This is a genomic window from Mycobacterium sp. 23 (genome assembly GCF_048287075.1).
Taxonomy (GTDB): domain Bacteria; phylum Actinomycetota; class Actinomycetes; order Mycobacteriales; family Mycobacteriaceae; genus Mycobacterium; species Mycobacterium gordonae_B.
Genome location: NZ_JBLVUX010000005.1, coordinates 2,448,492 through 2,562,239, shown reverse-complemented (window position 1 = coordinate 2,562,239; position 113,748 = coordinate 2,448,492). Strand labels below are relative to the sequence as shown.

The window sequence follows — 113,748 nt, the reverse complement described above, 5'->3', positions numbered from 1 at the left end:
TGCCGGCGTGCGGGGCGGTGGGCGCGCCGGCGCAGTAGTTACGGAATCCCGGTGGCGCCCAGAGTGAAGGCTGCGCACAGGATGACGAACTGGCCGAAGCAGCACAGCAGCGGCACGGCGAAGTGGAGTCGTTGGCGTTTCCACAAGTGGGCGTAGGTCCCGATGGCGATCTCGAGAATGATCAGGACGGCGGTTCCCACCACACTGATCAGCGCTGCCTCCCGGAGGTGGGCTCCTCGATCGCAGTGCACATGGTGAATGCGGCACTGGTCGTGTGGATCGGCGGTGACGAGTAGGGCCAGATTCAGCAGCACGGTGAAAAGCACCAGCACGGCATGCAGCGCGACGAGCCCGACCACCCCGCCGTTTCCCCGTCCCGTGCGGAAGGCTGGATTCTGGGCTGTCATCGACCGATTGTCGATTACTTTCCGGCTTCGCGCAGAGCTCGTTGGAACTTCGGCGCCGGCCACAGCTATCCAGCTGCAACCCTGCAGAGTGTGTCACCGATGCCCTGAGAGATGACACTGAGTCCTGTCAGAGGTAGTAGGTATACTCGAACACATGTTCGATAGATTGCCGTGCCTTCCGTGTGGGTTGGCGGATTACGACGGCTACCTCGCGGAGGTGGTGGCCCATCGGCGGGCGCTGCTGGAACAGACCGAGGAGTCGGTGGGCTGGGTGGCGCGTATTGGTGGGGCGGCGCGGGTGGTCAATCAGGGTGCGGCCGCGGAGTTGGTGGCGGTGGGGGCGTTGTTCGCCCACCGCTTGGTGGGCGGTGGGGAGCGGGGGCAGTGGGCGATCGACACGATGAAGGCCGTCGCCGGGGAGGTGGCGGCGGGGCTGCGGATCAGCCAGGGCCGCGCGGAGACCAAGGTGCGTTATGCCCGGGCGATGCGGGAGCGCCTACCGGAGGTCGCGGCGGTGTTCTGCGCCGGCGACATCGACTATGAGGCATTCACGACGATCGTGTACCGCACCGATCTGATCGAAGACCGTGACGTGCTGGCGGCCGTCGATGCCACGGTCGCGGCGCGGGTGACGCGCTGGCCCTCGCTGAGCCGGGGGAGGTTGTCGCAGAAGGTCGATGCGATCGTGGCCCGCGCTGATGCCGATGCGCTGCGCCGCCGCACCGAGGCCCGGGCCGAGCGGGAGGTGTGGATCAGCCCGCCCCAGGACGGGGTGGCGCAGATCGAGGGACGGCTGCGCGCCACCGATGCTAAGGCCATCGATGCGCGGCTCTCGGCGCTGGCGGCCACCGTGTGCCCCAACGATCCACGCACCCTGGCCCAGCGCCGCGCCGATGCCCTGGGGGCCTTGGCCGCCGGCGCCACCCGGCTGGGCTGTGAATGCGCGCGCCCGGACTGCACCGCCGCCGGGAAAAAGCCGGCCAGCCCGGTGGTGATCCATGTGATCGCCGAAGCCGCCACCCTGGCCGGGCGCAGCGACAGCCCCGCCTGCCTGCTCGGTGGGGAGGACCTGATCACCCCCGACCTGCTGGCCGAGTTGGCGTTGACGGCCAAACAGGTCCCGTTGATCCACCCCGGCTACGCCGCACCCGAACCCCACTACCACCCCTCGCCGGCGTTGGCCGATTTCGTGCGGGCCCGGGACCTGACGTGCCGCTGGCCCGGCTGCGACGTGCCGGCCACCCACTGCGACCTCGACCACACCACCCCCTACGCCTCCGGTGGGCCCACCCACGCCGGCAACATGAAGTGCTACTGCCGCACCCATCATCTGATGAAAACGTTCTGGGGCTGGACCGAGAAACAACTCGCCGACGGCACCCTGATCCTCACCAGCCCCGGCGGGGACACCCACGTCACCACCCCCGGGTCTGTGCTGCTGTTTCCCAGCCTGTGTCACGCGGTGGGCGGCATGCCCGCCCCCGAAGCCCAGACCCCACCCACCGACTACTGCGCCGAGCGCACCGCGATGATGCCCACCCGCCGCCGCACCCGCGCCCAGGCCCGCGCCGCGCGCGTGGCCGCCGAACGCCGCGCCAACCACCAAGCCCGCACCACCGCCACCGGCCCACCCGACGACGAACCCCCACCCTTCTAGCTGGGCGGCCGATCGGGGTTGAGGGTCGACGGTTGCGGCGGCTTGACGTCGGCTTCCTTGCCGCTGTCGACAGCCGGGACGCCTTCTTTGACGATCACCGGGTCGCCCACGTGGACCGTGTTGAAATACCACTCCGCGTCGGTGGGGCTCAGGCTGATGCAGCCGTGGCTGACGTTCTCGACGCCCATCGCGTTGACCGCCCACGGCGCCGAATGGACGTATAAGCCGTGGTTGGTGATGCGGACGGCGTAGTCGACCTGTAGCCGGTATCCGTCGGGGTTGTCGACGGGTATGCCGACGCTGCTCGAATCCATCATCACCGAGCGGTCTTTGGCCAGCACGCTGTACGTCCCCACCGGCGTCGCGTACTCCGGCCTGCCCATCGACGCCGGCAACACGCCCGCTTCACCGAAGTGCGACCGGTGATGCGGCGCCGGCAGGGCGGGCGGCGGCGTGTCGGCTTCCACCCCGTCGATGCTGACGGTGAAGGTGTGGTTGGTGATATCCGCGACGCCGACCACCGCCGGACCCGTCTTGAACTCCGTGCGCAGGCCGCCAACCGACAGCGCCACGGTGCTGTGCGCCGGCCAGAACCGGTCGGGCACCCACTGCACGACGTTGCTGTCCACCCACTCGAATCTGCCGCTCATCGCGGGCGCCGATGTCACTTCGATGGCGCGCTCCACGGCCTCACGATCCGCGACCGGACTGCCGAAAGTCACCACGATCGGGTGGGCGACACCCACGACGGAGCCGCGTACGGGCAGGATCGCGACAATCCCAGAGACGAGGCCGGAATAGCCGCTCGTTTTGCTCGCCGCCATCAGCGTTACACCGGCGTGCCCCGCCAACACTGTCGAAGTGATGCCGATGAACACCAGCAGAGACCGGATTGCCGCCCGCATGGCTTTCTCTCATTCGGGTAATTGGTCGGATGGGTAATAAGACGTCGCTGCTCGAATGGTAGGGCCGCCACCAGCGCGTAAACGTAAGCGCGCGTGCGCAAGTCGGTCAGTGTTTGGTTACAAGTCGGTCTCCATCCGGCCTTGTCACCCCCTACGGCGACACTGTGCTCATGCTCGACTTGCTCGATCTGGTTGCGCCGCTGCAGTGCGGCGGCTGCGGAGTTCCGGCAACCCGATGGTGTCCGGCGTGCGCCGCCGCACTCGCCGTCGAGCCTGGCGAGCCGCTGGTGATCAGCCCCCGCATCGACCCGGAAGTCCCCGTGTTCGCGCTAGGCCGCTATACCGGAGTCCGCCGCCAGGCTGTCCTGGCGCTCAAGGAGCGCGGCCGCTCAGATCTTGTGACACCCCTGGCACACGCCCTGGCCGTCGGCCTCCACCGACTCTGTTGCTGGGGCATGGTGGAAACCCCGCTGACGATCGTGCCCGCGCCCACCCGGCGCTCCGCGGCCCGCCGGCGCGGCGGTGATCCGGTCGCCCGGATCGCGCACGCCGCCGTGGCCGCCAACCCCGACGTCACAGTCACCGCCGCGTTGCGCATGCGGGCCCTGGCCCGCGACTCGGTGGGCCTGGACAGCTCGGCCCGCGAACGCAATATCGCCGGCCGGGTTCGGCTGCGCGGTCCGCGGCCCGGCACCGAGGTGTTGGTCGTCGACGACGTCGTCACCACCGGGGCCACGGCCCGGGAATCCGTTCGGGTGCTGCGGGCCGCCGGCGTGCGGGTAGCCGCGGTTCTCGCCATCGCCGCCGCGTGAAGAACTCGCAACAGGTCTGCGAATGGGGTGGCACGGTGAGGCGAACAAGGGCTAACGTCGACAACACCAGCAGCACCCGCGGTAGGAGGTGAGAATACGATCTCTTGCTCCGGCGGGCAGCCTGCGGCGGTGGCTCCTTCGTACCGCTCTAACCCCGTCGGCGCGTATCTGAATCAGTGCCGGGCACGCAGGTCGCGTGTGACGTGAAAAGAGAAACGAGTTGTCACGAATGCCAAGGCTTACCGCGGATTCCGAGCAGGTTCTCGATGCAGCCGGAACCGAAGACCAGGCCGAACCGACGGCCAACGCCGAGATCGTGTTCAAAGGGCGCAACGTCGAGATACCCGATCATTTCCGCGTCTACGTTTCACAGAAGCTCGCCCGCTGCGAGCGCTTCGACAAGACCATCTACCTTTTCGACGTCGAGCTTGACCATGAGCGCAACCGCCGCCAACGCAAGGCCTGTCAGCGCATAGAGATCACCGCCCGCGGTCGCGGCCCGGTCGTGCGCGGCGAGGCCTGCGCCGACAGTTTCTACGCGGCGCTGGAATCAGCCGTCGCCAAGCTGGAGAACCGGCTGCGCCGCGGCAAGGACCGCCGCAAGGTGCATTACGGCGACAAGACGCCGGTGTCGCTGGCCGAGGCCACCGCGGTGCTGCCGCCACCGGAGAAGGCGTTCAACGCCGAACCGGCCGATGCGCACGATCACCTGGGCGCCGAGCCGGACCGCAAGGACCACAAAGACCACGAGCCGGGCAAGGTGGTGCGCACCAAGGAGCACCCGGCCAAGCCGATGTCGGTCGACGACGCGCTCTACGAGATGGAGCTCGTCGGGCACGACTTCTTCTTGTTCTTCGACAAGGAGACCGAGCGGCCGTCGGTGGTTTATCGCAGGCACGCCTACGACTACGGCCTGATCAGATTGGCCTGATCACCCCGTCACCTAGGATGGGGGTCGCCTGAAAGACTCCTACCCAACAGGGGAACAAAGCTGTGCTGTCTAGATTGCTGCGCCTTGGTGAAGGTCGCATGGTCAAACGCCTCAAGAAGGTGGCCGACTATGTGAACACGTTGTCGGACGACGTAGAAAAGTTGACCGACGCGGAACTGAGGGCCAAGACCGACGAGTTCAGACGGCGTCTGGCAGACGAGAAAAACCCGGAGGACCTCGAAGACCTGCTCCCCGAGGCGTTCGCGGTGGCCCGCGAGGCCGCCTGGCGGGTGCTCGACCAGCGCCCGTTTGACGTGCAGGTGATGGGTGCGGCGGCCCTGCACCTGGGCAACGTCGCCGAGATGAAGACCGGTGAGGGCAAGACCCTGACCTGTGTGTTGCCGGCCTACCTCAACGCGCTGGCCGGCAAGGGCGTGCACGTCGTCACCGTCAACGACTACCTGGCCAAACGCGACAGCGAGTGGATGGGCCGGGTGCACCGGTTCCTCGGCTTGGACGTCGGCGTCATTCTGGCCCAGATGACGCCGGAGGAACGCCGCGTCGCCTACAACGCCGACATCACTTACGGCACCAACAACGAGTTCGGCTTCGACTACCTGCGCGACAACATGGCGCACTCGCTGGACGACCTGGTGCAGCGCGGGCACAACTTCGCCATCGTCGACGAGGTCGACTCCATCCTGATCGACGAGGCCCGTACCCCGCTGATCATCTCCGGGCCCGCCGACGGCGCGTCCAACTGGTACACCGAGTTCGCCCGGCTGGCGCCGCTGATGCAGAAGGACACCCACTACGAGGTGGACCTGCGCAAGCGCACGGTCGGTGTGCACGAGAAGGGCGTGGAGTTCGTCGAGGACCAGCTCGGCATCGACAACCTCTACGAGGCCGCCAACTCGCCGTTGGTGAGTTACCTGAACAACGCGCTGAAGGCCAAGGAGCTGTTCAACCGCGACAAGGACTACATCGTCCGCAACGGCGAGGTCCTCATCGTCGACGAGTTCACCGGCCGCGTGCTGATCGGCCGCCGCTACAACGAGGGCATGCACCAGGCCATCGAGGCCAAGGAACACGTCGAGATCAAGGCCGAGAACCAGACGCTGGCCACCATCACCCTGCAGAACTACTTCCGCCTCTACGACAAGCTGGCCGGCATGACCGGCACCGCCCAGACCGAGGCGGCCGAGCTGCACGAGATCTACAAGCTGGGTGTGGTGCCGATCCCGACCAACAAGCCGATGGTCCGCACCGACCAGTCCGACCTCATCTACAAGACCGAAGAGGCCAAGTACATCGCCGTGGTCGACGACGTCTCCGAGCGTTACGAGAAGGGCCAGCCGGTCCTGATCGGCACCACCAGCGTCGAGCGCTCGGAGTACCTGTCGCGCCAGTTCACCAAGCGGCGCATCCCGCACAACGTCCTCAACGCCAAGTACCACGAGCAGGAGGCCGGCATCATCGCCGAGGCCGGCCGGCGTGGCGGCATCACCGTGGCCACCAACATGGCCGGCCGCGGTACCGACATCGTGCTGGGCGGCAACGTCGACTTCCTCACCGACAAGCGGCTGCGCGAGCGCGGCCTGGACCCGGTGGAGACGCCCGAGGAATACGAAGAGGCCTGGCACCAGGAGTTGCCCAAGGTCAAGGAGGAAGCGAGCTCGGAGGCCAAGGAGGTCATCGAGGCCGGCGGCCTGTACGTGCTCGGCACCGAGCGCCACGAGTCCCGCCGTATCGACAACCAGCTGCGCGGCCGGTCCGGCCGCCAGGGTGACCCGGGGGAGTCGCGGTTCTACCTGTCGCTGGGCGACGAGCTCATGCGCCGCTTCAACGGCGCGGCGCTGGAAAGCCTGCTGACCCGGCTGAATCTGCCCGACGACGTCCCGATCGAGGCCAAGATGGTCACCCGCGCCATCAAGAGCGCGCAGACCCAGGTCGAGCAGCAGAACTTCGAGATGCGCAAGAACGTCCTGAAGTACGACGAGGTGATGAACCAGCAGCGCAAGGTCATCTACGCCGAGCGCCGCCGCATCCTGGAGGGGGAGAACCTCAAGGAGCAGGCGAAGGAGATGCTGACCGACGTCATCACCGCGTACGTCAACGGCGCCACCAGCGAGGGCTACGCCGAGGACTGGGACCTGGACGCATTGTGGACGGCGCTCAAGACGCTGTACCCGGTAGGCATCAGCCACGAGAGCCTCACTCACCACGACGCGGACTCCGAGCGCGACGACCTGACCCGCGAGGAACTCCTCGACGAGCTGCTCAAGGATGCCGACAAGGCTTATGCCGCAAGGGAAGCCGAGCTCGAGGAGATCGCCGGCGAGGGCGCGATGCGCCAACTGGAGCGCAATGTGCTGCTCAACGTGATCGACCGGAAGTGGCGTGAGCACCTCTACGAGATGGACTACCTCAAGGAGGGCATCGGGCTGCGGGCGATGGCCCAGCGCGACCCGCTGGTGGAGTACCAACGCGAGGGCTACGACATGTTCATGGCCATGCTGGACGGCATGAAGGAGGAGTCGGTCGGCTTCCTGTTCAACGTCAGCGTGGAGGCGGTCCCGGCACCTCAGGTCGACGTCGCGCCGGTCGAACAGCCGGAAGGCCTGGCCGAATTCGCCACCGCCGCCGCTTCCGACGGGGGCGACGACGAGCCGGTGCGGGCGAAGGAGCCGGTAAGTACGTTGCGCGCCAAGGGAATCGACGACAGCAGCGACAGCGGGGCACCCGCCCTCACCTACTCCGGCCCGTCGGAGGACGGTTCGGCGCAACTCCAGCGCAACGGCGGCGGAGCGGCAAAGACCTCCGCCGGCGCCGCCGCGGGCGGCAGCCGTCGCGAACGCCGGGCCGCGGCGCGGAGCCAGGGCCGCGGCGCCAAGCCGCCGAAATCGGTCAAGAAGCGCTAGCTAGATCATCGCCCGACGCCGAGGGTGCGGCTGGCCGCACGCTCGACGCCGAACGTGCGGCCAGCTTCACACTCGGGCCAAAGGATCACGCCCCTAGCGCGAACGCTTCGACCGGCACAGCGTGCCCCCGCAGATTCAGGGGGCGACGCGGGGCGGACCCCACGCACTCATCGGCCACTCCGGCGGCGACGAGCAACTCTCCGCCGGCGGCATGTTGCTGCATCCGCGCCGCGACGTTGACCGGATCGCCCAGGGCGGTGAAGTCGACGACCGCGTCGCCGACGTTGCCCACGTACGCGATGCCGGCGTTGACCGCCACACCCAACTCCAGCCACGGGCCCTCGGCGCTGCCGTAACCGACCGCCTGCAGCAGGTCCAATCCGGCCGCGACGGCATGGCCTCGGTACCGCGGACCGCTGATGCCGCGAACGAAGAACGCCATCACCTCGTCGCCGATCAGTTTGTCGATCACCGCGTCGTGCCGCAGCAGCGTCTGCGTCGCGGCCCCGTAGAACCGGTTCAACAGGGCCGCGAAGTCCTTGGCCGCGCCGCGCTGACCGAGCGCCGTGGACCCACGGATGTCGGCGAACAGCACCGCGACGTCCACCTCGGCACCGCCCGCCGGCAGCGCGTCGCAGCAACGGCTGCACAGGTTCGGGTTCTTGCGCGACGGGCTGAACCCGGCGACGGCGAGAACCCGGCCGGCGGGGCCGCCGAACGGGTTATTGCACAGCTTGCATCGCGGCGCCGACGGCAGGTAGCGGAACACCCGCCGCGCTTTGACCAGTGACGCATGACCGTCGGTGAGGACGCTGTCCCAGGGATTGTGCTCGATCACCGTGACCATGGGCCCAGGCTAGAGCCGTGCAACGGGGCGTTACATGGGGCAGTTGCCCCAGTAAGTGCAGAAGCCCCATAGAGTGCAGAATGAGGGCGTGCGCAAAGCCGAGTTGCTGGCGGCTATCTCGCTGGCTATCGACCTCGGTCTGGGTCAACCGATGGAACACATGCTTCGGTCCACCCTGATCGCGACCCGCGTCGCCGACCGGATGGGTCTGGACGCGGGCCAGCGCGCGACGGTGTACTACGCCAATCTGGTGGGCTGGATCGGATGTCACGCCGATTCCCATGAACTTTCGGCGCTGTTCGGTGACGACATCGCGTTCCGGGCCGACACCTACGGGGTGGATATGGCCGGCCTGCCGTTTCTGCGTCTGATGGTCAGCCACGTCGGGCGCGGACTGCCCGCGTGGGAACGCGGACTGCGCTCGGCGGCCTTCCTGCTCACCGCCCGCAACCAGGTGGCCAGCCTGATCAGTTCGCACTGCAGTTCGGCGGGCGTGCTCTCCGACCGGATCGGCCTGGACAGCGAGGTCGGAGCGGCACTGGCCTACATCTTCGAGCGATGGGACGGCCGGGGAATGCCGACGGGCGCTCGCGGAGAAGACATTCCACTAGAGATCCACATCGTCCACCTGGCCGATGTCATCGAGGTCCACCTGCGCACAGGCGGCCTGGATCACGCGGTCGAGACCGCCCGGTCCCGACGTGGCACGCAGTTCAGCCCGGCGGTGGCCGATGTGTTCACCCGCGATGCGGCCGCGATCGTCGACGGCCTACTCGAAATAGACGTGTGGACCGCGGCGCTGGCGCAGGCGCCCGATCGCGACCGCATCATCGGCGCCGACGAGATCAACGAATTACTCAGGGCGATGGCGGATTTCGTCGATCTGAAATGTCCATGTTCGCCAGGCTACTCGCGCGGTGTCGCCGATCTGGCGGCTGCGGCGGCCCGGCACTGCCGCATGCCGCCGGCCGATATCACCCGTCTGTACCGCGCGGGCCTGGTCCAGGGTCTGGGCAGATTGGGTGTGTCCAACCAGATCTGGGAGAAGAAGGGTCCGCTGAGTACGGCCGAATGGGAGCGGGTACGGATGTACCCCTACCTGACCGGCCGGATTTTGAGCCGGATCGACGGCCTGGAGTCGGTGGTGTCGGTGGCCACCAAGCATGAGGAGCGTATCGACGGATCCGGCTTTCCCCGTGGCCTTTCCGGCAACGAATTGACCGCTCAGGACCGGCTTCTCGCCGCCGTGGTGGCCTACCGGCAACTGCTGGAGCCACGCCCGCAACGGGCCGCCCTCGATCCGGACGCCGCTGCGGCCGAACTGCGCCGGGAGGCGCGCGGCGGACGCTTGGACGCCGACTCGGTGGAAGCCGTGCTCGCCGCGGCCGGGCATCGGGCCACCCGGCGCACCTCATGGTCTTCCGGGCTCACCGCCCGGGAGGTGGAAGTCCTGCGACTCGTCGCGCAGGGCCGGTCGAACCGTGAAATCGCCATCCAGTTGTTCATCGCCGAGAAGACCGCGCGCAATCACGTCGAGCGGATCTATGCGAAGTTGGGCGTCAACAACCGCACGCAGGCAAGCCTTGCGGCGATCGACCGCGGGATGATTTGAGGCAAGCGCCCCATGTAACCGGTCCCGCCGCCGGCCGATGATCCTCGGCATGACCGCACTAGTAGATGCCATCGATGTGAGCCGACGGGTCGGCACACGACAAATCCTGCAGAAACTGTCGCTCCGCATAGAACCGGGGGAGCTGGTCGCCATCGCCGGTGGCAGCGGAGCAGGCAAGACCACTCTGCTGAAAATCCTTGCGGGACTGCAGCCGCCGACCGGCGGGGCGGTCTCGCACACGGTCGCCGGAGAAGGCGCCGGGCGAAAAGCAGGGGTCGGCTACGTGCCCCAGGACGACATCATCCACCTCGAAATGCCGCTCCGCCGCACGCTGCGCTACGCGGCGCGGCTCCGACTGCCGGCGGGCACCACCGCCGGCGAGGCGGACCGTGCGGTCGAGCAGGTCATGAAGGATCTCGATCTGACCGACCGGGCCGAGGTGCCGGTGCGTTCGCTGTCCGGCGGCCAGCGCAAGCGCGCCAGCATCGCCGTCGAACTGCTGACCCGCCCGCGCCTGTTCTTCCTCGACGAACCGACCTCCGGGCTCGACCCCTCGACGGCGGCGGACGTGATGCGGCTGTTGCGCGGGCTGAGCCGGCGCGGGGTGACGGTCGTGCTCACCACGCATGAGCCGGCCGGCATCGATCAGTGTGACCGGGTGATCTTTCTGGCCCGCGACGGCCATCTCGCATTCAACGGCAGCCCGGCGAACGCACGCCGGCATTTCGGGGTGGACACCCTGGCCGACGTATATGACCGACTGGTCGGTGACTACATCCCGATGGTCGAGCCGATCGCAGACCGGACGGGAGCGACGCTGCCCGCCGGTCCGGAAATCAAGCGCCCGAACGCGTTTCGGCAGTGGTGGTTGCTGACGCGCCGCAACGCCGACGTGCTGGCCCGCAACCGGCTGACCCTGGCGGTGCTGCTCGGTTCACCGGTACTGGTCACGGCGATGATGGCGACGCTGTTCCGCCGCGGGGCGTTCGACACCGGTGGCGCCGGCGATGTCGGCCCGGCCCAGATCGTCTTCTGGATCGCGTTCGACGGCTTCTTCTTCGGCCTCACCTACGGTCTGTTGCAAATCGTCGGGGAGATCGCCGTGTTCCGGCGGGAACGCCTTGCCGGGCTCAGCGTGGCGGCCTACGTGGCGTCCAAGGTCACCGCCCTGCTGCCGGTGCTGGCCGCGGTGAGCGCAGTGCTGCTGCTCGTGCTGCGGAGTCTGGGCCGATTGCCGGCGGCCGGATGGCATGTCTACGCCCTGCTGTTCGCGACGATGGTGATCGAGGCGACCTCCGCGCTGGCCCTCGGCCTGCTCGCCTCCGCCGCGGTGCACAACGCCGCCCAGGCCGCGCTCGCGCTGCCGATGCTGTGCTTCCCGCAGGTGTTGTTCGGCGGCGCCATCGTCCCCGTCGACAAGATGGCCCTGCCGGGGCGGTTGTTGAGCCTCGGGCTGTCCAACCGCCATGCGTTCGAAGCGCTGGGGCGGGATCTGAACCTGGACCGGTTCACCACCACGATGCCGGCCATGTCCGGCTACCGGGAGACGTTCAGCGGCGGCACCGGTGTAAGTCTGCTGGCGCTGGGCTGCTTCGCGGTCGCGCTCACGCTGGCCACGGTGTGGGTACTGGACCGCAGGTCCGGCGTCAGGTCGGCCGACTGAGCCGCACCCGACCCACTTCGTCCAGCGCGTCGGCGCCGCGGGGCTGTTCGAACAGCACCTCGGCGCCGCGGCCGTCCACCAGTAGGGTGGCGATGGTGTTGCCGAACAGGGGACCGCAGGTGTTCACCCAGGACAGCGGTGGCGCCGGAACGTGGCGCAGGCGTGCCCACCAGCGCGCCAGCTTGGCAGCGGGACGCGTCCAAGCCAGGGTGAACACCGGCTTGACGAACAGCGGCACGTAGTTGTTCACCGGTGAGCACACCAGTTGATGCACCGCGGCCGGCTCACCCGACTCACCGGCCCACTGGGCGCGCGCGGCGTAGCTGTGGTGCACGTCGCCGGACAGCACGTTGACGGTGGCCGGTCCGGGGGAATGACCGGCCACCGATCGAATCAGCTCGGCCAGCCGTTCGAACGATTTGTGGAACGCCGGCCAGTGTTCGAAATCCACTGCCTGGCGTGTCTTTTCGGCAAGCCTGCCGGGCAGCCCGGGCCGGTCGGCGTTGCGTTCGTTGACCGCTTCCAAGTCTCCGAGGGCGGGCGGCATCAGCCACGGAACCGACGTGGCCAGCATCAGGTGGTCCAATTCGTCGAGGCCGTCGCAGACCTGTGACTGCACCCAGTCGAACTCGTGCTCCCCGATCATCATGCGTTGGCCCGAGTCCAGGATCCGGCCATTGCGTGAGTCGATCATGATGAGCCGGCTACGGCCGAAATCCCATCGGTAGCTGAACCTGACGCCCTTGTTGCCGTCCACCTCTGCGTCGGCGCAGTCGGCCAGCTCGACCAGGTGTGGCCAGCAGTCACCGTCGGTCGCCAGCAGGCGCCGGTAGTCCTCGTCCGCGGCCAGCTCAGCCGGGCTCAGGTTGCCCAGGTGCTGATACACCCAATAGGAGGCCAGCCCGGCTCTGATCCGGTCGCGCCACCACGGTTTCTCCTGCATATCGGCCCGCCAGGAAGCCGACGTGTTCCAGTCGTCCCTGATGTCGTGGTCGTCGAAGATCATCGCGGTGGGAACCGTGGACATCAGCCACCTGATCTCGGGGTCGCTCCACGAATGACGGTACAGCCGTTCATATTCGGTGAAACTCACCACCTCGTCCGGGGGACGCTTGGCCCGCTTGGCCCGGCCGCGGCGGCCGGCCAGCCGTCGCCGCGCCTCTGGTGTCAGCTCATCGGCGTACAACTGGTCGCCGAGCAGGATGAGCGCCTCGGGCCAGTCTTCGGTGGGCTGGGTGGCCATCCGGGCGGCGTACACGTCCAGCGCGTCGAACCCGAGTTTCGACTCGATGCTCGAGTCGTCGGTCTTGGGGTACCGGCACGATCCGAAGATCGCCCGCAGCCGATGGGTGGATTCCGGCCCCGGGTCCGGATGACGCTCGGCGGGAACGTTGAATCCGGCAGCGGCCACACCACTTCGCCGTCGCACCTGACGTCGTATTCGGTGACCGTGTCCGGAGTCAGCCCGGTCACCGTCACCAGCGCGTAGTGGTGATCCTGCACGGCGAACGTCCGGGCCGATCCGCCGAGCACCTGCACCGTTGCCGCACTGTCGGTTTGGACCCACACCAGCGCGGTCGTATCGGACACGTGCCGCAACGCCGGGCCGAGCAAGAGTGCCATTCAACCACCCTACGGGCGGGCGGCGGTCCAAGTTGAGGCATCCGCCCCATGCCCACACGCATGGTCTCGCCGAACAATCAGCCCATGAAACGCTATCTGACAATCTGTTACGGCACCCTGAGCTACCTGGTGTTCCTGGTCGCCTTCCTGTACGCCGTCGGCTTCGTCGGCGCAATCCTGGTGCCGCGCAACGTAAACACCGGAATCAGCGCACCCTTGTGGCAGGCGCTGCTGATCAATCCGGCGCTGCTCGTCCTGTTCGGCGTGCAGCACAGTGTGATGGCCCGTCCGGCATTCAAACGCTGGTGGACTCGATGGGTGCCGACGACGATCGAGCGCAGCACCTATGTGTTGCTGGCCAGTTCGGTGCTGCTGGTGCTGTACTGGCAGTGGCGCAGCATGCCGGTGCATGTCTGGGAGGTGCGGCAACCGGCCGGGCGCTGGGCGATTTGGGTGTTGTTCTGGGTCGGATGGGCGACGGTGTTGGCCTCGACCTTCATGATCAACCATTTCGACCTGTTCGGGTTGCGGCAGGTCTATCTCGCCTGGCGGGGGAATCGCTACAGCGACTTGGGTTTTCGCACTCATCTGCTCTACCGGTTGGTGCGTCACCCGATCATGCTCGGCTTTCTGGTGGCGTTCTGGGCGGCGCCGACGATGACCGCGGGGCACCTGCTGTTCTCGATCGGCATGACGGCCTACATCCTGATCGCCCTGCGGTTCGAAGAGCGCGACCTGACAGCGCAGATGGGCGAGCAGTACCGCGAATACCGTCGCCGGGTTCCGATGCTGATTCCGGTTCCGTCCGGCCGGGGATTCGTCAAGGATGGACACCATGGACGTCAAGGAAGTGCTGCTACCAGGCGTCGGTCTGCGGTATGAGTTCACCAGCCATCGGGGTGAGCGGATCGGCATCGTAGCCCGGCGCAACGGTGACTTCGACGTAGTGGTGTACGGCCCGGAGGACCCGGACCAGGCCCGCCCGGTTTTCCACCTGGCCGAGGACGAAGCTGAAGCCGTCGCCCAGATTCTGGGTGCGCCAAGGATCGCCGAGCGGTTCGCCGAACTGACCCGCGAAGTACCTGGGCTGGAAGCGGGCCAGGTGCACGTCACGGTGAACAGTCCCTTCGTCGACCGCCCCCTCGGCGACACCCGTGCCCGAACCCGCAGCGGCGCGTCTATCGTCGCCATCGTGCGCGACGACGAGGTGTTGGCGTCGCCGGGTCCGACGCAAATACTGCGGGCACGGGACGTGCTGATCGCGATCGGCACCCAGCAGGGCATCGCCGCGGTCGAGCAGATCATCGATAAGGGCTGACCCGGTGGAAGTTTCGAGCGCGCTGTTGTTTGAACTCGGCGCACTCCTGACCATGCTCGCGCTGCTGGGTACCGTCGCGCGGCGGTTCGCGCTGTCTCCGATACCGGTTTATCTGGTCGCGGGACTGTCCCTCGGCACGGGCGGAATACTGCCGGTGCCCGCTGCCGACGATTTCGTGATCACGGCGGCCCCCATCGGGGTCGTGTTGTTACTACTGACGTTGGGGCTGGAGTTTTCCGCGACGGAATTCGCGTCCAGCATGCGCCACCATCTGCCGTCGGCCGGTATCGACATCGTCCTGAACGCGACCCCGGGCGCGGTGGCCGGTTGGTTGTTGGGGATGAACGGGGTCGCGATGCTGGCCCTGGCGGGTGTCACCTACATCTCGTCGTCGGGCATTATCGCGCGGTTGCTGGAGGATCTGGGACGGCTGGGCAACCGGGAAACGCCGGCGGTTCTGGCCGTACTGGTGCTCGAGGACTTCGCGATGGCGGGCTACCTCCCGCTGGTTGCGGTGCTGGCAGCGCGGGGAAGTTGGGTCGACGCCGTCGGTGGCATGCTGGCGGCAATCGGGGCGTTGCTAGCGGCGTTCGCGGCTTCCTACCGCTGGGGCCATCACGTCGGCCGTCTGGTGACACATCCTGATTCCGAGCAGATGTTGCTGCGAGTCCTCGGGATCACCCTGATGGTCGCCGCTTTGGCCGAAGCGCTGCGCGCCTCGGCCGCGGTGGGTGCCTTCCTGGTCGGCCTCACGCTGACCGGTGAAACCGCCGATCGGGCCCGCAGAGTCCTTGGGCCACTCCGGGACCTGTTCGGGGCAATCTTTTTTCTCGCTATCGGGCTGACTGTCGACCCGAAAGAGCTCCTTCCCATGCTGCCGGTCGGCATCGCTCTGGCGGTGATCACCACGGTGACCAAGGTCCTCACCGGAATGTTCGCGGCGCGCCGTGACGGAGTGGCCCGACGGGGACAGCTGCGAGCCGGAGGCGCGCTGGTAGCCCGCGGGGAATTTTCCTTGATCATCATCGGCCTGGTCGGCACAACGATCCCGGCGGTGGCGGCGCTCGCCACGTCCTACGTTTTCATCATGGCGATTGTCGGGCCGGTGCTGTCCCGCTACACCGGTGTCCGGCTGCCGGCGAACGCACGCTAGCGATCAGCCGATGTGCAGGGCTACCACCTGCCATCGGCCGGGAGGTAGCTGCTCCACGCGGCAGGCGATCGCGTGGACCCGCTCGCCGCGACTGTACGAGCCGAATACCTCGGCCGCGTCGTCACCGAAAGCAGGCTGGACCCGCATCCGGCGCAACACCGCGGCGCCGGGTGTCCCGGCCGTGGCCCGGCCGACCGCCAGTACCGCCTCGACCAGTGACGGCGCCAGCACCGTGCCGAGTTGGGCGGCCGGGCGGCGCCGGTCGATGACCTCCAGCACGCGGCGCAGCGCGGCGTCGGCGAAGGCGGCCGCCTGGCGCATCCGCGGCGACAGCGGCGTCTTCGGTGCCGGGCGAGGACGCGGGCGCGGGACCGATGCCGGTGATGAGGCCCGGCAGCGCGGTGCGTCAGGGCCGGGCGGGTGCGCCGGCGGCTCGTAGTCGATCACCGGCGTTACGGCGGTGTCGGAAACGGGCACCCGTGGAGAGTGGCAGACGATCGCCGGTCTGCGGTATTCACCCGCCGGCATTGATCCACAAGCGCTGTGGGCGCCAGCCCCGACCTTCGCGGGCCCGCGAATGCGGTTACCGTGGGGCGACTGCATGATCCCGAAAACGAAAGGCGACGACTTGAGGAGGACCGAGCCGCGATGGTGACTCGCTTGTCCACTGCGGACGCGTCCTTCTACCGGCTGGAAAACACGGCGACCCCGATGTACGTCGGTTCGCTGTCGATCCTGCGGCGCCCGCGATCCGGATTGAGCTACGAGACGCTGCTGGCCACCGTCGAACAGCGGTTACCGCAGATCCCGCGGTACCGCCAGAAGGTGCGCGAGGTCAAGTTCGGCATGGCGCGGCCGGTGTGGATCGACGACCGCGACTTCGACATCACCTATCACGTGCGCCGGTCGGCGCTGCCGTCCCCGGGCAGCGACGAGCAACTGCACGAGCTGATCGCGCGGCTGGCTGCGCGGCCGTTGGACAAGTCGCGGCCGTTGTGGGAGATGTACCTCGTCGAAGGCCTGGCCAAGAACCGCATCGCGCTGTACACCAAATCGCATCAGGCACTGATCAACGGGATGGGCGCGCTCGAGATCAACCATGTGATCGCCGACCGGACGCGGCGCTCGCCGGCGTTTCCCGAGGACATCTGGGTGCCCGAGCGCGACCCCGGCAGCACCCGGTTGATGATCGGCGCGATCGGCGACTGGATCGCGGGCCCGGGCACGCAGATGCGCGCCGTGGGGTCCTCGCTGGCGGGGCTGGTGACCAGCTCGACCCAGCTCATGGAGGCCGGACGCCGGGTGTTCGACATCGCGCGCACGGTCGCGCGCGGTACCGCGCCCAGCAGCCCGCTCAACGCTCCCGTGTCGCGCAATCGGCGCTTCACGGTCGCGCGCGGCAAGCTCGACGATTACCGCGCGGTGCGGGCGCGCTACGACTGCGACATCAACGACGTGGTGCTCGCCGTGGTGACCGGGGCGCTGGGCAACTGGCTGATGTCGCGCGGGGAGGCGGTTTCGTCGACGGCGACGGTGCGCGCGCTCGCGCCGCTGTCGGTGTACGCCGACGAACAACTCGACTCGACCGGTCCGGGCCAGGCGATGAGCGAAGTGACGCCGTTCCTCGTCGACCTGCCGGTGGGGGAGGGCAACGCGGTGGTGCGGCTGTCCCAGATCGCCCATGCCACCGAGTCCAATCCAGCAGCATCCAGCCGGGTGGACGCCAGGACCATCGTCACGTTGTCCGGGTTCGCCCCGCCGACTTTGCACGCGATGGGAATCCGGGTGGCGACCAGCTTTGCGGCCCGCTCCTACAACCTGCTCATCACCAACGCGCCGGGCGCGCAGTCGCAGATGTACATCGCCGGCACCAAGTTGCTGGAAACCTATGCGGTGCCGCCGTTGCTGCACAATCAGGCGCTGGCGATCAGTGTCACCTCCTACAACGGGATGCTGTATTTCGGGATCAATGCCGACCGCGACGCCATGAGCGACGTCGACCTGCTGCCGGGTCTGCTGAACCAGGCACTGGACGAGCTGCTGGAAGCTTCCCGGTAGTTCGGCGCGGGTACCGATAACATCCATTGATGTGAGCACCCCGAAGAAGAAGAAATCCGCGGCCGCGCCGAAGATCTCCAATGATCTTTATGAGGCCGAATTGTTCAGGCTGCAAACGGAATTCGTGAAACTTCAGGAGTGGGTGCGGCACTCCCAGTCCCGCGTCGTGGTCATCTTCGAGGGACGCGACGGGGCCGGCAAGGGCGGCGCCATCAAGCGGATCACCGAATACCTCAACCCGCGGCTCGCCACCATTGCGGCGCTGCCCGCGCCGACCGACCGGGAACGCGGTCAGTGGTACTACCAGCGCTACATCGCCCATCTGCCGGCCAGGGGGGAAATCGTCCTGTTCGACCGCTCGTGGTACAACCGCGCCGGTGTGGAAAAGGTCATGGGATTCTGCACACCGCAGGAGTATGTGCTGTTTCTGCGGCAGACGCCGATTTTCGAGCAGATGCTGATCGACGACGGGATCCTGCTGCGCAAGTACTGGTTCTCGGTATCCGAGACCGAACAGCTGCGGCGTTTCAAAGCCCGCCGCAACGACCCCGTCCGGCAATGGAAACTGAGCCCGATGGACATGGAATCCATCTATCGCTGGGAGGATTACTCGCGCGCCAAAGACGAGATGATGGTGCACACCGATACCCCGGTCAGCCCCTGGTACGTCGTGGAATCGGACATCAAGAAGCACGCGCGACTCAACATGATGCACCATCTGCTGTCCACGATCGAATACGAAGAAGTGAAGAGGCCCAAGGTCACCATTCCCGAAAGGCCGGTCGTGAGTGGCGATTACAAGCGGCCGCCACGTGAGTTGTCGACCTACGTCGACGACTACGCAGCCACGTTGATCAAGCCGGCATGACCCAGGTCTACATCCCGGCCACCCTGGCGATGCTGCAACAACTCGTCGCCGACGGGTCGCTGCACCCGGTCAGCGGCACGGCCTTCGCGGTGACGCCGACGTTGCGGGAGTCCTATGCCGAGGGCGACGACGACGAACTCGCCGAGGTGGCACTGCGGGAGGCCGCGCTGGCGTCCTTGCGGTTGCTTGCGGTGGAGCACGGAGACGGGCTGCCGCCGCGGCGGGCGGTGCTGGCCGCCGACGTCGATGACATCGTTTTCCGCCCCGATCTCGATGACGCGGTGGTCCGGCTGTCCGGCCCGGTGCCGATTGACCGGGTGATCGCCGCTTATGTGGACAACGCCGGCGCCGAGCAGGCGGTGCTGGCGGCCATCGAGGTGATCGATGAGGCGGACCTGGGCGACGAGGATGCCGACCTGGTGGTCGGCGATGCTCAGGATCACGACCTGGCCTGGTACGCCACACAGGAACTTCCATTCCTGCTCGAGCTGCTCTGAACTAGCCCCCAAACTAGCTACGCAACCGTAAGTTACGGTACCGTAGCTTCCGATATGGGCATCAAGAACGCGGTACTGTCCGCCAACGTCGTGAACACCAGGCGCCCGGTCGTCGCCGGTGCTGACCGGCATCCCGCCTGGCACGCGCTGCGTAAGCTCGCCGCGCGAATCACCACCCCGCTGCTGCCCGACGATTACCTGCGCCTGGCCAATCCGCTGTGGTCGGCCCGCGAGTTGCGGGGCCGCATTGTCGGCGTCCGGCGCGAGACCGAGGACTCCGCGACGCTGGTCATCAAGCCCGGCTGGGGATTCAGCTTCGACTACCAGCCCGGTCAGTACATCGGTATCGGCCTGTTCATCGACGGGCGCTGGCGCTGGCGGTCGTATTCGCTCACGTCGACCCCGGTCAGCGCGGGCACGATCACTATCACGGTCAAGGCGATGCCCGAGGGTTTCCTGTCCACGCACCTGGTGGCCGGTGTCGAACCGGGGACCATCGTGCGGCTGGCCGCGCCCCAGGGGAATTTCGTGCTGCCGGACCCGGCGCCGTCCTCGATCCTGTTCCTCACTGCCGGCTCGGGGATCACCCCGGTGATGTCAATGCTGCGAACCCTGTTGCGCCGCAACCAGATCGGTGATATCACGCATCTGCATTCGGCGCCTACCGAATCGGACGTCATGTTCGCCGCCGAATTGGCCGCACTGGCCGGCGCGCACCCCGGCTATCGCCTCTCGGTACGCCAGACCCGGGTCGAGGGTCGCCTCGATCTGTCCCGGCTCGATGAGCAGGTGCCCGACTGGCGCGAACGACAGACCTGGGCGTGCGGGCCGGCGGGGATGCTCGACCAGGCCACCAAGGTGTGGAGCGCCGCGGGCCTGGGCGATCGGTTGCACCTTGAGCGGTTTGCGGTGGCCAAGGCGGCGCCGGCGGGAGCGGGCGGGACGGTGACGTTCGCCCGAAGCGGCAGGAGCGTGGCCGCCGACGCGGCGACGTCGGTGATGGATGCCGGCGAAGGAGTCGGTGTGCAGATGCCGTTCGGTTGCCGGATGGGTATTTGTCAGTCCTGCGTCGTCGACCTGGTGGAGGGTCATGTTCGTGACCTGCGGACCGGCGAGCAGCACGACCCCGGAACCCGCATCCAGACGTGTGTGTCGGCCGCATCGGGCGATTGTGCGGTCGACATCTAGAGTTACCGGCAGGTAACCTACGGGGACGTAGGTTATTCACGATCCACGAGGAGACCATGGCGATCACAGACGTCGATGTATTCGCGCACCTTACGGACGCCGACATCGAGAATCTGGCCATCGAACTGGACGCGATACGCCGCGACATCGAGGACTCCCGCGGTGAGCGGGACGCCCGCTACATCCACCGCACCATTGCCGCGCAGCGCGCTTTGGAGTTGTCCGGCCGGGTGATTCTGGCCGCCGGCTCGCGCCGCTCCGCCTGGTGGGCCGGCACCGCGACGCTGGGCGTGGCCAAGATCATCGAGAACATGGAGATCGGCCACAACGTCATGCACGGCCAGTGGGACTGGATGAACGACCCCGAGATCCACTCCTCCACCTGGGAGTGGGACATGAGCGGTTCGTCCAAGCACTGGCGGTACACCCACAACTTCGTGCATCACAAGTACACGAACATCCTCGGCATCGACGACGACGTGGGCTACGGCCTGCTGCGGGTCACGCGCGACCAGCCCTGGAAACGCTTCAACATCTTCAATCTGGTGTGGAACACCCTGCTCTTGCTGCTGTTCGAGTGGGGCGTCGGCATGCAGCACGTCGAGATCGGCAAGATCGTCAAGAAGCGGATGGACCACGCGGAGGCCCGCGAGCGGATCGACGAGTTCCTGCTGAAGGCCGGTCGCCAGGTGTTCAAGGACTATGTCGCGTTTCCGGCGCTCACCTCCCTGTCGCCCGGCGCCACCTACGGCTCGACACTGAAGGCCAACGCACTGGCCAATGTGATCCGCAACGTCTGGGCCAACGCCGTCATCTTCTGCGGCCACTTCCCGGACGGGGCAGAGAAATTCACCAAGACGGACATGATCGGTGAGACGCAGGGCCAGTGGTATCTGCGCCAGATGCTGGGAAGTGCCAACTTCGAGGGCGGCTGGCTGCTGCGGTTCATGAGTGGCAACCTGTGCCACCAGATCGAGCACCACCTCTACCCGGATCTGCCCAGCAACCGGTTGCACGAGATCTCGGTGCGCGTCCGGGAAGTCTGCGACAAGTACGACTTGCCCTACACCACAGGCTCTTTCCTGATGCAGTACGGAAAGACGTGGCGCACGCTGGCCAAGCTGTCGCTGCCGGACAAGTACCTGCGCGATGACGCCGACAATGCGCCCGAGACCCGCAGCGAACGGATGTTCGTCGAGCTGGGACCGGATTTCGCCGGGACCGACCCGACGACCGGACGCCGTCGCGGTCTCAAGACGGCGATCGCCACCGTGCGCGGCTGGCGGCGCAACCGGCGTGCGGCGGCCGCGCCCACCGACGACGACCTGGCGGCTTAGCTTCACCGGTTACTTTCGCCGAGCGTGTACTGAGGGCGGGATTTCGCGGCTCAGCCCGCCCTGACGTCACGCTCGGCGCCGAGCCGGTTCGCTCGGGCAGCCATACTGGGAGAGTGCAGGTGTTCGTCGGCTCCCAGGTGTCGCACTGGGATTTCCCGCGGACCACCGCCAGCGTCGCCCTGATGGCTGAATTTGGTTGTCAGAACGGACTTTCCGTGTCGGACGTGCTCACGGATTCCGGGCTGTCCGAGGCCGACCTGCACGACCATGAGCGGATGATTCTGGGCCGCCAGGAACTGGCGGTCGCAACGAATCTGGTCGGTCTGCTGGGCGACCCGGCCAACCTCGGTGTCCGGGTGGGCCGCAGTTATTACGTCGGATCGTTCGGCATCTTCGGGTTCGCCTGCCTGACCAGCTCGACACTGGGCGACGCCGTCCGGTTCGCGGCCCGGTACTACGACCTCAGCTACGGCTTCTGCCTGCCGACCGTCACCGTCGAGGGGCCGGTGGTGGCGTTGCGGCTCGACCTGCCCGACCTGACCGGTCCGGTGGCCGAATTCCTGATGCGGCGCGACCTCGCGGCGATCGCCCGGGTGATGTCGGAGTTGCTGGGCAGTCCGATCCCGTTCACCTCCATCGACTTCGCCGGCCCTGCCCCCGCATCGGGAGACGCCGCGGCGCGCGAGGCGTTCGGCGTCACGCCCGGTTATGACTCACCGGCCACCGTGGCGCGCTGGCCGGTGGGGCTGCTGGACAACCGGCTACCGCAGGCCAGCGAGCTGAGCATGGTCATGTGCGAGCAGCAGTGCCAGGCCCTGCTGGAGCGCCGCCGCCAGCGCACCGGGGTCGCCCGCCAAGTCCGGGACCGGCTGGCGTCCATCGACGGCGAACCCCACACGATCGGGGCCGTGGCCCGCCAGCTCGCGATGAGCGAGCGGACCCTGCGGCGGCGGCTGGCCGAGGAGAACACCACCTTCCGGGAACTGGTCGAGGAGGTGCACCGGGTGCTGGCCGAGGAGCTGCTGGCCACCGGCGCGCTTTCGGTGGAGGACGTCGCGTTGCGGCTGGGCTACGCCGAGTCAACCAGCTTCATCGCCGCCTTCAAGCGGTGGACAGGGACGACGCCGGCCCGCTATCAGCGGTCGGCGACCTCACGTTTGGCCGGAATCATGGATTCGCCGTCCGCAATCGGCTGACGCTGGGGGGTTCCCCGGCCCTAACGTCGAAGACATGACATCAAAACCTCGCGTTCTGGTGATCGGGGCCGGCTTCGGTGGTCTCGCCGCCGCCTACGAACTGTCCAAAGACGGGCTCGCCGACGTCACGGTTCTAGAGAAGGCCGATGACATCGGCGGCGTCTGGCGGGAGAACACCTACCCCGGGGCGGCCTGCGACGTCCCGTCGAACCTGTACTCGTACTCGTTCGCCCGCAAGAACGACTGGGGGCGGCGATACGCCGAGCAGCCGGACATCCTGGGCTACATTCACGACACCGCCGACCGGTTCGGTCTGCGCCGCCTGGTGCGGACGGGGGTCGAAGTCACCTCCGCCTCCTATGACGACAGCACCGCCAGTTGGCGGGTGGCGACCTCGTCCGGCGACGTGCTGGAGGCCGACGTGCTGATACCCGCGGTTGGGCAGCTGTCGCGGCCGGCGATGCCGAACATCCCCGGACTCGAGACGTTCGCGGGCCCGTCGTTCCATTCGGCTCAGTGGCGCCACGACGTCGACCTGACCGGCAAGCGGGTGGCCGTGCTGGGCACCGGCGCGTCGGCGATCCAGTTCGTCCCCCGTATCCGGCAGGACGCGGCCCAGGTCACCGTCTTTCAGCGCTCGGCGCCCTATGTGGTGCCCAAGCTCGACCGCGCTTACACCGACAAGCACCACGCGGCCTTCGCGAACGTCCCGGGATTCGCCGCGGCCATGCGCGGCACCATCTGGGAGACCACCGAACTGCTGGGCTTCGCCCTGACCAGGGCGGCGCCGCTGGCGCGCGTGCTGAAGACGCTCGCGTTGTCAAACCTCAAGCGCCACATCAAGGATCCGGTATTGCGGGCGAAGCTCACCCCCGACTATGCGATCGGCTGCAAACGCGTGCTGTTCAGCAGTGAGTGGTATCAGGCGCTGGCGTGCGACAACGTCGACGTCGAGACCGGCGCCATCACCGAGGTGACACCGACCGGCGTGCGCACGTCCGGCGGACAGGTGCACGAAGTTGACGTGATCATCTACGGCACCGGCTTCAAGGCCACCGAATTCCTGGCCCCGATGACGATCACCGGACGTCAGGGACGCGATCTGCAGACCGAATGGGCCGAGGGTGCCCGCGCGCACCTCGGCATGGCTGTCCCGGGGTTTCCGAATATGTTCCTGATCTATGGCCCCAACACCAATCTCGGTAGTAGCTCGATCATTCTGATGATGGAGCAGCAGTCCCGCTACATCCGGCAGATCGTGCAGGAACTGGCCCGCGGTCCACGGGCCCGCGCGTTCGAGGTCCGGCGTGATGTCGAGCAGTCCTACGACGCGGGTGTGCAGTCCCGACTCGAGCGCGGCGTCTGGACGACCTGCGACTCTTGGTACCGCACCGGCTCGGGCCGGGTCACAACGAACTGGCCGGGGCTGGTGCACGAATATCAGCGCCGCACCAAGATCGCGGATCTCGAGGACTACCACGAAGTTCTTCCCGTGCCGGCGGAGGTGAACGCGTGACCGAATACGACTATGACGTGCTGGTGATCGGGTCCGGCTTCGGCGGCAGCGTCACCGCACTGCGGCTCAGCGAGAAGGGTTACCGCGTAGGCGTTCTGGAGGCGGGACGGCGGTTTCGCGACGAGGACTTCGCGAAGAACAGTTGGCACGTGCGGGATTACCTCTTCAAGCCATCGGTCGGCTGCTACGGCATCCAACGGATCGACGTGCTGTCGGACGCCGTGGTGCTCAGCGGTGCCGGGGTAGGCGGCGGCTCGCTGGTTTATGCGAACACCCTCTACGAGCCCGGCGACCCTTTCTACGCTGACCCGCGCTGGAGCGGCATCACCGATTGGAAGGACGAACTCGCCCCCTGGTACGACCAGGCCACCCGGATGCTCGGCGTCGAAACTTATCCGCGCACAACACCTTCGGACAAGGTGATGCTGCAGATAGCCACCGACCTCGGCGTCGCCGACTCTTTCCATGCCACCCGCGTCGGGGTGTGTTTCAGCGGCGCCGACGGGCTGGCCGCCCCAGGCGCACCGGTGGGGGACCCCTATTTCGGTGGTGCCGGACCAGACCGCAACGCCTGCCTGCACTGTGGCGAATGCATGACGGGCTGCCGGCACAACGCCAAGAACACGCTGGTGAAGAACTACCTGTACCTGGCCGAAAAGCTAGGCGCGACAATACATCCGCTGACCACGGTGGTCGACGTGCGACCGCGTCGCGACGGCGGGTACGACGTGATCACCCGTCGCACCGGGAGCAAGATCCGCCGGCGGCGCCGGACGTTCACCGCCGAGCAGGTGGTGTTCTCCGCGGCGGCACTGGGCACCCAACGGCTGTTGCACCGGTTGCGCGACGGCGGCAGTCTGCCACACGTCTCGCCGCGCTTGGGCGAGTTGTCGCGGACCAACTCCGAGGCGATCCTGGCGGTGCGCGCGCGCCGCGATGACGTGGATTACTCCGAGGGCGTGGCCATCACCTCATCCATCCATCCCGACGAGCACACCCACGTCGAGCCGTGCCGCTACGGCCACGATTCAAACCTGATGGGGTTGATGGGCACGGTGCTGGTCGACGGCCTGGACGGCGGCAGGCGCTGGCGGACCGGCATGAAAGAGATTGTGCGGCAACGGCGGGACCTGCGACGGCTGCTCAACCCCAGGCGCTGGTCGCAGCAGACCATCCCGCTGCTGGTGATGCAGACGCACGACAACTCGCTCACCACGTTCACCCGGCAGGGGATTTTCGGGCGGCGCATGGTGACGCGGCAAGGAGTAGGCGAGCCGAACCCGACCTGGATCCCGGTCGGCCACGAGGTCGCCCGGCGGGCGGCCGAGCACACTGACGGGATCGCCGGCGGCGCCTGGGCAGATCTTGCGGACATCCCGATGACGGGACACTTCATCGGGGGCTGTGTGATCGGCGAGACCGCGGCGGACGGCGTGGTGGACCCGTATCACCGCATGCACGGCCACCCCGGGTTGCACGTGATCGACGGCTCCACGATCACCGCGAACCTGGGGGTGAATCCGTCGCTCACCATCACCGCGCTGGCCGAGCGCGCCACGTCGCTGTGGCCGAACAAGGGCGAGCCGGACCCACGCCCGCCCGTCGGCTCCGGTTATGTTCGTGTCTCGCCGGTGGTGCCGGTCAATCCCGCCGTTCCGGCGAGTGCGCCTGGCGCTTTGCGCTCGGACCGGGACTACGCTCGGTAGATGCTCGCAGCGTTCGGATTCGAAACCCTGGGCGTGGTCGTCGGAGACATGTACTTCGTCGACCCGTCCCCGATGACAGGTCAGGAAACCCCGGAACGGGGGGTCCGGCTGGAACTCCGGCTGGTCGACCGGGCCGATCCGCAGGGGTCGATTTACGCCGGCATACCGATCACCTTCACCCGGCCGGTATGGCGGGTCGACCTTTTCGGCTCGACCGAGAGCCCGCCGGGAACGCTGGACCGCGCCCACCACCACCCCCGCTTCGACGGGTGGGAACCGGGACGCCGGCACTTCGTCCCGGAGCTGTCCGCCGATCCGGTGTCCTGGCTGGCGGGTCAGCTGGCCGACCCGGCCGCGGTGCTGGAGCGGGCCGGCATCGACGTGTCAGAGGTGACTGAGGCGGATCTCACGGGCCTGGCGGCGTCGGCGCCGGAGATCGTCGCCACCGTCAAGCGGATGCTCGACGGAGTGCGCGACGGCCAGTTGGCGCCGTCACCCGCCGAGCCGGTTGCCGCGGCCCGCACCGGCTGGCTCTGAGTTCGTGGGACCCGTCATCATCGAGTGCGCCATCAACGGCGCCACCTCGAAGACGGCGAATCCCCATGTGCCGGTTGATCCCTCGGAGATCACCGCGGACGCCTTGGCCTGCATCGAGGCGGGTGCGGCGATCATCCACAACCACATCGACCGCTACGGCATCACCGTCGAACAGGCAGCCGAGCGCTACTTGCAGGCCTGGCGGCCGATCCTTGCGGCCCGGCCTGACGCCCTGCTCTACCCGACGATCCACTTCGGCGAGGGTTTCTCCATCTCCTACGAACACCTCGTTTCGCTCGCCGCGGCCGGTTTGCGCGTCGGGCTCGCCGACCCCGGGTCGGTCAACCTCGGTGGCACTGACGCCGCGGGCATACCTACCGGGAATCTGGTTTACAGCAACTCTTTTGACACGATCGCCAGGGCCTTCGAGATATGCCATCAAGCCGGGCTGGGCCCCAGTCTGGCCATCTATGAACCCGGCTTCCTGCGGACCACGCTGGCCTGGTGGCGCGCGGGCCGGTTGCCGCGGGGCGCGATGATCAAGCTCTACTTCTCCACCGAACTCGGTTATCTCGGAGCGCCCTTCGGGCTACCCCCGACCGAGCGGGCGCTGGAGGCCTACCTGGAATTGCTTGACGGATGCGACATTCCGTGGGCGGTCTCGGTCGTCGGCGGTGACCTCTGCGCCAGTCCGGTGGCCAAGCTCGCGCTGGAACGAGGCGGGCATCTGCACCTGGGACTCGAGTTCTACCGCGGCGAACGCACCCCGACCAACGTCGAGTTGGTGGAAGAGGCCGTGGACATGTGTGGGCGCTTCGGCAGGCCCGTTGCTTCGCCGGACGAGGCCGCGCAGATTCTCGGTCTCATGTAAGCCCGGTCACGATCCGAATTCTGGAATTCACCCAAAACTCCTGGTTAGCGGGTTGTCGCCGGCTTAGCCAGGTCCTCGCTCCGAATCTGAGCGGGTCACCTTGTCGGCCAACGCTGCCAGCTTGGCGTCGAGTTGCTCTGCGGCGCTCAGCAATTCAGGATTTGGTTCGACGACCATCAGCGACGAAGGCTTGACGTAGGTGAGGCTGCTGCCGTTCGGTTCGTCAAGGACGAGTAGCTCAACAGGGGCGAACAGGCCGGCGGTCACGTCGTGACGCAGCATGGTGATCGCGATCAGAGGATTGCCGAGGATGACGCGCAGCGCCTTGCGGCCGATGCCGGCATTGGGGAGCCAGGACCCATGGTCGATCAGCGCGAAAAGCATGAATCCACTTGGCCCGACGTGCTTTTCGACGGTGGAACGATAGGCGTTCCAGTTGTCGCAAGGCCGGGTGACCTCGGCGATGGGCACCGGTTGCCGGCCGATGTCGGCCAGCAACGCGGTCACCACCTCGTCGTAACTCTTGGCGCTGTCATAGCGCACCCGGACACCGGTGAACGAGATTTCCTGCGCCATCAGCCGAGCCGTTCGATGATGGTGGCATTGGCCATGCCGCCACCCTCGCACATCGTCTGCAGCGCGTAGCGTCCGCCGCGCTGCTCGAGGGCGTTGACCATGGTGGTCATGATGCGGGCACCGCTGGCGCCCAGCGGGTGACCGATCGCGATGGCGCCGCCGTTGACGTTGGTCTTGGCCAGGTCGGCTCCGGTGTCGTGGGCCCACGCCAGTACCACGGGCGCGAACGCCTCGTTGACCTCGAACAGGTCAATGTCGGCCAGCGTCAGGCCGGCACGCTGCAGCACCCGTTCGGTGGCAGGTATGACGCCGGTCAGCATGTAGAGCGGGTCGGATCCCACCGCGGTGGCCGTATGGATGCGGGCCAGCGGCTTCAGGCCCAGCTTCGCCGCCACCTCGCTGCTGGTGATCATCACCGCCGCGCTGCCGTCGGACAGCGGGGACGAGTTGCCCGGCGTGATCTGCCAGTTGATCTGCGGGAACCGCGCCGCCGTCGCCTCACTGTAGAACGCCGGCTTGAGCCCGGCCAGGGTGTCGACGGTGGTGCCGGGCCGGATGATCTCGTCGCTGGACAGCCCCGCGATCGGGATGAGCTCGTTGTCGAACAGCCCGTCCTTGGTGGCGCGGGCGGCCTTCTCGTGGCTGGCGGCGGAGAACTCGTCGAGCTGGGCGTGGGAGAATCCCCACTTCGCGGCGATCAATTCCGCGCTGATGCCCTGCGGCACCAGCCCGTCGGGGTAGCGCCGCGCCATGTCCTCGCCGAACGGGTTGCTGCCGGGTAATACCGACGTGCCCATCGGCACCCGGCTCATCGACTCCACGCCGCCGGCGATGACGATGTCGTAGGCGCCGGCGATCACGCCCTGGGCGGCGAAGCTGATCGCCTGCTGGCTGCTGCCGCACTGCCGGTCGACTGTGGTGCCGGGCACCGACTCCGGAAAACCGGCTCCCAGCAACGCATTACGGGCGATGTTGACGGCTTGGTCGCCGACCTGGGTGACGGCGCCGGCGATGACGTCGTCGACCTGCGCGGGATCCACGCCCGAACGGGCCACCACCTCACGCAGGCTGTGGGCCAGCAGATCGGCCGGCAGCACGCCGTGCAGCGCTCCGTTGGCTTTGCCCTTGCCGACAGGGGTTCGAACTGCGCCGACGATCACGGCATCACGGGTCATGGCTCCTCCTTGAGTCCTTAGACAGCTGAGTATTGCTGTCTATACCCAGCTATAACACCTGGGTATACTGAAAGCAACCCAGTCTGGAGGTGATGTGCGTGACAATGCTGCAGGGGCCGCTTGCTGATCGGGAGTCGTGGTCGGCGGTCGGGGAGTGCGCGATCGAGAAGACGATGGCCGTGGTCGGCACCAAGTCCGCCATGCTGATCATGCGCGAGGCCTATTACGGCACCACCCGGTTCGACGACTTCGCCCGCCGGGTCGGCATCACCAAGGCCGCGACGTCGGCCCGGTTGGGCGAGCTCGTCGACCTCGGACTGCTGCAACGCCGCCCCTATCGCGAGCCCGGGCAGCGCAGGCGCGACGAGTATGTGCTCACCGAGTCAGGCATCGAGTTTATGCCGGTGGTGTGGTCACTGTTCCAGTGGGGACAGCGGCATCTGCCGGGGCGGCATCGGCTCCGGCTGGAACACGTGGGTTGTGGCGCCCCCGCGGAAGTCCAAATCCGCTGTGCCGAAGGGCATCTGGTGCCCGCAGAGGAACTGGGTATGCGGGTGGTCAAGTCTCCCTGAGGGTGGCCAGCAGCCGGCGTGCCGCCGCGACGCGACGCGGCGCCGTCCCGCTGAGCGCGTCCAGCGCGCATTCGGGGTCGGCCGGCGGCCCCATGTGCCCGCAGCCGCGGGGACAGTCTTCGATGGCTTCGGAAAGATCGGAGAATGCCTTCATCACGTCGTCGGGCTGAATGTGGGCCAGCCCGAACGAGCGGATACCGGGGGTGTCGATCACCCAGCCGCCATTCGACAGCGGAAGCGCAACCGACTGCGTGGAGGTATGCCGGCCACGCCCGATATCCGTCACCTGACCGACCGCTCGATCCGCCTCGGGCACAAGGCGATTCACCAGCGTCGACTTGCCCACCCCGGAGTGCCCGAGCAGCACGGTGATCTTGTCGTCGAGCAGGTCGGCCACCGCCAGCAGCGGATCGTCGACGCCCGCGGCAACGACCGTCAGGTCCAGATCCACGAACTGCTCGGCGAACGGTTCGGGCGGCGCGAGGTCGGTCTTGGTCAGGCACAGGATCGGCCGCAGCCCGCCGGCGTACGCGGCGATCAGCGCGCGGTCCACCAGGCCACTACGGGGCGGCGGATCGGCCAGGGCCACCACCATCAACAGCTGGTCGGCGTTGGCCACCACCACCCGTTCGGTCGGGTCGGTGTCATCGGCGGTGCGCCGCAACACCGTTCGCCTCGGGCCGCGCCGCACGATGCGGGCCAGGGTGTCGGTCCGTCCGGACAGGTCACCGACGATGTCGACGTCGTCACCGACGACGATCGGGGTGCGGCCGAGCTCGCGGGCCCGCATGGCGACCACACGGCGCTCGGGATCCCCGCCCAGCACGCACCCCCAGCGGCCGCGGTCGACACTGACCACCATGGCGGACTCGGCGTCGGCGTGCTGCGGGCGAGTCTTCGTCCGGGGCCGCGATCCTTTGCCGGACCGGACCTTGACGTCGGACTCGTCGTAGTCGCCAGGCCTCAATCGCCCACCATTTCGCGCCACAGCTGCGGGAACTCGGGCAGCGTCTTAGTGGTGGCGGCGATGTCGTCGACTTCGACGCCGGGAACCCGCAACCCGACGATGGCACCCGCCATCGCCATCCGATGGTCGGCGTAGGCGTGCCAGAGGCCGGGCCGCAGCGGCGTCGCAGTGATCACCAGGCCGTCGTCGGTTTCCCGGCAGTCGCCGCCCAGGCGGTTGATCTCGGTACTCAGCGCGGCTAGCCGGTCGGTCTCGTGTCCACGCAGGTGTGCGATCCCGGTCAGCCGCGACACCGATCCCGGGCGGGCCAGCGCGGCCAGCGCGGCCACCGTCGGTGTCAGCTCGCCGACGTCGCGCAGGTCGATGTCAAACCCTTCGTAACCCGCCGTGCCCTGTACCTCCAGGGCCGAATCACTCTGTGTGACAACCGCACCCGTCTTCTTCAGCAGGTCCAGGATGTGCTCTGCGGGTTGCACGCTGGTCTGCGGCCAGCCGGTGATGCGGACGGTGCCGCCGGTCACCACCGCGGCCGCGAGGAACGCGACCGCGTTGGTCAGGTCCGGTTCGACCTCCCAGTGCCGCGCCTTGACCCGCCCCGGTAGCACCTGCCAGCGGTTGGCGACCGAATCGTCGAGTTCCACGCCGGCCTGCCGCAGCATCGCCACGGTCATCGCGATGTGCGGCGCCGACGGCAGCGACGTGCCGGTGTGCTGGACGGTCAGTCCCTCGGTGAACGACGCGCCGGACAGCAGCAGGCCCGAGACGAACTGTGAGGATGCGGAGGCGTCGATGGCCACGGTGCCGCCGGCTACCGCGCCGCTGCCCTGCACCCGGAACGGCAGCCCCGAACCGTCGACCGGGACACCCAGTCCGCGCAGCGCATCGAGCAGCGGGGCGATCGGCCGGGCGCGGGCCTGCTCGTCGCCGTCGAAGACCACCGGGGTCGCGGTCAAGGCGGCCAGCGGCGGCACGAAACGCAGGACGGTACCGGCCAGGCCGCAGTCGACGCGGGCGCCAGGCGCGGGGCCGATGCCGCCGCTGACCGTCAGGTCGGGCCCGGGGCCCTCGACGCGCAGGCCCAATGTCTGTAGCGCGCCGATCATCAGATCGGTGTCGCGGCTGCGCAGCGCGCCGGTGATGGTGGAGGTGCCTTGGCCCTGCGCGGCCGCCAGCGCGGCCAGTATCAGGGTGCGGTTGGTCTGGGATTTCGAGCCCGGAACGGTCACGGTCGCGTGCACCGGTGCCGGTGTGGACGGGGCCTGCCATGCGTTCACCGGTCCATCATCTCTTGTCGGGGTCATCTGCCACCATTGGAGATATGTGCGGACGGTTCGCAGTCACCACGGATCCGGCCCTGCTGGCCGAGAAGATCAAGGCAATCGACGAGGCCACGGGCTCCGATGAACGGGCCTCCGAGCCCAACTACAACGTGGCCCCCACCACGACGATCGCCACCGTGGTGACCCGCCACGACGAGCCCGAAGATCAAGCCACCCGCCGGGTGCGACTGATGCGGTGGGGTCTGTTGCCGCCGTGGGTCAAGGCCGACGCTGACGGTAATCCGGAAACCAAGGGCCCGTTACTGATCAACGCGCGTGCCGACAAGGTCGCCACCTCGCCGGCCTTCCGGGGCTCCGCCAAGGGCAAGCGCTGCCTGGTTCCGATGGACGGTTACTACGAATGGCGCGCCAATCCCGACGGTGGGACAGCGAAAAAAGTAGGAAAGACACCGTTTTTCATGCACCGGCGGGACGGTGAACCGCTGTTCGCGGCCGGTTTGTGGTCGGTCTGGAAATCCGGCAAAGAGGCGAAGCCGTTGCTCAGTTGCACCATCATCACCACCGACGCGGTGGGCGAGCTGGCCGAGGTCCACGACCGCATGCCGCTGATGTTGGGTGAGGGCGACTGGGATGCCTGGTTGAACCCGGACGCGCCGCTGGATCCCGAACTGCTGGCACGCCCCCCGGACGTGCGCGACATCGAGATGCGCGAGGTCTCGAAACTCGTCAACAACATCCGCAACAACGGGCCGGAGTTGCTGGAGCCGGCCGAGCCGGAGCCCGGGCAGATGACGTTGCTGTAGCCGTTCACCGGCGCAACCCCTGGCCGAGCCGCCGGCGCCGTGCTGGGCGGCGTCACCCAGCTAGTGTGCGAATCGGTCGGCGCACGTAGACGCCCCAGGTCAACAGTGCGGCGCCGGCGTAGTAGGACATGAAGACCCAAAATGCGCAAGTCTCCGAGCCGGTACTCAAATAGGATTCGCGCAGGGCGAGGTTGATTCCGACCCCCCCGAGTGAGCCGAGCCCGGCGACGAACCCGATGACTACTCCCGAGACGATCCGTGGCGGTGTCTGGCGGGCGTCGCCAGGGCGTGCCGAGGGGCTGCACTCTTCGAAAAGTGTGGGGATCATCTTGTATACCGACCCATTACCCAGCCCGGACAAGACGAACAAAACCATGAAGCCGGCGATGAGACCGATCATCGTCGAACCGGGGCCACCAGCTTGCCGGTCGTCGAGACTGCTCATGGTTATCACCAGCCCGGTGGCAGGCACCATGGCAGCGAAGACCGCGAACGTGACGCGGCTGCCGCCGCACCGGTCCGCGAGTCGGCCGCCATAGACTCTGGCCGCTGCCGCCAGCAGAGGTCCGATGAAGCTGAGCAGAGCGGCGTGCAATGAGGCTTGCCCCGTGTTTTCTCCGTCAGCTCGAAACTCCATGTGCAATATCTGGCCGAACGCGAACGCGAAGCCGATAAACGATCCGAACGTGCCGAGATACAGCAGCGCCAGCAACCAGGTGTCCCGGTTGAACACGATCGACGGCAGGATTCTGGCGAGATGGGGCGCCTCGATACGGTGCTGCTCGAGGTCGTTCATGAACAGCGTGGCTGCGATACCGGCCACCACGAGCAACACGAGGTACACCGCGCACACCCAGTACGGTTGCCGGTCACCGGCGGTCGCTATGACCAGCAGTCCGACCATTTGAATGCCAGCCACCCCTAGGTTGCCAAGCCCACCGGTCAGGCCGAGCGCCCGACCTTTGAGCCGATGCGGGTAGAACGCATTGGCATTGGACATGGAGGCCGCGAAATTCCCACCGCCGAGCCCGCTCAGCGCTGCACAGACTACGAACGGCCACAGCGGCAGTCCAGGATGCGCCAACAGCACCATTGTGCCTATCGTTGGGATCAGCAGCACCCATGCCGAGAAGGTCGTCCAGACTCTGGCGCCGAAGATCGGCGTGCCCAGCGCGTAGGGAATGCGTAAGCAGGCTCCGACGAGGGTGGCCGTAGAGCCGAGCAGGAGCTTGTCGGCCGCGGAAAAGCCGTAGACGTCCTCCGGCATGAACAGCACCATCACCGACCAGAGGGACCATATCGAATAGCCGAGATGCACGGTCATCACCGAGCAGATCAGGTTGCGCCGGGCGATCCGGTTATTGCCCGCTTCCCAGGCGCGCAAATCCTCAGGGTCCCAATGCGCGATGTGGCGCGAGCGACGCAGCGACTGACTGATCTTCGCCCGAAGCGTCAGCAGACCGATGGCCCTAGCCTGGTTCAACACCTGCTGTTCCATCGCACTCCCTCATCTCTACCGCTGGCGCAACGTCGCCGACACTTCAGGTTGCCAGCTGTGTCGTGTCGTGGCGCGAATTTCCAGGATTAAAAGTGCTGAGGAACGCCTGAGCGTTTCCTGAAGGCGCACAGGATGTGAACTGATTGTCTGACAGTCGTTTTGACGAGTAGCCGGGTGAGGTTGTCGGGAATAGCGCTGTCTCGCTGCGTAATCAACGGTTTCAGAGGTGTCCGCGGGCATCGCTTCGTACCCTGTATCCGAGTTCGTCTCCGTACCAGAACGATCCGACACAACGCCGCCGTGTGGCGCCACAACCCAGCATGGCTACTGCATTTCTCGTTGATGGTGCACGATGAAATGGCTTGAGCCAAGCGGATACACGGCTGCGGTCTAGCGGCGAGTTTGACGAAGGAGAACTCCGCATGAGCACTTTGCAGCCTGGCAAGACTCGTGACGAGGGCCAATGGGCGATGGGTAATCGCCTCCCACTCAACGACACCGAGCAGATGAAGCAAGACGATGCACCGCTCAACGTGCGAGCGCGAATTGAAAACATCTATGCCAAGCACGGATTCGACAGCATTGACAAGTCAGATCTGCGCGGACGCTTCCGCTGGATGGGCCTTTACACGCAACGTGAGCAGGGCTACGACGGCAGCTGGACCGGCGAAGAGCACACCGAAACTATTGAAGCTAAACACTTCATGATGCGCGTCCGCTCCGACGGCAAGGCGATGTCAGCTGCGGCGATGCGCACCTTGGGACAGATTTCGGCCGACTTTGCCCGCCAGACGGCCGATATCGGCGACCGAGGGAACCTTCAGTTCCATTGGATCGCAATAGAAAACGTTCCCGAAATTTGGAGGCGGCTGGCCGAGGTGGGGCTGCAGACCACTGAGGCCTGCGGTGATTGCCCCCGCGGTATCCACGGTTCCCCACTCGCCGGCGAATCGCTCGATGAGATCCTGGACGCGTCTCCGGCCATCGACGAAATCCTGCGACGCTTCATGAACAACCCCGAATACGCAAACCTGCCACGCAAATACAAGACCGCGATATCGGGGCTGCAGGACGTCTGCCATGAAACCCACGACGTTGCGTTTATCGGAGTCGATCACCCCGAGCACGGCCCGGGAATGGATCTCTGGGTAGGAGGGGGCTTGTCGACGAACCCGATGCTGGCTCGACGAGTCGGCGCATGGGTTCCCCTTGCCGAGGTGCCCGACGTCTGGGAGGCGGTCACCCGGATCTTCCGTGACTACGGCTACCGGCGCTTGCGCTCGAAGGCCCGCCTCAAATTCCTGATCAAGGAATGGGGGATCGACAAATTCAGGGAAGTACTCGAGATCGACTACCTCAAGCGACGTCTGGTGGACGGTCCAGCTCCCGAACCCCTTATGCACCCGATGGACCACGTCGGTGTGCAGAGGCTGAAGAACGGCCTCAACGCGGTCGGGGTTGCCCCGATAGCCGGGCGGGTGTCCGGCTTTGTCCTCTCCTCGGTAGCCGAACTCATGGAGCGCAGCGGCTCTGACCGGGCGCGGTTCACTCCCTACCAAAAGCTGGTCATTCTCGATGTACCCGACGACATGCGCGACAGCATGATCACCGGGCTGGACGCGCTGGGGTTACCGTCCCGGCCCTCAGCATGGCGCAAGAACCTGATGGCCTGCAGTGGAATCGAGTTCTGCAAGCTGTCGTTCGCCGAGACCCGGGTCAGAGCGCAAAGTTTGGTGCCCGAACTGGAACAGCGCCTGGCTGACATCAACACCGAGCTGGCGGTCCCGATCACCGTCAACCTCAATGGGTGCCCCAATTCCTGCGCCCGGATCCAGGTCGCTGACATCGGCTTCAAAGGGCAAATGGTCGACGACGGGAAAGGTGGCTCGGTCGAGGGTTTTCAGGTTCACCTGGGCGGCGGGGTGGGCCGAGACAGCGGGTTTGGCCGAAAATTGCGCCAGCACAAGGTCACTAGCGATGAGTTGGCTGACTACATCGACCGGGTTGTGCGCAACTTCCTCAGGCAACGCAGACACCAAGAACGATTTTCCACCTGGGCGCTGCGTGCCTCTGAGGCTGACCTGCGGTAGTTCCCGCGATTGCCGCAGCAAGTGCCGACATCGAGAGCTGGGGGAGCAGATGAGCGATATGGTGAACCGCCGCGACGAGATTGGGCTGCGTAGGCTCGCAGACCGGGGCGCGGCCGAGTTGGACGGCGCTGACGCCGCCGATCTTTTGCGTTGGACCGATTACAACTTCGGCACCGGCAACGGGTCCGGCGCGCAATCCTCGTGCGGGTATGTAGTCGCATCCAATATGCAAGATGCGGTGTTGATCGATAACGCAGTCAAGGTGCGCCCCGGAGTGCCGGTCGTATTTCTCGACACGGGTTACCACTTCGCTGAGACCATCGGCACTCGTGACGCGATCAAATCTCATTACGACATCAAGCTGCTGAATGTCACGCCCGAGCACACCGTTGCCGAACAGGACGAGTTGATGGGCGTCGACCTATTTTCGCGTGATCCCAACGAGTGCTGCCGGCGGCGCAAAGTCGTCCCCCTGGCCAAAGTGCTGCGCGGATACTCGGCATGGGTCACCGGGCTCCGCCGGGTCGAAGCGCTCTCCCGCGCCAACGCTCCGTTGATCAGCTTCGACGAGGCGTTTCACCTGGTGAAGGTCAATCCGCTGGCGGCGTGGACCGACCAGGACGTTCAGGACTACATCGATCGGAACAACGTGCCGGTCAATCCCCTGGTTGAGGAGGGTTATCCATCCATCGGCTGTGCGCCGTGCACCGCGAAGCCGGTTGCGGGCTCCGATCCCCGCAGCGGGCGCTGGCAGGGGCGCGCTAAAACCGAATGCGGGCTGCACTTTTCGTGAGCATCCTAATTCTCGCCGCGCACGGCAGCAAAGATCCACGGTCTGCAGCGAACGTACGAGTCGTGGCGGCGCGACTCGAACGAATTCGGCCCGGTCTCGATGTCCGACCCGCGTTCTTGTCGCTATCCGCGCCAACCTTGGCCGAAGTGCTAGGCCGACTGCCTAATGACCGTCAGTCGGTGGTCATTCCGTTCTTGCTTGCCCGTGCGTACCACGCGCTGCGTGACATTCCACGACAGATCGAGCGTGCGGGCGTGCCCGGCGTTCTACGGGCCGATGTGCTCGGTGAAGACGACCGCCTGCTGTCGGTACTCAACGAGCGCCTGGCCAATCTGGAAGTATCCCCGTTCGACCAGGATCTCGGCGTGCTTCTGGTGGCGACCGGATCGTCGAACGCCGCGGTGAACGCCCGCACTGCAGCGGTGGCAGCAAGGCTGTCGGCGGGCACCCGGTGGGTAGGGGCGACGATGGCCTTCGCCACCGGACCCGAGCCGTCGGTGGCCGAAGCGGCGACCCGGCTGCAACGCCGCGGCGCGCGCCGCCTCGTCATCGCGCCGTGGTTTTTGGGTCCCGGACGCCTGACCGACCGCATCTACGACTATGCGCACGCGAACAAGGTTCCAATGGCGCCGCCGCTGGGGGCGCACCGACTGGTGGCCGAGACGGTGCTCGATCGCTATGACCAAGCGGTCGCCGGCCACCCCGCGGCCTGAGTTCGTTCCACGTTCAGCTCGGCATTCGTTGCAGAGTGTCCAAGGGAAGCTCAGGCCGGCTGCTCACGTGGCGCAGGAGCGTTCGTATAGCACCGGTAGGCGGTGTTCGCCCGCCCACCCAGATAGCACGAAGTTGGCGCCGCAAATCCAGCTCGGGAACTGTGATGGCACACAGCCGCCCCACCGCCAGGTCATCGGCGACCGCCAGCCGGCTCATTGCTGCCGGCCCGGCCCCGGCGAGGACGGCGGCGCGCACCGCCGCCGCCGATGACAGTTCGAGTACCGGCGGCACCTGTGTCACGTTGCTGCCGAGCACCTGATGCAACGCCGCAGTAAGGGAATCGCGGATACCGGACCGGGGTTCGCGGCAGACCAGGGGTGTTTGAGCCAGCTCGAGGGCGCTGACCACCGACGACCTTCGAGCCCACTTATGACTCAGTGCCACAACGACGACCAATTCGTCGTGGCCAACCACACAACTCCCCAATCCCGGCAACGGGCCCGGTTTCTCAACGAACCCGAGATCAGCGGTGCCGTGGCGGACCGACGCGATGGCGTGCTCGCTGGTGGTAGCCGTCAGAACCACCTGGGGTGCACTGCCGCCATGTTTGTCGGCCGCCTGCAGGGACAACAGCCAGTGGGGCATGAGATGTTCGGCTATCGTCTGGCTGGCCACCACCTGGACTCGCTGGCGACCTCCTTCGCGCAATGAGCCCAGACCCGCGTCGATGTCGCGGGCAACTTCGAGCAGGCGAGCCGCCCACTCGGCAACGATCACGCCCGAGGGGGTGAGGTCTGATCCCCGTGTCGTCCGAACGGCGAGTGCCACCCCGGTCTGAGCTTCCATTGACGCAAGGCGCCGGGATACGCCCTGTTGGGTCATCCCGAGTTCGCGGGCGGCACCGCCCAGACTTCCAGACTCCGCGATCGCTAACAACAATTCGAACGAGGAGAGTTCGGGCATGTAAGAACTCAACGCCATATTCACAAGGAATCACATTTTGCTTGTAATTGGCTGGCAAGACGCTGCGTCTTAACCTATTACGTCCAACCCGGCATTAGGCAGGTGACGATTGCCGCGCGTCTTCAGGTAGCCGCACACAGTAGATCTGCAAATATCCTGTGCCGCAACGCGTAAGGCACCGACCTTGCGCAGCAGAGCGCTCATCACAGACTAAACCCACTAACGGGCGCCGGCCATGTCCGGCACTCGTCCGGCACAACCAAACCGTGTGACATCACAACAACAATCCCTCTACTGGCGTCCCGTTCACAGCGCGATTATTGGAGACATGATGCGTTGTGTGTTTTGGGCTCTTCGGGTTTCACCGCGTTGATGCTTCCACGAAGGACGGCAGATGGCCTAAGTCAGATCGGCGTCACGGTCGACGACTCCGAGATGCCGCTGGCCCCAGCGATATCCGCGAGGTATGGGGGCAGGACCTAATTCCATCGCAGTCCATGCTTCTGGCTTTCGGGGCACTTCTCGGTGCCTGGTAGCTGACGGGGAGGAATACTTGTGACATACGTAATCGCAGAGCCTTGCGTCGACATCAAAGACAAGGCCTGTATTGAAGAATGCCCCGTCGACTGCATATACGAGGGTGTTCGGATGCTCTACGTTCACCCCGACGAGTGTGTCGACTGCGGCGCGTGCGAGCCGGTATGTCCTGTCGAGTCGATTAGTTTCGAAGATGATCTACCCGCACAGTTCGGTAACTACAAGGAGATCAACGCGGCATTTTTCGACGACCTCGGATCCCCCGGCGGGGCGACGAAAGTCGGGGTGACGGAAAACGACCCGATCGCGATCAGGAGCCTGATCCGTCCCCCTACTCATGGGGGCTAGCGATGGACTTCGGAAAGTTGCCGCCAGAGATCACTTCGGGGCGCATGCATTGCGGTCCCGGACCCGAATCCATGTTGCTGGCCTCCGGGGCCTGGGGGACACTGGCCGCCAATCTTTCTGAGGCGGCTGCGAATTGCCGGAAAGCGGTGTTGAAGCTATCTGATGAATGGAGTGGCGCCGCGTCGACCGCCATGCAGCGGGCAACCGCGCCGTACCTCTCCTGGCTCGCGTCCACGGGCGCCCAGGCTGAACACGCTGCCAGCCAGGCTGCGGCAGCAGCGAGCGCCCATCGATCGGCCCTCGCGGCGATGGTGCCCCCGCAGGACATCAGCGCGAACCGGGCGCAGCGGCTATCGCTGGCGATAAGCAATTGTCTGGGCCAGACCGGCCCGGCGATCGCCGACGCCGACACTGAGTATGAGCGCATGTGGGCCAGGAACGCAGATACCATGCATGCATATGCGCGCGCCGCGGCTGCCGCATCCGTGCTGAGCCCGTTCACTCCGCCGCCGGCCGCCGACACAGTGCTCAGCGTGCACGCTGCGGTCCCTTGCCCGCCGGCCCGCGCGTGGCGGCTCAGTGTCGGACCGGAGATCATAACGGCTGCCTCACAGTTGATCTCGACGATCCCCGATGCATTGGAAGCGATATGCCGGTCGCCGCTGGCTTCGTTCGCCGTCACCCTTTCCTCGGTCACTCCGGCCTTATCCAGACTGGCGTCGCTGAGCGCTCCATCAGACTTCGCGCTTTTCTACCTGAGCGGACTCAACAAGGCGGCGGCGTTGGCGTGTCTGGCGCCGCGCGAGGGCCGTGGCAGCGCGCCGGCATTCGCTGCGACCCTCGGACGGGGAAAACTGATCGGGAGTTTGTCGGTGCCGCAGAGCTGGATAGCGGAAACCGCCGATCCCGTCTCCGTACCACTGCAGCGGGGCTGGGTGTGCGAACCGATCCACCTGGTCGACGTCGCAGACCCACCGATCGCTCACTCGGCCGCCACGTGGCACACGCCCGCGACGGAGAACGAGTGATTGAAGCCAACACTCGCTTGCACGCCAATGCAATCAAGGATCCTGTCGGCAGACGCCGCAGTTTAGGGGAGGGGTATGGTGTTCGACTTCGGTGCGTTACCGCCCGAGATCAATTCCGGCCGAATCTATTCCGGTCCCGGTGCAGAACCTATGATACTCGCCGCTACCGCCTGGGATGAACTCGCCGCGGAATTGGACACCGCGGCCACCGGCTACAGCTCCAAGCTATCGGAACTGAGCAGCGCCCCCTGGGTAGGGCCCGCGTCCGCCGCCATGATGTCTGCGGTCGCTCCGTATGTCAGTTGGCTCGGTGCCGCGGCCGCGCTCGCCGAGCAGACCGCCAGTCAGGCGCGACTGGCTGTGGGCGCCTACGAGTCCGCGTTTGCGATGACGGTGCCGCCGTCCGTGGTAACGGCCAACCGGATCTTGTTGATGACGCTGATCGCAACGAATTTCTTCGGGCAGAACACCCCGGCGATCGCAGCCACTGAAGCCCAGTACATGGAAATGTGGGCTCAGGACGCCGTGGCCATGTATGGCTACGCGGCCACGTCGGCGACCGCACGGGACTTGACTCCGTTCACGTCGCCCCCGAATACCACCGCCCCCAACGCAATCGCCGGCCAGAGTTCCGCCGTTACGCAGGCGACTGCTACGGCAGCCGGCAAGTCCGCGCAGATCGTTGCGGCTACCGCGCCGCAATCGCTGTCGGCGACCGATCTCTCCCAGTCGCTGCAACAGATCATCACCGAATTCGCTACGAACCCATCGGCGTTGCCGTGGCCGTGGAACGAGATACCTACGGCCTGGAATACGTCCGGCATCACACAAGCCACCTATTACACGTGGTTTCACAACCTCCTGCAGATATACAACGCCTACGGCACCGGTTACCACAGTTACAACATCGACCAGACATTGACGTTCGGGCCCGGAGGAACCACGGCCGGTGGCGGTGGCGCGTGGTATCCGACACCGCAGTTCGCCCATGCAGGGTTGGCCGGCGCGGGCGGCCCGACGGTTTCGGCGAATGCGGGTCAAGCGGGCAGGGTTGGGGCGCTGTCGGTTCCGCAGAATTGGGCCGATGCATCGCCGGCCGGCCATCGGATCACTACCACCGCAGGTATTCCCGCCCAGGCATCCGCGACACCTGAGAAGAGCAACGCCATCCTCGGCGGGATGCCCACGGGCGCAGCAGGCCGACGAACTGCAGGCTATGTCCACAAGTACGGGCTGCGCTACAAGGTGATCACGCGCCCGCCCTCCGCGGGGTGAGGGCGGTTGTAACGCACGGGATTTCATTCCGTCAAGAAGATGGCCAGTGTGGCCGGGACTAGCTAAGGGGTCAATATGCTGGATTTTGGAGCAATACCGCCGGAGATCAACTCCGCGCTGATGTATTCGGGTCCCGGCTCTGGACCGTTGATGGCCGCAGCGGCGGCGTGGAGCGGACTGGCGGCCGAATTGAGTTCGGCTGCTACCGGATACGACCAGGTGCTCACTACGCTCAGCGGCGAGGAGTGGCTGGGGCCGGTGTCGACCCTGATGGCGCAGGCGGCGTTCCCCTACGTGTCGTGGTTGAGTGCGACCGCCAACCAGGCTGAGCAAGCGGCCACGCAGGCGCGACTGGCCGCGGCGGCCTACGAAATCGCGATCGCCGCGACGGTGCCCTCGCCGCTTGTTGCGGCCAATCGCGTTGAGCTGACGCATCTACTCGCGACCAATGTGCTGGGGCAGAATTCGGCCGCGATTGCGGCCAATGAGGCCCAATACGGCCAGATGTGGGCTCAAGACGCCACTGCCATGTACGGCTATGCGGGTCAATCCGCGGTAGCGACGAAATTGGCGCCCTTTACCGCGGCGCCGCAGGTGGCCAGCCCGACGGCGCAGGCCCAGCAAGCCACCGCGGTTACATCCGGAGCGGGGTCGGCGGGCACCGCGCAGTCTACGCTGACCCAGCTGATCACCGGGTTGCCGAATCAGTTGCAGAGTCTCGCGTCGCCGCTTTCCTCGGTCCAGTCGAATCCGTTGCTCACCGAGATCTGGTTCTTGTTGAGCGGGCAGAACACGCTGCCAAACAATCTCGGCACCCTAGTCACCGGCTATAACAGCTACTCGGCCCTCTGGTACAACACCGAAGGCTTGCCGTACTTCAGCGTCGGTATGGCCAACTTCGGTGTGCAGATTGCCAAGACCACCGGGGCGATCGGCGGTGCTGCGCCGGATGCCGCGGCGGCCGTTCCCAAGGGTCTGGGAGGTCTGGGGGGAATGCTCGGTGGAGGCGGCGTCCCGACCTCCGCGGGACTGGGGAACGCGGCCTCCATCGGCAGACTTTCGGTCCCTCCGGCCTGGGCGGGGGCCGGCCCGGCAACAGGTCATGCGGGGCCCCTGGTAGTGGAGAATCTGGCTCCCGCCTCGCCCGACACCGGGGGATCCGGCAACCTACTCGGCGGCCTACCGCTGACCGGCCCGGGCATGGGCCAGGCCGGGGCCAGTCCCAAATATGGGCTTCGCCCGACGGTCATGACCCGCCCGCCCTTCGCGGGCTAGCGAGAGTGCCTCTCAACGCCAGCTCAGCGGCAGTGCCTTCAGTGCAAAAGAGTTCGAGGGGAACTCGATGTCGGGAGTGTAACCCTCCGGCAGTTCGAAGTCGGGAATTTGCTTTAGCCACTCGTCGATGATCACGGTCAATTCCAGCCGCGCCAGGTGGGAACCCAGGCAGCGGTGGGGTCCACCGCCGAATCCCCAGTGGCGGTGCACTTTTCCGTCCATTACCAGCTCGTCGGTGGAGATCGAATCGGTGCCGTCGCGGTTGATCGCCGCCGTGCACAGCCGGACGGGTGTACCCGGTGGAAGCGTCATTCCGCCTACGTTGACGAAATCGGTGGTCACCCGTGCCGCCAGCGGCGCAGCAGGCTCGAGTCGGACGATCTCCTCGACGAATGCCCGGATCTGCTCTGGTTCGTTGCGGAGCTCCGCGCGCAGCTGCGGCCTGCGGGCCAATTCGAAAAGCGAGAAGCCGATCGCCGCTGCCACCGTGTCCAGGCCGGACAGTATCAACAGATGGCTCATACCTAGCAGCTCGAGGTCATTGAGATTGCCTGGGCCGAACATTATCTGCGACAACATGTCACGCCCCGGAGTCGTCCGGCGCTGCCGAATGGCAGCGGCGAGGTATGCCAACAGCTCTTGTCCTTCCGGCTTTCCCGCCACCGCGGCATCTTTCCAGCCGATCACGCGATCGCGGTCCTGCGGCGGTAGCCCGTAGAGCTCGATGAAAACTTGAAACGGATAAAGGCGCCCGAATTCAGCCATTGCCTCGCACTCACCTCTGTGAGCCAGTGCAGCGATCGTCGCGACGGCGTGGCGTTTCATCACGCTGTGGTATTTCCCCAGGGCGTGAGGGCTGAAGTGTGGCTGCAATGTCTTGCGGTAGCGAGTGTGCTGAGGAGGGTCGAATGCCGACGGAAGCACCGGGATTGGGCAGCCGGGGGGCTGAAGCGCCAACTGCGCCGAGAAGAGCTTGGCATCACCCAGCGCCGCAAGCACGTCCTCTCGGCAGGTCAGGTAGTAGGCGCCATTCATGAACACCACAGGGCCGCTGTCTCGCAACGCCTTCCACCCGACACCTCGGTCCGTGGTCATCGGTAGTGCGGCATGGTCCAGCCGGGGTAAGTGGAAGGTGCTCGTGAAATCCACTGCCAGCTCAACGGGCCTGTGAAATGCTGTGATCCATCGCGCCACGAGGTTAACCGGCGATACTGGGACAGAGGTCCCAACAGCCTGTGAGTATGGTCCGGGACTGGCCTCTAACATGCATATGTGACCGGCAAGTACACCCACACGTTCGAAGAAATCCAGGACCGTCCCGTCGCGGTGATCGGCGCGGGCACCCTGGGCCGCCGCATCGCGCTGATGATGGCGAGCCGAGGAGGGACGGTCCGGATCTACGCCCGGCGCCCTGAGCAACGGGCCGAAGCGTGCCAGTATGTGACCGATAATCTGCCGAAGCTATTGCAAGACAGAGGTTTCGGTGAGATAGGCACCGTCCTCGGGGTTGCGACGCTGCCCGAGGCTCTGGACGGAGCGTGGCTCGCCGTCGAGTCTGTCCCCGAGCGGCTGGACATCAAGATCCCGCTGTGGGGCGAGATCGACCAGGCCGCACCGCCGGACACTATCTTCGGCACCAACTCGTCGTCCTACCCGTCGCGGCTGATGACCGAACACATCAGGGACAAGACACGGCTGTGCAACACGCACTTCAATATGCCGCCTGAGTTCAACGCTCTGGAACTGATGTCGGACGGCCAGACTGACCGTGGTCTGCTCGACACTCTGCTGGCCGTGCTACCCGAATTCGGGGTGCATCCGTTCGAAGCCCGCAAGGAGTGCACCGGGTTCATCTTCAACCGGGTCTGGGCGGCCATCAAGCGCGAATGCGTCGCCGTCGTCGCCGAGGGGGTCGCCCGCCCCGAAGATGTCGACGGCATTTGGAAGGTCAATTTTGGCTTCCCGGTGGGGCCTTTCCAGATGATGGACCTGGTCGGACTGGACGTGGTGCTCGACATCGAGAACAACTACGCGCAGGAGTTTCCGCACCTGCCGCAAAGCGTGCGCGACCTGCTCCAGTCCTACGTCGACGCGGGCAAGCTGGGCGTCAAGACGGGCGAAGGTTTCTACGACTGGCAAAAGACTCAATAGTGTTCGCGCACTTGAGCTTTGCCGAGGCCATCGTCGTCGGCGGATTCCAGGGGGTCACCGAATTATTTCCGGTGTCCAGCCTCGGACATGCGAAGACCTGAACGTGACGGCGCCGCAGTCGCCCTATCTGGCGTTCATCGTCGGAGTTCACGTCGGGGCCCGCCAGCCTGGTCTGGCTGGCCGTGCGCTGACACGTCACGGCAGCCGCTGATCTACTTCGAACGCGAGACAGAGTTCTGCGACGTCTTTGGGGCGGGTGAGCGTCCGGCCGGTCAACTCCTCGATGCGACGCAGCCGGTGCCGCACCGTGTTCGGGTGGCAATAGATCCGTGCCGCAGTCTCATTGGCAGAGCCGCCGGCGGCCAGCCAGGCACGGAAGGTGTCGACCAGGATGGCCCGTTCCTCGGTCGGCATGCCGTCCAGCCGACCCAGTACCGAGGATCTGATGCGCATCATGACCTCGGGTGCACTGACCGCCGCGAGGGCAAGTGGGGTGTCATCGAAGACGGTCACCAGTTCGGGGGAGTTACCGGCGACCGCCAGCCGGGCATAGCGCAACGCGTCTGCGGTCTCGGGCAGTTCGTGGAACGGCGGACTGATTCCGACCCGGGCCGCGGCGGCCTGCCCAAGCACCTCCACCAGGGTGTCGAGGGTGTGCGCCGGTTCCCGGAGATGGACGATGCCGACCTGAAGTTCGGGCAGCAGTCGCCAGGCGGACCGAATGTCGCGGGCGGACAGCCTGTTCTCGATGGCCGGCAGACCGAGCTTGCCGATCGCCGGCAGTTCCGCCGCCACCACGACGTACGGCCCCGAGGTGGGCAGCCGTAACAGGTCCGCAGCCTCCCACAGGCTCTGCCGGTCGGTCATCCGCCGCAACAGCAGCGCTTCCACCAGCGCCGAGCGTTCCTCCTCCCGCTCCAGGATCTGCACCGTCAGCTGTTCCCGGTAGGCGTCGCTCATCGCCTGGGTGAACCTCTCCTGGGCAAAGAAGACCCGAGAGGTCGCATTCAGAATGGAGTCGGTGGGTATAGCTGCCTCGCGTGCGACGGCGAGGGTCTGCTCCCACATGAAGCGAAAGCCGATGCGGTACGCGGTCATCACCGCCGGCAGCGGCACACCGCTGATCGCCCGCGCGGTGCCGGTGCGCTCGGCGGGCGCCACGTCCGCGCCGCCGTCGGAATCACTGGCGAGCGAGTCGAAGATGAATGTCAGGTTGGCGACGCAGCTTTCGCGTACCTCGTCCTTCGACACGACGGTCCCGTCGCTGTAAGCGTCGATCTCGCGGCACAACTGTTCGGCCATGGCTTCACCCAGACTCGGAGCGCGGGCCAGCATCAGCCTGCCGAGTTCGATGACGTGTGGGTCCACCGTCGTGCCGACGCCCATGGTCAAACCTTAAGCCTGTTGTGCGCGGGAACACCGAACCGGGTTTCACGTTGTTGGCGGGGACATTGTCGTTCGAGGCCGCCGGCACGACGCTGGAGTCAGGCCCAGAAAAGCACTTCCCGGAGGCAGACCCATGACCGCATTGAGCGCCAATCTCGTTGTGTCGAAAGACTTTTACCCCGACCGCGTGGCCCTGCGCTGCGACGACCTGCAGTTCACCTTCGCCGAGTTCGACGCCGCGGCATCGCGGGTTGCGACACTGCTCGAGCGGGCCGGCATCCAGCCCGGCGACCGGGTCGGCCTGATGCTGCCCAACACCCCCGCCTACGCCATCGCGTTCTTCGGGATCATGTACCGGGGCGCCGTCGCCGTGCCGATGAACCCGCTGCTCAAGTCCCGCGAGGTTTCCTACTACCTGTCCAACAGCGGTGCCACCGCGTTGTTCGCCACGCCCGCCTTCGCTGCGGAGGCCACCGCCGGGGCCGACGAGGTCGGAGCCCGGTGCTGGCTCGTCGACGACGCCGGACTGGCCGAGCTGATCGCCGACCTGCCCGCTCAAACCGGTCCGGTCCAGCGGGCCGCCGACGATGTAGCAGTCATCGTGCACACTTCCGGCACTACTGGAAAACCCAAGGGCGCCATGCTTACTCACGGCAACATCGGTCACAACGCCGACGTCACGGTGCGCACCCTGGCGAAGATCGGGCCCGACGATGTGGTGATGGGCTGCCTGCCGCTGTTTCACGTCTTCGGGTTGACGGGAGCGCTCAACAGCGCGGTGCGCGCGGGTGCGACGTTGACGCTGATACCCCGGTTCGACCCGCGCAAGGCTCTCGAGGTGATCGAGCGCGACGGCGTGACGGTCTTCGAAGGCGTGCCGACGATGTACTCCGCGCTGCTCGGTGCCGCCGACGCGGCGGCGGGGACGCGGACTCTGCGGACCTGCGTGTCCGGCGGCGCCGCGCTGCCCGTGCAGGTTCTCGTCGATTTCGAAACAACCTTCGGCTGCACCGTTCTCGAGGGCTACGGACTCTCCGAAAGCTCCTCGGCGGCCGCTTTCAATCATCCTGACCGACCGCGCAAGCCCGGTTCCATCGGCACGCCCATCGACGGGGTGGAAATGCGGGTCGTCGACCTGACCGGGGCCGAGGTTGCGCAAGGGGAGACCGGGGAGATCCAGATCCGGGGCCACAACGTGATGAAGGGCTACTGGAATCTGCCGGAAGCCACCCGGGCCACCATCACCGAGGACGGCTGGCTGCACACCGGCGACGTGGGACGTGTCGACGAACACGGCTTCTACTACATCGTCGACCGCATCAAGGACCTGATCATCCGCGGCGGATACAACGTCTATCCCCGGGAGATCGAGGAAGTGCTCTACGAGCACCCGGCGGTGGCCCAAGCCGCCGTCGTCGGCATCCCGCACGACTCGCTCGGCGAGGAAGTCGGCGCCGCGGTCGCCCTGAAGAAGGACAGCGCGGTGACCGCCGAGGAACTGCGCGACCACGTCAAGAGCCGGGTCGCCGCCTATAAGTACCCGCGCCTGGTCTGGCTCGTCGACGAGCTGCCCAAGGGCCCCACCGGCAAGGTCCAGAAGCGCGACATCACCGTCCCTACCACCGAAAGCACCCGATAACCATGGCCACTCAACACAAACCAGACGAACTGGCCGCCCCGCTGGACCTGTTGCTCACCAGCGCCACCCGGCCCTTCGCCAGTCGGATGATGCCCGACGCCACTTGGGCGCGGGTCGCCGGAAGCCTCGCGCAACATCCGGGCGCCATCGCGGACCGGGTCGGCACGCTGACCCGTGAACTCGGCAGAATCACCGCAGGCAAGTCGCAACGCGCCCCGGCGCGCGCGGACAAACGGTTCAGCGACCCTGCGTGGCAGGAGAATCCACTGCTGCACCGAATCATGCAGGCCTACCTGGCCGGGGCCGAGACGGCCGGCGAACTGCTGGACGACGCCGCACTCGACTGGCGCGACAAGGAAAGGATGCAGTTCGTCCTCGACAACGTGGTCGAGGGCCTGGCCCCGAGCAACAACCCGCTGATCAGTCCGCTCGGCTGGAAGGCACTGATCGACACCGGTGGGCTGAGCGCCGTGCGCGGCCTCAAAGCCTTTGCCCGGGACATGCTTTCGAAGCCGCGCGTGCCGGCGATGGTTGAGCCTGACGCCTATGTGGTGGGCGAGACGGTGGCCGTCACCAAGGGTGCTGTGGTGCTGCAAACCTCAATGTTCGAACTCATCCAGTACGCCCCGCAGACCACGAAGGTACGGGCGATCCCGCTGCTCATGGTGCCGCCGGTGATCAACAAGTACTACGTCATGGACATCGCGCCCGGCCGCAGCATGATCGAATACTTCGTCAGCCAAGGCCAACAGGTGTTCGTCATCTCATGGCGCAATCCCCAGGGCAGGCACCGGGATTGGGGATTCGACGCCTACGGCGCGGCGATCATCGAGGCGATGGACGCCGTGCAGCAAATCGCCGGGACCGACAGCACCCATCTGCTGGCCACCTGCTCGGGCGGCATCCTCGCCGCCATGACGGCTGCCCACCTGGCCGATATCGGTGAGGGTGACCGGGTCGCGGGCCTGACGCTGGCCGTCACCGTCCTCGACGAGACCCGGGCCGGCGTTGCCGCGGCGGCGATGAGCGAACGGGCGGCGCAGGCCGCGATTCGGGTGTCGGCGAAGAAGGGATTCCTCGACGGCCGCGACATGGCGGAGATGTTCGCCTGGCTACGCCCCACCGATCTGGTGTGGCGATACGTGGTGAACAACTACGTGCAAGGCCGTAAGCCCGCAGCGTTCGACGTGTTGTTCTGGAACGCCGACACCACCCGGATGGCCGCCGCGCTGCACCGCGACATGGTGTTGATGGGGCTGCGGAACGCGCTGCTGACCCCCGGGGCGGTGAGCATGTTGGGTAGTCCGGTCGACCTGGGCAAGGTCACCTCGGACGCCTACGTGATCGGCGGCGTCGCCGACCACATCTCACCGTGGCAGGCCACCTTTCGCAGTGCGCGCCTGCTGGGCAGCAAGGACAACAGTTACGTGTTGTCCACCAGCGGTCACATCGCGGCCCTGGTCAACCCGCCGGGCAATCCGAAGGCGTCCTACCGGGTCGGTCCGGTGGGCGAGGAGGATCCACAACACTGGCTCGACACCGCCGAGAAATTCGCCGACTCCTGGTGGCCGCATTACGTGGCCTGGCTGGCCGACCGCAGCGGGCCTGAGATCGACGCTCCGAAAGCCCTGGGTGGGGAGGGCCTTCCGCCGTTGGGGCCGGCGCCCGGCAGTTATGTGATGGAAAAGTGAGCCACTACGTCACGGCGGGCGGCCAGCGGATCCGGGTCGAGGTTCGGCCCGGAACCGGGGTGCCGCTGGTGCTGTGCAACGGTATCGGCGCCAGTCTCGAGGTACTGGATCCTCTGGTCGAGCAATTCGGTTGTCCGGTAATCAGATTCGACGTCCCGGGCACCGGGGGATCGCCGACTTCGCCGCTGCCCTACGGCTTTCCCTACCTCGCATGGGTAGTGGGTCGGGTGCTGACGAAGCTGGATTTCGGCGTGGTTGACATCCTCGGCCTGTCCTGGGGTGGCGCGTTGGCGCAGCAGTTCGCGTTTCAGAATCCGCGGCGGTGCCGGCGGCTGGTCCTGGTGGCGACCGGAACCGGAGCGCTGATGGTGCCTGCGCACCCGCGCGTGCTGGCGAAAATGGTTACTCCGCGCCGCTTCTCGGATCCCGATTACGCGGCCTACATCGCCGGTGAGCTCTACGGCGGCACCGTCCGCGCCCATGGTGAGGACGTGGCGCGGCTGTTCGTCAAGCAGTTGCATGCCGGTTCCAAGGTCGGCTACCTGCATCAGCTGCTCGCGGGCTCGGTGTGGACCAGCCTGTTCGCGTTGCGGGCGGTACGGCAGCAGACGTTGATCGTGGCGGGCACCGACGACCCGATCATCCCGGTGATCAACGCGCACATCATGCACCGGTTGCTTCCCCATGCCCGTCTGCACCTGCACTCGGGCGGGCATATCGACGTGGTGCACAACGCCGCCGAGCTGGCGCCCGTCATCGAGGGTTTCCTGACCGCTAAGCCTGGATCGGGGCGGTGACGGCGCCGGTCAACCGGATCAGATCCTGTGGCGCAACCGCCACGTCCCAACCGCGGCGGCCCGCGCTGCAGTACATGGTCTCCCAGGCCAGCGCCCCGGCATCCAGCACGGTCGGCAGCCGCTTGCGCTGCCCGAACGGCGACACCGCACCCAGCACGTAGCCGGTGGTTCGTTCGGCGACCGCGGGTTCGGCCATGGCGGCCTTCCCGACGCCCAGCGCCCCGGCGGCTGCCTTCAGCGACAACTTCGACGACGCCGGCAGGATGGCAACTGCCAGGCCGCCGGGCACCGCGATGATCAGCGTCTTGTAAATCTGTTCTGCCGCAATGTTTCCCGACTCAGTCAGCGCACTGACCGCTTCGGCGCCGAACGAGCGTTCGCGGGAATCGTGGTCGTTCTTCACCACCCGGTGCGGCACACCGGCTTTGGTCAGTGCCGCCAAAGCCGGTGTCGCGGCGCCCAATGTCGGGCCAGCCACGTCAGGGCTGGGTATACCCCGGCGGGTTGACGCCGTCCACCCAGAAGTCGACGCCGAGCTTCCCGCCCGGCACGCAGTCGTAGACCGACAGGTCGCTGACGCCGGACTCGAGCAGCACGTCCTCGCATAGCGCCATGTTGCCGGTGTACTCCCGGGACGGCTTGTTGAGGATGACGTAGGCGGCGTCGGAGTACACCTCGGGCTTGCGGGCACGCGCCATGGCCTCGTCCCCGCCGAGCAGGTTCTGCACCGCTGCGGTGGCCACCAGCGTGCGCGGCCACAAAGTGTTGGACGCGATGCCCTCTTCGCGCATCTCCTCCGCGATTCCCAAGGCGCACAACGTCATACCGAACTTGGCCATCATGTATGCCGTCGGCTTCAGCCACTCTTTACCCAGCAGGACCGGGGGCGACAGCGTCAGGATGTGCGGGTTCTCCCGGCCCTTCAGGTGCGGGAGACAGGCCTGCGACACGGCGTAGGTGCCACGCACCTGGATCCCGTTCATCAGGTCGAAGCGCTTCATCGGCACCTCGAGGATCGACCCCAGGTTGATGGCCGAGGCGTTGTTGACGCAGATGTCGATGCCGCCGAACTGCTCGACGGTCTTGGCGACGGCGGACTCCACGGAGTCCGGGTCGCGGACGTCCCCGACGATCGGCAGGGCCTGTCCGCCCGCTTCCTCGAGTTCCTTGGCGGCGGTGTACACCGTGCCGGGAAGCTTCGGGTGCGGCTCGGCCGTCTTTGCGATCAGGGCGATGTTGGCGCCGTCTTGGGCGGCGCGCTTGGCGATCGCCAGGCCGATACCGCGGCTGGCGCCGGAGATGAACATGGTTTTGCCGTTGAGAGACATGGCCGTCACATTAACGCCACCTGCTATTGAGCCCGTGCGCGGGATCACACGCCGGAAATAGCGCGCCGGAAATTGCCGTTATGAGAGGCGGTGACTGCACGGTTCGGTGGCGGCCTTTAGATTGAAGGAGGGAGTTCGGTGTCAACTGCGACGAGCCTCTTGGGTGCGGAGCGGTTGGATCGCTTCCTTGCGAGTCCGGTGGCGTGGTTTGCGCGCCCCGGCGACACCGCAACCGAAGGGACCGTATTAATCAAGATGGCCGACATCGATGGCGAGACCGGGCTAGACGGTGCCACGAACGGGCCGCCCAAGCCTGACGAGACCGACGCCGAGCTGACGGCGCGCTTCGAACGCGACGCGATTCCGCTGCTCGACCAGCTCTACGGCGGTGCGCTGCGCATGACGCGCAATGCGGCCGACGCCGAGGACCTGCTGCAGGAGACGATGGTGAAGGCGTACGCCGGATTCCGTTCGTTCCGCGAGGGCACCAATCTCAAGGCGTGGCTGTACCGGATTCTGACCAACACCTACATCAACAGCTACCGCAAAAAACAGCGGCAGCCGTCGGAGTATCCGACCGAGGAGATCACCGACTGGCAGCTGGCTGCCAACGCGGAGCACACCTCGACCGGATTGCGCTCGGCGGAGGTCGAGGCACTCGAGTCGCTGCCGGACACCGAGATCAAAGAGGCGCTGCAAGCGCTGCCGGAAGAGTTCCGGATGGCGGTTTACTACGCGGACGTCGAAGGGTTTCCGTATAAAGAGATCGCCGAGATCATGGGAACGCCGATCGGTACCGTGATGTCCCGGCTGCACAGGGGCCGCCGTCAGCTGCGCGAGTTGCTGGCTGACGTGGCCAAGGATCGTGGTTTCACCCGCGGTGAGCAGGCACACGAGGAGGTGTCGTCATGAGTGAGTCCTGCGGCCGACCCAGCGAGCACGATGACCACGGTGCCTTCGGCTGTGCCGAGGTGATCGCCGAGGTATGGACGCTGCTCGACGGCGAGTGCACCCCTGAGAAGAAGGAAAGCCTGCGCCGGCACCTCGAGGCATGCCCCGGATGCTTTCAGCATTACGGCATCGAGGAGCGGCTCAAAGCCCTGATCGCGACCAAATGCAGTGGTGAGAAGGCGCCCGACACGCTGCGCGAGCGCCTACGGCTGGAAATCCGCCGGACGACGATCGTCCGGGGAGAGTTTCAGGCCTGAGGTTTAGGCGTTGGGGCGCTTGCCGTGGTTGGCCTTGCTGTGCTTGCGGTCACGCTTCTTGCGGCCACGCTTGGCCATGATGGAACCTCGTTTCGTCTGAATGAGCTGGGCGGCACACCGGCCGCCGGGTTGCCCTCCAGTGTCTCATGAGACCGGCGACGCGCCCTCATTAGCCCGCGCGGCGCCACCCTGACCCGCCTTATGGTTCGATATACGCAGAATCGGCCGATACGAGTGGGGTGATGATGTCCGAGGAGGTCCGCGCCGAGATCGTGGCCAGCGTGCTCGAAGTCGTGGTCAACGAAGGCGACCAAATCGGCCAGGGTGACGTCGTGGTGCTGCTGGAATCCATGAAGATGGAGATCCCGGTGCTGGCCGAGGTCGCCGGAACCATCAGCAGGGTGAGCGTTGCCGTCGGTGACGTGATCCAGGCCGGCGACCTCATAGCCGTGATCAGCTAGCCGTCAGGCGTCACTTACTGCATGTCCACTCTCGGTAATCTGCTCGCCGAGCACACCGTCCTGCCCGGCAACGCCGTCGATCACCTGCACGCCGTGGTGGGGGAGTGGCAGCTGCTGGCCGACCTGTCCTTTGCCGATTACCTGATGTGGGTCCACCGGGACGACGGCATGCTGGTGTGCGTGGCGCAGTGCCGGCCCAACACCTCGCCTACAGTGCTGCAGACCGACGCGGTCGGCAGCGTCGTCTCGGCCGACCGGCTGCCGCTGGTCGCTGAAACGTTCAGCTCCGGGGTCACTATTCAGGAAAGCGAAGCGGCAGAAAACCATTCGTGGCAATTGCCAGGCCCCAACATCGCGGCTTCCCCGGTGCGTTACGGCGGCCAAGTGGTGGCGGTGCTCACCCAGCACCAGACCGAGTCGGCCGCGCAGCGCATGTCGGGCCACCTGGAAACCGCGTACCGGGAGTGCGCCGTCGACCTGCTGCACATGATCGCCGAGGGCACCTTCCCCGACGTCGGCGACGTCGCCATGTCCCGTTCCACCCCGAGGGCGGGCGACGGGTTCATCCGACTCGATGTGGAGGGCATCGTCGCCTACGCCAGTCCTAATGCGTTGTCGGCCTACCACCGGATGGGCCTGACGAGTGAACTGGAAGGCCACAACCTCATCAAGGTCACCCGTCCGCTGATCTCGGACCCGTTCGAGGCTCAGGAGGTTGCCGAACACGTGCTCAACCTGCTGGCCGGCGGGTCCAGCATGCGGATGGAGGTGGACGCCGGCGGCGCCACCGTGCTGCTGCGGACATTGCCGCTGGTGGTCCACGGTGAGAACGTTGGTGCGGCGATCCTGATCCGCGACGTCACCGAGGTGAAACGGCGCGACCGCGCGCTGATTTCCAAGGACGCCACCATCCGTGAGATTCACCACCGGGTGAAGAACAACCTGCAGACGGTGGCGGCCCTGTTGCGGCTGCAGGCCCGCCGCACCGTCAACGCCGAGGGGCGCGAGGCTTTGATCGAGTCGGTGCGCCGGGTGTCGTCGATCGCGCTGGTGCACGACGCTTTGTCGATGTCGGTGGACGAGCAGGTGAATCTGGACGAGGTCATCGACCGGATCCTGCCGATCATGAACGACGTGGCCTCGGTGGACCGGCCGATCCGGATCAACCGGGTGGGCGACCTGGGGGTGCTGGACTCCGACCGGGCGACGGCGCTGATCATGGTGATCACCGAACTGGTGCAGAACGCGATCGAGCACGCGTTCGATCCGTCGGCCACCGGGGGATCGGTGACCATTCGCGCCGAACGCTCGGCGCGGTGGCTGGACGTCGTGGTGCACGACGACGGGCGTGGCCTGCCGGACGGGTTCAGCCTGGAGAAGTCGGACAGCCTGGGGCTGCAGATCGTGCGGACGCTGGTGTCCGCGGAGCTGGACGGCTCCCTGGGGATGCGAGAAGGCCCCGATCGCGGCACCGACGTGGTGCTGCGGGTTCCGATCGGCCGGATGGGGCGGTTGCTGGTTTAGGCGCGCAGCAATACGGCCCCGATGAAATCGGGGCCGTAGAGCTACTTAGCTGAGTTGTCAGACTCCGCTGCGGGCCTTCGTCCGGGCGTTGCGACGCTTGAGTGCGCGCCGCTCGTCTTCGCTCATCCCACCCCAGACGCCCGAGTCCTGACCAGTATTCAGAGCCCATCCGAGACACTCTGTGGTCACCGGACACCGATTACAGACCAGTTTCGCGTCAGCGATCTGCGCGAGTGCCGGGCCGCTGTTCCCAACCGGGAAGAACAGCTCCGGATCCTCGTCACGGCAGACCGCCCTGTGGCGCCAATCCATTAGTTGCTACTCCCTCACTAAGTGCGCAGCACTGCGCACGGGCATTTTTCTTCTTGGCTGTTGAGCGTGCTCAAGAAAGGTTTCCGTACCTCTGCATATTTCTGCATGCAACCTTTTGATCGTTTCACAGGCTCAACAGATGTCAATAGTGTTACGCGGGCCCGTGGGGTATCTCACTTCATCGAACTCTTACACAAGCCCTTACTCCGTTGTACTACACTACTCGGGAAATTTCGCCCCACATTTTTGTCGCGGGCTTGTCACATCTTCGATTTCCGCAGCTCAGCGACGTTATTTTGACGGCGGCGCGACGACCGCCAAGGCGGCCGGGACGGCCCGGAAGGTCATGGTTTCGCGCAGCCCGAGGTATTCGCCGTCGTACTGGCAGGCGGCCGGCCCCGCCATCGTGCTCACGCGGACGTGGCTGATGTCATCGTCCCGGATGAGCTGTTGGGCTTCCAGCTTCGGTCGCTTGGCGAGCAGCTGGCGCAGCAGTCGCAGGGTAGGTATCAGCTTCATGCTGGTGAGCGCGAACAGCCCCAGGCCGGTCTCGAAGCTGCAGCCCGGGTTGGTGACCATCGGCCGATCGTCGCTGTAGGTCCACGGGCTGGTGTTGGACACCCAGACGAAGTGGACGCCGGAGACGGGCTCGTGGTCGGGCCGCTCCAGGATCAGGTTGGGCTCGCGGCGGCTGAACCTCACCGAGACCGGGGTGGCCACCCGCCAGTAGCGCAGCGGGGTGATCTTGTGACCCTTCTTCCGCTCTTCTTCGACCGCCTGGACCACTTCCGCGTCTACCCCCATGCCGGCGTTGACCAGCGCATATATCTCGCCGCAGTCGATCAGGCTGATGCGGCGCCACTCGTGGTGGCGCTCGTAGGCGTTCAGCAGGGCGATGAGCTGGTCGGTCGCGCCGGAGGCGTCTCGCGGGATGCCCAACGCCCTGGCCAGTACGTTCGCCGAGCCGCCGGGGATGATGCCCAGCGCCGGAACCGGTCCGGCCGGGGCGGAGCCGGGCCGGCCGAGCATGCCGTTGACCACCTGGTTGACCGTTCCGTCGCCGCCGTGCACGACGACCAGATCGAACTCGTCGGCAACGGCCTTGCGACCGAGCTCCTCGGCGTGACCGGAGTAATTGGTGAGCTCGATGGTGAGGTCGAGGCGATTGCCCAGGGCGTGCCCCACCAGTTGGCGGGCGCTCGGCGTGATGGTGGTGGCAATCGGATTGACGATCAACATGGCACGCATGATGGATGAGCTTAGGCGGGCCAGGTCCCGACGAGATTGCGGCCAGGGTCGCGGTTTGAGCTCAGGGCACCACCGCGACGGCGATCTCGAGAGCAATGGGCCCGCCTGACTACGCTGGCGCTGTGACCGTTCCCGCCCCGTCTGTCGTCCGTCGTGCCGGCTTAATCGTCGCGGCCCAGGGAGCCACGGCGTTGGTGGTGGCCGTGATTCTGGTGATCCGCGGCCTCGCCGGTGCCGATCAGCATGTCGTCAACGGATTGGGCACGGCGGCGTGGTTCGCGGTGATCGGGGGCGGGGTGCTGGCGGCCGGGCTGGCCCTGGTCAGGGGCAAGCGCTGGGGCCGGGGACTGGCCGTGTTCACGCAGTTACTGCTGTTGCCGGTGGCCTGGTACCTGGCGGTCGGTTCGCACCGGCCGGTGTTCGGCACTCCGGTCGCGCTGGTGGCGCTGGTGACCCTGGCGCTGCTGTTCAGTGGGCCGGCGGTGCGGTGGGCCGCCGGGCGGGATCAGCCCGGTCCGGCCAGCGCGGCCAGTTCGGGGCCCGACACCCGGTAGGTGGTCCACTCGGTCTGCGGCTGCCCGCCGACGCCGTCGTACAGCGCGATCGCGTCGGTGTTCCAATTGAGCACCGCCCACGACAGCCTGCTGTAGCCGTTGCGCACGCATTCGGAGGCCAGGGCAGCGAGCAGCCCGCGGGCCAAGCCGCGTCGACGAAAGCGCGGGCGTACGTAGAGGTCCTCGAGGTAAACGCCCGCCACCCCGTCCCAGGTGGAGAAGTTCAGAAACCACAGGGCCATCGCGGCGATCTGGCCGTCGCACTCGGCCACGTGCCCGTGCACCGTCGGCGCATCTCCGAAAAGTGCTGCGGTGATCTGCTTTTCGGTCACGGTGCACTCGTCGGCGGCGTGCTCGAACTCGGCGAGCTGGTGGATCATGGCCGTGATGTCGGCAACGTCGCCCGGTGTGGCCTGACGGATCTCCCCGGTCACTGCTGCACTCCCAGTGCTCTCAATATCGTCGCGAATTTCGTTGTGGTTTCCGCGACTTCGTCGTCGGGGTCGGATTCGGCGACGATGCCGCCGCCCGCCCGGGCCAGTGCGGTGCGGCGGTCGGCCGACAACTCGGCGCACCGGATCGACACGACCCAATAGCCGTCGCCGCGCGCATCACACCAGCCCACCGCTCCGGCGTAGAACCCGCGGTCGCCCTCCAAGGCGTCGATCAACTCGACCGCCTGTCGGGTCGGCACCCCGCCGACCGCCGGGGTGGGGTGTAGCGCCAGAGCCAGATCGATTGCGCTGGTTGAAGTATCGCGAAGGTGGCCGATAATCGGGGTGCACAGGTGCCAGACGGCCGCGGTGCGGCTGAGTTGTGGTTCGGCGGCGATGGTCAGGTCGTCACACAGCGGCTCGAGCGCTGCGCGCATGGTGTCGATGACCAACTGGTGTTCGTGGCGATTCTTGTCGGATCCGGCCAGCGCGGCGCCATTGGCCGCGTCGGTGTCGGGGTCGTCCGAGCGGGGCGCTGAACCGGCGAACGGCCGGCACACGACCTGTTCACCGGATCTGGCGACCAACAGTTCCGGGCTGGCGCCGACCAGGGCCGCCCCCGTGTAGGCCGGGCCGGCCGCACTCAGGTCGGTGAGAAAGCCGTACGCCGTCGGGTCGGCGTCGACGAGGCGCCGCAGGACGGCGCGGCCGTCGAGGGGAGCGTCGGCGGACAGCCGCAACGCGCGGGCCAGCACCACCTTGCGCAGCGGATTGTCCGGCGCCCCCAGCTGTTCGCGGGCGCGCCTGATGCGGTCGCGATGCTCGTCACTGGGCGGGACGGCGGCGCCGATGCGAACGGCCGGCAGCGGATCGGTCCGCCAGTCGGGCAGCGCATCGAGGCGGCGCAGGGTGTCCGGGGTCAGTAGCGCTGCCGGTCGCGTGACATCGAAAGGCAACGCGCCCAACACTATTGAGGCCCGACCCGTGTGCAGTGCCGCTTGCGCCGAGGCGATGTCGGGGAAGCTGTCACGGGCCCGATCGGCGACCAGCGTCCCCCGTGGCCCGGTCAGCGCAAACGCCGGTTCGGGGCTCACGCGATCGCAGACGGTTTCGGATGGCAGCTCAGGCCGAGCTGAGCGAGTTGCCGGATGCCGTGCTCGAACCCGCAGATCGCGATGGTGGCGGTGGGCATGCCGAAGCGGCTGCCCTCACCCAGATCGAACTGGCACCACCGGGTGATGACTGCGCGGGAGAAGTGGCCGTGGCTCACGAAGAGGACGTCGCGTGACTCCATGTTCTCCAGCGCCAGAGCGATGGCCCGGTCGGCGCGATCGCTGACCTGCTCGACGCTCTCCCCGCCGGGACAGCCGTGCGTCCACACCAGCCAGTCCGGGTCGGTTTCGTGGATCTGCGGAGTGGTCAGTCCCTCATAGTCGCCGTAGTCCCACTCGGCGACCAGCGGCGTGACCTGGTCGACGATGAGTCCGGCCAGGTCGGCGGTGACCAGGCTCCGGCGGCGCGGGCTGCAGATCACCATCGGGCGCTTGAGGTGAAGGTCGCCCAGCACCACCCCGGCGAACTCCGCCTGTTCCCGGCCGGCGCCGGTCAGCTCGATGTCGGTGCGGCCGGTGTGCTGCCCCGATTTCGACCATTCGGTCTCCCCGTGGCGCAACAGCACCAGCCGGTGATCTTGTACGCCCATGCTCGCGATTCTGCCCGAGACACGCCGAGAGCCGTGCCGGGCCCGCCACCCGAACGAGGCAACGGGTTCCGTGCCAGGATGGGCACTGTGAGTGACATGCGGGTACTGGCGGTAGCCAACCAGAAGGGCGGTGTGGCCAAGACGACGACGGTCGCTTCCCTCGGTGCGGCGATGGTGGACGAGGGAAAACGAGTGCTGCTCGTCGATCTGGACCCCCAGGGGTGTCTGACCTTCTCGTTGGGCCAGGATCCGGACAAGCTGCCCGTCTCCGTCCATGAGGTACTGCTCGGCGACGTCGAACCGAGCGCCGCGCTGGTGACGACGGACGAGGGAATGACGTTGCTGCCGGCCAACATTGACCTCGCGGGTGCTGAGGCGATGCTGCTGATGCGGGCCGGACGCGAGTACGCCCTCAAGCGGGCGCTGGCAAAGCTCGCCGACGATTTCGACGTGGTGATCATCGACTGCCCGCCTTCGCTTGGGGTGCTCACGCTCAACGGGCTGACCGCCGCGGACGAGGTCATCGTGCCGCTGCAGTGCGAGACGCTGGCGCACCGTGGGGTGGGTCAGTTCCTGCGCACCGTGGCCGACGTCCAGCAGATCACCAATCCGAATCTGCGGTTGCTGGGCGCCCTCCCGACGCTCTACGACTCGCGGACCACCCATACCCGCGACGTGCTGCTCGATGTCGCCGATCGCTACGAGCTGCCGGTGCTGGCGCCGCCGATCCCGCGAACAGTGCGCTTTGCCGAGGCCAGCGCGTCGGGTTCGTCGGTGCTGGCGGGCCGCAAGAACAAGGGGGCGCTGGCCTATCGGGACCTGGCCAAGGCGCTGCTCAAGCACTGGAAGACCGGCAAGGCGCTGCCGACCTTCGCGGTGGAGTACTGATTCCCCGCGAGCAGACACAAAATCGCCTCGGAGCGCACGCTCCCGGGCGATTTTGTGCCTGCTCGCGCAGGTGAGTCAGCCCAGAGCCACCAGGGTGTCGCCGCGCTGCTCGAGCACCCGCGAGCCTGACACCGCCGGGATCACTGCCATATTGATCGGCTGCCGCTCCACTGGGATATAGCGGCTGGCCTCGCCGTTCACCGGGTCGTACACCCCCAGCGCGCCGGTGACCGGCACCAGCAGCTGACCGGCCATCATCACCCCCGGGCCGAGCGGGGCAGCGGTCTCACCGGCCGCGATCGTGTAGCGGGCGGTCAGAGTCGTCGCGTCCAACACCAGCAGCGCGTCACCGGTCCACCAGGTGATCAGGTTCCCGGTATTGGAGACCACCGACGACGCCGAGGGCGGGCCGGTCAACAGCGTGCTCGACACCGTGGTGCCGGTTTCGTCGACCACGTCGAGGCGCGGTTGCGGTGTCGGCAGGTACACCGCGGCGCGGTTCTGGGAGACCACTACCACCCGTGCGCCGGTGCCGGGGCGCACCCCGGATTCCTGAACCACCTGCTGTTGCGGCTCGTCGTCCTCCTTGCCGGGTCGCAGCAGGATCAGCTTCAGGTCGGCTTGGTTCGCGCAGGCCTCGAGCACCGCCACCGAGGACGAACTGGCTGCCGCAGATTCCAGGGTGCAGCCCGAGTGCAGGCCCCGGTTCACCGGCTTCACGCGGGCGTCGGTCTCGCCGTAGGCCATCATCCGGACCATGTCCGAGCGCCACATCTCCAGCCGGGTGTCGCCCGCCGACAGCACGGTGGTGCCGTCCGAGGACAGACGCACCGCCGGATCGGCGTAGCTGCTGCGGGCCGGGCCGCGGCGCCCGGTTGATCCCTCGATGGTGCTGACCTGACCGCAGCCCCGGTCGTCCCTGTAGACGGCGACTGCGTAGTGGTAAACCCATGTCACCCCGCACAGGTCGGTATCGCGCGAGTAACTCCACTGGACCTGACCCGTGCCGGGGTCGCGGCCCTGGACCTCGCGACCGTTGCCGGTGGCGATGGTGCCGCCCACCACCACGGGCACCCGGGCGGCCGGGCTGGGGGCCGTCCAGAGCTGGTGCAGCGCCGCCGGAACGTCCCGGGCCTGGGTAGCGGTGGGCGCAGCCGTCGCGGCCGGCCGACTGATGGTGGCCCGGGCGTCACTCGTCCACCAGATGAGCGAGGCGGCTACCGCGACGACGACCGCGATGGCCGCGGCGGCCGCAATGTCGGTCTTGGTGCGGCGCTCGGGTCGGACCACGGAAGTGAGTATGCCGTCAGTTGGTCACCGCGGCGGCATCCGCCGGCTTGCGACGACGCCGACGTCGGCGGGTACTGCTGGTCGCGCCGGCAGCAGGTGCCGCATCCTCGGACGGGGCATCGGCGGCGGGCGCGGTGTTTGCCTCGGGGTGGCCGGTGACCGGCTTGCCGCCGCGGGTGCGCTTGCGGCGGTCCGGGCGGCGCGCGGGGCGTTCGGAACTGCCGCTGCTGCTGGCCTCGCGACGCTTGACCGGGGCCTTGCGTGGCGTTCCCACGGTGCCACCGGCCTCGGCCGGGATGCCCAGTTCGGCGTACATGTGCGGCGAGTTGGAGTAGGTCTCGGCCGGGTCGGGGGAGCCCAGGCCCAGCGCCTTGTCGATCGTCGCCCAGCGTTCCAGCTCGTCCCAGTCGACCAGCGTGACCGCGATGCCGGTGCGACCGGCGCGGCCGGTGCGCCCGATGCGGTGGACGTACATCTTGTCGTCCTCGGGGCACTGGTAGTTGATGACGTGCGTGATGTCGTCGATGTCGATGCCGCGGGCGGCCACGTCGGTGGCGACCAACACGTTGATGTCGCCTGAGCGGAACGCCTTGAGCGCCTTCTCGCGCGCGATCTGCCCGAGGTCGCCGTGCACGGCTCCGACCGCGAAACCGCGTTCCTGCAGCTCGTCGGCGACCTTCTGAGCGGTCCGCTTGGTGCGGGTGAAGATCATCGTCGCGCCGCGATCGCGGGCCTGCAGGATCCGGGTGACCAGTTCCACCTTGTCCAGTGCGTGGGCGCGGTAGACGAACTGCTCGGTGGTGTCGTGCACCGCCAGCGAGTGCGGCGCCTCGGCGCGGATGTGGGTGGGCTGAACCATGAAGGTGCGGGCCAAGGTGATGATCGGGTCCGGCATCGTCGCCGAGAACAGCATCGACTGCCGGTCGGCGGGGATCTGGCGCAGGATGCGCTCGATGTCGGGAAGGAAGCCCAGGTCGAGCATCTCGTCGGCCTCGTCAAGCACCAGCACCGACAACCCGCCCAACTGCAGGTGCCCCTGCTGGCACAGGTCGAGGAGCCGGCCGGGGGTCCCCACCACGACGTCGACGCCCTTGTGCAGCGCTTCGATCTGCGGCTCGTAGGCGCGACCGCCGTAAATGGCAAGGACCGACAGCGGGCGCTCGACGCCGTCTTCGTTGGTCGCCTTGAGGTATTTGGCCGCGGTGGCCAGGTCATCGTTGACCTGCAGGCACAGCTCACGGGTCGGTACCACGACCAGGGCCCGCGGTGCGCCGGTCAGCGGCCGCGTCGCGGTCTCGGACGTGATGCGCTGCAGCAGCGGTACGCCGAAGCCGAAGGTCTTGCCCATGCCGGTGCGGGCCTGGCCGATGACGTCCTCGCCGGCGAGTGCGAGCGGGAGGGTGAGCTCCTGGATAGCAAATGGGGTTTCGATGCCCTTTTCGGCCAGTGCGCTGACGATTTCGTCGCGGACTCCAAGGCTGGCAAAGGTCAGTGGGGTAGTGCTTTTAAGTGCGGTCATACGCGGGGTGAGAGCCTTTCGGTGACAGTAATCGAGTTTGAGTCGGTACTTCGTCTGTGTCGCGGTTCGCGCGCACGATTTCCGACTCCGATTACGTCGCCGAGGCCCGCTGGAAAGATCGGGGCGGGCCAGTTGCGTGCACGCACATTTCTTTGGGCAGCAGCAGCACAGATTCAGCCACCACCTACAAGCATGGTACCTGGTCGCCCAGCGGGCACCCATGTTCCGTTAGTCCTGCCGACTAAAGTGTCACCATGCCTTCGCCATCCTCCGCTGACTCCTACGACGAGGCGGCCGATTCGCCCAGGCCACAACTGCCGGCGGATCATCCCGGCGTCAACGAACTGTTCGCGCTGCTCGCATATGGCGAGGTGGCAGCGTTCTACCGGTTGACCGAAGAGGCGCGGATGGCCCCGAATCTGCGTGGCCGGATCTCGATGGCCAGCATCGCCGCCGCCGAGATGAACCACTACGAGTTGCTGCGGGACGCCCTGGAACAACGTGGTGTGGACGTGGTGCCGGCGATGTCCAAGTACGTTTCGGCGCTGGAGAATTACCACCGGCTGACCACTCCGAGTACCTGGTTGGAAGCCTTGGTGAAGACGTATGTCGGTGACGCGCTGGCCGCCGACCTGTACCTGGAGATCGCCGACGGGTTGCCCGACGAGGTCGCCGACGTGGTGCGCGCGGCGCTGTCCGAGACGGGGCACTCCCAGTTCGTCGTCGCCGAAGTTCGGGCGGCGGTGACGTCCAGCGGCAAACAGCGCAGCCGGCTGGCGCTGTGGTCACGTCGGCTGCTCGGCGAAGCCATCACCCAGGCGCAGTTCCTGCTCGCCGACCACGACGAACTGGTGGATCTGGTGGTTTCCGGGACGGGCGGGCTGGGGCAGCTCGGCGCGTTCTTCGAACGGCTGCAGCACACCCACGACAGCCGGATGCGCGAACTGGGCCTGGCCTAGCGAGTGCAGGTCGCCAGGGCGGAGTTGGTGGTCGACGCCTTCACCAGCTGGCCCTGTGCGTTGACGATCGAGCAGTTCAGCTGCCCGTAGATGCTGGTGGCGATCACCGATTCGGTCTGCACGCCCGGGTTGAGTACGACGACCTTCGTCCAGGGCAGCGCGACGTTGAACTCGGTCACCGGGAAGCCGCGCGCATCGGTGTAGGCGATGTTGACCAGATCGAAGAGCTGCTTGGTGCCCGTCACGCTGTAGACGATGGCGCGTGGGTTGAGCGTCGCGCCCGGAGGGGCGGCCGTCGGGGCCGGGGCCGCGTTCGGAAGCCGGGTGGGCGGCACCGCCGTCTTGGTGGGCGCGTCGCCGGGCGCGATGGTGGTAACCGTCTCCGGGGGGAGCGCGGCGCGGGAGGAGGTCGGCGGGGCACTTGTGGTCGCGCTGGGTGGCGCACTCGATCGCGGCGACGTGACAGCGGTCCTGGGGGGCGGCACTCCGACGGTGGCCTTGGTGGTGGCGCTGTCGCCGCTGTTGATGATGACCGCGGTGGCGATGGCGCCGATGGCCACGACGGCGCCCAGGAGCAGGGCGATCGGACGCCAGCGGCGGTCGGCGGGCCAGGCCCATTCGTCTTCGGTTTCGAAGTCGGGCTCGTCCCAGCTGTCCGTCTCGGCATCGTCGTCGAAGTCCCGCGGGTAACTTTCCGCGCGAACTTCATCACCCGGGAACTCCTCGAGGTCTCGGACGATGTCGTAGAGGGTGTCACGGATGTTACTGATGGTGCCGATGTTAATGACGTCGGCGGTCTGGAACGGGGGTGCAGGAGGTGCCTAAACCGAATCGTGACGGGTTTGTTCACTAACCGCGAACTCCCGGTTCGGGGGCGGGGCGCTATGCGCGTCCGGACCGTCTATTAGCCTGCTGCACAGACGCCTGCGATGAAAACGCCAACGGAAGGGGCCCCCGTGGAGGTCAAGATCGGTATCACGGACAGTCCGCGCGAGCTGGTGTTCTCCAGTACGCAGACGCCCGCTGAGGTCGAAGAACTCGTCGGAGCCGCACTGCGCGACGACGCTGGTCTGCTGAGCCTGAATGACGAGCGCGGCCGGCGCTTCCTGATCAACTCGGCCAAGATCGCCTATGTCGAGATCGGTGTCGCGGACGCACGCCGGGTGGGATTCGGGGTCGGAGCCGAAGCCGTCGCCGCCAAAGCTGCCAAGGGCTAGGAACGGGCGAGCGGCACGTGCGACAGGCCGCCCCAGGCGAACTGCACGGTGCCCTCGACCGCGTCGGACTTCGAGATCGGGCGATCCGAGTCCAGCCAGTACCGGGCGCAGTCGACGCTCATGCCGACCAACCCGACCGCGATCATCCTGGCGCGGTGCGGGTCCAGGCCCGAGTCTTCGGCGATGAGCGCAAAGACGGCGTCGATGCACGATTCGGTGGCCGCCCGCACCTGTGCGGCGACCTCCGGCTCGGTGACGTAGTCGTTCTCGAAGATCAGCCGGTAGCCCTGGCTGTCGTGCTCGATGAAGTCGAAGAAGGCCTGCACCGCAGAGTGCAGCCGGCGCCGGTTGTCGGTGGTGCGGCCCAGCGCTTGCTGGACGCCGCTGACCAGGTTCTCCACGTGCCGATTGAGCACCGCCAGATACAGCTCCAGCTTGCTCGAAAAGTGTTGGTAGAGAACCGGCTTGCTCACCCCGGCGCGGTCGGCGATCTCGTCCATCCCGGCGGCGTGGTAGCCGCTCTCCACGAAGACGTCGCTGGCGACGGTCAGCAGCTGGCCGCGACGCTCGTCGCGCGGCAACCGGTTACCCCGGCGGTTGGAGACCGGAGCGCCTTCAATCGGCCGAACACCGTCGGCCGATCTGACGGCACGTCGCTGCACCGTCTTGGCTAGCTCGCTCATCGTCCTCAATCTGATCGCTTCGGCCGGCGACCGTTTAGCCCATTCCCCCCGGCCGCCCTTGTCTTGCCATGACCTTACTACCTGCGGACTCGCTGGGGTGTGAGGTCGATGTGAAGCAGGTCCGCGCGTTTTTCGGGCGCGCCAGGGCTGGTTGCCCGGAGCGACTGTGCCATCCTGGGGAAATGACGTCCCAGTGGCCGCCCCACGGTCCCGGTCGCGCGCCCGTGCTGCGTGACGACTGGCGTGAGCCGCTGCGCGCCCAGCGTGACCCACTCGGCCAGAGTGCCGGGCGGGTTCGCGCGGACCGGGACCGGCCGCGCCAATGGCGCAAGCAGACCTGGCTGGGACGATTCGTGTCCACCTACGGTTGGCGGGCCTACGCGCTGCCCCTGCTGACGGTGCTCACCCTGGTCGTCGTCTACCAGACGGTGACCGGGACGAGCACACCCAAGCCGGCTGCTCACGCGACGCACCAGGAACCGCCCACCATCGGGGCGGTGGGCACGTCGATCCTCGACACCCCGCCGCGCGGCCTGGTCGCCTTCGATGCGAACCTGCCGGCCGGAACGCTGCCCGACGGCGGGCCCTACACCGAGGCCGGGGACAAGACGTACCGTGTCATCCCCGGCACCACCCCGCAGATTGGTCAGGGCACCAGCAAGGTCTTCCGCTACACCATCGAGATCGAGAACGGTGTGGACCCGAACATGTACGGCGGCGACAACGCGTTCGCGCAGATGGTCGACATGACGCTGGCCAATCCCAAGGGCTGGACCCACAACCCGCAGTTCGCCTTCATCCGGATCGATAACGGCAAACCGGATTTTCGCATTTCGCTGGTCTCACCGGTGTCGGTGCGAGAAGGCTGCGGTTACGAATTCCGGCTCGAAACATCCTGCTACAACCCGTCTTTCGGCTCCGATCGGCAGTCGCGCGTCTTCATCAACGAGGCGCGCTGGATCCGCGGAGCGGTGCCGTTCGAGGGCGACATCGGCTCGTACCGGCAGTACGTGATCAACCATGAAGTGGGCCACGCCATCGGGTATGTGAAACACGAGCCGTGCGACCAGCAGGGCGCCCTGGCGCCGGTGATGATGCAGCAGACGTTCTCCACGTCCAATGACGACGGGGCGAAGTTCGACCCCGATCAGGTGAAGGCCGACGGCAAGACGTGCCGGTTCAATCCCTGGCCATTCCCCATCGCCTAGTTTCTCAGCGCGAGCAGACGCGAAGTCGCACTGTTTCGTGCCGAAAAGTGCGACTTCGCGTCTGCTCGCCGGCGTGGTGATCGCCTAACCTCGAGGGTGTGACGCCACCGCTGCCGCCGCTTGTAGAACCCGCCGCCACCCTCAGCCGTGAGGAGGTGGCCCGGTACAGCCGCCACCTGATCATTCCGGACCTGGGTGTGGACGGTCAGAAGCGGTTGAAGAATGCGCGCGTACTGGTGATCGGCGCGGGGGGTCTGGGATCGCCGACGCTGCTGTATCTGGCGGCCGCCGGCGTCGGCACCATCGGAATCGTCGACTTCGACATCGTCGACGAGTCCAACCTGCAGCGTCAGATCATCCACGGCACGGCCGATGTCGGACGGTCCAAGGCGCAGTCGGCGCGCGACTCGATCGTGTCGATCAATCCATTGATCGAGGTGCGGCTGCATGAGTTCCGGCTCGAGGCCGACAACGCGGTCGAGTTGTTCGGCGAGTACGACCTGATCCTCGACGGGACCGACAACTTCGCCACCCGGTACCTGGTCAACGACGCCGCGGTACTGGCCGGCAAGCCGTACGTGTGGGGCTCGATCTACCGGTTCGAGGGCCAGGCCTCGGTGTTCTGGGAGGACGCGCCGAACGGGCTGGGGCTGAACTACCGGGATCTGTATCCGGAGCCGCCGCCGCCGGGCATGGTGCCGTCGTGCGCCGAAGGTGGTGTGCTGGGCATCATTTGCGCCTCGATCGCGTCGGTCATGGGCACCGAGGCGATCAAGCTGATCACCGGGATCGGCGAGACGCTGCTGGGCCGCCTGATGATTTACGACGCGCTGGAAATGAGCTACCGCACCATCAGGATCCGCAAGGATCCGTCGACGCCGAAGATCACCGAATTGATCGATTACGAACAGTTCTGTGGCGTGGTCTCCGAGGACGCCGCGGCCGCGGCCAGCGGATCGACCATCACTCCGCAGGAGTTGCGCGCGATGATGGACGCCGGCAAGAAGCTGGCCCTGATCGACGTTCGCGAGCAGGTCGAGTGGGACATCGTGCACATCGACGGGGCGCAGCTCGTGCCCAAGGGGCTGATCATCTCCGGTGAGGGTTTGGCGCAGCTGCCGCAGGACCGGGTGGCTGTGCTGTACTGCAAGAGCGGGGTGCGCTCGGCGGAGGCGCTGGCCGCGGTGAAGCAGGCCGGATTCGCTGACGCGGTGCACCTGCAGGGCGGGATCCTGGCCTGGGCCGCGCAGATGCAGCCCGACATGGTCGTGTACTGACTCCGACGCGGCTCTGCCCTCGATTAGGCTGACCGCTGTGACTGACGAGCCGCCGCCCGAGCATGTACTGGCGGCGTTCGGTTTGACCGGAGTCCAGCCCGCGGCCCTCGGGGCCGCCTGGGAAGGCGGCTGGAGATGCGGCGAAGTGGTGTTGTCGATGGTGGCCGACAACGCCCGCGCCACCTGGTCGGCCCGGGTGCGGGAAACCTTGTTCGTCGACGGTGTGCGGCTGGCCCGCCCGGTCCGTTCCACCGACGGCCGCTACGTGGTGTCCGGGTGGCGGGCGGACACGTTCGTCGCGGGTGCCCCCGAGGCCCGGCACGACGAAGTCGTCTCGGCCGCGGTTCGCCTGCATGAGGCCACCGGCAAACTCGAGCGCCCGCGATTTCTGACCCAGGGACCCACCGCGCCGTGGGCCGACGTCGATGTCTTCATCGCCGCCGACCGCGCCGCGTGGGAGGAACGGCCCCTGCAGTCGGTGCCTCCCGGCGCACGGACGGCGCCGCCGTCTGCTGATGCCGAGCGTTCGGTCGAATTGATCAATCAGCTTGCGACGCTGCGCAAGCCGACCCGCAGTCCCAACCAACTGGTGCACGGAGACCTCTACGGGACCGTGCTTTTCGCCGGCACCGCACCCCCCGGCATCACCGACATCACCCCGTACTGGCGGCCGGCGTCGTGGGCGGCCGGCGTGGTGGTCGTCGACGCCCTGTCGTGGGGCGAGGCCGACGACGGCCTCATCGAACGGTGGAGTGCGTTGCCGGAGTGGTCACAGATGTTGTTGCGCGCGTTGATGTTCCGGCTGGCAGTCCATGCGCTGCACCCGCGGTCCACCGCCGAGGCGTTTCCGGGCCTGGCCCGCACCGCGGCAATGGTCAGGATGATTCTCTAGGCATCGAATTCGTGGCGGACCTCGCTCAGCGCGATCCGTCCGTCGACCGCCAGCACCCCCTCCGCGCGCAACAACTCCAGCTGCCGGGTGGTCAGATGCGCGGCGGGTCGCCCCGACGCCGTGATCACCCGGTGCCAGGGCAGGTCAGCGGAGTCGGTGCGCATGATCCAGCCGACGATCCGCGGACTGGAAAGCCCTGCCGCAGAGGCGATGTCGCCATAGGTGGACACTCGGCCGGACGGGATGGCCGCGACCAGCGAACGCACCCGCTCGATCTGCTCGTCGGTCACCGTGGCCATGGCTACCGTGCGTTCAACCGCTTACGTACCAGTGCGGCAACGTCATCTGGCTTGGCGTGCGGCACCATGTGGTCACATTCGTAATCCAGCAGCTCGAAATCATCACCCAGCCGTTCCCGCAGTCCCGCCACCAACTCCGCGCTGACATACGGCGGAGACGTCCGGGTCGCCCGTACCAGCGTCGTGGGCACCCCGGCCGGCGGCAGCACGACGTCACGCGCCAGCTCACTCCAGTAGGACATCATCGCTGGCAGGCTGATCCGCCAGCCGTACCGCCCATTGGGCAGCTGGATCAGGTGCTCATCGACATCGGCATCGAGCACCGCCGGATCCACGTCCGCCCACACCCCGCCGCCCTTCTCCTGGCGGGCCTCGGAGCGCTCGGCATAGTCGGGGGAGGCGAACATCGCCGCTGCGATCTCGGCCATCCACTGCCCGTCCAAGCCGATCGCCGGATCGAGCAGCAACAGCGACGACACCAGTTCGGGCCGGGCCGCCGCCAGATGCGTTGCCACCGCAGAACCGAACGAATGCCCCATCACCAGCGCCGGAGCGTCGGTCTCGGCCTCGAGCAGGGACGCAAGCGCGGCGACGTTGGCCTCGATGGTCCACGGTGCGGCCCATGACGACCGGCCGTGCCCGATCAGATCGGGCGCGGCCACGGTGATTTCGGGAACGTAGTCCGCGAAGTGCTGCCAGCGTTGACCGTGACCTGTCAAGCCGTGCAACGCCAGCAACTGGATCGGGCCGGACGGGCCGAAGCGGTGCACATGAAGGGTCACGCTTCGATGATGCCAGTCGGTGTCCGGCCTGGTCGCGGCGACTTGTCGGTGCCTGGTGATTGCATACGGGCTATGGCATTGCAGTGGGGTCGCGAGGCGGGCGAGGTTCTGCGGCCCGGTTCGCGTGGGCAGGTGCGCATCCTCGGTGGACCCGGGACCGGCAAGAGCGCCTTGCTCGTCGAGGCCGCGATCGCCCACATCGCCGCGGGGGTGACGCCGGAATCTGTTCTGCTGCTGAGTGGTTCGGGCCGGGTCGGGATGCGTGAGCGCAGCGCGCTGACGAGGGCGCTATTGGGATCGAGCCGGGCGGCGGCCGTACGTGAACCGCTGGTTCGCACGCTGCACAGCTACGCCTACGCCGTGCTGCGGCGCGCCGCGGAACGGGCCGGCGACCCGCCGCCGCGGCTGCTCACCAGCGCCGAACAAGATGCCATCATCCGGGAACTGCTGGCCGGTGACGCCGAGGACGGCGACCGTTGGCCCGAGCATCTGCTGCCCGCGCTGAGCACGGCGGGATTTGCCAACGAGCTGCGAAACCTGTTGGCGCGCTGCGCGGAACGCGGCCTCGACCCCCAGCAGCTGGAGCGGCTGGGACGACGCTGTGGGCGCCCGGAGTGGGCCGCGGCCGGTCGGTTCGCCGGGCAGTACGAACAGGTCATGCTGCTGCGCGCGGCCGTCGGTACGGCGGCGCCGCAGGCGACGGCGCCGGCCCTGGCCGCGGCCGAACTGGTCGGCGCCGCGCTGGAAAGCCTCGCGGTCGACCCTGAGTTGCTGGCCGCTGAACGTGCCCGGATCCGGGTGCTCCTGGTCGACGACGCCCAGCAACTCGATCCGCAGGCGGCGCAACTGGTTCGGGTGCTGGCGGCCGGCGCCGAAACAGCTCTGATCGCGGGCGACCCGAACCAGGCGGTCTTCGGCTTCCGGGGAGGTGAGCCGGACGCGCTGCTCGATGTCGACGGCCCCTCGGTGACCCTGACGGAGTCTCACCGCTGCGGGCCTGCCGTCGCCCGCGCAGTCAGCGGTATCGCCGGCCGACTTCCCGGCACCAGCGCCGGCAGGCGTATCGAGGGCACCGGAACCGAGCAGGGCGCCGTCACGGCGCGCCTGGCCGCATCGGCACATGCGGAGGCCGCGCTGATCGCCGACACCCTGCGGCGCGCGCATCTCATCGACGGCGTGCCGTGGTCGCAGATGGCGGTGGTCGTCCGGTCGGTGCCGCGCGCCGGCGCCCGGTTGCCGCGCGCCCTTGCCGCCGCCGGCGTCCCGGTCGCGCTACCCGCAACTGGCGGGTCGTTGTGCCGGGAACCGGCGGCCCGCACGCTGCTCACCGTCCTTGCCGCCACTGCCGACGGGCTGGACGGCGAACAGGCGCTGGCGCTGCTGTCCGGGCCGATCGGCAGGGTGGACCCGGTCGCATTGCGCCAGCTGCGCAGGGCTCTGCGGCGTGGTCGGCCGGACAGCTTCACCGACCTGCTGGTGGAGACGCTCACCGGGGACGAGCCACTGTCCGGCCCTCAGTCCAGTGCGTTGCGACGGGTACGCGCGGTGCTGGCCGCCGCCGCCCGGTGTCACCGCGACGGGCAAGACCCGCGCTACACACTGTGGGCGGCGTGGCACCGTAGTGGCCTGCAGCGGCGATGGCTGGCCGCGATCGAGCGCGGTGGCCCGGCGGCGGCCCAGGCCACCCGGGACCTCGAGGTGGTGACGGAGTTGTTCGACGTCACCGACGCCTATGTCTCGCGCACGTCGGGGGCGTCGCTGCGCGGACTCGTCGAGCATGTCGAAGCGCTGCAACTACCGCCCGCCAGCCGCGACGCTGGTTGCCAGACCCAGCAGGTGAAGGTGCTCAGCGCGCATGCGGCGCTGGGCCAGGAATGGGATGTGGTGGTCATCGCCGGTTTGCAGGAGGGATTGTGGCCCAACACAATTCCGCGCGGCGGCGTGCTGGCCACCCAGCGGCTTCTCGACGAACTCGACGGTGTCAGCGGTGATGCGTCGGTCCGGGCGCCGCTGCTGGCCGAGGAACGCCGGTTGTTGGTTGCCGCGATGGGCCGGGCCCGACACAAGCTGTTGGTGACGGCGGTCGACAGCGACACCGGTGGCAGCGGGGGAGAAGCCGCGTTGCCGTCGCCGTTCTTTTCCGAGATCGCTCAATTCGATGACGACGGAACGCTGGTGGCGCAACCGGTCAGCGCCCCGCGCTTGCTGTCGACCGCGGCGGTGGTCGGCCGGTTGCGGTCGGTGGTGTGTGCGCCCGACGGCGCGGTTGAGGACGACGCTCGCGCCTGTGCCGCAAGGCAATTGGCTCGCCTGGCCGAGGCCGGGGTGCCCGGCGCCGATCCTTCCGCATGGCACGGTTTGGTCCCGGTCAGCAGCAGTGCTCCGTTGTGCGGCAGCGACGACGTCGTCACTCTGACGCCGTCGACCCTGCAGACGCTGACCGACTGCCCGCTGCGCTGGCTGGCCGAGCGGCACGGCGGAACCAACCCACGCGAGCTGCGTTCGACGATCGGTTCGGTGGTGCACGCGCTGATCGCCGAACCAGGCAGGACGGAAGCGCAGCTGTTGGCCGACCTGGAGCGGGCGTGGCGGCACCTCCCGTTCGACGCTGACTGGCATTCGGCGAACGAACTGAACCGGCACCGCGCCATGATTGCCGCGTTCGTCGAGTGGCGTGCGCAGACGCGTGCCGAGCTGACCGAGGTCGGCGTCGAGATCGGCGTCGACGGCGTCCTGGACACACCACGCAGCGACGGCGGGCAGGTCCGGTTGCGCGGCCGGGTCGACCGTCTGGAACGCGACGCCGAAGGGCGACTGGTGATCGTCGATGTCAAGACCGGGAAGACGCCGGTCAGCAAGGACGACGCCCAGCAGCACGCGCAGCTGGCGATGTATCAACTCGCCGTCGCCGAAGGCATGATCGCCGCCTTCCAAACCGGACCAGACGAGCCCGGCGGCGCGCGGCTGGTCTATCCCGGCAAGACCGGTGTGTCCGGTGCCGCCCAACGCGAGCAGGATCCACTCACCCCGCAGGCCCGTGAGCACTGGCGCAACCTGATCAGACAGGCCGCTGAGGCGACCGCCGGCCCGGAGTTCATCGCCCGGCGCAACGACGGCTGTTCACACTGCCCGCTGCGGCAGTCGTGCCCCGCCCACGACGGGTGCGCCTCATGACTCCGCGCTACAGCCCGGCGCAATTAGCCGATGCGCTGGGCGTCTTCCCGCCCACCGAGGAGCAGGCCGCGGTGATCGCCGCACCGCCGGGTCCGCTGGTCGTCATTGCGGGCGCGGGAGCCGGAAAGACCGAGACCATGGCCGCGCGTGTCGTCTGGCTGGTCGCCAACGGCTATGCCGAGCCCGGCCAGGTGCTCGGATTGACCTTCACCCGCAAGGCCGCCGGCCAGCTGTTGCGCCGGGTGCGGTCGCGGCTCGCGCGCCTGTCCGGCGCGGGGGTGGGGCCGGGCGAAGGTACGCCGGCGGTCAGCACGTACCACGCCTTCGCCGGTTCGTTGTTGCGGGAATCCGGGCTGCTGCTGCCCGTGGAACCCGACACCAGGTTGCTCACCGAGACCGAACTGTGGCAGTTGGCATTCGATGTGGTCAACGGCTACCAGGGCCCGCTGGAGACCGAGAAGACCCCGGCCGCGGTCACTGCCCTGGTGCTGCGGCTGTGGGGCCAGCTCACCGAACATCTCGTCAGCACAGACCAGCTGCGCGACACTCACGTGGAGCTGGAAAGGCTGGTGCACACCCTGCCCGCCGGGCCGGGTCAGCGCGACCGCGGCCCCAACCAGTCGCTGCTGCGCATGCTGACCACCCAGACGCAGCGCGCCGAGCTGGTGCCCTTGCTGGATGCGCTGGCCGAACGCATGCGCGCGGAAAAGGTGATGGACTTCGGCATGCAGATGGCCTCGGCGGCGCGGCTTGCGGCGACGTGCCCGCAGGTGGGTAAGGACCTACGGAGCCGCTACCGGGTGGTGTTGCTCGATGAGTACCAGGACACCGGACATTCCCAGCGCATCGCTCTGTCGTCGCTGTTCGGTGGCGGGGTCGACGATGAGCTGGCGCTGACGGCAGTCGGCGACCCGATCCAGTCGATCTACGGCTGGCGCGGCGCCTCGGCGACCAACCTGCCGCGGTTCACCACCGATTTTCCGCTGTCCGACGGATCCCCCGCACCGACGCTGGAGTTGCGCACCAGCTGGCGCAATCCCCCCACGACCTTGCACCTGGCAAACGCCATATCCGCCGAGGCCCGGCGGCGCTCGGTCGCCGTGCGTCCGCTGCGCCCGCGACCGGACGCCCCGCCGGGCACGGTCCGTTGCGCGCTGCTGCCCGACGTGGAGGCCGAGCGGGACTGGATCGCCGACCATCTGCAGGAGCATTACCGTCGGGCGGACGACGAGGGGGTCGCCCCGCCGACGGCTGCGGTCCTGGTGCGCCGCAACGCCGACGCCGCTCCGATCGCCGATGCGCTGCGCGCCCGCGGACTGCCGGTGGAGGTCGTCGGGCTGGCGGGCCTGTTGTCGGTTCCGGAGGTCGCCGACGTCGTCGCAATGCTGCGCCTGGTCGCCGACCCGACCGCCGGTGCGGCCGCGGTGCGGGTGCTCAGCGGTGCGCGCTGGCGCCTCGGCGGCCGCGATATCGCCGCACTGTGGCGGCGCGCCCAGGATCTGGGCAGTGTTCAGCGCGCGAGCGAAACCCTCTCGGCCGAGTCGATCGCGCAAGCGGCCGGTCCCGACGCCGACGTCACCTGCCTGGCCGACGCCGTCTCCGACCCTGGCCCGTCCGAGGACTACTCGCCGGCCGGCTATCAGCGGATCACAGCCCTGGCCGCCGAACTGACCGCGCTGCGGGGGCACCTGGGCTACTCCCTGCCCGACCTGGTCGCCGAGGTGCGCCGTGTCCTGGGGGTCGACTGCGAGGTCCGGGCCGCCGCCACCGGGCAATGGTCGGGCGCCGAACATCTCGACGCCTTCGCCGATGAGGTCATCGGCTACGCCGAGCGGGCCGCGACGGTGGCCAAGGCCTCGGTAGCCGGCTTGCTCGCCTACCTGGACGTCGCCGCGGAGCGGGAGAACGGTCTGACACCCGCACAGCCGATCGCCGCCCGCGACCGCGTGCAGGTGCTCACGGTGCACGCCGCCAAGGGCCTGGAATGGCAGGTGGTGGCGGTGGCGCACCTGTCGGGTGGGACATTTCCCTCCCACGCGTCGCGAAGCAGCTGGCTCACCGATGCCGGCGAGCTGCCGCCGCTGCTGCGCGGTGATCGTGCCGCGGCCGGCGCGCTCGGCATCCCGGTCCTGGACGCTTCGGCCGTCACCAACCGAAAGCAGTTGTCGGACAAGATCTCCGAGCACCGCTCCCAGCTCGACCAGCGACGTGTCGATGAGGAACGCCGCCTGCTCTACGTCGGTGTCACCCGGGCTGAGGACACCCTGTTGGTATCCGGTCACCATTGGGGCGCCACCGGCATCAAGCCGCGCGGTCCGTCGGAGTTCCTCTGCGAACTCAAGGACATCATCGAAGAATCCGCACGATCCGGCCGGCCCTGCGGGGTCGTCGAGCAGTGGGCCCCGCCGCCAGCCGACGGCGAACGAAACCCGTTGCAGGACAATGTCATCGAAGCCGTCTGGCCCGTCGACCCGCTGTCGCGGAGGCGTGCCGACGTGGAGCGCGGTGCCAGGTTGGTCACCAACGCCGAGACCAGCGAGAGCGGCAGCACCGCCGACGTCGAAGGCTGGGCCGCCGATGTCGACGCACTGCTGGCCGAACGGGCACGCGCGGCGCAGCCTCCTGAGCCCGCGCTGCCGAGCCAGCTGTCGGTCAGTGGCCTGGTGGAACTGGCCCGCGACCCGGACGCGGCGGCCCAACGGCTGATCTATCGACTCCCGACTCGCCCGGATCCACATGCGTTGCTGGGCAACGCCTTTCACTCCTGGGTGCAACAGTTCTACGGAGCCGAGCTGCTGTTCGACCTGGGCGACCTGCCGGGCGCGGCGGACTCCGACGTGGGCGACCCGCAGGAGCTGGCCGCCCTGCAGCAGGCCTTCGCCGCATCACCGTGGGCGGCACGCACCCCGATCGCGGTCGAGGTGCCGTTCGAGATGCCGATGGGCGACACGGTGGTGCGCGGGCGCATCGACGCGGTGTTCGCCGACGCCGACGGGGGCGTCACCGTCGTGGACTGGAAGACCGGTGAGCCGCCGCGCGGCCTGCAAGCCAGGCGGCACGCCGCCGTCCAACTGGCGGTGTACCGGTTGGCGTGGGCGGCGCTGCAGGGTTGCCCCGAATCGATGGTGCGCACCGCCTTCTACTACGTCCGCAGCGGAACCACCGTCGTGCCCGATGAGCTGCCCGATGCCGACGAGTTGACCACCTTGCTCGTCGACTCCGGTCGCCCCAGTCCCGCCTGATCGTGGTTACATGACTCCCGTGGCGAAGGGGAGTTGGCGGCGGCTGCGGCGTCTCGATGAGAGGCTGACCGTCCAGCCCAGTTACGCGCTTGTCGGCGTGCTGCGCATCCCTCAGGGTCACGCCAGTCCCGCCCGCATCATCTCCCGCCGGATAACCATCGCCCTGGTGGCGCTGTTTGTCGGCGCCGTCACCGTTTACCTCGACCGCGACGGTTACCACGACGCGCGCGGTGAGAGCATCACCTTCTTGGACTGCCTGTATTACTCGGCGGTGACGTTGTCGACTACCGGCTACGGCGACATCACGCCGGTGTCGGAGTTCGCGCGGGCGACGAACGTTCTGATCATCACCCCGCTGCGCATCGCCTTCCTGATCTTGCTGGTCGGCACGACACTCGAGGTCGTCACCGAAACATCGCGGCAGGCTTTCAAGATCCAGCGTTGGAGGAGCAGAGTGCGCAACCACACCGTCGTCATCGGCTACGGCACCAAGGGCAAGACGGCCATCGGCGCCATGCTCAGTGACGAGGTGCCCCCCGCCGAGATCGTCGTCGTCGACACCGATCGGGCGGCTTTGGAGCGCGCCGCATCCGCCGGCCTGGTCACCGTCCACGGCGACGCCACCAAATCCGACGTGCTGCGACTGGCCGGCGCTCAGCACGCCGCGTCGATCATCGTGGCCGCCAACCGCGACGACACGGCGGTGCTGGTCACGCTGACCGCGCGGGAGATTTCTCCCAAGGCCAAGATCGTCGCCTCCATCCGGGAGGCCGAGAACCAGCATCTGCTGCAGCAATCCGGGGCCAACTCGGTGGTGGTGTCCTCGGAGACCGCCGGCCGGCTGCTCGGCCTGGCTACCACCACCCCCAGCGTCGTGCAGATGATCGAGGACCTGCTGACTCCGGACCAGGGTTTGGCCATCGCCGAACGCGAGGTGGAGCAGTCCGAGGTGGGTGGCTCGCCGCGGCATCTGCGCGACATCGTGCTCGGGGTGGTCCGCGGCGGGCAGTTGCTCCGCATCGGTGCCCCCGAAGTAGACGCCATCGAGGCCGGCGACCGGCTGCTCTACGTCCGCCACATCGCAGACGAACGGTAGGGGCGCACGTGGACTTCCGGCTGCGGGACGTTCCGCTGCTCTCGCGCGTCGGCGCCGATCGCGCCGACCAATTGCGCACCGACATCGACGCCGCCGCAGCCGGGTGGCCCGACGCGGCCCTGCTGCGCGTCGACGCCCGCAACCAGGTGCTGGCCGCCGACGGCAAAGTGGTGCTCGGGGCGGCGGCCGCGTTGGGCGACAAGCCGCCCCCAGAAGCGGTGTTCCTGGGGCGCGTGGAAGGCGGTCGCCACGTCTGGGCGATCCGGGGCCCGCTGCAGCCGCCCGATGACGGCGACGTCGAGGTGCTGGATCTGCGCAGGCTCGGAAAAATCATCGACGACACCAGCAGCCAACTGGTGTCCTCGGCGTTGGCGCTGCTCAACTGGCACGACAGCGCCCGATTCAGCCCGGTCGACGGCACGCCCACCAAATCGGCCCGCGCCGGCTGGGCGCGGGTCAACCCGCTCACCGGCCACGAAGAATTTCCCCGCATCGACCCGGCGGTGATCTGCCTGGTCCACGACGGCGGCGACCGTGCGGTGCTGGCCCGCCAGGCGGTCTGGCCGCAGCGGATGTTCTCGCTACTGGCCGGATTCGTCGAGGCCGGCGAATCGTTCGAAGTCTGCGTCGCCCGCGAGATCCGCGAGGAGATCGGCCTGACCGTGCGCGACGTGCGCTACCTCGGTAGCCAGCCCTGGCCGTTCCCGCGCTCGCTGATGGTCGGGTTCCACGCCCTGGGCGATCCGGACGAACCGTTTGCGTTCAACGACGGCGAGATCACCGAGGCGGCCTGGTTCACCCGCGACGAGATCCGCGCGGCCTTGGACGCCGGCGACTGGTCCAGCACGTCGGACTCGAAACTGCTACTGCCCGGGTCGATTTCGATCGCCAGGGTGATCATCGAATCCTGGGCCGCGAACGACTGAACGGCTATTTGATCCGGTCGCAGATGTTGTCCAGGATCGTGCTGGCGATTCGCTCCGCGGGCTCGATGCCCAACACCCCGACCGACATCAACACCGACTTACGGGCCCGGTACTGATGGCTCCACCCGCTGTCGGTGATCCGCAGACTCAGTGGGTCCGGCTTGTCCAGCTTGAAGTCGTACCTCGGGTCATGCAGCGCCACGCACGCATTCAGCGAGGCTTCCAGCTGATCCAGCGCGGAGCGGGCCGCCTGCGCGTCGGGGTAGATCGCGACGGCCTGACTGACCGAGTCCTTCATGGTGCGGCCACCCGGGTCGAGGTCGTCGGTCACGCCGCTGTAGCCCGCGCTGCGAAACTCGGTCCAGCCGCTGGCGAAGGTGAGATCGCTGGTGCCGGCAGCCCGGCAGGGCCCGGGTGCGTTGACGTCACCGGCCGGCGGGTGATTGAGGTTCGCGTGCGCGTGCGTGGTGAGCTCTTCGTAGTTGGCGATGCGGCGCACGTCTTCGACGCTGACGATCAACGCGTCGACCCCGGTGGCCGCCGAGGTGCTCGGAGCCGCTGCCGGAGTGTTGCGGTGCGAGCAGGCGGTCAGCGCGGCGAGCGCGCAGACCACGACAATGAACCGCCGGACCAGCGCCCCTGCCATGGTCCTCATCGTAAGGGCGAGCGCACCCGGGAGTCGGCACAAATTGCCGCTCCCGTGTCGGAGGCAGCGTCGTCTCAGGTCAGCCGGCCAGCTTCGCCTTGACCTCGCCCGCGCTCGGATTGGTCATCGTCGACCCGTCGGCGAACTTCACGGTCGGCACCGTCCGGTTGCCGCCGTTGACGGAGCTGACGAATTCCGCGGCCGCAGAATCCTGTTCGATGTCGACCTCGTCGTAGGCGATGCCCTGAGCCTTGAGCGCCGTCTTGAGCCGGAAGCAGTAGCCACACCAGCTGGTGGTGTACATGGTCAGCGCAGCATTGGTCATGACTCGATAACGTAGCCCGCCGATGAACCATTCCAGCCTCGGCCCGCCGACGACCCGCGACACGCCCGGTTTGTCGGCGGGCACTGCCAAGATGGACGGCATGCCGGTGATGGCCGATCCCTTGATTGCAGGGCTGGACGACGAGCAGCGCGAAGCCGTGCTGGCCCCGCGCGGCCCCGTCTGCGTGCTGGCCGGCGCCGGCACCGGCAAGACACGCACCATCACCCACCGAATCGCCCAGCTCGTCGCCAGTGGTCACGTCGCCGCCGGTCAGGTGCTGGCCGTCACTTTCACGCAGCGCGCGGCGGGTGAGATGCGCTCGCGGCTGCGGGCGCTGGACGCGGCAGCGCAGAACGGCTCGCGCGTCGGCACCGTGCAGGCGCTCACCTTCCACGCCGCCGCCCACCGCCAGCTGCGCTACTTCTGGCCCCGGGTGGTCGGCAGCACCCGCTGGGAACTGCTCGATACCAAGTTCGCGGTCGTCGCCCGCGCGGCCAGCCGGTGCCGGTTCAACGTCAGCACCGACGACGTGCGCGATCTGGCCGGCGAGATCGAATGGGCCAAGGCATCGCTGATCACCCCCGAGCAGTACGCGGGGGCGGTGGCCGGCGTGGGCCGGGACACCCCCCTGGATGCCGAGAAGGTGGTGGCCGTCTATACGGCCTACGAGGCGCTCAAGGTCCGTGACGAGGAAGTCACGCTGCTCGACTTCGACGACCTGCTGCTGCACACGGCCGCGGCGATCGAGAACGACGCCGCGGTGGCCGCCGAATTCCGCGACCGGTACCGCTGCTTCGTGGTGGACGAGTACCAGGACGTCACCCCGCTGCAGCAGCGGGTGCTGTCGGCCTGGCTCGGCGATCGTGACGACCTGACCGTCGTCGGCGACGCCAATCAGACCATCTACTCGTTCACCGGCGCCTCGCCCCGCTTTCTGCTGGACTTCTCGCGGCGCTTCCCGGACGCGACGGTGGTCCGGCTGGAACGCGACTACCGCTCCACCCCGCAGGTCGTCTCGCTGGCCAACCAGGTGATCGCCGCCGCCCGGGGCCGCGTCGCGGGCAGCAAGCTGCAGCTGATCGGTCAGCGCGAGCCCGGCCCGGCGCCGTCGTTCCGGGAGCATCCTGACGAGCACACCGAGGCCGCCGCGGTCGCGGCCTCGATTGCTCAGCTCATCGAAAACGGCACTGCGGCATCGGAAATCGCGATCCTGTATCGGGTCAACGCACAGTCCGAGGTCTATGAGGAGGCGTTGACCGAGGCCGGCATCGCCTACCAGGTGCGCGGCGGAGAGGGTTTCTTCAATCGCCAGGAGATCAAGCAGGCCCTGCTCGCACTGCAGCGTGCGGCAGACCGTGGCGCCGAAGGCGCCCTGCCGGAGGTGGTTCGCGAGGTGCTCGAGCCACTCGGGCTCACGACCGAACCGCCTGCCGGAACCAAGGCCCGCGACCGCTGGGAAGCGCTGACCGCGCTGGCCGAACTGGTCGACGACGAGATATCCCAGCGCCCCGGGCTGGAGTTGCCGGGCCTGGTGGCCGAGTTGCGGTTGCGCGCCGACTCCCGGCACCCACCCGTGGTGCAGGGGGTAACACTGGCGTCACTGCACGCGGCGAAGGGTCTCGAGTGGGACGCCGTGTTCCTGGTCGGCCTGGCCGATGGCACGCTGCCCATTTCGCATGCGTTGGCGCACGGCCCCGACAGCGAGCCGGTCGAGGAGGAGCGTCGACTGCTCTACGTCGGAATAACAAGGGCCAGAGTGCATTTGGCGCTCAGTTGGGCGTTGGCGAGGTCTCAGAGCGGCCGTCAGAGCCGCAAGCCGTCCCGGTTCCTCAACGGCATCGCCCCGCAGACCCGGGTGGAGGCGGCGCCCGGCAAGTCGCGCCGCAACAAGGGCCCGGCGCGCTGCCGGGTCTGCAACAAGGACCTCTCCACGCCGGCGGCCATCATGCTGCGGCGATGCGAAAGCTGCGCAGGCGACGTCGACGAGGATCTGTTGCTGCAGCTCAAAGACTGGCGGTTGAACGCCGCCAAAGAGCAGAACGTGCCTGCCTACATCGTCTTCAGCGACAACACCCTGATTGCGATCGCCGAGCTACGGCCGACCGACGAAGCGTCCCTGATCGCCATCCCGGGCATCGGGGCGCGCAAGCTCGAACAGTACGGGCCCGAGGTGCTCGAACTGATCCGCTCACGGCGCTGAAACCGCATTTGCGCAGGTCAGAAAATCGGTTGTGGCCTCCGGGTGTTAGCATTTATTCTCGTAACCGCACTTTGCTGGCCGTCAGTAGCGAATAGGAAGGAGGGTGGCTCCCGATGATCAAAGTCAATTTGTCCGGCGTACGCGCCGCCGCCCGCCATGCCGCCGCTACACCGGCGGCCGCGGGCAAGCACCGTGTCGCCGCCGCGACTGAAGCGTCCGTGAGGCTCTACGTGAAGACGTAACCAGCCGAGTTTCGCCTAATGGCCACGGACCCGAAGTCACCAGGATCCGTGGCCATAGTTGTCTCAGCAGACGACTTCCCGGTCCGGATCACAAGGACAGCCAACCGACCAGGAAGCAGGTGACAAGGACATGTCGGCATCGACAGTCCCTATACGGAAGCAGCCGGCGCTGCCGTGTCACGCCGGTGATCCCGACCTATGGTTCGCCGAAACCCCCGCCGACCTCGAACGTGCCAAGAGGTTGTGCGTGCAGTGCCCGGTGCGGCGCCAGTGCCTAGCCGCGGCGCTCGAACGGGCCGAGCCGTGGGGTGTGTGGGGCGGCGAGATCTTCGAGCGCGGTTCCGTTGTCGGTCGTAAGCGTCCGCGTGGGCGGCCCCGCAAAGAGGCTGCCTGACAAGCGCTTACACGACAACGGCATCCGGCTCGGCGAAGCCGGGGATCAGCTCCTCCGACAGTGCCTTGATCGGGACGTGCGCATCCAGCTGGCACAGGATCGCGGCCACCGATGCGATCACCCGCATCGGGATCGCCAGCTTGGGCGGCAGGTCCATCTGCCGCGCCGTCTTGATCTGGGCCACGGAGCGGTCGAACTGGCTCACCGTCATCCGCTGCAGCCACTTGCGGGTGTAGTGGAACACGTCGACCTCGATCGGTTCGACGTACTGGCGCAGCATCTCGTCGATCTCGCGGACCGACACCTGCTGACCCTTCTGGATGAACCCGACCTTCTCCATGGTCGGCAGCAGCAGGTCGTAGTTCTTGTCCCGGGCCAACCGGATGGTCATGCCGAGCTCGATGGGGTAGCCGCCGGGCAACGGCGCGACGGCGCCGAAGTCGATGACGCCCATCCGCCCGTCGGGCAGCAGCATGAAGTTGCCCGGGTGGGCGTCGCCGTGCAGCATCTCCAGCCGGCGTGGTGCGTCAAAGGTGAGTTCCAGCAGCCGATTGCCGATCAGGTCGCGCTCTTCGGGGGTGCCGTGCCGGATGATCTCGGCCATGTGCTTGCCGTCGATCCACTCCTGGATCACCACCTTCGGCGCACTGGCCACCACGTGCGGCACCGCGAAGTGCGGATGACCCTCGTACGCCTTGGCGAACTTGCGCTGGTTGTCGGCTTCCAGCCGGTAGTCCAGCTCCATCTCGGTGCGCTCGATCAGCTCGTCGACCACACCCTGTATGTCGGCGCCGGGGGAGAGCTGCTTGAACACCCCGACCATGCGTTGCATCGTCTTGAGGTCGGCCCGCAGCGCCTCGTCGGCGCCGGGGTACTGGATCTTCACGGCCACCTCGCGGCCGTCGGACCAGACCGCCTTGTGCACCTGGCCGATGCTGGCCGAGGCGACCGGGGTGTCGTTGAACGACGTGAAGCGTTCCCGCCACTTGGTGCCCAGCTGGGCGTCGAGAACCCGGTGCACCTTGGCGGCGGGCAGCGGCGGAGCATCCTTCTGCAGCTTGGTCAGCGCTTCGCGGTACGGCTCACCGAACTGCTCAGGGATGGCCGCTTCCATTACCGACAGTGCCTGGCCGACCTTCATCGCGCCGCCCTTGAGCTCGCCCAGAACGGTGAACAGCTGGTTGGCGGCCTTCTCCATCAGCTCGGCGTTGACTTCGTCCTTCGACTTACCGGTCAGCCGCTTGCCGAAGCCGAGAGCCGCCCGTCCGGCCATGCCGACCGGCAGGCTGGCGAGCTTTGCATTGCGGGCTGCACGGCCGCGCTTGATCTCTGACACATACCCATCATCCACGACGCCCTGCGCATCGTCTGCACCGAATTGGGTCGTCGTTCTTTTCGTATATGTACTCTCGTCGGGTCGCGCATCCGTGTGACGCATCGTTTTCCACGTTCGGAGGGGTGGACCGCAACAGCCATGGCAGCCAGACAAGCGCAGCACGACGCCGCCGAAGCCTTGTATCGAGCAATCATCGAGACGTTGGACAAGCACCGCAACGAGCGCACCCTGAACGAGAACGTGCTGGACGCCCTGGGCCGTGCGTACGCGTCGATCTCGACGTGCGTTCCGGAGCAGGGTCGGCTCGGCTAGCACCTGCACAGCGGGTGCCGGCTCCACGGCCGGGCCCTGATCGTGCTCGCCCGTAGATCGAATTCCAGAGTGGCGTTGAGCGCCGCCGGCGGGTGGGGCTGCTGCCCCCGCACCGCGGCGACCACCTGATTGATCTGGCTCAGCGCCAGTGCGGCGGTCGCCAGCATGGTGGCCCGGTCGGCGACCCCGATGGTGTCGCGCAGCTGGGCCGCGATGGCCGGCCACGCCGCGTCGCGGTCACGTCGATGCAGATCAGCGCATCCCAGGCAGCTGGTCATTCCCGGCAAGACCAGCGGTCCCACCAGCCCAGTGCCGTCGCGAACCCGAACCGGAAGGTGCGGGACCCCCGCGCTGTGCAGGTCGCGCACCATGCGCGGGTCGGCCACCAGGACGTCCGTCAGGACCACTAGATCAGCGGTCGCCGTCGTGACCATGGCATGCGGCTGGCTGCTCTGCCCGGTCCGGACGCCCGAGGAGCGCAGGGCGCCGACCAGCAGGTCCGACAAGGGACCCCGGCCATGCACCCGGATCGACGCCGTCCGGCCGGACGACTTGCCGGCTCCGCGGGTGGCCACCCCGGCGTCGACCAGCCCGGTGACCAAATCCGTCAGGTCGGCGCCGGCCTGACGCTGCAGCTCCGTCAGCGACACCGGCGACCGCATCGTCCGCAGCAGCGCAGCGAGGGCGGGTGCGGTCAGGTCACCGGGGGGCCGGACCAGCACCGCGCGCCGGGGATCCCAGCCGACCTGCACCACGCCGTCGGGGCGCAGCAGCACCGGCATCGCCGGATCGAGCGCGTACAAGGGGGCCGGGGCCATGGGATGCCACGCTGCCAGGCCGGGGACGCGGCTGTGGTCCGTTATCCACAGGATCGCGGATCACCGCCGATCACCGGGAAATTAAGTAGCCGACTACTCACGCTTCCCCCGCCCACGCGCCTTAACTTCCAAGCAGACGAGCGGATTGCCGGGAGGGCACGACATGTCTTTTGTGATCGCGGCGCCGGAGATGATGGCAACAGCGGCAGCGGATCTGGCCGGTATCGAGTCGACACTCAACGCGGCCCGGGCGGCGGCGGCGGCTTCGACGACGCAGGTGCTGGCCGCGGGGGCTGACGACGTGTCGGCGGCGATAGCTGGGTTGTTCTCCGGGCACGCGCTGGACTTTCAGGCGCTCAGCGCGCGGGCGATGGCGTTTCATTCCCAATTTATGCAGGCGCTGACCGGCGCGGGGAGCGCCTATGCGACCGCTGAGGCGGCCAATGCCGCGGCCGTCGGAGACCAACTACTCGCTCTGATCAATCTCCCGACCAATGTGCTTTTGGGAACCCCGCTGATCGGCAACGGCACCGATGGCGCGCCGGGGACCGGGCAACCCGGTGGCCCGGGCGGTCTGCTGTTCGGCAACGGCGGCAACGGCGGCTCCGGCGCTCCCGGGCAGCCCGGCGGTCGGGGCGGCAATGCGTGGTTCTTCGGCAATGGCGGAGTCGGCGGCGCGGGCGGGGCCGGGGCCGGCGGCGTGACGGGGTCCGGTGGCGGCAGCGGCGGCGTCGGTGGGATCGGCGGCACTGGCGGGTTGTTCTTCGGCAACGGCGGGTCCGGCGGCATCGGCGGCGCGGGCGGAGCCGGCGGGGCCGTCACCGCAGGCGGCGTAGGCGGCCACGGCGGCACCGGTGGGAACGGCGGCGCCGGCGGCCAGGCCCGGGGATTGGCGGCATTGCTCGGCGGCCATACCGGCGACGGCGGCGACGGTGGCAGGGGCGGCGCCGGCGGCGCCGCCAACTTCAACGGCAGTGGCGCCGTCAGCGGCACCGGTGGCATCGGCGGCAACGGCGGCCACGGGGGCGCCGGCACCAATGGCGGCAACGGCGGCGGCGGGGGCGACGGTGGCAACGCCAGCGTCTACGCCACCACGTCAGCCGCGGGCGCCGGTGGCGGCGGGGGCGGCGGCGGCGAAGGCGGCAGCAGCACCGGTGGTGGCCACGGGGGCACCGGCGGAACCGGCGGTACCGGAGGCACGGCAGGCGCCTTCGCCAACGGCAACGGGAGCGGCACCGGAGGCTTCGACAATCTCCGCGGCGGCCTCGGCGGCACTGGCGGCGGCCCGGCGGGCACCACCGGAGGCCCCGGCGGCGGTGGAGGCGCCGGCACCGCCGCAATTGTCGGCAATGCCACGGCCACCGGCGTCAACGGTGTCGCCGGTCTCGGCACCGGCGGGGGACTGGGCGGCTTCGGGGGCTCCGCGACGGGCACCAGCACCGGCGTCTTCGCCTCCGGTGGCGGTGGCGGCGGTGGCGGCGGCGGTATCGCCGGAGGCACCGCAGGCAGCGGGGGGAGTGGCGGCGTGGTCGGCGGCGGGGGTGGCGGCGGCACCGCCGGCCACGCCGGCACCAGCGGGCTCGCCTTCGTTCAGAACGGCGGAGCGGCCACCGGCGCCCTGGGCGGCGCCGCCGGCGCGGGCGGCGGCGGTGGGGGTGGCGGCGGCAGCGGCAACGGCATCGGCATCGGTGCCACCGGCAAGGGCGGCAAGGGCGGCAACGGCGGCCCCTAGTAAGCCGGCTCTAGTCAGTTGTCGGCAGAACCGGGGTCGTCGCGGTCGAGCTCCGCTTCGAGACCGGAAAGGGCCTCATCGATCCCGCTGGTGTCGCCGCCGATCACCCGGTCGATGAAGGCCGCGGGGTCGTCGAGGTCGTCGGCCCCGGGCAGCAGGTCGGGGTGCTGCCAGACGGCGTCGCGCGCGTCCATTCCGGCGGCCTCGGTCAGTCGCTGCCACAACGCACCCGCCTCGCGCAGTTTGCGCGGGCGCAGCTCCAGCCCGACCAGGGTCGCGAACGTCTGCTCGGCAGGTCCGCCGCTGGCCCGGCGCCGGCGCAGCGTCTCGCTGAGCGCCGCCTCGCCGGGCAGCCGCTCGCCCAGTGCGGCGGTCACCACCGTCTGCACCCAGCCTTCGATCAGCGCGAGCAGCGTCTCGAGCCGCTCGAGTGCCTGGGTCTGCGCGGGAGTGGCCTTGGGTTCGAACACGCCCTGGCTCAGTAGCTGCTCCATGGCGGCCGGATCGGCCAGCGTAGCGGGATTGAAGTCCCGGGCCAGCTCCTCGATGCCGGTCATGTCGATCTTCATCCCCGCGGCATAGGCCTCGACGGCTCCCAGCAACTGGCTGGACAGCCAGGGGACGTGGCTGAACAGGCGGTGGTGCGCGGCCTCCCGGGCCGCCAGGAACGTCATGATCTCGCTGCGGGGCTGCTCGAGGCCCTCGGCGAAGGATTCCACCGCGTCCGGCAAGATCGCGGCGATCCCCTTCGGCCCGAGCGGCAGGCCGATGTCGGTGGACGTCAGCACCTCTTTGGACAGCCGGCCCAGTGCCTGGCCGAGCTGGGAACCGAAGGCGATGCCACCCATCTGCGACATCATCTGCAGCAGCGGCCCGGCCATGCCTTTGGCCTCTTCCGGCAGCGATTGCGCCCACACCGACGAGATCTGCTCGGCCATCGGATCGCACAGCCGCTTCCAGGTGCCCAAGGTGTTCTCGACCCAGTCCGACGGACTCCAGGCGACCGCTCGGGTGGTGCCTTCGGGCAGCGCCGTCGCGCCGTTGAGCCAGGTCTCAGCCAGGTGCACCGCGTCGGCGATCGCCGAGCTGGTGGTGGCGGGGATCGGTGCGACGAATCCGATCGAGCTGGTTGCGACCTGTCGGGCGAGGTCGTAGTTCACCGGTCCGGCGTCTTTGCCCGAACTCATGGCGCTGCCGACACCACCGAACATCTCACCCAGGCGGGTGAACAGCTGGCCGAGGTTGGCCATGTCGAAGTCACCGCCGAACCCGAACGGGTTGTTGCCCGCGCCTGAGCCGGGATCGTTCTTCTCGCGCTTCTCACGGTCGGGGTCGTCTCCACTGGAGAAGCCGAAAGGCAGGTCAGCCATGAGGTCAACCGTACTCACCGCACCAACGGAAAGCGCGGGGCACGGTCACGCTCTCAGCTGAACGCCGCCGCCGGCGCTGCCGGATAGGGTAAGCGGCGTGAACAGGCGGATTTTGACCTTGATGGTCGCGCTCGTCCCCATCGTGGTCTTCGGGGTGCTGCTCGCCGTGGTGACCGTGCCGTTTGTGTCATTGGGCCCGGGTCCGACGTTCGACACCCTCGGGGAGGTCGACGGCAAACAGGTCGTGCAGATCGAGGGCACCCAGACCCATCCGACGACCGGTCACCTGAACATGACGACGGTCTCCCAGCGTGACGACCTGACCCTGGGTGAGGCGATGAGTCTGTGGATCTCGGGGCAGGAGCAGCTGGTGCCCCGTGACCTGATCTACCCGCCCGGCAAATCGCGCGACGAAGTGGACCAGGCCAACAACGCCGACTTCAAGACCTCTGAAGACAGCGCCCAGTACGCCGCTCTGGGCTATCTGAAGTACCCCGAGGCGGTCACCATCGCCACGGTCACCGACCCCGGCCCGTCAGCCGGCAAGCTCAAGGCTGGCGATGCCATCGACGCGGTGAACCGCACGCCGGTGAGCAACGTCGAGCAGTTCACCTCGCTGCTGAAGAACACCAAGCCCGGCCAGGTCGTGACCATCGACTACCGCCGCAAGAACGAGCCGGCCGGCGTCGCGGAGATCACGCTGGGCACCAACAAGGACCGCGACTACGGGTTCATGGGCGTCGCCGTGCTCGACGCGCCATGGGCGCCCTTCACCGTCGATTTCAACCTGGCCAACATCGGTGGCCCCTCGGCCGGGCTGATGTTCAGCCTCGCCGTCGTCGACAAGCTCACCACCGGTGACCTGGCCGGTTCGACGTTTGTCGCCGGTACCGGCACCATCACCGTCGACGGCAAGGTGGGCCCCATCGGGGGCATCACCCACAAGATGGCGGCGGCGCGCGCGGCCGGCGCCTCGGTGTTCCTGGTGCCGGCCAAGAACTGTTATGAGGCGATGTCCGATATTCCGTCGGGGCTCAAGCTGGTGAAGGTCGAGACGCTCGGTTCGGCGGTGGACGCGCTGCATGCGATGACGTCGGGTGGTGCGACGCCGAGCTGCTGATCCGGCAGCTTGCGTACAGTTGTGGCCATCGGGAAAACGAAGCAGGGAGCGTAGCTAGTGGGAATGCGGCCCGCCGCAAGGATGCCGAAGTTGACTCGGCGCAGCCGGATTCTGATCCTGATCGCACTGGGTGTGATCGTGCTGTTGCTGGCTGGACCCAGGCTGATCGACGCCTATGTCGACTGGCTGTGGTTCGGCGAGCTCGGCTACCGCTCGGTGTTCACCACCGTGCTGGTCACCCGCATCGTGGTGTTTCTGGTGGCCGGCCTGCTGGTCGGCGGCATCGTGTTCGCCGGGCTCGCGGTGGCTTACCGCACCCGCCCGGTGTTCGTCCCGAGCAACGACAACGACCCGGTGGCGCGCTACCGCGCGGTGGTGCTGAGCCGGCTGCGGTTGGTGGGGATCGGCATCCCGGCGGCGATCGGTGTGCTGGCCGGCATGGTGGCGCAGAGCTACTGGGTGCGCATCCAGTTGTTCCTGCACGGCGGTGACTTCGGCATCGCCGAACCGCAGTTCGGCAAGGACCTCGGCTTCTACGCGTTCGAGTTGCCGTTCTACCGGCTGGTGCTGAGCTACCTCTTCGTCGCGGTGTTCCTGGCCCTGGTCGCGAACGTGGTGTCGCATTACCTGTTCGGCGGGATCAGGCTGTCGGGGCGCGCCGGCGCGTTGAGCCGCTCGGCCCGCATCCAGCTGGTCAGCCTGGTCGGTGTTCTGGTGGTGCTCAAGGCGGTTGCGTACTGGCTGGACCGCTACGAGTTGCTGTCGCACACCCGCGGAGGCAAGCCGTTCACCGGGGCCGGCTACACCGACATCAACGCGGTGCTGCCGGCCAAGCTGATCCTGATGGCCATCGCGCTGATCTGCGCGGCCGCGGTGTTCTCCGCGATCACGTTGCGCGACTTACGGATTCCGGCGATCGGGCTGGTTCTTCTATTGCTGTCGTCGCTGATCGTGGGCGCCGGCTGGCCGCTGATCGTCGAGCAGATCAGCGTCAAACCCAATGCGGCGCAGAAGGAAAGCGAATACATCAGCCGAAGTATCGCCGCCACCCGGCAGGCCTACGGGCTGACGCCGGACGTGGTGACCTACCGCAACTACACCGGCGACGGACAGGCGACCGCGCAGCAGGTGGCCGCCGACCGCGCGACCACCTCCAACATCCGGCTGCTCGACCCGACCATCGTGAGCCCGGCGTTCACCCAGTTCCAGCAGGGCAAGAACTTCTACTACTTCCCCGACCAGCTGTCCATCGACCGCTATCAGGACCGCGGCGGTAACCTGCGCGACTACGTGGTCGCGGCCCGGGAACTCAACCCGGACCGGCTGATCGACAACCAGCGCGACTGGATCAACCGGCACACGGTCTACACGCACGGCAACGGCTTCATCGCGTCACCGGCCAACACCGTGCGCGGCATCGCCAACGACCCGAACCAGAATGGCGGGTACCCGGAGTTCCTGGCCAACGTCGTCGGCGCCAATGGCAGTATCGTGTCCGACGGCCCGGCGCCGCTGGACCAGCCGCGGGTCTACTACGGCCCGGTGATCGCCAATGCGGCTGCCGATTACGCGATCGTCGGCAAGACCGGGGCCGACCGCGAATACGACTACGAGACCAGCACCGAAACCAAGAACTACACCTACACCGGCGCCGGCGGTGTGCCGATCGGTAGCTGGATCTCCCGCAGCGTGTTCGCCGCGAAGTTCGCCGAGCGAAACTTCTTGTTCTCCAACGTGATCGGCTCCAATAGCAGGATCCTGTTCAATCGTGACCCGGCGCAGCGGGTGGAGGCGGTGGCGCCGTGGCTGACCACCGACAGCGCGGTGTACCCGGCGATCGTGAACAAGCGGATGGTGTGGATCATCGACGGCTACACCACGCTGGACAACTATCCGTACTCAGAGCTCACGTCGCTGTCCTCGGCGACGGCGGATTCGAACGAGGTGGCGTTCAACCGGCTGGCGCCCGACAAGCGGGTCTCCTACATCCGTAATTCGGTGAAGGCCACCGTGGATGCCTACGACGGCACCGTGACCCTGTATCAGCAGGATGAGAACGATCCGGTGCTCAAGGCCTGGATGCAGGTGTTCCCGGGAACGGTGAAACCTAAGAGCGACATCAGCGCCGAGCTGGCCGAGCACCTGCGCTACCCCGAAGACCTGTTCAAGGTGCAACGCATGCTGCTGGCGAAGTACCACGTCAACGACCCGGTGACGTTCTTCTCCACCTCGGATTTCTGGGACGTGCCGCTGGACCCGAATCCGACCGCGAGCAGTTATCAGCCGCCCTATTACATCGTCGCGAAAAACATTGCCAAGAACGATAATTCGGCGTCGTACCAGTTGATCAGCGCGATGAACAGGTTCAAGCGCGACTACCTGGCCGCCTACATCAGCGCGAGTTCGGATCCCGCGACCTACGGCAGGCTCACGGTGCTGACCATCCCGGGCCAGGTCAACGGTCCCAAGCTGGCCAACAACGCGATCACCACCGACCCGGCGGTGTCTCAGGACCTCGGGGTGATCGGTCGCGACAACCAGAACCGGATCCGCTGGGGCAACCTGCTCACGCTTCCGGTGGGCCAGGGTGGGCTGTTGTACGTAGAGCCCGTTTACGCCTCCCCGGGTGCCAGCGACGCAGCATCCTCGTACCCGCGTCTGATCCGGGTGGCGATGATGTACAACGACAAGATCGGATACGGCCCGACCGTGCGCGACGCGCTCACCGGGTTGTTCGGCCCGGGTGCGGGCGATGCCGCGACCGGCATTCAGCCCACCGACGCCGGGGTGCCGGCCGCCCCGCCGGCCAATCCGCCGCCGCCGGCCAATGGGCCGGGCACGCCGCCTCCGACGGCGGCGGTACCGCCGCCGCCCGATGGTTCCGTTGGCCTGTCACCCGCCAAAGCCGCTGTGCTGCAAGAGATTCAAGCGGCGATCGGGGCGGCGCGGGATGCGCAGAAGAAGGGCGACTTCGCCGGCTACGGGGCGGCGTTGCAGCGGCTGGACGAGGCGATCACGAAGTTCAACAACACCAAGTAGCGGCTGCCCGCCCACTCTTGGTCGCGAGCGTCCGCGTTTTGCCGTCGACACGCCGTATGTGGCGGCATTTTGCGGACTTTCGCGGCGCCGGGTCAGCCCCGTGCCGCGGCCTGCCCACTCTCGGTCGCGAGCGTCCGCGTTTTGCCGTCGACACGCCGCGAAAGCTGGCATTTTGCGGACTCTCGCGGCGTCGGGTCAGCCCCGCGCCGCAGTGCGGAACCTCTCGCGGTAAGCCTTCGGCGTGACGCCGAGATGATCGACGAACACCCGCCGCAGGCTCTCGGCGCTGCCGAACCCCGCCACCCGCGCGGTCTCGGCGACGCTGCGCCCCGCGTCGAGGGCGGCACGCGCGGCGTCGATGCGCACCATCTCGACGTAGCGGGCCGGCGTCGTCCCGAGCTCGGACTGAAACAGCCGGGTGAGCTGCCGGGTGCTCAACGACGCTCGCGCGGCGAGGGTGTTCACGCTGTGGTTGTCCGCCGGGTTGGCCGAGATCGCGGCGGTGACCTTGCGCAGCGGGGACTCCGGCGGGGGGTCGGCCTCGACCAGCACCGAGAACTGCGACTGGCCGCCCGCGCGCTTGAGGTAGACGACCAACCACCGGGCCACGGCGCGGACCAGCTCTGTGCCGTAATCCATTTCGACCAGAGCCAGCGCCAGGTCGATGCCCGACGAGATCCCTGCCGAGGTGAAGACCTCGCCGTCGCGGACGAAGATGGCGTCGGGCTCGACGGTGATGTCGGGGAAGGCGCGGGCGAACAACCGGACTTCGTGCCAGTGCGTGGTGGCGCGGCGGCCCTGCAGTAATCCGGCCTGCGCGAGGACGAAGGATCCCGTGCAGATGGAGGCCAATCGCCGGGTCCGGCCGGCGATCGACCTGATCGCCTTGACCAGTGCGGGGTCCAGAGGCCGTCGCGGCAGGTCGTCGCTACCGGCGACCAGCACGGTATCCGCGGACTCGATGGACGCGATGGCGTCGGTGACGCCCAGCCGGGTCCCGATCGAGGTGGTGACATCGTTGCCGTCCACCGACGCGATTTTGAGTTGATAGTCGGCGCCGGCGCGATTGGCTTCCGCGAACACTTCGCCGGCCCCCGCAACGTCCAACATGGTCACGTCGTCGAAGACGACGATCACGATCACGCGAGCCCCCATCCGTCCATTGTGGCCGTGTCGCTTTCTGTGGGAAAGACGGCTCAATCGGCTACCTACAGACAGGGGCCGATCGCCGCAGACTGACCGCATGAACACTCAATCGATAGAAACCATTGCCGGCATCGCCATCCCGGACACGCCACTGGTCCGCGAGGTCACCGACTACATCCGCGCCGCCGAAGATGATCTGCTCTTCGACCACTCCCGGCGGGTCTTTTTGTTCGGCGCCCTGCAGGGGCGCCGGCTGGGTCTGCAACCCGACCTCGAATTGCTGTACGTGGGGGCGATGTTTCACGACATCGGCCTGACCGAGCGTTACCGCACGTCGATGTTGCGCTTCGAAGTCGACGGCGCCAACGCCGCACGCGACTTCCTGCTGGAGCGCGGCTACGACCCGGCCGATGCGCGAAAGGTGTGGCTGGGCATCGCGTTACACACCACGCCGGGAGTGCCGGAGTTCCTGGATCCCGAAATAGCCTTGGTCACAGCCGGTGTCGAGACCGACGTGCTTGGCATGGGCCGCGATGACCTGGCGCCCGAGGCGCTGGACGCGGTCACCGTGGCACACCCTCGGCCGGACTTCAAGAACCGCATCATCACCGCCTTCAACGACGGCATGAAACACCGCCCGGACAGCACCTTCGGCACCATGAACGACGACGTGCTGGCGCACTTCGACCCGACGTTCCAGCGGGAGAACTTCGTCGACATCATCCTGGGCAACGGGTGGGCCGAGTGATGGACATCTACGAAGCGCTCTACACCACCAGAATGATGCGGCGGCTGCGGCCCGATCCCATTCCGCTGGACACCCAGGCCCGCATCCTGGATGCTGCTGTCCGCGCCCCCAACGGTGGCAACACCCAACGCTGGCACTTCGTGGCGGTGGACGATCCGGGGCTCAAAGCCGAGTTCGCGCAACTGTTCCGGGCGGCCCGCGCCATCGAATACGAGAAGTTCAGCACTGGGACGGGGCCGATGGTGGCGCCGGCGCCGGGCGCGGACCCGGCCGCCCATGCCGAAACCATGCGCCGGATCAAGGGTTCGGGGAATTACCTCGCCGACCATTTCGAGGAAATTCCCCTGCTCCTTTTCGTGTTCGCCATCGACGATCTCTGCGGCGCCAACATCTTCCCCGCCATCTGGAGCGCGCTGCTGGCTGCCCGCGCCGAGGGTGTCGGCGGAGTCATGACCATGGTGCTGCGGAACTTCGCCGACAAGGTGAACGAGTTGCTCGGCGTGCCCGTCGGGGAAGGCTGGACCATGTCGGCGATGCTGGCCCTCGGCTACCCACTGGGCAGGTGGGGTGTGGCAGCCAATCGGCGCCCGGTGCAAGAGGTTTCGTCGCGCAACCACTGGGATGCGCCATTCGGTATCGAAGTGCCGCAGCCATTGTGGCCCGCGGCGTGATCAAACGAAAGGACCAATCATGACCACATCAGTGACCACCAACCGCCGTAATACCAACGAAGTCAGGTCATTTCAGGCCCCGTCCGGCTTGTTCGGCAACCTGCAGAAAGTGCTCGTCGACCTGATCGAGCTGCACCTGCAGGGCAAGCAGGCGCACTGGAACGTCGTAGGAACGAACTTCCGGGATCTGCACCTGCAACTCGACAGCCTCGTCGACGTCGCGCGGGAAGCCAGCGACACGATCGCCGAACGGATGCGCGCCCTCAACGCGGTTCCCGACGGGCGATCCGACACCGTCGTCGCCGGCACCACCGTGCCCCCGGCACCGCCGGGGCTGGTCAACGTCGCCGACACCGTCGACATCATCACCACCCGGATTCACGCCGTCGTCGGCACCCTGCGCGCCGTGCACGACGACGTCGACGACGCGGACCCCACAACCGCGGATCTGCTGCACGCCATCATCGACGGATTGGAGAAGGAAGCATGGCTACTCAAGGCCGAGATCGAGACGGCGTAACCGACCGTGCACTGATTCGGCACGGCATCTTCCTGTTCCTGATCGGACTGGTGACCGGCACGCAGGAGCAGCGCTTCACCAACATGCGCATGGCGCTGTCCGCGCACCTGGAAGGCGTGATGAACGGCACCTTCCTGGTCGCTCTAGGTGCCGGCTGGGGTCACATCGGCCTACCGGGTCCGGTGGCGGCGGTCGCGCGGTGGACGTTGCTCTACGGCACCTATGGCAACTGGCTTTTCACCACGCTCGGGGCAGCGATGGGCACCGCCGCCGCCAACCCGATTCTGTCGCAGGGTCATTCCGGGAGCCGCCGCCAGGAACGGTTCGTACTGTCCGGCTTTCGTGGCATGCGGTACGCCTTCCTGACTTCCGTGGTGCTCATCCTCGTCGGGCTGAGCCGCCGGGAGGGGGTGCGATCATGCGCCTCGTAATCGCCATGACCGGCGCGACCGGCGCTCCGATCGGGGTTCGCCTCCTGGAAGTGCTGGGGGAGTTGGGGGTCGAGACGCACCTGATCCTGAGTGACTGGGCGCGCGCAACCATCAAGCTCGAGACCGATCGCAGCGTCAACGACGTCCGCGGGCTCGCCTCACACAGTTACAGTGCCCGCGACCTCGCCGCTGGGATCTCCAGTGGGTCGTTCCGCACCGACGGCATGGTGGTCTGCCCGTGCAGCATGAAAACGCTGAGCGCCATTCGAATCGGCTACAGCGACAACCTGATCACCCGCGCCGCCGACGTCACGCTGAAGGAGCGACGCAGGCTGGTGCTGGTCGCACGCGAGGCGCCGCTGAGCGAGATCCATTTGGAGAACCTGCATTACCTGGCACGTGCCGGCGCGGTGATCTTTCCGCCGACGGTGTCGTACTACGCGCGGCCCGCGTCGATCGAGGAGATGACCGACTATGTCGTCGGCCGCGTCATCGACCAACTCGGGATCGAACACGACCTGATCAAGCGCTGGAAGGATCACGCGAATCATGAGCGACGCGAGCCCCGATCTGCGTAGCTGGCTGGCCACGCTGGAAGCCGCCGGCCAGTTGCGCCGGATCGTCGCGCGGGTGGACTGGAACGAGGAGATCGGCGCGATCACCCGGGCCAATCTTTCGCTCGGCGGGCCGGCATTGCTGTTCGAGAACATCGCCGGGCACGAAGAGACCCGATGCACCAAACTGCTGACATCAGGGATCGGGAGTCGGCGTCAGATCCAATTGATGTTGGGGCTGCCGGAGGGCACCAGCGACGCCGCCATCGTGCGTCACCTGAAAGAGGCTTTCCGACAACCGATTCCGCCGCGCATTGTCGACACCGGTCCGGTCAAGGAGAACATCGTCGCGGGTGACGACATCGACCTTTGGCAGTTCCCCGCACCGAAATGGCATGCGGCGGACGGGGGTAGGTACATCGACACGTTCTGCGGCGTGGTCACCGAAGACAGGGTGACCGGGCGCGACAACATCGGCGTGTATCGCGGCATGATCGTCGGACGGGACAAGATCGCCAAGCTGATGGTGCCCAGTCAGGGCTGGGGCGGCCACGCGCAGCAGTACAAGCCGGAACCGATGCCGGTGGCCGTCGTCTACGGCTGGCACGACGTATTGCCGTTCTGCGCCGGCAGTCCCTTCCCAAAGGAGGTGTGCGAGTGGGACATGATGGGCGGCCTACTGGGCCGACCGGTCGACCTGGTGGCGTGCGAGACCGTGCCGCTGCATGTGCCGGCCAGCGCCGAAATCGTCGTCGAGGGATTCATTGATCCCGACCCCGCCACCTTCATGGACGAGGGCCCCTTCGCGGAGTACCCGGGCTACCTGGACGGGTATCCCGCGCCCGCACCCGTGCTGCGGGTCACCCGGATCACCCATCGCAACGACCCGGTACTGCGCGGCACGCCCGAGGGAATCCGTCCCGGCTTCCTCAACGAGGATGCCATGGTCAACTACGCACGCTCGGCGATCGTGTGGAACATGTTGGAAGACAACGGGATCAGCGGCGTCACCGATGTGTGGATGTCGCCGGTGTCCAACGGCACCCACATCGCGGTGCAGATCCGCAAGGCCTACCGCGGTCACGCGCAGCAGGTCGCCGCGGCGCTGTGGGGCAGCGGCGGATCGGTCTGGTTCTACAAGCACGTCATTGTCGTCGAGGAGGACGTCGACATTCGCGACCCCGCCGCGCTGGACTGGGCCATGGCGTACCGGGTGAATGCCGGGCTCGGCGACATCGCCTGCTACGGACCAACTCTCGGCTCACCGCTGGATCCCTCGACCCCGCCGCAGAAGTCGAACTCCGGCGGAGGGGAGTGGACCCGGGTGCTCATCGACGCCACCCGCAGTTGGGATTTCGAGCCGAGGCCGGAGTGGGGTGGTCGGCATTATCCGGCGCTCAACACGATCGACCCGGAGCTGGAGTCGATCGTCGCCGCCCGGTGGGAGGAATACGGGATCGGCATTCCCTACCTGGACGATCGGCACCGGGAACTGCTGACGATGCAGCGGCTCACGTCCCCTTGACGTTCATGATCTGCCGCAGCGACGTCACCACCTCGACCAGGGATGCGGCATCGACCATGACCTGGTCGATGTCTTTGTAGGCCTGGGGGATCTCGTCGATCCACTGCTTACCGTGCCGGTACTCGATCCCGCGCATCGCGGTCGCCAGATCCTGCTCGGTGAACAGCTCCTTGGCCTTTGTCCTGCTGAACCGGCGGCCGGCCCCGTGCGGAGCCGACCAGAGCCCGTCGGCGTTTCCCTTGCCCCGCACGATGTAGGAGCGGGTGCCCATCGAGCCGGGGATGATGCCCAGCTTGCCTTCAGTGGCGTCGATCGCACCCTTGCGGGTCAGCCAGACCGTTTCACCGTCGATGGTGGTCGGGACGGTGTAGTTGTGGTGAGTGTTGATGCGGTCGGTTTCCACCCGCTGTGGCTGTGCGCCGATCCAGGACGCGAACACGTGGATGAACCGGTCCATCATCTCGGCACGGTTCAGGTAGGCGAAGCGCTGCGCCCACTTCAGATCCTTGATGTACCGGTCGAATTCGGGTGTGCCTTCCCGTAGGTAAGCGAGGTCGCGGTTCGGCAGCTTGACCTGTGGGTCGGCCGAGCACTGGTCGAGGGCGATCTTGATGTGCCGCTGCGCGATCTTGTTGCCGACGCCGCGGGAACCGCTGTGCAGGAACAGCCAGACGGTGTCGTCGGTATCCAGGCACAGCTCGATGAAGTGATTGCCGCCACCCAGAGATCCCAACTGCTGCATCCACTTCGGGCTGTGCGAGAGGTCGACGTCGAGTTCCTGCTGCAGCTTGAGCAGCTCGTCGTGCTTGCGGCCGGTGAACGAGAACCGTTGCAGGGTCTTGTTGTAGTTGCCGGGGGACAGCGGGATCGCGTCCTCGACGAGCTGCCTGAGTGCCGGCAGCTGCGGGCGGTAGTCACCGAAGTGGTCCGACAGGTCCTGCTCGGTGAACCGGGTCTTGGCCGCGACCATGCCGCAGCCGATGTCGACGCCGACCGCCGCCGGGATGACGGCGCCCCGGGTGGGGATGACGGTCCCGACGGCCGAGCCCTTGCCCAGGTGGGCGTCGGGCATCAGCGAGACGTGCGGGTGCACGAAGGGCATCGACGCGGTGACCTTGGCCTGCTCGACGGTGTTGCCGGCGATGTCGGTGGCGAAGTTGAGCAGCTTGGGCCCGAGTTGTTCGGGCATGACGATCTCCTAGATCATTGGTGTGGCGGTTGGGACGGTATTCCCACTACGGTCGCGTTGCAACGGATTTTGGCCGGGGCGGCGCTATCGACGCTGGTCAGGGCGCGATTTGGAGAGGTCCCCACGCGTTGGGTAACCTTGCGTTTACCGACGCGGGGTGGAGCAGCTCGGTAGCTCGCTGGGCTCATAACCCAGAGGTCGCAGGTTCGAATCCTGTCCCCGCTACAAAGTGGGATGGCCCTCAGGCGCAAGCCTGGGGGCTATTTTCTTGCCGTTGGGAGTCGTTCTAGGGACCTTTGCAAAAGCTAACGAATTTGTGAACTTTCCATTGCGCTGGCGTCAGGATGGTAGTGAGGGGGACCCGGTTAGTGGTCCAGCCGTTGTGCGGCTTGGGTTGGTGGGTCGTGTCCACATTAGGACAGCTCGGCCGGGCGTGTCCGCCGTGGGTAGTTCAAGGCCGATTGAGATTCGAGTACAAACTCATTGGTCTATGCCGGATCACGCTCGGCGAATGGGAGTTACTGGACCCCTTGGGCGATGATGTCCAGGGCTGAGTCGATGAGGCGTTCAAGGGTTTCGAAGTCGCCGTCGCCTGTTGCCAGCCAGATGTCGAGAGCGGTGAACATGGCAGAGCTGATGATTTGAGCTTGCAAGCGATCGTGGAGAAGGGCGTTGACATCGTTCCCGTCTGAGTCCTGTCGAAGCCGGCGTAGATGTTGGACGATTTCGTCGGCGAATTCTGCTTGAACGCGTCGCAGGTGCGCGTTGAGAATGTCGACTTCTAGTTCGCGCGTGCGTAATTGAGCTATTTCCAGCAGCGCGTCGTCGTAGGGGAACGACTCGACGGCGGCTCGCACCGACGTAACGAGCGGTTCTTTGGGAGGACGCATTTTCAATGCGGCGCGAAACCAGTCCAGTCGCGCGTCGTAATCGCTGAAGAGGATGTGTTCCTTCGAGGGAAAGTACCGGTAGAAGGTTCTTTTGGTGACACCGGCGTCGGCGGCGATATCGGCCACCGATGTGGTGGCAACACCCTGATCGAGAAAACGCCGGAGCGCGGCGGCGAGCAGAGATTGGCGGGTGCGCTCGCGAGTGGTGAAGCTGCTCGTCATCGTCGGAGAGTACCCCAATGACATCTGTGCGACACTATTGACATAAAATTGTCACCAGTGACATGGTGGTCTCGCGAGCGACCACGACAAGAACGGAAACCGCTATGGCTGACTACGACGCGATCATCATCGGCGCCGGGCACAACGGCTTGACGGCCGCCAACGTATTGAGCAAGGCCGGGGCGCGCGTCCTGGTTCTCGAGCGGGCACGGTTCGTCGGCGGGATGGCGGCGACGCGACAACTCTTCGACGGCTTCAAGCACAGCGTCGGCGCCTGGGCGGTACTGGTGTGGTCGGAACTAATGACCGAACGCCTCGAGCTGAGTAAGTGGGATTTTGAATTGGTCGAGCAGTGGTCGTCGGCATGCACGTTCGGCGAGCCTGAAGACACCCCCTTTGTGATGTACAACGACCCCGAGCGAATGGCACAGCACATGCTCGAGGACCACAGCCCCGACGTCGCCATGCGCATGGGCGACTTCTTCGCCCACCTGATGAAATTCGAGCCCTACTTCGATAAGGCCCGCTTCGATCCCAATGTGAACGTCTTCGAGGTCATCGCTGAACAGACCGATCCCCAGACCCGCCGGGACTTCGCGCAGATGTGGTTTGGCAGCGCCATGGACACCGTGCGTCGCTTCCTACCCAAAGGGGTCGGCGATCCGATCCAGGGATCGATGGCGGCGATGTCCATCGACGGCTTCGACGGTGGTCCCTGGACTCCGGGTTCGGGCACCTCGATGCTGTATCACTACCTGGTCCGCAGCCCGGGTGAGGCCAGCGACCGGATCCTCATGCCGCGCGGCGGTATTGGTTCACTGAGTTCTGCGCTGCAGCACCGCGCTGAATCGATGGGCGCCGAAGTACGCCTGAACACCGCGGTGAAGTCAATCGACTTGGTCGACGGCACGGCCACGGGTGTCACGCTGCGCGACGGTACCCGGATTTCGGCCGACATCGTGTTGTCGAGCCTTGACCCGCACACCACCTTCCGCGAGCTCGTCGGCGACGAACACCTTCCCGACGAGTATGTCCGCAAACTCAAAGAGATCAACTACGACCTGGGCTACCTGCAGGCGCACCTCACCATCGAGGGGGAGCCAGAATTCGTCGAGTGGCTACAGCCTTATGTTCATGACCAGGGACACACCGTACCGACCCTCGCGTATTTGCCGTCGGCGGAATACGTCTCCGACGGGTGGGATGAATATCGCTTCAACGCGTGTCCATCCAAACCCATCTGCTACCTGTACCTGCCCAGCATGGTGGATCATTCGCTGGCGCCGGAGGGATTCCACAGCGCGACGATCTACGCGCCCTACTTCCCCTACGGGCTGGACCCCGAGACGCACCGCACGATGAAAGACGCCTACACCGACGCGTGCATCGCCTCGATTGACAAGTACTCGCCGAAGTTCTCCGAACGGATCATCGACCGGGTGACCATGTCCGACAGGTACTTTCAGAGTGCCTTCAGCGCCCACAACGGAGACTTCACACACGGCACCCTGGCGCCGCTGCAGATGTGGGACAACCGGATGGCTCCAGGCGAACCCAAGTACGCCACCCCGGTGAACAACCTGTTCATGTGCGGACAAGGCACGCACGCTGGACCGGGGGTGACTGGCATCCCGGGCTGGAACGGCGGCACTGAGGCAGTCGAGGCGCTCAACGCCCGCCACGCCTCCGCGGTGCTCTGACGAAACGCACATCCTTCCGGAGGACCACCATGACCTATGTCGTCGTCGACGCCTGTGTCGACGTCAAGGACAAAGCGTGCATCGACGAGTGCCCTGTCGACTGCATCTATGAGGGCGCCCGCATGCTCTACATCAACCCCGACGAATGCGTGGATTGCGCCGCCTGCGAGCCGGTCTGCCCCGTCGACGCGATCTACTTCGACGAGAACGTCCCCGACGAGCTGAGCCACTACACCCAGTACAATCGCGATTTCTTCGACACACTCGGCTCACCCGGCGGCGCAACGAAACTCGGTGTGCTCGACCACGATCCCGAGCCCATCAAGTCACTGTCTGCACGCCAACTCTGATTACCACTTGGGAGGTTCAATGCGACGTGAAGACATGCTGGAGGCGATGCGCGCGTTGCTCGAACTCGACGCCGCGAAATCCACCACACTCGGCGACGACGTGGTCACCCTCGATGCTGCGCGGTTCTGCGACGTCGACGTGCTGAACCGGGAACGTGAGACCCTGTTCCTGAAGTACCCGCAAGTGGTTGCGATGAGCGTGGATCTAGCGCCCGGGCACTACTCGACCCAATCCGTTGCCGGGATTCCGGTGATCCTGACCCGCGATGGTGACGGAGGCTTCCATGCCTTCCTCAATGCCTGCCGCCACCGAGGCACCACCGTCGCGCAGGGATGCGGCAAAGCGCGCCGACTGACCTGTCCCTGGCACGCATGGTCCTACGACCTGCGCGGCACCCTGGTCGGGGTCGCGCACGCGCCGACGTTCGGCGACATCGATAAAACTATCAACGGACTGATCGAGCTACCCTCAGCTGAGCGGCACGGCCTGCTCTTCGTGGTACCCACCCCAGGTGAGGACATCGACGTCGACACCGCCCTGGCCGAGCTGGGACCCGAGCTTGCAGATCTGGGCTTCGACTCTCTGCACCCCGTGCGGCAACGCACCGCCGAAGTCGACATCAACTGGAAGTTAGCCAACGACACCGGCTTTGAGCTCTACCATGTCGCCTACCTGCATAAGGATTCCGTGGGAGCAGCGAACATCGGCAACACCGGTCTATACCGACAGTACGGGTTCAACCACCGCATGACCGCGCTCTCGCCGGCCGCGCGCGACATGGTCAACGCCCCCGACGACCAGTGGGACCCGATGGACTACCTGCAGTTCATCTACAACATTTTCCCCAGCACGGGGCTCGTCGTAGCCGGCCCCATGGTCGCGCTGACACGGCTCGACCCCGGCCCCGCCCCCAACACGTCGTCGTTTCGATTCACCAGCTACAGCTGGACACCGATCGACAACGACGACACCCGAGCCGGCGCCGAGATGCTCAACGAGTTCCTCTTCAACGTCGTACTCAACGAAGACTTCCCGACCGCTGCACGCACCCAAGTCAACCTCGAGACCGGCCTACTCGAACAGCTCCTCGTCGGACGCAACGAACCCGCGATCGCCAACGCACACGCCTCCTACGACGCCGTGCTCAACGCCAACAATCCGCTCGTTACCCGCTAGACCATGCCATGGGCGGGCAAACCGACGCACTGCACGGCGTTTCGGCCACCAGCCTATGGATGCTGCAATGCCGGGCCGCCGAAGCCCAACGCGCTGACCGCATCATCGACGACCCCTGGGCCCGAGCCGGGATCGATGAAAAGTGAACCGGTGCTGTTGAATCGGCACCAATCACTGACGGCGTGCGCCACGAACTCAGGTCCGTTGTCGAAGCGCACATAGTGGGGCGCGCCGTGTGTCAGGGATAGGCGGCCCAAGACATCGACGACGCCGTCGGCATCGATACAGCGATCGACCTCAATCGCGAGGGCTTCGCGGGTGAACTCGTCGATGACGTTCAACATCTTCAGTGTGCGGCCATCGGCGGTCGTGTCGAACTGACAGTCCATCGCCCAGATAACGCTCGGACGAATCGGTGACATCGCACCCACGGCGACACCGATACCGGTCAAACGCTTCTTGCGGCGGCGCTGCGGCACCCGCAGCCTCTCCTCGCGCCACAGTCGGCGGATGCGCTTGTTGTTTACCCGCCAGCCCGCCCGGCGGGCCATCTTCGCTGCCCGCCGCCACCCCCAACGTGGCCGATCCGTGGAGAACCGCCGCAACCAGGCACGCAGCTCGGCCTCCTCGGTGGTCATCGGCGGCGGCGTCAACCGCATCGTGGAACGGTGGATGCCTACCACGGTGCACGCCCGGCGTTGCGATACCCCGAACCGCTTGCGCAGCAACTCTACTGCGCGGAGTTGGCGGTTCGGGGCTAGAAGTTTCCCGCTGAGAGGTCCTTGAGCATCTCTATGTCGAGGGCATGGTTGGCGACCAGTCTTTTGAGGCCGGCGTTCTCGGCTTCGAGTTCTTTGAGCCGTTTGGCGTCACTAGCCTTCATGCCGCCGTGCTGAGCCAGCCAGCGGTGCCACGTCGATTCCGCGATCTCCGGATGCCGGCACACCTCGGCCAGCTCCTGGCCCGACGCGAGGAGTTTGTTGCCCTCGGCGAGTTTGCGGATGATCTGATCCGGCGTATGCCGCCGGCGTTTGTTCGATGCCATATCGAAGTTGATTCTTCCTGCCCGAACACTCGGGCAACAGAGTCTCACAGCGACTGGACCACTACGAGGGGCTCAGCTCAGTAGGGAGGAACTAAATCGCAGCTACGCCGCGACTGATCTTTGGACGTCCGCTAGAAAAAAAGCCCGCGCACTTTCCGCGGGCCGAGCAGCCCCCGCACTCTTCGACGTAGGCGTTCTTCCAATCCGATATCGACTGCACCGAGAAAGGCCGGACATCAGGGTCGAGAACACAGAGCGGCAGGTTGTAGATCGAGACGTTCACCCCAGCCGTCGAGAGCACGTCGACGCCAGCCTTCAATGGCTCCTGGTAGTCGACTGGGTCGATCCACAATTTGTCGTCGTTGGCGATCGCAAAGCCGGTGTGCTCCATACCCATCAGGGCGACGTGATCCACGAACGGCAGATTCCGTGCGATCCACGAGCATGTCTCGCGTAGCCGTGGCGCAGTGACGGCGTGAAGCACGATACGGATTTCGACTCGTTGACCGTGGTCCTTGAGTCGAAGCACGCCGAGGACTGTCTCGTCGAACGCCCCTTTCGACTGAACGACGTAGTCATGGATGCTATCGACGGCCGCATAGATTGGTATGCCTGCAGAAAGCTTCGGATGGTCAACTGCCGCCCAAGCGTCTGTGACTTCCGGAGTAGCAAAGGCACGACCGTTGGTGAGAACGTGAATCGCGGTGTCCGGAAGCAAATCACGTGTCAGCTCGAGTAGCCCTAGGAAGCGACGCCATTCCGTAAGAGGCTCGCCACCGGTGAACGTGAGCGCGCGCGTCGCTGGATCGACTAACGGAAGAGCTTGCGCAATTAGGTCGACTAACCAACCGTCGTCGACCTTCCTCGGCGGTTGCGAACACATCAAGCAGAAGTTGTTGCAGCGTTCCGTAACTAGGAAAAAATTGTGCCTCGATGAGCGACGGTAGAGCACCCGCAAGCGACCGGAGCGTGGATGGATCGCAAGGACGTCGCCCTCGCAGAGCTCGGCGAAGCCTGCAGGCACACGTACATAGCTCAACGACATGCCGTCGGGACGGGCACCGCGACCGACTGCGAGCCTGAAATTACGGGCGTGCGCCCGCTCCCAGTCGCGATGGTCTGCGATCAACGCGGCATCGCGAACACCCACTGGATAGCTGACCGGCGAGCGAAGCCGCCAACACTGTTGCTTTGCGCTCAAGTCGGCGAGGTCGGCGGTCGACGAAACTCCCGCGAGCACAAGAGGTTTCACGATGCCCATCTCCGGAGAATGGCGGCATCCTCGGGAGAATGTTCCAGAAGCTCAAACAGGTGCGTGATGACACCTTTTTGTCGCTCGCAGAACTCGGATAGAGGCTTAATGCCCAATACGTCATTCTGGGTTGCATGGTGATACACGGGGTCTGCGCCGCAGTGGGGCTCGAATACACACGTCGAGCACTGCGGCGCCGTTTGGGTCAACGAATTTGCGACCGCCGAGACCAATGTGTCAGAGAGCACGAGATCTCGGTAGGTGTGCTCGCGCACGTTACCGAGTTCGAAGCTGCGGTCGCCCATTTCCGCTAGCATCCGGGCCTCGTCAGACGCGAACACGGTGCCCTCGTAGTTGTAGACAAGCGCCCCTAGTCCAATTCCCGCCGGGCTTCTCAGGTCGACGTAACCGATGGGCTCGTCACTGAGCATTCGTCGAAGGATCAGCGCCGAATAGAATTCGGGGAAGCGCCGCCCAGACTTGTTGATCTCCAAGATATAGCGAAGACCATTCTTCCAGAATTGCAACCAGTCCTGCGCGCCATACTTATGGAATTGCTTGGTTTTGATAGCAAATCCATAGGGAGAGAGTGGGCGAAGAAAGATGCCGTCAAGCCCCAGCCTAATGTACTCGTCGACAATTCGGTTGACTTGATCAAGGCTCGCCTTAGTGGTCGTCATCAATGCGCAGACCTTATCTGGGCCGAGGCGTTCTTTAATGCGTGCAATGCCCGCGACCGCGAGTTCGTGACTGTTTTGGCCGCGGCGCGGTCTATTCTTGTTGTGTAGATCTCGAGGACCGTCTAGCGAAGTACTGAACAGAACGCCATGTTCAGCGCAGAAATCGAGCACTTCGTCACTTAGCAGGGCGAGGTTCGTAGCGATCACGAACTGGAGCTGCTTTCCACGGGTGGCCGCCCGCTGCTTTGCAGTCACCACAATCCATCGGATCAGTTCGAAGTTGAGCAGCGGGTCACCTCCTTGAAATTCAATCTTAATAAGCGGAGCAGGTGCAGATAGAGCAATATCCAGCGCCCGCGACGCCGTCTCCCGGTCCATGTCGTAGCTGACACGGTCCCTGCTTTGTCGGGAGACCTGGCAATACGGACACGAGTGTTCGCATCGGAGAGTGACCACGAACAAGTGGAGCGGAGTGGCCGCTCGCAGGAAGCTCAGCCGGCTACGCAAACGAAGCGCCAAGATCTGCTGCTGTGCGCGCTGATCAACCGACCCAACAAAAAGCTTTTCGAAGGCGCGCTCATAGAGTCCGTCACCGGGCGTGAGATCGAGCGCGCAAAGGCGGTCTAGCTCGGAAGCGGTCATCTCAGCCATGTCGCCAACCATGTTCCCGACAAGGAATCGCTCCGCGTCAAGCCGTTCGAAGCGGATAGGCAAGAGTTGAAGCGCATTCGTATCGGGGCGGAAGGAGTCAGGTGAGGTGAAATGGCCCATCGTCATTCCTCGTCGACTAGAGACCCGAACGCCAAAGCCACGATGACGTCGCGCAACCGGTTAGTCTCCCGGCCAATTTTCTCGCGAAGATTTTCGTCAGTAACCAAATTTAAAAAATAGCTACGCAACTCGTCGCCTTGAAGCCACTGCTGCGACGGTGAAAGTCGGCAAACGAAGCGCCCATTCACTTCGTCAATTTGGCAAGCGGCCTGGCCGATCAAACGGTACGCGGCTTCCTGCAGTGCGCCAAGATTTTGCAGCGAGACGTTGAACTCGACGACAATATCGGACTTTGACAGCTTACTCATCGGTTTTACCTCGCCGCTCAGCGCGCAGATAGAGGGGCCGCTGACATCTAATCCTTGTAGAGCATGAGAGCAATATCATTGGTAGTCAATGAGGGTAGCCGTCACAGTAATGTCCACCTCCATGCACAGCGGCTAAAGCTTGATTCGCGATGCTTACGGCCTCTTGCTCCGAGAGCCCGTAGAGTCGCTCGAGTTCGGTTGCGATTTGATTCACTCCGAACCCGCTGCTCGCCCGCGCACACGCGAGGCGGGCTACATCAGACGGATTCATTGGCGCCGGCGAGCTTTTGGTCGTCGACGGCGGCGTGGTGGTAGGCCCGTAGGGCGGATACGGTACGTATGGCACACCAGGAGCACCAGGGACATATGGCGTGCCTGGCACGTATGGGACATCCGGCACGTACGGCGCGCCTGGGGCGCCGCCGGACACATGCGACGAGTGCGACGAATGGGATACGTGAGATCCGTGCTGAGGGAACAATATGCCGTCGCTGGTTTGGTGCACGGTGAAGCTCATTAGCTCCGAGGCCGCTTGCAGGACGACTTTCTTATCTCTTCGCTCCTTCCGATCCGTTTTATTAGCGATCTGGGCATCATCCGAGCTTGCCGTATCCGCGGCTGGTGGAGTGACTACCGGCGCGGCGAGGGCAGCGAGCGCCGAAGCAAGGCTCAAGATCTTTGGTCGTTCACGCATTCCCACCTCTGGGAACTAGTCCTCGAACCACTTTTGTCCGCATCATGCACGCGCCTCTTCTTTATTCTCAGCACATGTCGGGCATCGCTTTGGTGGGCGTCCGCGGGTACGGGCACGCTCCCAGGTGCCCATGCATATGGTGCAGACCAGCGTTTCGACCGCTGGCGGCCCGCTGTTGTTTGTGGGCACGTTCGATTGCTGTGAAGACCTTCTCGCATTGCCCGCAGTGGTCCGCGCAGCGCCGCGGCATCTGGGGCAGACTGGCTTGGTAGCACGACGTGCGGCCATCCAGGAATCACCGCATCTGCCGCAAACCTGCGCAATACCAACGGTGACCAGCCGAGTAACGGGCAGAGCTTGGCCCGAAGCTAGCGCCCAGCGGTAGTCCGCGAGGGCAGCGACGGGCGTACCATATCGGCGCGCTGCCTTGACCTTTGACGATTGCGATGCAATGTCGGCGGCGATAACAAGCCCGCAGGCTTTGGTGAAAGTGTCTTTGGGGATCAGTCCGCGGCAACGGGCTTCGGGCTCAAGGACGGCCTCTCGATCGATAGGGTTACCGAGTTCGTCTAGGGCCGCGCCACTGAAGCAGACCTGCAACCCGGGTTCTAGGGTGATGGTGTCGTCGGTGAGGCGGTAGGGGTTGGTCCGCCGCGTGACCGTCTCGGCATCTAAGTCGAGTAGCGCTGCCACTCGGCATAGTTGGTCGAGTTCGTCGTCGGTGACGATGGAGTCTTCGAGCGCGGCATCTATGAGCCCATTGAGGAACTCGCGATGTGCGTGTTCTCGATACCGGTTGTTCAGACCGAGTTCGGCTGCCAAAGTAGCCAATTCAGTTCGTTCTGTTGCCGTGAGCTGTAGGTCTGCGACAGCTCGATCTAGCAAGTTGACGTAGGCGGCTACGTCGGGGTCGGCATGAACCCCGCGAGCCAGGCTCGCGAGATATGGGACGTCAATAGAAACGTGCGCGAATCCGTCCCTCGTCAATATGCGCTTAGCGGGTGCGTGATGCAGGGGAGTGACCGCGACCGGAAGGCAGGTGCGAGTGAACGATTCCCAGATCGCAAATAGCAGTTGGCCGGTGGCCCTGGCATCAAACAGTGCGCGGTGCGAGCCCTGTTGGCGGATGCCATATTCAGCGCACGCTACGCCCAACTTGCATCCGGTGACTTGCAGGGTGTCCAAGCCGGCGCCCCAATCGATTTGCACATCGGTCCGACTAAATTCTTGGTCGATCATTCGAGCATCGAAGCGAAGATTGTGAGCGACGACAACGGTGCCATGTATGCGGGCGGCGATATGATCGGCGATGTCCTCAAAGGTCGGCGCTTCAGCGAGCATCGATGCGGTGACACCGTGTATCCACGTCGGTCCCGGATCACGCAGTGGGTTGACCAGGGTGTCGAATTCGTCGATAACATTGCCGGTGGAATCCATTGTCACGATCGCTATCTCGACGATCCGATCGCTCCGATACAGCCCAGTGGTCTCTACATCGACCACCGTGACGCATTCTGCTCCGACAAGTAGGGCTGCGAGCCCGTCGCCTGTCTGGCGCGGCCTGTTCGCTACTGATCGAACAGCTTCGACGCCGTTCACCTCGGGAGGGACCGGCCTAGACGCGGGCCTTGGCGCTGGCCAAAGCGGCGCCGGTGGATACGTCCAGTGCGTCCATCGAGCACCATCCCACCAACGCACCTCGGCATGGCCCCACGGGTCGACATACCAACCCGGCTGTGCACTCACAATCCCCCCGGATCTGACATCGTTGTTGCGTGTCTGCGAGGTGACACTACAAAGCCGAGGCGACAAATGTGTGGCTTCTGGTGGGTCCTACAGGATTTTTCTCACCGGGCCGCCTCGGCTCTCGTCGCGGATGCAGTAGAGGCCCTTTCTGGGAACGAATTCGGGAATCAAATTGCGAAACCACCTCCATCCGGCGCATCACGACGCAACCGTCCGAACGCCTAACCCAACCTGACCTGCAAACGAGATCACAGGAACAGCCGAGAACCCCTGGTTGCTAGCTCATAACCCAGAGGTCGCAGGTTCGAATCCTGTCCCCGCTACAAAGTGGGATGGCCCTCAGGCGCAAGCCCGGGGGCCATTTTCTATGGGTTTGGGAACACTCTACGATCGCGATTGATGACTGAAGGATCTCCTGGACCGGCGTCGCCACAAGCACAGGCCGGCGCAATTGCCCCGCTCGATGTCAACGGCTCCGGAGTCCTTCCCCCGGTCGCTCCCAAAGTGCGCCGACTCTTTTGGTTCCTCGAGCGCTTCGCACCCTATTTGGGATCGCGGTGGGCAGTCGAGTTATGGTGCACCCCACCGGTTCTCGAGTCGGCTCTGCGCATGCCGCCAGGGGTGTCCCCGGGCAGGCCAGTAGAAGCGTATTGGGATGGGCATCGGGTCGCCGGTGAGGAATGGGGCGAGGGACCGCCGGTATATCTGGTACACGGTTGGGGCGGCCAGCGCGCGCATCTGGCCATCTTCGTCAAACCGCTGGTCGAGGCGGGGTATCGAGTCGTCGCGTTCGACCTGCCCAGCCACAACGAATCTGATCCAGGTGAGCTTGCGCCCGGGCGTACTACCGCCACTGAGTGCGCCGACGCGATCGCGGCCATGATCGAGACCCACGGGCCGGCCCACGCGGTGGTGGCTCACTCACTCGGAGCGAATGCGACCGCATTGGCGGCGGCGCAGGGCGCACCCGTAGGGCGCTTGGTCTTCTTCGCGCCCATGGGCGATTTTCCTCTCTATCTCGACTGGTTCGCCGCACGCCATGGATTCGGTCGCCGGATCCGCGCGGGCCTGCACCGTCGTCTGGAAAAACGAATCGATATGCCGCTGGAAGAGACGAACATGACGCGGATCGGTCGGCGAGCCAACTACCCACCTTTGCTTCTCATCCACGACCCCGACGACCCGGACAGCCCCTATGCCGCCACCGAGCGCCTGGCCACCGCGTGGCAAGGCGCACAATTCATGACCACCCAAGGGCTGGGCCGCTTGGCGCATTACCGAATCCTGCGCCACCGCCCGGCTATTCGCGCCGGGGTGGAATTCATCGGTCCAAGCAGCTGACAGTCACCCGGTGTCCAGCCGGATGGGTAGTCGAGTCGGGCCGCGTAGCGAGCTGTGAGTAGACCAGGTCGTGGGGCCCATGGGTTCGATCCGGCTGACGTGTTCGACGAGTTGTCGTAGCACCGCATGCGCTTCCATGCGCGCCAGTGGTGCGCCCAGACACATGTGGGCGCCGTAGCCGAAGGCAACGTGAGAGCGCGGGTTGCGGTCGGCACGGTACTGGTCGGGCTCCTCGAAGGCCGTGGGATCGCGGTTGGCCGCTCCAAAGGACAAGAGAACGCGTGAACCGTTGGGAATGGTGACGTCACCGATTTGATAGTCCGCCCGGGTGTAGCGGTAGAGGTTCTGGATCGGAGTGCTGATGCGTAACTGTTCTTCGATGGCCAGCGGGATGAGATCGGGCCGCGCACGGATCATTTCGTATTGATCGGGATGATGGGCGAGGGTGTCGAACATGCCACCGAGGAGGTTGGTGGTCGTTTCGTTTCCGGCGATGAGTAGATGGATCGCGATGAGCAGTAGTTGGCGGTCGGTCAGGCTGCCATCGGTGTTGTGTGCCAAGAGCCGGCCCAGCACGGTGTCCGAGCCTTTGAGGCTCCCTGCGGCGAATTGCTTGACGAAGTAGCGTTGCAACGCGGCCATTGCTGTCATTGACCTTGCGGCACCAATCAATCCCGACAGCGTGGAATTCAGATCCATGACTCCGACGGCGCGTTCCGACCATCGACGGAAGTCGCCGACGTCGTCGTCGGGCACCCCGAGGATCCGTGCGATCAGGCGTATCGGCATTGGTATTGCCAACTGCTGCACCACGTCGCATCCGGGGTTGTTCACCACACCCGCGACGAGTTCTTCGGCCAGCTTCTCGATAATCGCCTGCCAGGAGTTCATGGCCCCCTTGCTGAATCCAGGCTGAACCTGCTTGCGCAGGCGGGTGTGCTCCTCACCGTCGGTGAGCACGGCGAGGGGCGCGGACATTCTCAGTCGGGTGACCCCTTGGGTGCTGGTGACTTGGTCGGTGTCGCGCAGCGCCGCGCGCACGTCGTCAAGCCGGCTGACGACGAAAGTTGCGCGCCTTGGGTTGTAATGCACGCGACCACTGCGGTGCAGTGCCCGGTAGGCGTCAAAAGGCTGAGCGGCGGTGACCGGGTCTTGCGGGTCGTAGTCGGTGTTGACCGCGCCCGTCCAACCGTCGTAGCCACGTCGGCGCGTCCGGATGGCGGCGGCCAGGTTCATTTGGGCGGCGCGGCCAAGCAGTCTGGCGCTTTCTGCTGCTCCTTGCATGGTCTGCTTCTTTGCCATGCTCGGCTACCCGATCGGTCGGCGATCGCGGCTCAGTCCCCGTCGCAATCGGACCTGAGTTGCGAGGATGCAGGTCGCCAGATACCCGATGTAGCACAGCCCGAGAGCTTTTGCGTGTCGCCTGGTCCGGGGAACGGCCGTCAGGATCCCGAGCGTCGTTTCGATGCCACCGTTGATGTAGGTGAAGGCGCGCGCGTGCTGGGGGAAACCGAGGCGGTTGAACGGCTCGAACGCTTGCGGCGCCGCGAAGTGCGCCAGGCCGATGCTGATGGCGGCGGCACCGTGTGCCGGGCGGATCTGCACGCCTCGCTTATCGCTGCCGGTCATATTCTTCTCGATGAGGGAGACGACTTGACGCACTCGCACCTTCTCCCGGTTGTCGACCACAAATTACGAGATTAATTTTCTCGTAAATCATGTCACACGGCGCCCACGGCGTACAGGGCGACGGGATTACGGTCGTGTGGTGAGCCAACCCCGCCGAGGGCGACCGCGAAGTGCCGCTGCGCACGAGGCGATTCTGGCGGCGACACGCTCACTGCTTGTTG

At 66.5% G+C, this 113,748-nt stretch carries 106 protein-coding genes, 1 tRNA gene and 4 pseudogenes (2 of these 111 running past the window's edge); 68 read left to right on the top strand and 43 right to left on the bottom strand.

Annotation, left to right across the window (positions count from 1 at the left end; all coding sequences use genetic code 11):
* Positions 1-38: the 3' end of a hypothetical protein gene (locus ACNQS7_RS13150; RefSeq protein ID WP_418012880.1), read on the top strand. The gene continues 496 nt to the left of window position 1, outside the view; only the last 38 of its 534 coding nucleotides appear in the window; the start codon falls outside the window, past its left edge; it ends in the stop codon at positions 36-38.
* On the opposite strand, the gene ACNQS7_RS13145 is transcribed toward ACNQS7_RS13150, so the two are convergent.
* Positions 39-407, bottom strand: coding sequence for a hypothetical protein (locus tag ACNQS7_RS13145; protein WP_418012879.1), 369 nt, complete (start codon positions 405-407; stop codon positions 39-41). It lies immediately after the preceding gene.
* Positions 408-561: 154 nt separating this feature from the next.
* Here ACNQS7_RS13145 and ACNQS7_RS13140 point away from each other — a divergent pair, with 154 nt between their 5' ends.
* Positions 562-2,064, top strand: coding sequence for an HNH endonuclease signature motif containing protein (locus ACNQS7_RS13140; RefSeq protein ID WP_418012878.1), 1,503 nt, complete (start codon positions 562-564; stop codon positions 2,062-2,064).
* Here the strand turns inward: ACNQS7_RS13140 and ACNQS7_RS13135 are convergent.
* Positions 2,061-2,888 carry a L,D-transpeptidase gene (locus ACNQS7_RS13135; RefSeq protein ID WP_418015980.1) on the bottom strand — a complete coding sequence of 276 codons (828 nt, stop codon included), beginning with the start codon at positions 2,886-2,888 and terminating at the stop codon, positions 2,061-2,063. The genes ACNQS7_RS13140 and ACNQS7_RS13135 overlap by 4 nt on opposite strands.
* 260 nt (positions 2,889-3,148) lie before the next feature.
* Here ACNQS7_RS13135 and ACNQS7_RS13130 point away from each other — a divergent pair, with 260 nt between their 5' ends.
* The 3 genes from ACNQS7_RS13130 to secA all read left to right on the top strand — a co-directional run bounded on the left by ACNQS7_RS13130 (position 3,149) and on the right by secA (position 7,633).
* The gene (locus ACNQS7_RS13130; protein WP_418015979.1) at positions 3,149-3,781 is read left to right on the top strand and encodes a ComF family protein; all 633 of its coding nucleotides are present in this window, start codon (positions 3,149-3,151) and stop codon (positions 3,779-3,781) included.
* A gap of 229 nt (positions 3,782-4,010) precedes the next feature.
* Complete coding sequence (gene hpf, locus ACNQS7_RS13125; protein WP_055577305.1) at positions 4,011-4,712, top strand: ribosome hibernation-promoting factor, HPF/YfiA family; 702 nt, start codon at positions 4,011-4,013, stop codon at positions 4,710-4,712.
* 62 nt (positions 4,713-4,774) lie between these two features.
* Positions 4,775-7,633 (top strand): preprotein translocase subunit SecA, encoded by a 2,859-nt coding sequence (gene secA, locus ACNQS7_RS13120; protein ID WP_418012877.1) that lies wholly within the window; start codon positions 4,775-4,777, stop codon positions 7,631-7,633.
* A gap of 85 nt (positions 7,634-7,718) precedes the next feature.
* Here the strand turns inward: secA and ACNQS7_RS13115 are convergent, their stop codons facing one another.
* Complete coding sequence (locus tag ACNQS7_RS13115) at positions 7,719-8,480, bottom strand: adenylate/guanylate cyclase domain-containing protein (RefSeq protein WP_418012876.1); 762 nt, start codon at positions 8,478-8,480, stop codon at positions 7,719-7,721.
* A gap of 151 nt (positions 8,481-8,631) precedes the next feature.
* On the opposite strand from ACNQS7_RS13115, the gene ACNQS7_RS13110 reads away from it, so the two are divergent.
* Both ACNQS7_RS13110 and ACNQS7_RS13105 read left to right on the top strand, forming a co-directional pair.
* Positions 8,632-10,092, top strand: a complete 1,461-nt coding sequence (locus ACNQS7_RS13110; protein ID WP_418015978.1) for an HD domain-containing phosphohydrolase — start codon at positions 8,632-8,634, stop codon at positions 10,090-10,092.
* Between the two features lie 49 nt (positions 10,093-10,141).
* On the top strand, positions 10,142-11,755 hold the full coding sequence (locus ACNQS7_RS13105; RefSeq protein ID WP_418012875.1) for an ATP-binding cassette domain-containing protein: 1,614 nt from the start codon (positions 10,142-10,144) through the stop codon (positions 11,753-11,755).
* Here ACNQS7_RS13105 and ACNQS7_RS13100 read toward each other — a convergent pair.
* Positions 11,739-13,378: pseudogene (locus ACNQS7_RS13100) on the bottom strand (alkaline phosphatase D family protein). The gene ACNQS7_RS13105 and the pseudogene ACNQS7_RS13100 overlap by 17 nt on opposite strands.
* Before the next feature lie 84 nt (positions 13,379-13,462).
* Between ACNQS7_RS13100 and mddA the strand changes: the two are divergent.
* From mddA to ACNQS7_RS13085, 3 genes are read left to right on the top strand one after another with little or no spacing between them, the layout of a single operon-like run.
* Positions 13,463-14,260: a methanethiol S-methyltransferase gene (mddA, locus tag ACNQS7_RS13095; protein ID WP_418012874.1), complete on the top strand. Its 798-nt coding sequence runs from the start codon at positions 13,463-13,465 to the stop codon at positions 14,258-14,260.
* On the top strand, positions 14,214-14,696 hold the full coding sequence (locus ACNQS7_RS13090) for a cation:proton antiporter regulatory subunit (RefSeq protein WP_418012873.1): 483 nt from the start codon (positions 14,214-14,216) through the stop codon (positions 14,694-14,696). Before mddA ends, ACNQS7_RS13090 begins: the two co-directional genes overlap by 47 nt.
* Before the next feature lie 4 nt (positions 14,697-14,700).
* Positions 14,701-15,849, top strand: a complete 1,149-nt coding sequence (locus ACNQS7_RS13085; protein ID WP_418012872.1) for a cation:proton antiporter — start codon at positions 14,701-14,703, stop codon at positions 15,847-15,849.
* A 3-nt stretch (positions 15,850-15,852) separates the two neighbouring features.
* Here the strand turns inward: ACNQS7_RS13085 and ACNQS7_RS13080 are convergent, their stop codons facing one another.
* Positions 15,853-16,377: an Rv3235 family protein gene (locus ACNQS7_RS13080; RefSeq protein WP_418012871.1), complete on the bottom strand. Its 525-nt coding sequence runs from the start codon at positions 16,375-16,377 to the stop codon at positions 15,853-15,855.
* 120 nt (positions 16,378-16,497) lie between these two features.
* Between ACNQS7_RS13080 and ACNQS7_RS13075 the strand changes: the two genes are divergently transcribed.
* From ACNQS7_RS13075 to ACNQS7_RS13030, 10 genes are all read left to right on the top strand, one after another.
* Complete coding sequence (locus ACNQS7_RS13075) at positions 16,498-17,907, top strand: WS/DGAT/MGAT family O-acyltransferase (protein WP_418012870.1); 1,410 nt, start codon at positions 16,498-16,500, stop codon at positions 17,905-17,907.
* A 31-nt stretch (positions 17,908-17,938) separates the two neighbouring features.
* Positions 17,939-18,775, top strand: coding sequence for a polyphosphate kinase 2 (gene ppk2 / locus ACNQS7_RS13070; protein ID WP_418012869.1), 837 nt, complete (start codon positions 17,939-17,941; stop codon positions 18,773-18,775).
* Complete coding sequence (locus tag ACNQS7_RS13065; RefSeq protein ID WP_418012868.1) at positions 18,772-19,272, top strand: DUF6912 family protein; 501 nt, start codon at positions 18,772-18,774, stop codon at positions 19,270-19,272. The genes ppk2 and ACNQS7_RS13065 overlap by 4 nt, the downstream gene beginning before the upstream one ends.
* Positions 19,273-19,326: 54 nt before the next feature.
* Positions 19,327-20,460 (top strand): ferredoxin reductase, encoded by a 1,134-nt coding sequence (locus ACNQS7_RS13060; protein WP_418012867.1) that lies wholly within the window; start codon positions 19,327-19,329, stop codon positions 20,458-20,460.
* 56 nt (positions 20,461-20,516) lie between these two features.
* Positions 20,517-21,797: a fatty acid desaturase family protein gene (locus tag ACNQS7_RS13055; RefSeq protein ID WP_418012866.1), complete on the top strand. Its 1,281-nt coding sequence runs from the start codon at positions 20,517-20,519 to the stop codon at positions 21,795-21,797.
* Positions 21,798-21,910: 113 nt separating this feature from the next.
* Positions 21,911-22,993, top strand: a complete 1,083-nt coding sequence (locus ACNQS7_RS13050; protein WP_418012865.1) for an AraC family transcriptional regulator — start codon at positions 21,911-21,913, stop codon at positions 22,991-22,993.
* Positions 22,994-23,027: 34 nt separating this feature from the next.
* Positions 23,028-24,509 carry a flavin-containing monooxygenase gene (locus tag ACNQS7_RS13045; protein ID WP_418012864.1) on the top strand — a complete coding sequence of 494 codons (1,482 nt, stop codon included), beginning with the start codon at positions 23,028-23,030 and terminating at the stop codon, positions 24,507-24,509.
* Entirely contained in the window at positions 24,506-26,215 is a 1,710-nt protein-coding gene (locus ACNQS7_RS13040) for a GMC oxidoreductase (protein ID WP_418012863.1), read from the top strand. The genes ACNQS7_RS13045 and ACNQS7_RS13040 overlap by 4 nt, the downstream gene beginning before the upstream one ends.
* Positions 26,216-26,752, top strand: coding sequence for a hypothetical protein (locus ACNQS7_RS13035; protein ID WP_418012862.1), 537 nt, complete (start codon positions 26,216-26,218; stop codon positions 26,750-26,752).
* A 4-nt stretch (positions 26,753-26,756) separates the two neighbouring features.
* Positions 26,757-27,623: a 3-keto-5-aminohexanoate cleavage protein gene (locus ACNQS7_RS13030; protein WP_418012861.1), complete on the top strand. Its 867-nt coding sequence runs from the start codon at positions 26,757-26,759 to the stop codon at positions 27,621-27,623.
* A 63-nt stretch (positions 27,624-27,686) separates the two neighbouring features.
* Here the strand turns inward: ACNQS7_RS13030 and ACNQS7_RS13025 are convergent, their stop codons facing one another.
* Positions 27,687-28,199, bottom strand: coding sequence for a DUF302 domain-containing protein (locus tag ACNQS7_RS13025; protein ID WP_418012860.1), 513 nt, complete (start codon positions 28,197-28,199; stop codon positions 27,687-27,689).
* The gene (locus ACNQS7_RS13020) at positions 28,199-29,374 is read right to left on the bottom strand and encodes a thiolase family protein (RefSeq protein WP_418012859.1); all 1,176 of its coding nucleotides are present in this window, start codon (positions 29,372-29,374) and stop codon (positions 28,199-28,201) included. Before ACNQS7_RS13020 ends, ACNQS7_RS13025 begins: the two co-directional genes overlap by 1 nt.
* Before the next feature lie 98 nt (positions 29,375-29,472).
* On the opposite strand from ACNQS7_RS13020, the gene ACNQS7_RS13015 reads away from it, so the two are divergent.
* Positions 29,473-29,946 carry a winged helix-turn-helix transcriptional regulator gene (locus ACNQS7_RS13015; protein WP_418012858.1) on the top strand — a complete coding sequence of 158 codons (474 nt, stop codon included), beginning with the start codon at positions 29,473-29,475 and terminating at the stop codon, positions 29,944-29,946.
* Here ACNQS7_RS13015 and rsgA read toward each other — a convergent pair.
* A complete protein-coding gene (gene rsgA, locus ACNQS7_RS13010) occupies positions 29,933-30,913 on the bottom strand; it encodes a ribosome small subunit-dependent GTPase A (protein WP_055577326.1) in 981 nt (326 codons plus the stop codon). The genes ACNQS7_RS13015 and rsgA overlap by 14 nt on opposite strands.
* Complete coding sequence (gene aroA / locus ACNQS7_RS13005) at positions 30,910-32,187, bottom strand: 3-phosphoshikimate 1-carboxyvinyltransferase (RefSeq protein ID WP_418012857.1); 1,278 nt, start codon at positions 32,185-32,187, stop codon at positions 30,910-30,912. Before aroA ends, rsgA begins: the two co-directional genes overlap by 4 nt.
* Before the next feature lie 44 nt (positions 32,188-32,231).
* Between aroA and ACNQS7_RS13000 the strand changes: the two genes are divergently transcribed.
* A complete protein-coding gene (locus tag ACNQS7_RS13000) occupies positions 32,232-32,996 on the top strand; it encodes an SOS response-associated peptidase (RefSeq protein ID WP_418012856.1) in 765 nt (254 codons plus the stop codon).
* Positions 32,997-33,048: 52 nt separating this feature from the next.
* Here the strand turns inward: ACNQS7_RS13000 and ACNQS7_RS12995 are convergent, their stop codons facing one another.
* Positions 33,049-34,494 (bottom strand): nitrate/nitrite transporter, encoded by a 1,446-nt coding sequence (locus ACNQS7_RS12995; RefSeq protein WP_418012855.1) that lies wholly within the window; start codon positions 34,492-34,494, stop codon positions 33,049-33,051.
* A 422-nt stretch (positions 34,495-34,916) separates the two neighbouring features.
* On the opposite strand from ACNQS7_RS12995, the gene ACNQS7_RS12990 reads away from it, so the two are divergent.
* Genes ACNQS7_RS12990 through ACNQS7_RS12980 form a run of 3 tightly spaced genes read left to right on the top strand, consistent with a single transcriptional unit; the run spans position 34,917 to position 38,090 of the window.
* Positions 34,917-36,584, top strand: a complete 1,668-nt coding sequence (locus tag ACNQS7_RS12990; RefSeq protein WP_418012854.1) for a nitrite/sulfite reductase — start codon at positions 34,917-34,919, stop codon at positions 36,582-36,584.
* A 49-nt stretch (positions 36,585-36,633) separates the two neighbouring features.
* Positions 36,634-37,377, top strand: coding sequence for a phosphoadenylyl-sulfate reductase (locus tag ACNQS7_RS12985; protein ID WP_418012853.1), 744 nt, complete (start codon positions 36,634-36,636; stop codon positions 37,375-37,377).
* Positions 37,374-38,090, top strand: coding sequence for a sirohydrochlorin chelatase (locus ACNQS7_RS12980; protein ID WP_418012852.1), 717 nt, complete (start codon positions 37,374-37,376; stop codon positions 38,088-38,090). The genes ACNQS7_RS12985 and ACNQS7_RS12980 overlap by 4 nt, the downstream gene beginning before the upstream one ends.
* Before the next feature lie 13 nt (positions 38,091-38,103).
* On the opposite strand, the gene ACNQS7_RS12975 is transcribed toward ACNQS7_RS12980, so the two are convergent.
* Complete coding sequence (locus ACNQS7_RS12975) at positions 38,104-39,072, bottom strand: LysR family transcriptional regulator (RefSeq protein ID WP_418012851.1); 969 nt, start codon at positions 39,070-39,072, stop codon at positions 38,104-38,106.
* A 537-nt stretch (positions 39,073-39,609) separates the two neighbouring features.
* Between ACNQS7_RS12975 and fdxA (ACNQS7_RS12970) the strand changes: the two genes are divergently transcribed.
* The 4 genes from fdxA (ACNQS7_RS12970) to ACNQS7_RS12955 all read left to right on the top strand — a co-directional run bounded on the left by fdxA (ACNQS7_RS12970) (position 39,610) and on the right by ACNQS7_RS12955 (position 43,517).
* On the top strand, positions 39,610-39,939 hold the full coding sequence (fdxA, locus tag ACNQS7_RS12970) for a ferredoxin (RefSeq protein ID WP_418012850.1): 330 nt from the start codon (positions 39,610-39,612) through the stop codon (positions 39,937-39,939).
* A 2-nt stretch (positions 39,940-39,941) separates the two neighbouring features.
* Positions 39,942-40,967: a PPE family protein gene (locus tag ACNQS7_RS12965; RefSeq protein ID WP_418012849.1), complete on the top strand. Its 1,026-nt coding sequence runs from the start codon at positions 39,942-39,944 to the stop codon at positions 40,965-40,967.
* Positions 40,968-41,045: 78 nt separating this feature from the next.
* On the top strand, positions 41,046-42,242 hold the full coding sequence (locus tag ACNQS7_RS12960; protein WP_418015977.1) for a PPE family protein: 1,197 nt from the start codon (positions 41,046-41,048) through the stop codon (positions 42,240-42,242).
* Between the two features lie 78 nt (positions 42,243-42,320).
* Complete coding sequence (locus tag ACNQS7_RS12955) at positions 42,321-43,517, top strand: PPE family protein (RefSeq protein WP_418015976.1); 1,197 nt, start codon at positions 42,321-42,323, stop codon at positions 43,515-43,517.
* A gap of 12 nt (positions 43,518-43,529) precedes the next feature.
* On the opposite strand, the gene ACNQS7_RS12950 is transcribed toward ACNQS7_RS12955, so the two are convergent.
* Positions 43,530-44,612, bottom strand: coding sequence for a cytochrome P450 (locus ACNQS7_RS12950; RefSeq protein WP_418015975.1), 1,083 nt, complete (start codon positions 44,610-44,612; stop codon positions 43,530-43,532).
* Between the two features lie 177 nt (positions 44,613-44,789).
* Between ACNQS7_RS12950 and ACNQS7_RS12945 the strand changes: the two genes are divergently transcribed.
* Together ACNQS7_RS12945 and ACNQS7_RS12940 are read left to right on the top strand one after the other, a co-directional pair.
* The gene (locus ACNQS7_RS12945) at positions 44,790-45,668 is read left to right on the top strand and encodes a 3-hydroxyacyl-CoA dehydrogenase family protein (RefSeq protein WP_418012848.1); all 879 of its coding nucleotides are present in this window, start codon (positions 44,790-44,792) and stop codon (positions 45,666-45,668) included.
* Positions 45,668-45,822: pseudogene (locus ACNQS7_RS12940) on the top strand (undecaprenyl-diphosphatase); the annotation flags it as partial. The gene ACNQS7_RS12945 and the pseudogene ACNQS7_RS12940, both read left to right, overlap by 1 nt.
* Positions 45,823-45,863: 41 nt before the next feature.
* Here the strand turns inward: ACNQS7_RS12940 and ACNQS7_RS12935 are convergent.
* A complete protein-coding gene (locus ACNQS7_RS12935; protein WP_418012847.1) occupies positions 45,864-47,054 on the bottom strand; it encodes a PucR family transcriptional regulator in 1,191 nt (396 codons plus the stop codon).
* 133 nt (positions 47,055-47,187) lie between these two features.
* Here ACNQS7_RS12935 and ACNQS7_RS12930 point away from each other — a divergent pair, with 133 nt between their 5' ends.
* The 3 genes from ACNQS7_RS12930 to ACNQS7_RS12920 are packed head-to-tail and all read left to right on the top strand — an operon-like array spanning position 47,188 to position 51,181.
* Complete coding sequence (locus tag ACNQS7_RS12930) at positions 47,188-48,693, top strand: long-chain-fatty-acid--CoA ligase (protein WP_418012846.1); 1,506 nt, start codon at positions 47,188-47,190, stop codon at positions 48,691-48,693.
* A gap of 2 nt (positions 48,694-48,695) precedes the next feature.
* Positions 48,696-50,384, top strand: coding sequence for a PHA/PHB synthase family protein (locus ACNQS7_RS12925; protein WP_418012845.1), 1,689 nt, complete (start codon positions 48,696-48,698; stop codon positions 50,382-50,384).
* Complete coding sequence (locus tag ACNQS7_RS12920) at positions 50,381-51,181, top strand: alpha/beta fold hydrolase (RefSeq protein WP_418012844.1); 801 nt, start codon at positions 50,381-50,383, stop codon at positions 51,179-51,181. Before ACNQS7_RS12925 ends, ACNQS7_RS12920 begins: the two co-directional genes overlap by 4 nt.
* On the opposite strand, the gene ACNQS7_RS12915 is transcribed toward ACNQS7_RS12920, so the two are convergent.
* Positions 51,159-51,659, bottom strand: coding sequence for an aminoacyl-tRNA deacylase (locus ACNQS7_RS12915; RefSeq protein ID WP_418012843.1), 501 nt, complete (start codon positions 51,657-51,659; stop codon positions 51,159-51,161). The genes ACNQS7_RS12920 and ACNQS7_RS12915 overlap by 23 nt on opposite strands.
* A 1-nt stretch (position 51,660) precedes the next feature.
* Positions 51,661-52,509, bottom strand: coding sequence for an NAD(P)-dependent oxidoreductase (locus ACNQS7_RS12910; RefSeq protein WP_310784458.1), 849 nt, complete (start codon positions 52,507-52,509; stop codon positions 51,661-51,663).
* Between the two features lie 255 nt (positions 52,510-52,764).
* Between ACNQS7_RS12910 and ACNQS7_RS12905 the strand changes: the two genes are divergently transcribed.
* Together ACNQS7_RS12905 and rsrA are read left to right on the top strand one after the other, a co-directional pair.
* Complete coding sequence (locus ACNQS7_RS12905; protein WP_418015974.1) at positions 52,765-53,421, top strand: sigma-70 family RNA polymerase sigma factor; 657 nt, start codon at positions 52,765-52,767, stop codon at positions 53,419-53,421.
* On the top strand, positions 53,418-53,717 hold the full coding sequence (rsrA, locus tag ACNQS7_RS12900; protein ID WP_055577336.1) for a mycothiol system anti-sigma-R factor: 300 nt from the start codon (positions 53,418-53,420) through the stop codon (positions 53,715-53,717). The genes ACNQS7_RS12905 and rsrA overlap by 4 nt, the downstream gene beginning before the upstream one ends.
* Positions 53,718-53,720: 3 nt before the next feature.
* Here the strand turns inward: rsrA and ACNQS7_RS12895 are convergent, their stop codons facing one another.
* Complete coding sequence (locus ACNQS7_RS12895) at positions 53,721-53,795, bottom strand: 50S ribosomal protein bL37 (RefSeq protein WP_011728008.1); 75 nt, start codon at positions 53,793-53,795, stop codon at positions 53,721-53,723.
* 167 nt (positions 53,796-53,962) lie between these two features.
* Here ACNQS7_RS12895 and ACNQS7_RS12890 point away from each other — a divergent pair, with 167 nt between their 5' ends.
* Positions 53,963-54,178, top strand: coding sequence for a biotin/lipoyl-binding carrier protein (locus ACNQS7_RS12890; protein WP_055577378.1), 216 nt, complete (start codon positions 53,963-53,965; stop codon positions 54,176-54,178).
* 21 nt (positions 54,179-54,199) lie between these two features.
* A complete protein-coding gene (locus tag ACNQS7_RS12885; RefSeq protein ID WP_418012842.1) occupies positions 54,200-55,702 on the top strand; it encodes a sensor histidine kinase in 1,503 nt (500 codons plus the stop codon).
* Between the two features lie 57 nt (positions 55,703-55,759).
* Here the strand turns inward: ACNQS7_RS12885 and whiB1 are convergent, their stop codons facing one another.
* A complete protein-coding gene (gene whiB1, locus ACNQS7_RS12880) occupies positions 55,760-56,014 on the bottom strand; it encodes a transcriptional regulator WhiB1 (protein WP_036353357.1) in 255 nt (84 codons plus the stop codon).
* Between the two features lie 291 nt (positions 56,015-56,305).
* On the bottom strand, positions 56,306-57,262 hold the full coding sequence (locus ACNQS7_RS12875) for a diacylglycerol/lipid kinase family protein (protein ID WP_418012841.1): 957 nt from the start codon (positions 57,260-57,262) through the stop codon (positions 56,306-56,308).
* Between the two features lie 122 nt (positions 57,263-57,384).
* On the opposite strand from ACNQS7_RS12875, the gene ACNQS7_RS12870 reads away from it, so the two are divergent.
* Complete coding sequence (locus ACNQS7_RS12870) at positions 57,385-57,816, top strand: hypothetical protein (protein WP_418012840.1); 432 nt, start codon at positions 57,385-57,387, stop codon at positions 57,814-57,816.
* Here ACNQS7_RS12870 and ACNQS7_RS12865 read toward each other — a convergent pair.
* The 3 genes from ACNQS7_RS12865 to ACNQS7_RS12855 are packed head-to-tail and all read right to left on the bottom strand — an operon-like array spanning position 57,768 to position 59,952.
* Positions 57,768-58,250 (bottom strand): GNAT family N-acetyltransferase, encoded by a 483-nt coding sequence (locus ACNQS7_RS12865; RefSeq protein ID WP_418012839.1) that lies wholly within the window; start codon positions 58,248-58,250, stop codon positions 57,768-57,770. The two genes, ACNQS7_RS12870 and ACNQS7_RS12865, sit on opposite strands and share 49 nt — an antisense overlap.
* Positions 58,247-59,344 carry an isochorismate synthase gene (locus tag ACNQS7_RS12860; RefSeq protein WP_418012838.1) on the bottom strand — a complete coding sequence of 366 codons (1,098 nt, stop codon included), beginning with the start codon at positions 59,342-59,344 and terminating at the stop codon, positions 58,247-58,249. Before ACNQS7_RS12860 ends, ACNQS7_RS12865 begins: the two co-directional genes overlap by 4 nt.
* Positions 59,341-59,952 (bottom strand): acid phosphatase, encoded by a 612-nt coding sequence (locus ACNQS7_RS12855; protein ID WP_418012837.1) that lies wholly within the window; start codon positions 59,950-59,952, stop codon positions 59,341-59,343. The genes ACNQS7_RS12860 and ACNQS7_RS12855 overlap by 4 nt, the downstream gene beginning before the upstream one ends.
* A gap of 87 nt (positions 59,953-60,039) precedes the next feature.
* On the opposite strand from ACNQS7_RS12855, the gene ACNQS7_RS12850 reads away from it, so the two are divergent.
* Positions 60,040-60,840, top strand: coding sequence for a ParA family protein (locus tag ACNQS7_RS12850; protein ID WP_156452418.1), 801 nt, complete (start codon positions 60,040-60,042; stop codon positions 60,838-60,840).
* A 75-nt stretch (positions 60,841-60,915) separates the two neighbouring features.
* Here the strand turns inward: ACNQS7_RS12850 and ACNQS7_RS12845 are convergent, their stop codons facing one another.
* On the bottom strand, positions 60,916-62,130 hold the full coding sequence (locus ACNQS7_RS12845) for a hypothetical protein (RefSeq protein ID WP_418012836.1): 1,215 nt from the start codon (positions 62,128-62,130) through the stop codon (positions 60,916-60,918).
* 16 nt (positions 62,131-62,146) lie between these two features.
* Complete coding sequence (locus ACNQS7_RS12840) at positions 62,147-63,649, bottom strand: DEAD/DEAH box helicase (protein WP_418012835.1); 1,503 nt, start codon at positions 63,647-63,649, stop codon at positions 62,147-62,149.
* Between the two features lie 254 nt (positions 63,650-63,903).
* Between ACNQS7_RS12840 and ACNQS7_RS12835 the strand changes: the two genes are divergently transcribed.
* A complete protein-coding gene (locus ACNQS7_RS12835) occupies positions 63,904-64,608 on the top strand; it encodes a ferritin-like fold-containing protein (RefSeq protein ID WP_055577347.1) in 705 nt (234 codons plus the stop codon).
* On the opposite strand, the gene ACNQS7_RS12830 is transcribed toward ACNQS7_RS12835, so the two are convergent.
* Entirely contained in the window at positions 64,605-65,348 is a 744-nt protein-coding gene (locus ACNQS7_RS12830) for an MmpS family transport accessory protein (RefSeq protein WP_418015973.1), read from the bottom strand. The two genes, ACNQS7_RS12835 and ACNQS7_RS12830, sit on opposite strands and share 4 nt — an antisense overlap.
* Positions 65,349-65,564: 216 nt before the next feature.
* Between ACNQS7_RS12830 and ACNQS7_RS12825 the strand changes: the two genes are divergently transcribed.
* Positions 65,565-65,825, top strand: a complete 261-nt coding sequence (locus ACNQS7_RS12825; RefSeq protein ID WP_055577349.1) for a DUF3107 domain-containing protein — start codon at positions 65,565-65,567, stop codon at positions 65,823-65,825.
* Here the strand turns inward: ACNQS7_RS12825 and ACNQS7_RS12820 are convergent.
* Positions 65,822-66,508 (bottom strand): TetR/AcrR family transcriptional regulator, encoded by a 687-nt coding sequence (locus tag ACNQS7_RS12820; protein WP_055577350.1) that lies wholly within the window; start codon positions 66,506-66,508, stop codon positions 65,822-65,824. The two genes, ACNQS7_RS12825 and ACNQS7_RS12820, sit on opposite strands and share 4 nt — an antisense overlap.
* 182 nt (positions 66,509-66,690) lie before the next feature.
* Here ACNQS7_RS12820 and ACNQS7_RS12815 point away from each other — a divergent pair, with 182 nt between their 5' ends.
* The 3 genes from ACNQS7_RS12815 (at position 66,691) to ACNQS7_RS12805 (ending at position 69,885) form a co-directional block, all read left to right on the top strand.
* Positions 66,691-67,716: a DUF3152 domain-containing protein gene (locus tag ACNQS7_RS12815; protein WP_418012834.1), complete on the top strand. Its 1,026-nt coding sequence runs from the start codon at positions 66,691-66,693 to the stop codon at positions 67,714-67,716.
* Between the two features lie 98 nt (positions 67,717-67,814).
* Entirely contained in the window at positions 67,815-68,993 is a 1,179-nt protein-coding gene (moeZ, locus tag ACNQS7_RS12810; protein ID WP_418012833.1) for an adenylyltransferase/sulfurtransferase MoeZ, read from the top strand.
* Between the two features lie 37 nt (positions 68,994-69,030).
* On the top strand, positions 69,031-69,885 hold the full coding sequence (locus ACNQS7_RS12805; RefSeq protein WP_055577353.1) for a TIGR02569 family protein: 855 nt from the start codon (positions 69,031-69,033) through the stop codon (positions 69,883-69,885).
* Here the strand turns inward: ACNQS7_RS12805 and ACNQS7_RS12800 are convergent.
* On the bottom strand, positions 69,882-70,184 hold the full coding sequence (locus tag ACNQS7_RS12800) for an MGMT family protein (RefSeq protein ID WP_418012832.1): 303 nt from the start codon (positions 70,182-70,184) through the stop codon (positions 69,882-69,884). The two genes, ACNQS7_RS12805 and ACNQS7_RS12800, sit on opposite strands and share 4 nt — an antisense overlap.
* 2 nt (positions 70,185-70,186) lie before the next feature.
* Positions 70,187-70,966 carry an alpha/beta fold hydrolase gene (locus ACNQS7_RS12795; protein ID WP_418012831.1) on the bottom strand — a complete coding sequence of 260 codons (780 nt, stop codon included), beginning with the start codon at positions 70,964-70,966 and terminating at the stop codon, positions 70,187-70,189.
* 72 nt (positions 70,967-71,038) lie between these two features.
* On the opposite strand from ACNQS7_RS12795, the gene ACNQS7_RS12790 reads away from it, so the two are divergent.
* Genes ACNQS7_RS12790 through nudC form a run of 4 tightly spaced genes read left to right on the top strand, consistent with a single transcriptional unit; the run spans position 71,039 to position 79,404 of the window.
* Complete coding sequence (locus tag ACNQS7_RS12790; protein WP_418012830.1) at positions 71,039-74,140, top strand: ATP-dependent helicase; 3,102 nt, start codon at positions 71,039-71,041, stop codon at positions 74,138-74,140.
* Entirely contained in the window at positions 74,137-77,382 is a 3,246-nt protein-coding gene (locus ACNQS7_RS12785; protein WP_418012829.1) for an ATP-dependent helicase, read from the top strand. The genes ACNQS7_RS12790 and ACNQS7_RS12785 overlap by 4 nt, the downstream gene beginning before the upstream one ends.
* Before the next feature lie 10 nt (positions 77,383-77,392).
* Entirely contained in the window at positions 77,393-78,478 is a 1,086-nt protein-coding gene (locus tag ACNQS7_RS12780; protein ID WP_310784492.1) for a potassium channel family protein, read from the top strand.
* An 8-nt stretch (positions 78,479-78,486) separates the two neighbouring features.
* Positions 78,487-79,404 carry an NAD(+) diphosphatase gene (gene nudC / locus ACNQS7_RS12775; RefSeq protein ID WP_418012828.1) on the top strand — a complete coding sequence of 306 codons (918 nt, stop codon included), beginning with the start codon at positions 78,487-78,489 and terminating at the stop codon, positions 79,402-79,404.
* 4 nt (positions 79,405-79,408) lie between these two features.
* Here nudC and ACNQS7_RS12770 read toward each other — a convergent pair whose 3' ends face one another.
* Together ACNQS7_RS12770 and mrx1 are read right to left on the bottom strand one after the other, a co-directional pair.
* Positions 79,409-80,050, bottom strand: a complete 642-nt coding sequence (locus ACNQS7_RS12770) for a sensor domain-containing protein (protein ID WP_418012827.1) — start codon at positions 80,048-80,050, stop codon at positions 79,409-79,411.
* Positions 80,051-80,129: 79 nt separating this feature from the next.
* Positions 80,130-80,375, bottom strand: a complete 246-nt coding sequence (gene mrx1, locus ACNQS7_RS12765) for a mycoredoxin Mrx1 (RefSeq protein WP_055577379.1) — start codon at positions 80,373-80,375, stop codon at positions 80,130-80,132.
* A gap of 100 nt (positions 80,376-80,475) precedes the next feature.
* Between mrx1 and ACNQS7_RS12760 the strand changes: the two genes are divergently transcribed.
* From ACNQS7_RS12760 to ACNQS7_RS12750, 3 genes are all read left to right on the top strand, one after another.
* Positions 80,476-82,575 (top strand): ATP-dependent DNA helicase UvrD2, encoded by a 2,100-nt coding sequence (locus ACNQS7_RS12760; protein WP_418015972.1) that lies wholly within the window; start codon positions 80,476-80,478, stop codon positions 82,573-82,575.
* A gap of 113 nt (positions 82,576-82,688) precedes the next feature.
* A complete protein-coding gene (locus tag ACNQS7_RS12755; protein ID WP_269435170.1) occupies positions 82,689-82,817 on the top strand; it encodes a hypothetical protein in 129 nt (42 codons plus the stop codon).
* Positions 82,818-82,947: 130 nt separating this feature from the next.
* Positions 82,948-83,211, top strand: a complete 264-nt coding sequence (locus tag ACNQS7_RS12750) for a WhiB family transcriptional regulator (RefSeq protein ID WP_418012826.1) — start codon at positions 82,948-82,950, stop codon at positions 83,209-83,211.
* A 7-nt stretch (positions 83,212-83,218) separates the two neighbouring features.
* Here ACNQS7_RS12750 and ACNQS7_RS12745 read toward each other — a convergent pair whose 3' ends face one another.
* Positions 83,219-84,562, bottom strand: coding sequence for an ABC1 kinase family protein (locus ACNQS7_RS12745; RefSeq protein WP_418012825.1), 1,344 nt, complete (start codon positions 84,560-84,562; stop codon positions 83,219-83,221).
* A 123-nt stretch (positions 84,563-84,685) separates the two neighbouring features.
* On the opposite strand from ACNQS7_RS12745, the gene ACNQS7_RS12740 reads away from it, so the two are divergent.
* Complete coding sequence (locus ACNQS7_RS12740; RefSeq protein WP_418012824.1) at positions 84,686-84,859, top strand: hypothetical protein; 174 nt, start codon at positions 84,686-84,688, stop codon at positions 84,857-84,859.
* On the opposite strand, the gene ACNQS7_RS12735 is transcribed toward ACNQS7_RS12740, so the two are convergent.
* Entirely contained in the window at positions 84,856-85,677 is an 822-nt protein-coding gene (locus ACNQS7_RS12735) for a TOMM precursor leader peptide-binding protein (RefSeq protein ID WP_418012823.1), read from the bottom strand. The two genes, ACNQS7_RS12740 and ACNQS7_RS12735, sit on opposite strands and share 4 nt — an antisense overlap.
* Before the next feature lie 163 nt (positions 85,678-85,840).
* On the opposite strand from ACNQS7_RS12735, the gene ACNQS7_RS12730 reads away from it, so the two are divergent.
* A complete protein-coding gene (locus tag ACNQS7_RS12730) occupies positions 85,841-87,409 on the top strand; it encodes a PE family protein (RefSeq protein ID WP_418012822.1) in 1,569 nt (522 codons plus the stop codon).
* A gap of 14 nt (positions 87,410-87,423) precedes the next feature.
* On the opposite strand, the gene ACNQS7_RS12725 is transcribed toward ACNQS7_RS12730, so the two are convergent.
* Positions 87,424-88,797, bottom strand: coding sequence for a zinc-dependent metalloprotease (locus ACNQS7_RS12725; protein WP_418012821.1), 1,374 nt, complete (start codon positions 88,795-88,797; stop codon positions 87,424-87,426).
* A 79-nt stretch (positions 88,798-88,876) separates the two neighbouring features.
* Here ACNQS7_RS12725 and ACNQS7_RS12720 point away from each other — a divergent pair, with 79 nt between their 5' ends.
* Together ACNQS7_RS12720 and ACNQS7_RS12715 are read left to right on the top strand one after the other, a co-directional pair.
* Positions 88,877-89,899 carry a PDZ domain-containing protein gene (locus tag ACNQS7_RS12720; RefSeq protein WP_310784519.1) on the top strand — a complete coding sequence of 341 codons (1,023 nt, stop codon included), beginning with the start codon at positions 88,877-88,879 and terminating at the stop codon, positions 89,897-89,899.
* A 57-nt stretch (positions 89,900-89,956) separates the two neighbouring features.
* The gene (locus tag ACNQS7_RS12715) at positions 89,957-92,938 is read left to right on the top strand and encodes a UPF0182 family protein (protein WP_418012820.1); all 2,982 of its coding nucleotides are present in this window, start codon (positions 89,957-89,959) and stop codon (positions 92,936-92,938) included.
* A 195-nt stretch (positions 92,939-93,133) separates the two neighbouring features.
* Here the strand turns inward: ACNQS7_RS12715 and ACNQS7_RS12710 are convergent, their stop codons facing one another.
* Positions 93,134-94,093, bottom strand: a complete 960-nt coding sequence (locus tag ACNQS7_RS12710) for a GlxA family transcriptional regulator (protein ID WP_418012819.1) — start codon at positions 94,091-94,093, stop codon at positions 93,134-93,136.
* An 88-nt stretch (positions 94,094-94,181) separates the two neighbouring features.
* Here ACNQS7_RS12710 and ACNQS7_RS12705 point away from each other — a divergent pair, with 88 nt between their 5' ends.
* The 6 genes from ACNQS7_RS12705 to ACNQS7_RS12680 are packed head-to-tail and all read left to right on the top strand — an operon-like array spanning position 94,182 to position 98,533.
* Positions 94,182-94,832, top strand: a complete 651-nt coding sequence (locus tag ACNQS7_RS12705; protein ID WP_418012818.1) for an HD domain-containing protein — start codon at positions 94,182-94,184, stop codon at positions 94,830-94,832.
* Positions 94,832-95,503: a nitroreductase family protein gene (locus ACNQS7_RS12700; RefSeq protein ID WP_418012817.1), complete on the top strand. Its 672-nt coding sequence runs from the start codon at positions 94,832-94,834 to the stop codon at positions 95,501-95,503. Before ACNQS7_RS12705 ends, ACNQS7_RS12700 begins: the two co-directional genes overlap by 1 nt.
* Positions 95,504-95,522: 19 nt before the next feature.
* On the top strand, positions 95,523-96,023 hold the full coding sequence (locus ACNQS7_RS12695) for a Dps family protein (RefSeq protein WP_418012816.1): 501 nt from the start codon (positions 95,523-95,525) through the stop codon (positions 96,021-96,023).
* Positions 95,990-96,454 (top strand): hydrogenase, encoded by a 465-nt coding sequence (locus ACNQS7_RS12690; RefSeq protein WP_418012815.1) that lies wholly within the window; start codon positions 95,990-95,992, stop codon positions 96,452-96,454. The genes ACNQS7_RS12695 and ACNQS7_RS12690 overlap by 34 nt, the downstream gene beginning before the upstream one ends.
* Positions 96,442-97,032 carry a UbiX family flavin prenyltransferase gene (locus tag ACNQS7_RS12685; RefSeq protein WP_055577370.1) on the top strand — a complete coding sequence of 197 codons (591 nt, stop codon included), beginning with the start codon at positions 96,442-96,444 and terminating at the stop codon, positions 97,030-97,032. Before ACNQS7_RS12690 ends, ACNQS7_RS12685 begins: the two co-directional genes overlap by 13 nt.
* Entirely contained in the window at positions 97,004-98,533 is a 1,530-nt protein-coding gene (locus tag ACNQS7_RS12680; protein ID WP_418012814.1) for a UbiD family decarboxylase, read from the top strand. The genes ACNQS7_RS12685 and ACNQS7_RS12680 overlap by 29 nt, the downstream gene beginning before the upstream one ends.
* Here ACNQS7_RS12680 and ACNQS7_RS12675 read toward each other — a convergent pair.
* Complete coding sequence (locus ACNQS7_RS12675; RefSeq protein WP_418012813.1) at positions 98,520-99,722, bottom strand: RtcB family protein; 1,203 nt, start codon at positions 99,720-99,722, stop codon at positions 98,520-98,522. The two genes, ACNQS7_RS12680 and ACNQS7_RS12675, sit on opposite strands and share 14 nt — an antisense overlap.
* Before the next feature lie 151 nt (positions 99,723-99,873).
* On the opposite strand from ACNQS7_RS12675, the gene ACNQS7_RS12670 reads away from it, so the two are divergent.
* Positions 99,874-99,947 (top strand) — tRNA-Met (locus tag ACNQS7_RS12670).
* Between the two features lie 293 nt (positions 99,948-100,240).
* On the opposite strand, the gene ACNQS7_RS12665 is transcribed toward ACNQS7_RS12670, so the two are convergent.
* Positions 100,241-100,834: a TetR family transcriptional regulator gene (locus ACNQS7_RS12665; RefSeq protein ID WP_310784537.1), complete on the bottom strand. Its 594-nt coding sequence runs from the start codon at positions 100,832-100,834 to the stop codon at positions 100,241-100,243.
* A gap of 62 nt (positions 100,835-100,896) precedes the next feature.
* Between ACNQS7_RS12665 and ACNQS7_RS12660 the strand changes: the two genes are divergently transcribed.
* Genes ACNQS7_RS12660 through ACNQS7_RS12650 form a run of 3 tightly spaced genes read left to right on the top strand, consistent with a single transcriptional unit; the run spans position 100,897 to position 104,061 of the window.
* The gene (locus ACNQS7_RS12660; RefSeq protein ID WP_310784539.1) at positions 100,897-102,534 is read left to right on the top strand and encodes an NAD(P)/FAD-dependent oxidoreductase; all 1,638 of its coding nucleotides are present in this window, start codon (positions 100,897-100,899) and stop codon (positions 102,532-102,534) included.
* A 29-nt stretch (positions 102,535-102,563) separates the two neighbouring features.
* Positions 102,564-102,884 (top strand): ferredoxin, encoded by a 321-nt coding sequence (fdxA, locus tag ACNQS7_RS12655; protein ID WP_310784542.1) that lies wholly within the window; start codon positions 102,564-102,566, stop codon positions 102,882-102,884.
* A 19-nt stretch (positions 102,885-102,903) separates the two neighbouring features.
* On the top strand, positions 102,904-104,061 hold the full coding sequence (locus ACNQS7_RS12650) for an aromatic ring-hydroxylating oxygenase subunit alpha (protein ID WP_418012812.1): 1,158 nt from the start codon (positions 102,904-102,906) through the stop codon (positions 104,059-104,061).
* A gap of 122 nt (positions 104,062-104,183) precedes the next feature.
* On the opposite strand, the pseudogene ACNQS7_RS12645 reads toward ACNQS7_RS12650, so the two are convergent.
* From ACNQS7_RS12645 to ACNQS7_RS12620, 6 genes and pseudogenes are all read right to left on the bottom strand, one after another.
* Positions 104,184-105,106 (bottom strand): annotated as a pseudogene (locus ACNQS7_RS12645) (IS3 family transposase); the annotation flags it as partial.
* Between the two features lie 91 nt (positions 105,107-105,197).
* Positions 105,198-106,367, bottom strand: coding sequence for a His-Xaa-Ser system radical SAM maturase HxsC (hxsC, locus tag ACNQS7_RS12640; protein ID WP_418012811.1), 1,170 nt, complete (start codon positions 106,365-106,367; stop codon positions 105,198-105,200).
* Complete coding sequence (hxsB, locus tag ACNQS7_RS12635) at positions 106,355-107,809, bottom strand: His-Xaa-Ser system radical SAM maturase HxsB (protein WP_418012810.1); 1,455 nt, start codon at positions 107,807-107,809, stop codon at positions 106,355-106,357. Before hxsB ends, hxsC begins: the two co-directional genes overlap by 13 nt.
* Before the next feature lie 2 nt (positions 107,810-107,811).
* Positions 107,812-108,117: a hypothetical protein gene (locus ACNQS7_RS12630; RefSeq protein ID WP_418012809.1), complete on the bottom strand. Its 306-nt coding sequence runs from the start codon at positions 108,115-108,117 to the stop codon at positions 107,812-107,814.
* Between the two features lie 85 nt (positions 108,118-108,202).
* On the bottom strand, positions 108,203-108,811 hold the full coding sequence (gene hxsA2 / locus ACNQS7_RS12625) for a His-Xaa-Ser repeat protein HxsA2 (protein ID WP_396890947.1): 609 nt from the start codon (positions 108,809-108,811) through the stop codon (positions 108,203-108,205).
* A 42-nt stretch (positions 108,812-108,853) separates the two neighbouring features.
* Positions 108,854-110,314, bottom strand: coding sequence for an exonuclease domain-containing protein (locus ACNQS7_RS12620; protein WP_418012808.1), 1,461 nt, complete (start codon positions 110,312-110,314; stop codon positions 108,854-108,856).
* Between the two features lie 642 nt (positions 110,315-110,956).
* On the opposite strand from ACNQS7_RS12620, the gene ACNQS7_RS12615 reads away from it, so the two are divergent.
* Positions 110,957-111,898 carry an alpha/beta fold hydrolase gene (locus tag ACNQS7_RS12615; protein ID WP_418012807.1) on the top strand — a complete coding sequence of 314 codons (942 nt, stop codon included), beginning with the start codon at positions 110,957-110,959 and terminating at the stop codon, positions 111,896-111,898.
* 3 nt (positions 111,899-111,901) lie between these two features.
* Here the strand turns inward: ACNQS7_RS12615 and ACNQS7_RS12610 are convergent, their stop codons facing one another.
* Together ACNQS7_RS12610 and ACNQS7_RS12605 are read right to left on the bottom strand one after the other, a co-directional pair.
* Complete coding sequence (locus ACNQS7_RS12610; protein ID WP_418012806.1) at positions 111,902-113,182, bottom strand: cytochrome P450; 1,281 nt, start codon at positions 113,180-113,182, stop codon at positions 111,902-111,904.
* Between the two features lie 24 nt (positions 113,183-113,206).
* Positions 113,207-113,587, bottom strand: a complete 381-nt coding sequence (locus tag ACNQS7_RS12605) for a hypothetical protein (protein ID WP_418012805.1) — start codon at positions 113,585-113,587, stop codon at positions 113,207-113,209.
* A 76-nt stretch (positions 113,588-113,663) separates the two neighbouring features.
* Here ACNQS7_RS12605 and ACNQS7_RS12600 point away from each other — a divergent pair.
* Positions 113,664-113,748 (top strand): annotated as a pseudogene (locus ACNQS7_RS12600) (helix-turn-helix domain-containing protein); its annotated part runs 98 nt beyond the window's last position; the annotation flags it as partial.

Excerpts from the sequence above, each read along its gene's own strand:
- ACNQS7_RS13145 (WP_418012879.1), bottom strand. The coding sequence starts at position 407 with ATGACAGCCCAGAATCCAGCCTTCCGCACGGGACGGGGAAACGGCGGG.
- ACNQS7_RS13140 (WP_418012878.1), top strand. The coding sequence starts at position 562 with ATGTTCGATAGATTGCCGTGCCTTCCGTGTGGGTTGGCGGATTACGAC.
- ACNQS7_RS13135 (WP_418015980.1), bottom strand. The coding sequence starts at position 2,888 with ATGGCGGCGAGCAAAACGAGCGGCTATTCCGGCCTCGTCTCTGGGATT.
- hpf (WP_055577305.1), top strand. The coding sequence starts at position 4,011 with ATGCCAAGGCTTACCGCGGATTCCGAGCAGGTTCTCGATGCAGCCGGA.
- ACNQS7_RS13115 (WP_418012876.1), bottom strand. The coding sequence starts at position 8,480 with ATGGTCACGGTGATCGAGCACAATCCCTGGGACAGCGTCCTCACCGAC.
- ACNQS7_RS13110 (WP_418015978.1), top strand. The coding sequence starts at position 8,632 with ATGGAACACATGCTTCGGTCCACCCTGATCGCGACCCGCGTCGCCGAC.
- ACNQS7_RS13105 (WP_418012875.1), top strand. The coding sequence starts at position 10,142 with ATGACCGCACTAGTAGATGCCATCGATGTGAGCCGACGGGTCGGCACA.
- mddA (WP_418012874.1), top strand. The coding sequence starts at position 13,463 with ATGAAACGCTATCTGACAATCTGTTACGGCACCCTGAGCTACCTGGTG.
- ACNQS7_RS13090 (WP_418012873.1), top strand. The coding sequence starts at position 14,214 with ATGGACGTCAAGGAAGTGCTGCTACCAGGCGTCGGTCTGCGGTATGAG.
- ACNQS7_RS13080 (WP_418012871.1), bottom strand. The coding sequence starts at position 16,377 with ATGCCGGCGGGTGAATACCGCAGACCGGCGATCGTCTGCCACTCTCCA.
- ACNQS7_RS13075 (WP_418012870.1), top strand. The coding sequence starts at position 16,498 with ATGGTGACTCGCTTGTCCACTGCGGACGCGTCCTTCTACCGGCTGGAA.
- ACNQS7_RS13065 (WP_418012868.1), top strand. The coding sequence starts at position 18,772 with ATGACCCAGGTCTACATCCCGGCCACCCTGGCGATGCTGCAACAACTC.
- ACNQS7_RS13060 (WP_418012867.1), top strand. The coding sequence starts at position 19,327 with ATGGGCATCAAGAACGCGGTACTGTCCGCCAACGTCGTGAACACCAGG.
- ACNQS7_RS13055 (WP_418012866.1), top strand. The coding sequence starts at position 20,517 with ATGGCGATCACAGACGTCGATGTATTCGCGCACCTTACGGACGCCGAC.
- ACNQS7_RS13045 (WP_418012864.1), top strand. The coding sequence starts at position 23,028 with ATGACATCAAAACCTCGCGTTCTGGTGATCGGGGCCGGCTTCGGTGGT.
- ACNQS7_RS13035 (WP_418012862.1), top strand. The coding sequence starts at position 26,216 with ATGCTCGCAGCGTTCGGATTCGAAACCCTGGGCGTGGTCGTCGGAGAC.
- ACNQS7_RS13025 (WP_418012860.1), bottom strand. The coding sequence starts at position 28,199 with ATGGCGCAGGAAATCTCGTTCACCGGTGTCCGGGTGCGCTATGACAGC.
- ACNQS7_RS13020 (WP_418012859.1), bottom strand. The coding sequence starts at position 29,374 with ATGACCCGTGATGCCGTGATCGTCGGCGCAGTTCGAACCCCTGTCGGC.
- ACNQS7_RS13000 (WP_418012856.1), top strand. The coding sequence starts at position 32,232 with ATGTGCGGACGGTTCGCAGTCACCACGGATCCGGCCCTGCTGGCCGAG.
- ACNQS7_RS12995 (WP_418012855.1), bottom strand. The coding sequence starts at position 34,494 with ATGGAACAGCAGGTGTTGAACCAGGCTAGGGCCATCGGTCTGCTGACG.
- ACNQS7_RS12990 (WP_418012854.1), top strand. The coding sequence starts at position 34,917 with ATGAGCACTTTGCAGCCTGGCAAGACTCGTGACGAGGGCCAATGGGCG.
- ACNQS7_RS12985 (WP_418012853.1), top strand. The coding sequence starts at position 36,634 with ATGAGCGATATGGTGAACCGCCGCGACGAGATTGGGCTGCGTAGGCTC.
- ACNQS7_RS12975 (WP_418012851.1), bottom strand. The coding sequence starts at position 39,072 with ATGGCGTTGAGTTCTTACATGCCCGAACTCTCCTCGTTCGAATTGTTG.
- ACNQS7_RS12965 (WP_418012849.1), top strand. The coding sequence starts at position 39,942 with ATGGACTTCGGAAAGTTGCCGCCAGAGATCACTTCGGGGCGCATGCAT.
- ACNQS7_RS12950 (WP_418015975.1), bottom strand. The coding sequence starts at position 44,612 with ATGACCACGGACCGAGGTGTCGGGTGGAAGGCGTTGCGAGACAGCGGC.
- ACNQS7_RS12935 (WP_418012847.1), bottom strand. The coding sequence starts at position 47,054 with ATGGGCGTCGGCACGACGGTGGACCCACACGTCATCGAACTCGGCAGG.
- ACNQS7_RS12930 (WP_418012846.1), top strand. The coding sequence starts at position 47,188 with ATGACCGCATTGAGCGCCAATCTCGTTGTGTCGAAAGACTTTTACCCC.
- ACNQS7_RS12925 (WP_418012845.1), top strand. The coding sequence starts at position 48,696 with ATGGCCACTCAACACAAACCAGACGAACTGGCCGCCCCGCTGGACCTG.
- ACNQS7_RS12910 (WP_310784458.1), bottom strand. The coding sequence starts at position 52,509 with ATGTCTCTCAACGGCAAAACCATGTTCATCTCCGGCGCCAGCCGCGGT.
- ACNQS7_RS12905 (WP_418015974.1), top strand. The coding sequence starts at position 52,765 with ATGGCCGACATCGATGGCGAGACCGGGCTAGACGGTGCCACGAACGGG.
- rsrA (WP_055577336.1), top strand. The coding sequence starts at position 53,418 with ATGAGTGAGTCCTGCGGCCGACCCAGCGAGCACGATGACCACGGTGCC.
- ACNQS7_RS12890 (WP_055577378.1), top strand. The coding sequence starts at position 53,963 with ATGTCCGAGGAGGTCCGCGCCGAGATCGTGGCCAGCGTGCTCGAAGTC.
- ACNQS7_RS12885 (WP_418012842.1), top strand. The coding sequence starts at position 54,200 with ATGTCCACTCTCGGTAATCTGCTCGCCGAGCACACCGTCCTGCCCGGC.
- whiB1 (WP_036353357.1), bottom strand. The coding sequence starts at position 56,014 with ATGGATTGGCGCCACAGGGCGGTCTGCCGTGACGAGGATCCGGAGCTG.
- ACNQS7_RS12875 (WP_418012841.1), bottom strand. The coding sequence starts at position 57,262 with ATGCGTGCCATGTTGATCGTCAATCCGATTGCCACCACCATCACGCCG.
- ACNQS7_RS12855 (WP_418012837.1), bottom strand. The coding sequence starts at position 59,952 with ATGGGCGTACAAGATCACCGGCTGGTGCTGTTGCGCCACGGGGAGACC.
- ACNQS7_RS12840 (WP_418012835.1), bottom strand. The coding sequence starts at position 63,649 with ATGACCGCACTTAAAAGCACTACCCCACTGACCTTTGCCAGCCTTGGA.
- ACNQS7_RS12835 (WP_055577347.1), top strand. The coding sequence starts at position 63,904 with ATGCCTTCGCCATCCTCCGCTGACTCCTACGACGAGGCGGCCGATTCG.
- ACNQS7_RS12820 (WP_055577350.1), bottom strand. The coding sequence starts at position 66,508 with ATGAGCGAGCTAGCCAAGACGGTGCAGCGACGTGCCGTCAGATCGGCC.
- ACNQS7_RS12815 (WP_418012834.1), top strand. The coding sequence starts at position 66,691 with ATGACGTCCCAGTGGCCGCCCCACGGTCCCGGTCGCGCGCCCGTGCTG.
- ACNQS7_RS12800 (WP_418012832.1), bottom strand. The coding sequence starts at position 70,184 with ATGGCCACGGTGACCGACGAGCAGATCGAGCGGGTGCGTTCGCTGGTC.
- ACNQS7_RS12790 (WP_418012830.1), top strand. The coding sequence starts at position 71,039 with ATGGCATTGCAGTGGGGTCGCGAGGCGGGCGAGGTTCTGCGGCCCGGT.
- ACNQS7_RS12785 (WP_418012829.1), top strand. The coding sequence starts at position 74,137 with ATGACTCCGCGCTACAGCCCGGCGCAATTAGCCGATGCGCTGGGCGTC.
- ACNQS7_RS12780 (WP_310784492.1), top strand. The coding sequence starts at position 77,393 with ATGACTCCCGTGGCGAAGGGGAGTTGGCGGCGGCTGCGGCGTCTCGAT.
- ACNQS7_RS12770 (WP_418012827.1), bottom strand. The coding sequence starts at position 80,050 with ATGGCAGGGGCGCTGGTCCGGCGGTTCATTGTCGTGGTCTGCGCGCTC.
- mrx1 (WP_055577379.1), bottom strand. The coding sequence starts at position 80,375 with ATGACCAATGCTGCGCTGACCATGTACACCACCAGCTGGTGTGGCTAC.
- ACNQS7_RS12760 (WP_418015972.1), top strand. The coding sequence starts at position 80,476 with ATGCCGGTGATGGCCGATCCCTTGATTGCAGGGCTGGACGACGAGCAG.
- ACNQS7_RS12755 (WP_269435170.1), top strand. The coding sequence starts at position 82,689 with ATGATCAAAGTCAATTTGTCCGGCGTACGCGCCGCCGCCCGCCATGCC.
- ACNQS7_RS12750 (WP_418012826.1), top strand. The coding sequence starts at position 82,948 with ATGTCGGCATCGACAGTCCCTATACGGAAGCAGCCGGCGCTGCCGTGT.
- ACNQS7_RS12740 (WP_418012824.1), top strand. The coding sequence starts at position 84,686 with ATGGCAGCCAGACAAGCGCAGCACGACGCCGCCGAAGCCTTGTATCGA.
- ACNQS7_RS12735 (WP_418012823.1), bottom strand. The coding sequence starts at position 85,677 with ATGGCCCCGGCCCCCTTGTACGCGCTCGATCCGGCGATGCCGGTGCTG.
- ACNQS7_RS12730 (WP_418012822.1), top strand. The coding sequence starts at position 85,841 with ATGTCTTTTGTGATCGCGGCGCCGGAGATGATGGCAACAGCGGCAGCG.
- ACNQS7_RS12710 (WP_418012819.1), bottom strand. The coding sequence starts at position 94,093 with ATGGGGGCTCGCGTGATCGTGATCGTCGTCTTCGACGACGTGACCATG.
- ACNQS7_RS12705 (WP_418012818.1), top strand. The coding sequence starts at position 94,182 with ATGAACACTCAATCGATAGAAACCATTGCCGGCATCGCCATCCCGGAC.
- ACNQS7_RS12700 (WP_418012817.1), top strand. The coding sequence starts at position 94,832 with ATGGACATCTACGAAGCGCTCTACACCACCAGAATGATGCGGCGGCTG.
- ACNQS7_RS12695 (WP_418012816.1), top strand. The coding sequence starts at position 95,523 with ATGACCACATCAGTGACCACCAACCGCCGTAATACCAACGAAGTCAGG.
- ACNQS7_RS12690 (WP_418012815.1), top strand. The coding sequence starts at position 95,990 with ATGGCTACTCAAGGCCGAGATCGAGACGGCGTAACCGACCGTGCACTG.
- ACNQS7_RS12685 (WP_055577370.1), top strand. The coding sequence starts at position 96,442 with ATGCGCCTCGTAATCGCCATGACCGGCGCGACCGGCGCTCCGATCGGG.
- ACNQS7_RS12680 (WP_418012814.1), top strand. The coding sequence starts at position 97,004 with ATGAGCGACGCGAGCCCCGATCTGCGTAGCTGGCTGGCCACGCTGGAA.
- ACNQS7_RS12675 (WP_418012813.1), bottom strand. The coding sequence starts at position 99,722 with ATGCCCGAACAACTCGGGCCCAAGCTGCTCAACTTCGCCACCGACATC.
- ACNQS7_RS12665 (WP_310784537.1), bottom strand. The coding sequence starts at position 100,834 with ATGACGAGCAGCTTCACCACTCGCGAGCGCACCCGCCAATCTCTGCTC.
- ACNQS7_RS12660 (WP_310784539.1), top strand. The coding sequence starts at position 100,897 with ATGGTGGTCTCGCGAGCGACCACGACAAGAACGGAAACCGCTATGGCT.
- fdxA (WP_310784542.1), top strand. The coding sequence starts at position 102,564 with ATGACCTATGTCGTCGTCGACGCCTGTGTCGACGTCAAGGACAAAGCG.
- ACNQS7_RS12650 (WP_418012812.1), top strand. The coding sequence starts at position 102,904 with ATGCGACGTGAAGACATGCTGGAGGCGATGCGCGCGTTGCTCGAACTC.
- hxsC (WP_418012811.1), bottom strand. The coding sequence starts at position 106,367 with ATGGGCATCGTGAAACCTCTTGTGCTCGCGGGAGTTTCGTCGACCGCC.
- hxsB (WP_418012810.1), bottom strand. The coding sequence starts at position 107,809 with ATGGGCCATTTCACCTCACCTGACTCCTTCCGCCCCGATACGAATGCG.
- ACNQS7_RS12630 (WP_418012809.1), bottom strand. The coding sequence starts at position 108,117 with ATGAGTAAGCTGTCAAAGTCCGATATTGTCGTCGAGTTCAACGTCTCG.
- hxsA2 (WP_396890947.1), bottom strand. The coding sequence starts at position 108,811 with ATGCGTGAACGACCAAAGATCTTGAGCCTTGCTTCGGCGCTCGCTGCC.
- ACNQS7_RS12615 (WP_418012807.1), top strand. The coding sequence starts at position 110,957 with ATGACTGAAGGATCTCCTGGACCGGCGTCGCCACAAGCACAGGCCGGC.
- ACNQS7_RS12610 (WP_418012806.1), bottom strand. The coding sequence starts at position 113,182 with ATGCAAGGAGCAGCAGAAAGCGCCAGACTGCTTGGCCGCGCCGCCCAA.